This window comes from Streptomyces sp. NRRL F-5135, from assembly GCF_000719775.1.
Classification (GTDB): Bacteria; Actinomycetota; Actinomycetes; order Streptomycetales; family Streptomycetaceae; genus Streptomyces; species Streptomyces hebeiensis.
The window spans coordinates 287,813-400,264 of sequence record NZ_JOHR01000005.1 but is presented as its reverse complement, the minus strand read 5'-3'; the positions used below and the strand labels follow the sequence as shown (position 1 = coordinate 400,264).

Below are 112,452 nucleotides of genomic sequence, written 5' to 3'. Positions count from 1 at the left end.
TCTAGACGGCGCGTTCCCGAAAGGCGGCGCGTTCCAGAAGCGGCGTGCGGGGGGGGACGACGCAGCGTTCCGTGGCCCCCGTAAGGCCGCTCCCGGGCCGCCCCGGGACCGGTGCGCGTACTGGTGCGCGTACTGGTGCGCGTACTGGTGCGCGTACTGGTGCGCGTCGCTCGGACCGGTGCCCGCACCGGTCCGAGCGTCCGCGCGGGGGGGGGTGCTCCTTTCCCCGCGGGGGAGGGCCCCCCCGCCGTTTCCTGTCTCTCCCCCGGGCACCGTCTGTGCCCGCACGCACGCCAATTCGTGCCCGTTCGCACCTTGGGCGGACCTTTTCGCGACGCTCCGCCCGGGGGCTCGGCACGGGTTCGTTCCGGCCAGGCGCGCGCGGTCCGAACCGGCACTGGAGCCGGTGTCGGGACCCGTCGTTATGGTGAACCCCATGAGCACTCCCGCCCGCTTCGACCGCGGCCACACCGACGACCTCATGTCCTTCCTCGCGGCCAGCCCATCGCCGTACCACGCGGTGGCCAACGCCGCGGAGCGCCTGGAGAAGGCCGGCTTCCGGCAGGTGCGGGAGACGGATGCCTGGGACGGCTCGGCAGGCGGCCGATTCGTGCTGCGCGGCGGCGCGATCATCGCGTGGTACGTGCCGGAGGGCGCCGAGCCGCACACCCCGTTCCGGATCGTCGGCGCCCACACCGACTCCCCGAACCTGCGGGTGAAACCGCTGCCGGACACCGGCTCGTACGGCTGGCGCCAGGTCGCGGTCGAGATCTACGGCGGGACGCTGCTCAACACCTGGCTCGACCGCGACCTCGGACTCGCCGGCCGGGTCACCCTGCGGGACGGCTCCCACCGGCTGGTCAACGTGGACCGCGCGCTGCTGCGCGTGCCGCAGCTCGCCGTGCACCTCGACCGTTCGGTGAACACGGACGGGCTGAAGCTCGACAGACAGCGCCACATGCAGCCGGTCTGGGGCCTGGGCAGCCCCTCGGAGGGGGATCTGATCCGCTTCGTGGCGGAGGAGACCGGCACGGGCGCCGACGACATCATCGGCTGGGACCTGATGGTGCACGCCATCGAGCCGCCCGCCTATCTCGGCCAGAACCGGGACTTGGTGGCCGGGCCCCGGATGGACAACCTCATCTCCGTGCACGCCGGAACGGCCGCGCTGATCGCGGCGGCCACCCGGGCGGGCGGCGGCGCGCCGCTCCCGTACATCCCAGTGCTCGCCGCCTTCGACCACGAGGAGAACGGCTCGCAGTCGGACACCGGCGCCGACGGCCCGCTGCTCGGCACGGTCCTGGAGCGCTCGGTGCTCTCCCGGGGCGGTGGGTACGAGGACCGGGCGCGGTCGTTCGCCGGCACGGTCTGTCTGTCGTCCGACACCGGCCACGCCGTGCATCCGAACTACGGCGACCGCCACGACCCCACGCACCACCCGCGCCCCAACGGCGGCCCGATCCTCAAGGTGAACGTGAACATGCGGTACGCGACGGACGGCAGCGGCCGGGCCGTGTTCGCCGCGGCCTGCGAGAAGGCGGGCGTGCCCTGGCAGTCGTTCGTCTCCAACAACGCCATGCCGTGCGGGACGACGATCGGCCCGATCACCGCGGCCCGGCACGGCATCCGGACCGTCGACATCGGGGTGGCGATCCTGTCGATGCACAGCGCGCGCGAACTGTGCGGCGCGGAGGACCCGTATCTGCTGGCGAACGCGCTGGTCGCGTTCCTGGAGGGCTGACGCCCGGGCGGTGCGGCCCTGTTCGACCGCCCGAGGCGAGCAGCCGGTCCGCGCGAGGCTGAGCAGCCGCACGAGGCTGTGGCAGCCGGCCCGCAAGAGGTGAGCGGCCGGTCCGCCCGTGGCCCGCACGTCCGTCGCTCCCGCACCCGCCGCCCGTACGGCCGCCGACCAGGCCGACCGTGACTCTCACGTCCGCCGACTCGCACGTCCGCCGGCCCGACCGGGCATCGCCTCGAACGGCCGCCGCCCGCATGGCCGTTCCGGACGGGGGTACGCGAACCCATGGCCCGGAACGACCACCACTCACACAGGAGGCGGGATTCATGGGCATAGGCGGATGCATCGTTCTTGTCGCGGTGGGGGCGATCCTCACCTTCGCGACCGACTGGGAGATCGACACGGTCAATCTCGATCTGGTCGGTCTGATCATGATGGCGGTCGGCATCATCGGTATCGCCACGTTCACCAGCATCGCCCGCCGTCGGCGGGCTGTCGTCCCGCCGGTCGCCCCGACCGTCGTGGACCGGGACGACCACCACACTCGTTACTGAGCGTGTCGCCGACGACACGTGTGCCGGGCGTCGACGCGAGCCGGAAGCCCGGGCGCGCCGGACACCTGGGCGCGTCAGACACCGGTGCGCGTCAGAACACCCCTCTGCGTGTCAGGCGTCGGCCGGGGCGTCGAGCCCGGCGAGCACGAGCGCGAGGCGGGCGGCTCCCGTACCGTCGGAGCCCCCCGTGCCACTCGTGGCGTCCGTACCGCTCACGCGGACCGGCACTCCCCAGTCCTGCTGGTGCACATGGCAGGCCGGGTATTCGTTGGCGGGGTCGTCGTCACAGGACGCGGCCATCGCCGAGACGTGCAGGACGCCCTCCGGCACCCCGTCGGCCAGCACCAGGTCGCGGCTGAGGTCCGTACCGGAACCGGCGCCCTCCGCCAGCAGCTCGGGCGGGGTGGCGGAGACCAGGAGCCGGGTGGAGGGACCGTACCGCGTGTCGAGCTTCTGGCCCGTCGGGGCCGAGAAGAGCACGTCCAGCCGGAGCGGGCCCGGCGCGACCTCCGTGGCGGCCCGCCGCGTGCGATGGGCGACGGCCTCCACGCGGACCGCCTCGTCCGGCAGCCGCAGCCGGGTCAGCCGGTGGCGCGCGGACTCGACCACGACGATGTCCTCACCGACCAGCACGGCGTCGCTGGGCTCGCGCAGATCCGTGGCGAGCGTGGTCACCTCGCCGGGAGCGCCCTCGTGCGCGCCGGGCGCGTAGCGGCGCAGGGCATGGTTGTACGTGTCCGAGACGGCCACCGAGCCGTCGGGCAGCGCGGTGACGCCCAGCGGGTGCTGGAGCAGGGCCTGCCCGGCCTCGCCGTCGCGGTGGCCGAAGTCGAAGAGGCCGGTGCCCAGGGCCGTACGGACCACGAAGCCGCCGCCACCGGCGGCCGCGGACCCGGCGTCTGCTGCGGACCCGCCGTCGGCCGTGGCTGTGGCGCCCGTGGCGTCCGCGCTGCCTGCGGCATCCGCGGTTTCGCCGTCAGGAGCCCGCTCGACGTACCGCAGGGCGCTGGTCTCCGAGTCGGCGACCCACAGCCGGTCCCCGGCCGCCGCGAGCCCGGACGGCTGGGCGAACCACGCCTGGTCCGCCGGCCCGTCCACCAGCCCCTCGTTGGTGGTGCCGGCCGCGGCCTCGACGGTCCCGGTGGCCGGGTCGTACGTCCACAGCTGGTGCACCCCGGCCATCGCGATCCACACCCGGTCCTGCCACCAGGCGACGTCCCACGGCGAGGAGAGATCCACCTCCAGGGCCGGCCCGGCCGACGGCGAGCCCTGCCACCACTGCCTGCCGGTCCCGGCGACGGTCTCGATCGTGCCGTCGGCCGGGTCGTACGCGCGCAGCGCGTGGTTGACGGTGTCCGCGACGATCACCCGGCCGTCCGGGAGCAGGGCGAGCCCCTGCGGCTCGCTGAACGAACCGGGGCCGAAACCGCGCTCGCCCGAGCCGATGCGGCGCACGACCGTCTCGCTGTCCTCCGCCAGCTCCACGAGCTGGTGCCGGGTGGAGTCCGAGACCAGGAGGTGACCGTCGGGGAGGACGAGCGCCTTGCCGGGGAAGCGCAGATCGGTGGCCACCGGCTCCGGCGGCACGTACGGCCCGTCCCCGCGCCGCAGTGTCCCCTTGGCGGCGTGTTCGGCCTCCAGCTCTCCCACCAGGGTCTCGAGCGCGTGCGCGTGCCCCTCGCCCGCGTGCTGGGCGACGACATATCCCTCGGGGTCGATCACGACGAGCGTGGGCCAGGCCCGTACGGCGTACTGCTTCCAGGTGGCCAGCTCGGGATCGTCCAGGACGGGGTGGTGCACCTCGTACCGCTCGACGGCGTCGACGACGGCCTGGTGATCCGCCTCGTGCACGAACTTCGGCGAGTGCACCCCGATGATCACGACGGTGTCGCGGTGCTTCTCCTCCAGCTCGCGCAGCTCGTCCAGGACGTGCAGACAGTTGATGCAGCAGAACGTCCAAAAATCCAGGATCACTGCGCGACCTCGGAAGTCCGCGAGGGACAGTTCCTTGCCGCCGGTGTTGATCCAGGACCGTCCTCGCAGCTCAGGGGCGCGGACGCGGGCACGCTTAGTCATGCCTTCAAGAGTGCCACTACCGACTCTCTTCATGACACACGCACCATGGAGCCCGTCGTCGCTGAACGAGTCACGGCTCAGTCCGGTTCCCCGGCACCGGGCAGGAGCACAAGCCGCTCACGACGTCACCGGCCGCCCTCGCTTCCCGGCCGCAGGAAACCGACCGTTCGCTTGCGGCGATCCTCCTGGTCGTCGGGATCTCCGTGGTCGCCCTGACCGTCTCCACACGTATCAGGATCAGGCTGGAACACCTGGCCCGGCTCGGCCCCTTGGAGGGATTTGAGGCCCGATTCAGCGCCCGGGAAGACGCGGTCGATCACGTGGGTCCGTCCGTCTTCCGTTTCGATCACGACGCGCTGGTGACACCCCACCTCGCACGGCTGGTCGGGCACGACTCCCCCTCCTCCACCTGCGCGGACAGGGGAACAGCGGCATGTTCGACCGCTTCGCCGAGCACAGCGAGGAGTTGTGGGACAGGGGCGAGCCCGCGCGCGGCTGACCCGCGCCGCAGCGATGGTGACCATCCGGACTCCGGGCCCGGCCGCACCGGCTCGCGTCGGCCGTTTCCGTTGCCCGCCTCCGCCGCCCGATTGCACCGATTCACACCGTACGCCCCGGTCTCGGTGAACCGAGGCCGGGCACAGTACCACCGTCCTGGCGTTCCCGACGTCAACTCGGGCCTACGATCGTCACACGAAAGCACTGCCAGGGGGCCATCGGGCAGCGTAACTTAGCTGCCGAGCCTCCCACGCAGCCCGCAGCCCGCAAGCCGACCGCCAGCCCGCGTACCGCAGAACCGCCGAGGGGTCCCGTGACCGTCCATCCCAGCCTTCAGAACTACGCCGACGCCTGGTCCCACTCCATCGAGGCGCTGACCGAGCTGGTGCAGCCACTCGTCGAGGGCGAGTGGAACAGGCGAACGCCGTGCCCGGGCTGGTCCGTGCGGGACGTCGTCTCGCACGTCATCGGGATGGAGTGCGAGATGCTCGGGGACCCACGGCCGATCCACTCGCTCCCGCGCGACCTGTACCACGTACGGAGCGATTCCGCGCGCTACATGGAGCTCCAGGTCGACGTGCGGCGGCACCACACCGGACTGGAGATCGTCTCCGAGCTGGAGTACACCGTCATCCGGCGCAACCGTCAGCTCCGCAACGAGAACCGCGATCCCGACACCATGGTCCCGGCGCCGCTGCGCAGCCGGCAGACCCTCGAAACGGCCCTGCGGATGCGGGCGTTCGACGTGTGGGTGCACGAGCAGGACCTGCGGCACGCGCTGGACAAGCCCGGCAACCTCGACGGCCCCGGCGCGCAGGTCGCGCGCGACGTGCTGCTGGAGGCGCTGCCGAAGGTGGTCGCCAAGGACGCCGGGGTGCCGCCGCATTCGGCGGTCGTCATCGACGTGAGCGGGCCGGTGGAGTTCCTCCGTACGGTCCGGGTGAACGCGGAGGGACGCGGCTCGATCGACGGCTCGCCGTCGCTCGGCCCCGTGGTGTCCCTGGCGACGGACTGGGAGACGTACTACCGGCTGGCGTGCGGACGGGTACGGTCGGCGGCGGTGGCGGACCGGATCAAGATCGACGGCGATCAGGAGCTGGCCGAGGCGATCCTGCGCGAGTTCGCGGTGACGCCGTAGGGAGCCGCGCGCGTCGCACGGGGCCCCGGGAACTGGGGCCCCGGTCCCTCCCTTCCCCTCCTCTCCTCTCCTCTTCGGCCTCGCCCCTCACGACCCTTCACACCGGTACGTGCACGGCCTCCACCCGGCTGGCCACCAGCCGTTCCCGCTCGCGGCGCGCGGTACGCGCCCGTAGCCGCAAGATCTGTACGGCCCCCAGCGCCTGGAGGACGAAGAGGGAACTGAAGGCGATCCGGAAGTTGTCGTCTGTCGCGTCCAGCAGAACGCCGACCGCGAGCAACGTCGTCATCGAGGCCGTGAAACCACCCATATTGACGATTCCGGAGGCCGTTCCCTGACGCTCCGGCGGGTTCGCGGGCCGGGCGAAGTCGAAGCCGATCATCGAGGCGGGGCCACAGGCGCCGAGGACGACGCAGAGCGCGATCAGCAGACCCATCGGGGCCCGGTCACCGGGGTACGCGAGCGTCGCGGCCCACAGCAGGGCCGTCGCCCCGACCGTGCCGAGGGCCAGCGGCGCGCGGGCGGCGTGGTGGCGGCCGATGACCTGCCCGTACACCAGGCCGACGACCATGTTGGAGAGCACGATCAGGGTCAGCAGCTCACCGGCGACGGCCCGGGACAGCCCCTGCGCCTCGACCAGGAACGGCATGCCCCACAGGAGCAGGAAGAACATCGCGGGGAACTGAGTGGTGAAGTGCACCCACAGGCCAAGCCGCGTGCCGGGTTCGCGCCAGGCGGCGGCGATCTGCCGGCGCACGTACGTGGCGCCGGCGTGCTCGGCGGGCGGCGGCTCGTACCCCTCCGGGTGGTCCTTCAGGAAGAGCAGCACCAGTACGAGGACGAAGGCGCCGGCGAGGGCGCTGCCCGCGAAGGTCGCGGTCCAGCCGAGGCCGTGCAGGGTGCGGGAGATGACGATGGTGGAGACGAGGTTGCCCGCCATGCCGATGAGCCCGGCGAACTGCGCGATCATCGGGCCGCGACGGGCCGGGAACCAGCGGGTGCCGAGCCGCAGCACGCTGATGAACGTCATCGCGTCACCACAGCCGAGCAGGGCCCGGGAGACGAGCGCCATGCCGTACGAGGGGGAGAAGGCGAAGCCGAGCTGTCCGACGGTGAACAGCACGACGCCGATCGTCAGCACCTTCTTGGTGCCGAGCCGGTCGACCAGCAGGCCGACGGGTATCTGCATGCCCGCGTACACGAGCAACTGGATTATGGAGAACGTCGACAGGGCCGAGGCGTTCACGTCGAACCGGTCGGCGGCGTCGAGGCCGGCCACGCCCAGGCTCGTACGGAAGATCACGGCGACGAAGTAGACGGCGACGCCGATGCCCCAGATCCAGGCGGCCCGGCGGCCGCCGGGCGGATCGCCGGGCAGGGTGGCGGAGACCGCGCTGCTCACCGGCTCCCCGCCTCTCCACGGACCAGCACCTTGACGCGGCTGACGTGGCGGCGCACGCACGAGGCGGCGGCCTCGGCGTCGCCCGCTCTGATGGTCTCGAGCAGTTCGGCGTGCTCGGTGATGTTCTTGGCGATGCGGTCGGGGTGTGCCTCCATCACGGCCACGCCCATCCGCAGCTGCCGGTCCCTGAGCTGGTCGTACAGCTTGGAGAGGATCTCGTTGCCCGCGTTCCGCACGATCTCGGCGTGGAAGGACCGGTCGGTGACGGCCACGGCCGCGAGGTCCCCTTCGCCGGCCCTCCGACGCTGTTCCTCCAGGAGCTCCGCGAGCCGTTCCAGCAGCCGCGCGGGGGCGGGTACGGCCTTCCGCACGGCGAACTCCTCGACCAGCAGCCGGGTCTCCACCACGTCCGCGATCTCCTGCGCGGAGACGGCGAGGACGAGGGCGCCCTTCTTGGGATAGAGCTTGATCAGCCCTTCGACCTCGAGCTTGAGGAGCGCCTCGCGCACGGGCGTACGGGACACTCCGACGGCCTCGGCGAGCTCCCCCTCCGTGAGCAGGGTGCCGCCTTCGTAGCGGCGGTCGAGCACGGCTTTCTTGACATGGCTGTAGACACGGTCGGCGGCGGGAGGTCGTTTGGCGGGCGCGGGTGCGGGGACAGCGGCTGCTGAGGGCATGCACACAGCTTAGATACAACAGCGGGGCGGCAGCATCGGCAGTCCGGGATACGGACGGGTACGAGGGGACTACGGGGCGAGGGCGCGGCTCTGACCCGGGAGAGCCTTCACGCCCAAGGTTCCGCGAGAACGCGCGAACCTCGGCTACTTCAGCGTGCTCGCGACCACTTGTCCGTCGGCGCCGACGGACAAGTGGTCGCCGTGGAGGCCTCTCCGACGTTCCACGAGCGGCTGTCCCAGCACCTGCGGCTCAACGACTGCCGGAACGTGCGCGCCCTGAACGCCGCCCCTCTCCGACAGCCGGAAGACGCTGACGTTCGTGCTCGCCGGCTCGGCGAGCACGGGCGCGAACAGCATCGTGCCGTACGACGGGCCGGCGGAGTCGTCGTTCGGGCAGCGCCCACGTTCTCGTCGGCATGACACGAATCCCCGGTGAACCTAGCTCTAGTTGGCCCCGGCTCTGCGATGCTGGAGGCCGATGGAGAGGGGCCGCAGCGATGCAGTGGAAGATCCACGGGGAACGTCCGATCTACGAGAACAGCTGGGTGAACCTGTGGCTCACCGACGTCGAGACACCGGACGGGAACCGCTGGGAGCACCACGTCGTCAAGCTCCGGCACCTGGCGGTGGCCGCTGTCGTCAACGAGCGGCGCGAAGTGCTGATGATGTGGCGACACCGGTTCATCACGAACGCGTGGGCGTGGGAGTTGCCCATGGGGTTGGTCGAGGAGGGCGAGACCCCGGCCGAAGCGGCGGCCCGTGAGGTGTTGGAGGAGACCGGCTGGAGGCCCGGTCCGATCACGCCACTGATCTACGCCGAGCCGGCCAATGGCATCACCGACTCCCAGCACCACATCTTCCGCGCTGACACGGCGACGTACGAGGGCCCGCCGACCGAAAAGAATGAGTCGGACCGCATCGAGTGGATCCCGCTGGCCGATGTGCGGGGCATGATCGACCGCCGAGAGATCGTCAGCAGTGGCTCCCTCGTCGGACTGCTCTACGTGCTCATGGACGAGGCGATCCGCTGACCTGACGGGGCAACGCTTCCCGGAGCCTGGACTCGAACACCACCGCCGCCGGTTCCCGTCGGAAGGGGCCCAACCGCTCGTAGAACTCCCGGAGGTGGCCGGCGACTCGTTGCGAGCTGACGGCCGCTGCCGGGGCCAGGGCGTCCATGGCCGTGTGGCACGCCTCGTCGAGTTTGCCGCGTTGGAGCTGGGTGCGGGCGAGCCAGAAAGTGTGGAAGGCGCGGCCTCGGTGATTCGTCTGGTGTTCTCGGCGCAGAGCGTCCGCAATCAGGGGTTCGGCGAGGGCGGCTTCGCCCAGGCGGCCGTGCGCGATACCGGTGTCCACGATCAGCTTCGGCTCGTCGAAGTAGGCGACCCAGGCCGGGTCCGGATCACCGGTGCTGATCCGTCCGAAATGGGTGTGGGCTTCCGAGATCGCGGTGTGAGTCGCGCCGTGGTTGCCGAGGGTGGCGTGGGCGAAGGCTTCGCGCATCGCGAGCATGGCCAGCACACGCGGTGTCGTCCCCGCGGCCGTTCGGGCCTGGTCCTGCGCGGCCGTGACGAGTGCGAGGGCGTCACCGGGCTTGTCCTGGTAGGTGGCCTGGAGGCTCATGCAGGCCAGGACGTTGGCCATGAACTGGCGGTCGTCGATGGCCTTGGCCAGGCCGAGGGATTCGGTGAAGTAGGCGCGTGCCTGGTGGTACTGGCGGGCGTCGAAGTAGGTCCACCCGGTGAGCCGGGCCAGCTCGGCCGCGATGCTGTGCAGGCCGTCCCGCAGAGGAGCCGGACGCTGCTCCTTGAGGAGATCGACGACGTAGCGGAGCTGACCGACGACCGCCGGCCGTAAGGTCTCGCCGCCATGCTCGTCGTCCCGGCGCCAGTAGTCCGCGATCGACGAGTGCAGCGCGTCCAGCGTCGACGCGCTGAGATCCCGCTCGGCCGCCAGGGCGAGAATGCTGTCGACGTCCGCCCCCGGCAGTCCGGCGACAAGCGGCTCGACGGCTGAGGCCGGTACCTCGGCCGATTCGCGCGGCGTGACCGTCAGGCTGGGCGGCGTCTCCCAAGAGCGTCGGGCAAGTCCGAGCATGTGTCCGGGGATGCGCAGTCCGTCCGAGATCCGTTCGATCACGTCCATGTGCAGCAGCTGCCGCCGTCCGGCAATCACCTCGCCCACGCGGCTCGGCGTCAGGTCGCAGCGGCGCGCGATCATCGACGGATAGATGCCTGCTCGTGCCTTGACCAGCTGAAAGATGCGGCCGAAGTCTCTGGCCTGGCATGCCTCGATCATCACTGGGTCCGTGAGCAGGCTGACCGGGAGTTCCTTCGAGCGAGATGGCTCGGGCATCGGGCACGCTCCGGCATGAGGACTACGGATCGCCGCACTTGGTCAACCGAGGGTGATGTTACCCAAGTTGGGTAATCCGCTTGGCCTTTCTGGCCGGGCCCGTGAATCGCAATGCTCCTGGCCATGGCGAACGGACAGGACGACGTACGGATGACGCTGCGGGTCTCCCGCGACTCCGGCCAGACGTGGGGGCCTCTCACGGAGGTACGCGTGGGCGAGGACCCGGTGGTCCCGGAGAATCCGGGCCGCTACCCGCCCTGCGTCTGCCCCCGGTGCTCGCAGCAGGCCCGGAAGGCCAACTCGCCCTTCCGAATGGTGTCGTGATGCGTTGCGCGCACTGGCGTCGGGTGCCCCTCGACCTGGCACGGGAAGCACGGGAGAAGTCGGCCGCGAAGCACATCGACAGAGCCGTGCAGTGTCAGCTGTCCGCGCACGATGAGGGTGAGCACTTCGGTCTCCTCACCGACGCCGGCGCGTACGGGACCGCGCTGTGGCTCCGCTGGCACAGGACGGACGAGGCGGAACTCGTCGTGCTACCGGACTGCCCGGTGGCCGCCCCGGGGCCCGACGGCGAGGGCTGCTGTCTGTTCGCCGACCACGCCAAGCAGCACACCTGGGAAGACGCCCTGGAGGAGGTCTCGTGCACCAGCTGATCGCGAGTCCGCATAAGACCTGGCGCCCTCGCTCACCTCGCAACGAACAGTGCGGAGACTGCCGTGGCAGCGGCGCCAATTCGTCCGGCAGAACCTGCGGCACCTGCAACGGGCTTGGCGAGATCCACTGCCGCGTCGGCCGCCAGGAGTCCCGTGTGCTGTCCCGCTCCGTGATCCGGAAGGAGGGGCCACCGATGGCCCACGCTCTGATCGCCTCCCCGTTCCTCGACGGGCACCTTCTCCTCAAGCCGGGAGCAAGGGCCGGTGCCCGAATCTCCACCGGCCACTACGAGGGCCTGCGCCAAGCCACCACCGACGGTGAGTCGCTGCCCGACTGGGCGGTGCAGACCGCCGCCAACATGTGGGGCCTGGACCTGGGCGACCGCCCTGCGCAGGGCACCGTGCTGGTGCGCGAGCCGTCCCCGTACGGCTACTGCCGCGCCTCCTGGGAGATCAACCTCGGCTGCAACTTCGGCTGCAAGCACTGCTACCTCGGCGAGCGGCCCTTCTCCGGCCTCGGCTGGGAGAACAAGGTGCGGCTGCTGGACATCATGCGCGAGACCGGTGTCCTCTGGCTCCAGATCACCGGCGGCGAGCCCACCATGGATCCCCACTTCCAGGGTGCCTACCGGTACGCCTGGCAGGCCGGGATGATGCTCACCATCTCCACCAACGGCTCGCTGCTCTGGCGGCCGGACCTCCTCAAGCTCTTCCGGGACTGCCCGCCCTACCGGCTGGTGGTCAGCATGTACGGGGCGAGCGAGGAGTCCTTCGACACGCTCACCCAGCGCCGCGGGGCGTGGAAGGCGTTCCGGCGCGGCATCGACGCCGCACGCGAAGCGGGTCTTCCTCTGCGCATCAACGTCGTGGTGACCGAGGACAACGCCTCCGAGGCCGATGAGATGGCCGCACTCGCCGACGAGTGGAACGTCGAGAACCACGCGTACACGAACATGACGCCCACGATCTACGGCGGCGGTGAGCCGCTGCTCGCCCAGTCCGCCGCCCACCTGCGGCAGCGCAAGCCGTTCGCCGGCTGCAACGCGGGCCACACCTTCTTCCACGCCGACCCCCACGCCAAGGTCTCGATCTGCAAGGTCGGCCGGGACGACCAGATCGACCTCATGGCTGAAGGCATCGACGGCCTCACCCGGCTCGGCGCCATCGCCGACCGCCTCATGCTTCGCACCGGAGGGTGCGAGGGCTGCGCCCTGTCCGGCACCTGCCGGGTCTGCCGCCCCCTGGCCAAGCACTACCAGGAAGCGAAGGCGCCGCTGCACACCTACTGCCAGCACGGAGACAAGGAGAACGCATCATGACCCCGCCCGTATCGGTGACCATCCTGCCCGGCCCGCCGACCTCGGCCCGCCGCGCGGCACCGCCCGTCGCGACCGCGTCGATCACCGCCGTCCAGGACCTCGACGTGATCGTGGAGAGCGCGGAGTGCTCCTGCGACGCCGGCGACGACAACCCTCACTGACCGGCACGATCCGGTCAACACCGTTCAGGCCCCGGCGTACTCGCGTCGGGGCCTGAGCCCTGCCCGGCCCAGCGTTAGGGTGCCGCTCATGTTCTTCTGCTGGGACTGGCTCCGGCCCGTATTGACCGCGCCGATCGTGCCGACCCTCGGGCCCGTCCACCCCGCTGCCCTGACCGTCAGCATGTTCGAGGACATCCTGCGAGCGGCCGACACCGGGGACTTCCTGCCCTACGACAAAGACCGGCGTTGGGGCGATGAAAAGGATGAGAAAGTCCTCCGTGAGGACGTGGTTCATCAGCCCGAGCACACTCTCATTCCCACGCTGACTAGGCGCGGACGCGGCACTGTGAAGGTCTTCGCCTACGGGCTCCGCGACAGTGTCGTGGAGGAGGCCGCCGAGCTGGCCGCGAAGCTCGCCGCCACGCACGACGTGGTCAACGCCCGGGTCGTACGTCCCCTCGGTCCCGAGACCGCACACCCGCACGGCACCCGCATCCATCTGATGGACTTCACCACCGGCCCCTGCCCCGACCCCGACGGCCCGGTCCGGCCCGTCACCGACTGGCCCGCCTCCGTGCAGGAGACCTTCGCCCCCTTCGCCCAAGCCATGGTCGCCGATGGCCTGGCCTTCCTCCACGCCCGGATGCAGGCTGGCCGATGCGGCCCGGTGCTCGCCAGCGCCGTCGAGGACCGCATCGTGGGCGCGATCGGCCCCATGGAGATCCGGCCCGACGCCATCGGACGCCCCCAGCTCCTCCCCCAGTACTTCGCCGTCCTGCCCGAAACCCGGGGCCAGGGCCTCGGACGCGTCCTGTGGCGGGCCGCCATGCACTGGGGCCAGAGCCACGGCGCCGCCTACCAGCTCCTCCAGACCGAGGTCAACGGCCCCTCAGACCTGCTGTGTCAGGCCGAAGGACTCACCTTCCTCGGCTTCACGCACACCACGTCCGCATAGCTCCGGGCCGCGCCACCCTCTCTGGTCGGCGAGAAGGAGGCACTCTGATGGCGAAGCAGCGGAAGCGAGACTCGGACCGGTTCACGGTCCCAGGCTCGCTCCTTTGCTGGTGGTGAGAACACACCGTTTGTGCGCCGGGAATCTACCTCCTGGCGATGGCGAGGAAGGCAGCGATCGCACCCGCGATCGTGACGACAAGGGTCACGCCGGCGACTGCGACTGTGAGCGGGGTCGCGAGCGAGGGATGCGCGATAGTCACGTAGAGTAGGCCGGCTCCGATGATGAGGATGACGAGGACGAAGAGCAGGATCAGGAGAGAGAGCAAGGCCGCGGCAGCCGGGCCTGCGGAAGCCGGGTAGGACTGCTGAGACTGAGCGGAACGCGTCTGGGTGGAGCTGCTGTTGGTCATGGCACGAGCGTCGTCGCAATCGCCAAAAATTCCTGCCCCACAAAATCGGGGGTGTTCTCCGGACGACCCCGACGGTGCGGAACGCGGGCTTGCGAGATAGTGGCCGTATGGCATTCGGGATGCGGTTCGGTGAGATCGAGATGGACCTCACCGAGACCGGCGTCACCCTGCGGAATCTCTACGGGTGGCCGGGCTGGGTGGTAGAGGTTGACATCGACTGGTCGACCTGGAGCGCGCGCACCGTCCGGGACGTCTCGCCCCCTCGAACCCGGAGCAACGCCCGGCGACCGACCGACGACCCCGAACTGGTCCGACGCATAAGAAAGGCAGCTGAGGCAGCCAGGGAAGTCCCCCGCAGCTCGATTTGGGTGGTCTCCCTGGCTCTTCCCACGCCGCACAAGAAGAAGACGGACGGCATGCATCTGCGAGCCGCCACCATCGCCACGATGTACAACTACGCGCTCAAGCTCGGACTCTCCCCGAAGCGCGCCATCTCGGAGGTCTACGACCTCCCTCTGGTAGGAGCCGGGACTGAGCGCGCGCAGCCCTCCCGCAAATTCGAGCGCTGGATCAACCAGGCCCGTAAGACCATCAACCCAGAAACCGGCAGGCCGTACCTCCAGCCCTACATCAGCGAGCTTCACGCCCCCAGGCTGTGGCCGATCGGCCGCGGACACCCACTGGAGCCGCGCCGCGCACAGCCAGCGATTCCCGAGCCTGTCCGCGAGGGACCGTATGCCGGGCACGTCCTGACCGTGAGGGTATCGAGAACGGCGCCGCCGGACTGGGCAGCCCAAGAAGCCCGGGAACGAGGATCCCGGATGATCGGACCTGACCTGGTCATCGAGGGGTCCTGGTCCAACGGCGAGGAATCGCCGCCACTTCCCGTGCTGCGGGGCGTCAGCCCGAGAGAGACCCCCCGCCAGGTTCTGAGCCTGGTCAAGGAGCTGGAGGGGCGCTATCCCGGGGCGAAGGTCACGGCCACGGTCAGCGCCCAGGCGATGGGACAGCCCCCGGAGCGGACCGCTCGCGGCGTCGGACAGGGCCCCAGTCGTACCCCGGAAGGTTCTGCTGAAGGGCGTGCTCGACTGCGCCGGAGGACCGCTACTGCCCGGCGTGCGCCACGAAGCGCAAGCCCCTACAGCTGACCCGGGCCGTTGGCGACCTCAGCCACAGAAAATCAGCCACGACGGCTGGTGCGCCGAACAAGCACCCGCCACGTGTGTCTCCAGCAACCACCCACCGGCCCCAGCCACGCTTCCCCAATCCGTCACGGTCTCGGCCACGTTGCAGCCTGAGCGTTGCCATCAGCCCCGCCTGACGGATGGGCAGGAGGCCAACTACCGGGAACGGTTCGTTGAACGGCAATCCGCAGTGACCGATGCGAACTTGGAGAGCGCCCTGCTCCTGCCGGCCGTGCTCACCGTGGGGCAGCTGTCGGGGTTCTTCTCGGTTCCGGCTGCCCGCTTCTCGGGCTTTTGCGGCGCGAGCGGGCGGGGGCCGTCGCGGGCGGTGGCGAAGACATGGAGCCGGCGGCGGCCTGGGGCCGCCGCGCCGCGCGGCCCCCGCGAGCGGGCCGCCTTGATCCAGTAAAGAAACTTTGGACAGCTCACCCATCCGACAGCCTGTCGGGTCCCAGCTGATGCACGACGTTCTGGTCCCACCTGAGGCTTGACGGTAGGCCTAGGAAACATGGGAAGCCCCGTGGGGCTTGTTCGCTTTCACGTTACGGACCGGGACATCGGTCGTACGGCGGATCACGCGGATCTGTCCGTCCAGCTCGACAGTGATCGTCGTGTCCGACACGTGCACGGTCACGGTCTGACCTGCGTAGGGGCGGCCGAGCGGGACGGTCTGTCGGCAGACCATGATCGTGCCGACCGCGCTGATCCGCCGCTGCACGCTGACCGGCTCCACGCGGGGCCGTGGCGGCGGTCCGGCCGGACGCAGACCGCGTAGTCCGCGGACTTCCTCGCTGGTCAGCGGGTTGGGTCGCACCCTCAGCAGATCCCGCGAGGACGGCTCGAAGAACGACAGCGTCTCGTCGTCGATCCGGATGCCGACCTGGCGGCCGCCCAAGATCTCCGCCGCCAGCACCTGATGCCCGGCCAGGCCCACCAGGCCACTGTTGTTCACCACCCGGTCCACCTCGAACGCGGCCCCGTCCCCGGCAGGCAGCGGCAGCGGACCGGCCGCACGTCCACCCCGGGCGGCCAGCTGCGCGAGATCCGCCACCGACAGGTGCGACCGCACGCTCTTGATCCGCGTCCCGGCGATCAGCAGATGGATCACCGAGGTGTCGGCCCAGAACGTCACCGTCAGCCCTGACCGGGCCGGGCCGAGCCAGAACTGCTTGCCCGCGACCTGCAGATTCCCACTCGCAGGCACCACCCGCTCGAACTCCACCGGGCCGCCCTCGTCCACCTGCACCACGGCCGGGACCGGCTCAGGCGCAGGGGCAGGGGCAGGAGCAGGCACCGCCCCGACCGGATCCGCCACCGCAGCGGGAGCCGTCCGCTGCTGCGGCACCAGGGCGAGCACCCCGGGGATCTTCAGGCCCAGCACATCCCGTTCCTGCTCGGGGACCGGGGTGAACCGGTCGGCGGGAGAGTGCATGTCCAGCGCCTGATGCGGACGATCGGAGTTGTACTCCTGCACCCACTCGTCCAGCGCCGCCTGAGCCTCCCCGATGCTCTCGAACGGACCGCTGTCGTCGAGGAGTTCACGCCGCAGGGTCTGATGGAACCGCTCGACCTTGCCCGTCGTGGTCGGCGACGCGGGCTGGGTAAGCCGGTGAGCGATCCCGTTCTCCCGGCAGATCCGGTCGGACAGCACCTCACCACCACGGCCGAACCGGGCGGTGAACTGCTTGCCGTTGTCCGTGAGCACCTCTTCCGGCACCCCGAAGGCCTGCAAGGCCCGGGCGAAGGCTGCACAGACCGCCCGCCCGGTCGCCCGCTCGACCACCGACGCGATCACGCAGTACCGGGAATGGTCATCCACCCCCGTCACGATCTTCGCCTCGGTCAGCTCGCCGGTCACCGGGTCGACCAGCATCACCCCGCCGACGATGTCCATCTGCCACAGCTGCATCGGACGGTCGCGCTGCCAGCGCTTGTAGTCCGACCGTTTCCGGCGCCGGACCCCCGGCTCGACCAGCCCATGACGGACCAGGATCCGATACACGGTCATCCGCGACGGCACCGGGCTCACCGTCCCGGACCGCTCCAGCACATGAGCGATCCGCCGCGGACCCCACCGAGGATGCTTACGCCGCAGTTCACACACCGCCGCCTCCACCTCGGCGGACGCCTGATGCGGACACGACGCCGGCCTGCGCGACCGATCCGCCAGCCCGGCCAGACCCAAAGCGGCATACCTCGACTTCCACCCGCTCACCGTCTGCCGTGACACACCCAGCTGCCCTGCGACCTCGGTCACGGTCGCGCCCGCCAGCACCGCAAGGACAGCCCGGTATCTCTGCTCGACAACCGACAACTCCACCAGCGCCAATCCCGGCCTCCCGCCACACGCCGCAACGACGTGCACAGGGGAAAAGCCGATCACGGCCACTGTCAACCATCAGCTGGGACCGAAGTGTCAAGCATCTACCGGGACCGGACACACGACCAGCCCCGACGACGCGGTAGAACTTTCCCTACTTGATCAAGGCGGCTCGCTCCGCTCCCCGCGCGCGGCCCGGCCCCCGGCCGGCCCTGCGCTCCTGTCTCCGCCCCGCTCCAGCCCGGCCGACGCCCGCGCCGCGCGGCGACGTACGGATAGCACCGAAGCCGTTAGTTGATCATCGGAGACTCCAGCCACCGGTCAAAGCGGTGCCTCCGGCGGGGGCGCTCAGGCTCCGAGATGGAGGGGGCGCCGCTGCGAGTGCTGGCCGAGCGTGGCGTGCGCTGGGAGCTCCCATCCCGCCTGCCGTCGCCCCAGGCAGAGCCGAGCAGACGCGGCCCAGGGCGTCAAGGTCGTTCGTACAGTGGCGCGCTCCACCTTGACGCCCTGATCCACGCCCGCTCCACGGTGTGTGGGTCGACGGCAGACGGGATGGGAGCTGGGGTGAGTGGTGGGTGTGTGGGTGAGCCAGTGACCGATTATCTTCAGCCAACCTCTAATGCCGTTTCGCGGCTTATGTGCACCGATCTGCGTGGATCGCACGAGAGTTGCGATGAGTGCAACTCTCTGCGGCGGTCGCAACTTGGCATACATGCAGATCAGAAGCCTGTAGACGGGTCTACAGGCGGACACGGTGGACACATCTCGGGTGTGGTCAGCGCGAGGCCAGAGCGCTTCTCGAAAGGAGCGGAAGCGGGCGGGTGTCCTGCTAGTTTTCGTGGCTTGAAGGAGGCCCCATCCGGGTCTGAGGAGACGTGACGGATGGGGCCGACCAGCGCAACTCGATCGAGCTGCCCCGGAAAGGATGAGATGGATCCACTCACCCCTGTTCAGGAAGAGCCTACTCAAAGGGCCACGAGGAGAACCACGACTGCCACAGCCCTCATGGTGGGAGCTGGCTCGTTCCTCACGGGATGCGCCGCGACGATCACCGCATGGGTGGGAGTGCAGGCATACGCCCAAGGCTGTTCGGTTCCGACGCAGTACAGCAGTGAAGTACAGCAACCACAGCAGCCGACCGCGTCCATCAGCACCCCCTCAATGTCGTAACCCGACAGGTACGACCGTTACTGGCCGATCCATATAGAGCTACGGATCAGAAGGTTGCCGCAGCGGGAGACGCCCGGTTTCATACTGGCTGTCTCCCGCTGTCGGCGATTCCGCCGATTTCTACCCCCGTCCAAGGGTCCCTGTCGCACTACCCTTTTGGTTCCCCTTCAGGGGTAGTCGGGCGTCGCCAGACGGTTTCCGCGGCTGCTTGCTACACGCAGCACGTCTCGCAACGCGCCAGCCAACTGGGCCGCGAGGAGGCTCAACTCCCCTACGTCCGAGGGCTCGTCGTCGAGTGCATGAAGTGCGTGCTCCAGCAGTTCGGACGCCATCCCGAGTTGCATCGCCTCGATGTGGTCTGCCAAGCGGGACATGTAGCTGTCCTGTTCGTCGGCGCTCAGGTAGCACGGCCTGCCTTCCGGTCCCGCCCACGGGAGAAGCCTCAGTTCGTTCTGCGACGTCATGCCCGCGTGTCCCTCTCGGTGATCTCGATGCTGGATGTCGGAGCGCCGCCAGGTGCCCAGCCGCTCACGGGCCAGGGCGGGCCGGAGGCCGCGTGGCAGGGGCAGTCACAGGCCTCGTAGATCACTGGCAGGTCGATCGGTGCCGAGGCCGGAGAGGACTCCGCGCAGGCTTGGTGCGTGCCGATCCGGCAGGCGGTTGATCGGTAGGAGGCGACCGAGGCGCCCGGATTGTTGGGCTGTCGTCGAGAGGGCATCAGCGCACCCCCAGGAGAGCCGACCGGGCCTCGGCCGGCAGGTGGGGTGCGACGACGACTCTCTGCCGCTGTCGTGCGCGCCTTTCCCAAGCCAGTACGTACGGGCGGACGAGCGCAATGTCCTCACCCGAGAGTGAGTGACGGTGATACCTGTAGTCGAGAGCCCGCCTCAGGACGATTGTCGGTTCGTCAGCGGGCGGGTAGGGGGTGGCCGGCGGTCGGGAGGACTTTAAGGGACGGCGATGCCTGCCCTTGGAGGAGTACCGCCCTCTGGTGAGCGCGACGAGACGGCGGATACGGTTGAGCACGCTGAATCAGCTCCTATCGCTGATGGCTCGGTCCCCCGACATCGCCCGTCGTGGGGACCGCTTTGCGTACGACCGCCCAGAGAGTGCGGCCGTTCTGGCTGGTGGCGAGGAGCCCGAACCGATCGGCCTCGGCCACCGCCTCCAGGACCTCCGCCCATGACTCGGCGGAGAGTGATTCCGGCACCTCCGCCTCAACCGATGTGGATCGGGCGTGTTCCTCCACGCGCGTGGGAAGCCCGAGGTCGGACAGCCGGGCGGCGATGGCCGCCGCGCTAACTCCCGAAGCGGGCACAGGGCAGCCTCCGTCACCAGCGATCACTTTGAGTGAAGCTAGTTAACTAGGTTAGAGCTAGTGGACTAGATTTTCCATATGCCTGAGCAGCCGCCCTATCTCCGCGTCGCCGACGAACTGCGGCGGCGGATCGCGGAGCACGAGTGGGAGCCGGGGGACCGTCTCCCCTCACGCACCCAGATCGGCCAGGAGTTCGGGGTGGGCGAGAACGTGGTCCGCCGGGCGCAGGAGTTGTTGATCTCCCAGGGTGTGCTGGAGGGCCGTGCCGGATCGGGCACGTACGTCGCAGAGCCCCGGCAACGCGTGCGGGTCGTCCGGTCGTCGGCGCGCGAGCAGCCGGACAAGTCACCGTTCCGGGCTGACATGAGGGCCGTCGGCCGGCACGGCGACTGGGAGAGCCGGACCGATGCCAAGGTCCCCGCCCCGGCGGGCATCGCTGCGCGGCTGGGCATCACCGAGGGTGACCTGTGCGTCCGAACGTCGTACGAGTTCCTGGCAGACGGCAGGCCCGTGCAGCTGTCGACGAGTTGGGAGCCGTACGACCTCACCGCCGGCACACTCGTCGTCCTCCCCGAGGGCGGGCCGCACGCCGGGGCGGGTGTCGTGAACCGCATGGCCGCGATCGGAATCACCGTCAGCCACGCCGTCGAGCAGCCGGAGCCCCGGCAGGCGACCGCCGAGGAGGCGTCGCTCCTCGGTATCCAGAAGGCCGCGCTCGTCACGCACATCCGGCGGACGTACTACAGCGACCAGGGACAGCCCGTGGAGACGGCGGACATCGTGGTGCCAGCCGCGCACTGCGAGATCGTGTACGAGATCCCGATCAACCGGTAGCCGACAGGCCCCTCAGGCCGTGCCCCAGCCGTGCCCCTTCCGTGCCCGATCGGACGGGAAATCGCGGGGAACGACGGTGTCCGACGGACAGCCCGCAGCACGACGGCCCCCGACCGAGTTGCCTGGTCAGGGGCCGTCAACGTGGTGCGGTGGGTGTGGGATTTGAACCCACGGTGACTCGCGCCACGACGGTTTTCAAGACCGTTCCCTTAGGCCGCTCGGGCAACCCACCCATGCCCCGCCCACCAGTGGCGGAGCGCCTACAGCCTACCGGCTGGCAGATCGGGATGTGCGGCGCCGGGCAGTCTCCCGGGGTGGGGGGCCGGTCCGCTGTTCGTGGGCCTGGTCGGTGGGTCGGGGCGTGGCGGGCGCGGAAGGTCCTAGGCGACGCAGAATTCGTTGCCCTCGGGGTCCCGCAGGACGACGGCGTAGTGGTCGATGCCCGGCTCGTTCATGATCCGAAGCACCGTGGCACCGACCCGGGTCACCCGTTCCACCGTGGCCGTGACCCGCTGAGTGCGTACCGTCAGGGGGACGTCGCGTCCACCGCCCACCTTGAGGTCGAGGTGCACTCGGTTCTTGGTCGCCTTGGCTTCCGGGACCTGCTGAAACCATATGCGTGGCCCCCGCCCCGCCGGGTCGACGATCGACTCCGGCGCTTCCCCGGCGCCGGGTGGCAACTCCTCCTCCAACAGCCCCGCGGCCGCCCAGTAGTCCCGCCATGTCGCGTGCCCGCCGGGTGGGGGCTCGGGCACATAGCCGAGCGCCTCGGACCAGAAGGCCACCAGCCTCTGCGGGTCCGCGCAGTCGATCGTCAGCTGTAGCGTCGCTTCCATACCCGCAGGGTCGCAGACGGGTCGGACAATGCTCCCCTCCCGGCTCTTCGGGAGCGTCAGCCGAAAGCCTCCGCCGGGAGTTCGGGACCGTCGTTCCGGTCAGGGGCGGGCGGCGGCAGCCGGCCGGCTCGGCTTTCCGCGACGCGCAGGACGTCGGCCAGTGCCTCCGTCATCCGGACGAGCGCGAAGCGCAGTTCGCGGGAGCCCGCCGTACGGTCGGCGAGCACCGCCTTCGCGCCCGCGAGGACCTCCGTGCCCGAGGTCGTCTGCGCGGTCTCCAGGAGGTCGGCGAGGCGGGACAGCACGCTCGTGGTGTCGTCCGTCCGCAGGAAGCACGGTTTGCCGTCGGGCGTCGCCCACGGGAGCAGTCGCAGGGAGTCGGACGGAAGCGGGAGCCGGGGCATCGGGTCGTTGTCCTGGTTCATACGGCCGCCTCCCACCTCTCGGCCCCCGTATGGCACGCGCATCCGCACGTCTCGTGGACGAGGGGCGGGACGGCGGGCGGAGCCGGTGGTTCCGACTCTCCGCACGCGAGGTGGGTGCCGATGCGGCATGCGGACGAGTAGTACGGCACCGCCTCGGCGCGGACCGGCGGTTGCTGGTGACTCGTGCACATCAGTGGACCTCCGCGACGTTGGAGTACGGCCGTTCTCACCGATCAGTACGTACGGAGGGACCGCAGCGTTGTGCCGCGCGCGGACGAGCTTCCCGATCCGCACCGTCATTGGCCGAATCCGGGTCCCTCCCGTGGACGGCGAAGGGCGGGGACCGAACCGTGCCCCGGTTCGGCCCCCGCCCTCATGCTCTGTCCTCGGCCCGCGCCCGCCGCGACGGACGCGGGGGGACGTGAACTGTCAGCTCTCGCCCTTGCGTTCGCCCAGGATGACGTCGACCGTCGACTCCTTGCCGTCGCGCTTGTACGTGATCGTGACCTTGTCGCCGGGCTTGTGCGTCCAGATCTGGCCGATCAGGGTGGGCCCACTGTCGATCGGGGTGTCGTTGAACTTCGTGATGACATCGCCCGCCTTGAGGCCCGCCTTCGCCGCCGGGCCGTCCGGAGTGACCGCCGGGGGCCCGCCCTCGCTCTGCGGGGAGATCATCGCGCCGTCGCCGCCTTCCGCCACCGAGACCGTGGCCCCGATCAGCGGGTAGACCGGCTGGCCCGTCTTGATGAGTTGCTCGGCCACGTTCTTGGCCTGGTTGATCGGGATGGCGAAACCGAGGCCGATCGAGCCGGCCTGCGACTGGCCGAGACCGCCGCTGCCCGCCGACTGGATGGCCGAGTTGATCCCGATGACCGCGCCCCGGGAGTCCAGCAGCGGACCGCCCGAGTTGCCCGGGTTGATGGAGGCGTCGGTCTGGAGGGCGCTCATGTACGAGTTATTGGAACCGGAACCGTCACCCGAGGCCACCGGACGGTTCTTGGCGCTGATGATGCCCGTGGTGACCGTGTTCGACAGGCCGAACGGCGCGCCGATCGCGATCGTCGGATCCCCGACCGCGACCTGGTCCGAATTGGCGAGCGGAAGCGGAACCAGTCCGGAAGGCGCCTTCTTGAGCTTGATGACCGCCACGTCGTAGCCCTCGGCCCGGCCGACGACCTCGGCGGCGTGCTTCTTGCCGTCGGAGAACGTCGCCGTGAGGTCACCACCGTTCGCCGCCGACGCCACCACGTGGTTGTTGGTGAGGATGTGGCCTTCCTTGTCGTACACGAAGCCGGTACCCGTACCGCCCTCGCCGTTGCTCCCTTGGGCCTCGATGGTGACGACACTCGGCAGCGACTTGGCGGCCACCCCGGCGACCGTCCCGGCGTCGCGCTTGAGATCCTTCGGGGCTTCTCCCGCGGAGACGGTCGTCGAGCCGATCGACCCGCCGTTGTTCTCGGCGGCCCAGTAACCGACCCCGCCGCCCACGCCGCCCGCGACCAGCGCGGCCACCAGGACAGCTGTGATCAGCCCGGCCGAACGCCTGGGCGGCTGCTTCGGACCGTGGCCGGGCACCGGCGCGCCCCAGACGGCCGTCCCCTGACCCCCGCCCCCGTACTCCGGGGCGCCGGCACCGTACGCCTGACCGGCACCGTACCCCTGTCCACCGCCGTACGCCGCGTCTCCAGTGCCGCCGTACGCCGCGTCTCCACCGCTGCCGTACGGCGGATGTACGGGCGGGGGAGGCGGCCAGCCGGCCGCCGCGGCCTGGGACACCGTAGGAGCCTGTACGGGATCACCCGCCGGGGCGCCCAGGGGCTCACCCGCGACGGCTCCCGCCGGGGGCGCCGCGTACGGACCGCCCTCCGGAGCGCTACCCGTCCCCTGGTGACCGGTCCCCTGCGGGCGCGAAGGCCCGGAGGGAGGCGTTCCCTCGGAGGCGGGCATGCCTTCCGAAGCGGCGGCGTGGGGAGCGGTGTCGGGAGCGGTCTCCGGTACGGGAGGTGCGGACGGGACGGCGGGAGCCTTGCCCTCGTTGCCCTCGTTCTCGGTGCTCACAGCTCGTTCTCCTCGGGTCCACGTCGGTCTTCGGCACTTCGGCACTTCGGCACTTCGGCACTTCGGCGAGAGTTCCGCTGTGCGGTCGTACGATGGCGCACGTGTGCTGGGGTCAGCCTTTCCCACGTCGCGTCAGGCCACTGTAAGCAGGACCTGTGCGTCTGTCCGCCATCCTTTATTCCGGACAAAACGAACGCATCCGGAACCGACCGGCCGGGGAACACCAGCTCTTCACCCACGTACCCCGCCACGATGACACCATGACGCGGTGACTGAAGCACGAGAGCACCGCATCCAGGTGGTCGCCCATCGCGGAGCGTCGGAGGACGCCCCCGAGCACACCCTCGCCGCGTACATGAAGGCCATCGAGGACGGTGCGGACGCTCTGGAATGCGATGTACGGCTCACCGCCGACGGACACCTGGTCTGCGTCCACGACCGCCGGGTGAACCGCACCTCCAACGGGCGGGGGGCCGTCTCCGCGCTGGAGCTGTCGGATCTCGCGGCACTCGACTTCGGCTCCTGGCGGGACAGTGAGGAGAGCCCGGACTGGCGGGACCCCGGCTTCACCTCCGTTCTGACCCTGGAGCGACTGCTGGAACTGGTGGTGGACGCGGGACGGCCGGTCCAGCTCGCCATCGAGACCAAGCACCCGACTCGCTGGGCCGGTCAGGTGGAGGAACGGCTGCTCCAGTTACTGAGGCGTTTCGGCCTGGACGAACCCGGGCGGGGCACGGGCCCCGCGCCGACGCCCGCCCGCGCGACGACCCCCACTCACGGTCCGGGCACGGACGTGGGCGGGGGCCCGGACGCGGGCCCTGGGGCGGACGTGGGCCCTGGCGCGGACGTGGTCACGGGGTCGGACGAAGTCACGGGGCCGGACGGAGTCATGGAGTCGGATGAGGTCGGACAGGCCGAGTCGACCGTCCGGATCATGAGCTTCTCCGCCCGCTCGCTGCACCGCATCTCCTCGGCCGCGCCCCGGCTGCCGACCGTCTACCTGATGCAGTTCGTCTCGCCCCTGCTCCGCGACGGACGGCTGCCCGCGGGAGCCCGTATCGCCGGCCCCGGCATCCGGATCGTCCGCAACCACCCGGGGTACGTCGAACGGCTGCACCGCGCGGGACACCGCGTCCACGTCTGGACGGTGAACGAACCGGAGGACGTCGACCTCTGCGTACGACTCGGTGTCGAGGCGATCATCACCAACCGGCCCCGACAGGTACTGAGCCGGCTGGGCCGCCTCCCCTGATCACCAACAGTCACGGAATCAACGCCGTCAGAGGGCCTGCGAGCACGGACGGTCACAGGGAGTGCACCGGCGCATTCACAGAGCGCTCGATCGTCACGACTGCGCCAAAGCCCGGCACATCGCTCGGTTTCCGATTCCGGGCAATGGGGCATTCACACGGTGGCGTGGGGCGAAGGAGGTCTCGGGGGTGGCGTTTGTGGTGGCACAGGAAGTGCCCACGTCGTCGTGCATGGCCGTTCCCCATGGCCCTGCGGGCGTGGGCAAGGCGCGGCACCGTATGCGGGAGCAGTTGCGACGCAACGGGGTATCCGATTCGGTCGTGGACGACGCCGTACTGATCCTTTCCGAACTGCTCAGCAATGCTTGTCGGCACGGGCGGCCGTTGGGGCGCGCGGAAATCGGTGACGGTGACATCCGGGCGGCCTGGCATGTCGACAAGGCGGGACGGCTGACCGTAGAGGTGACCGACGGCGGCGGTCCGACGCGGCCGACACCGTCCACGCCGTCGGTGACGGCGCGCGGTGGCCGGGGGCTCAACATCATCACGGCCCTCGCCAAGGAGTGGGGCGTGCGGGACAGCGATACGGGAGAAGTCACCGTCTGGGCGCTCGTGAACGAAGGGCGTCGGCATGAGGACTTCGCTACGCGCGTCACCGGCCCCTCATTGAGCGGACTCGGCGACATTGACGGCCTGCGCGGGCTCGACGGCATCGACGGCATCGACGGCATCGACGGCGCGGAAGCGTTGGACGGCGGCGTGGGCAGCGTGAGCGGAATACGCGAGTTCGGCGGGCTGGACTCGCTGGAAGGGCTCGGCTTCAGAGACCCCTTCGACGGCAAGGGCTGAGCAAGGGCCGGCACGCACCATCGACCCGGGCAGGTCGGGCAGGTGCGCCGGGCCGGGAGGCGGCTCACGCCTCGCGGGTGACACCCGGGCAGGCGGGCCGGGCCGGACGTTTCCCTTTCGGCAGGCGGCCGTGGTGAGCCGCTAGGCTCGGCGGACACCGCACCGCCGCTCACGGGAGAAAGCCACACCATGGCGAAGAAGCGTCCCCAGACGAAGTCCGCGAAGGCTCCGAGGACCGCGAAGGCCGCCTCGAGCGCCTCAGGGGCCCAGCTCACGGACGGAGAGATTCCGGTGGTCGGGGCGCGTGAGCCCTGTCCGTGCGGCTCGGGCCGTCGTTACAAGGCGTGCCACGGCCGCGCTGCCGCGCACGCCGTGACCGAGCTGGTCCAGCGCCCGTTCGAGGGCCTGGCAGGCGAGTGCGACTGGGTCGCGCTGCGCGAGCTGGTCCCCGCCGCGACGGCCGAGCTGGCCCTCAAGGACGGCCTTCCGGAGGGCGTACCGTCCGTGACGCTCGCCACGGTTCTCCCGATGGCCTGGCCCGCGCTGCGCCGCGACGACGGCTCCGTTCTGCTCGCTCTCCAGAACGACACCTCGTCCGGTGACCTGAGCCGCGATCTCGCCGATGTCCTCCGGCGCGCGCTCGAGGCGGAGCCAGGCAATCCGGTGGCGGCACAGAGGGTGGCGGCCGACGGTCCGCGCCTTCAGGACCTGCTCGACCCCGAGGCCGCCTTCACGCCGGTCGTCCACCCGGGTTTCGAGTTCTGGGTGCCGGACGCCGAGAACGCCACGCCCGAGGTGACCGCCTCCCTGGAGCGCGCCAACGCCGCCGCGATCCCCACCGCCAAGCTCGCCGGCACGGACGCCGCCTACTGGTGCGAGACACCGGAGAAGAACCACCTGCGCTGGGTCATGCCGCACCCCGAGGAGAAGCTGCTGGACGCGCTCGCCCGGCTGCACGCCGCCGGCACGTCGAGCCTCGGTGAGGGGACCCGGCTGGTGGGCTCCTTCCGGGCACACGGGCTCACGGTCCCGGTGTGGGACCTGCCGAGCACGATGGGGGCGGAGGACTGCGAGAAGCCCGCCGCGGAGTTCGCCGAGCGTCTCGCGGCGGCCCTCGCCGTGGAGGCCCCGCTGACCGCGGAGGAACGCCGGGCCCGCGGCGGCCTGACCAACCGCCAGGTGACCCTCAGCTGACGCGGCGGGCCCCGGCCGGGGAGGCCCCGGCCGGGGCCGACAGGTGCCCAACGGATGCCGGACGGATGCCGGACGGATGCCGGACGGATGCCGGGCCGCGAAACCGTCGCGGACGGGAATGAGCTGTGAAGGGTTCCCGAAAGTCCGGAGGGATTCCGGAAAAGAAGGTGACACCTGTCACACCTGCTCTACCTGCGAGTAATTCCTTGTCCGAATTCACTGGATCGAATTTGCGAACCGCCGATCTCTTGTTACGGTTCTAAGAAGCCCGGTCGCTGGTGCATCCCCCGTCGCCAGCGACCGGGCATCCGCGTCTGCGGGGCCCGTCGCGAACGAACCCCCTGTTCCGCGCACCAACGGCCCGTGGGCCAAGCATCGTTGCCCCCCGAGCGGCGAGCGGGCACGTCACCTCGTGAAGCCCTCTCACCCCTCCAAGGGCCCGGAACTCCCGGCCCGCAGCAGCAACGGACCGGTCTCCCCATCGCCGTTCCCACTTTTCGCGGTAGCCGCGAACTCCGCCATCGCCGTGTGGCGCTCCGCCTCCCGCCCACGCCCGCGCATGCCGTCCCCGTCCCGGCCCGACGTCCCGCGCGGAGTCCCCGGCCTCTCACGCGGCGTCTCGCACACGGCGGGTTCGCCGGTCGCGTCAGCGGCGCAGGACGTCTGCACGGTCCGTCCCCGTGGGCCCATCAGGCTCAGAACGGCGCGCAGTTCACCGCCCGTGGCGTTGCGGTAGTAGACGCGCGCCCAGGTCTCGCGCCCGTCGGTCAGGACACAGGTCTGCGCCTCGATCCCGTCCGGAGAAGCGATTTCGGGCCCACAGCGCTCGGCCGTGGGCACCACGGCGTCGACGGCCTCCCGGACGGTCAGCGCGGTGTCGACGGGCTCGGCCCCCTCAATTCCGGACACTGACGAGGCGATTACGGGGTGGGAGCCGGCTCCGGGCTCGATTCCGGTTCTCGCGCCGACGCCGACGCCCGTCCCCGTAGCGGCCTCCAATCCGGCACCGCCGCCGGGGAGGGGCCCGGCAGTGGCCGCGAGCGGCAGCAGCGCGGTGCACACCACCGCGGCGACGAGCCCGGAGACGCGGAGATTCATGGTGGTCCCACCTGCCGCTGGGTACGAAGGGAACATGCGAGGGAAGAAAGCAAGGAGAAGCGGTGCAAAGCGAGACAAAGGGCGCAAGAGAAGCTGCGCGGAGTAGCGAGGAGCAGCGGGCAGCGGCACTGCCGGGGCCGACGATATCGGCACCGACGCCCCCACCGAGCCGGCGCGCGCCCGATTCCCGTACAACTCGGGCCGCCTCGTACCCGTACGAGTGACAAGGCCACGAAGGCTACGAAGCCCGCGCCGGCACGAGGTGCGCGATATGCCCTCGGGGCTGCTCCGCCCGGCCCGTACGGGCGCAGCGGAGCCCGGCCCGCGTACGGGCCGGGCGGCGCCCCCGTACGGGCCGCCAAGCGCTTCGCGCTCAGTAGGCGAGCCTGCTGCCACCGTCCGGCGCGCTGTTGCTCGCCTCCACGAGCGCGTCCACGACCGCCTCGACATCCGGCAGCCAGGGCGCCGCCGAGCCGGGCAGCGGCGCCCGCTCCCACCGGACCTGTCCGCCGGCCGCCTCGGACGGCGGCAGGACGAGATAGCCGCCCTCCCCGTGGAACCGGAGCGAACTGGGCACCCACGCCTTCGCGTAGAGCAGCTCACCGAGCCGTTCCAGCGTGTACGGGGCCACCAGTAGCGACCAACGGGTGGGGGTCGCGACGACCGGCCCCAGTCGCATGCCCATCCGGTCGAGCTCGGCCAGCGCGCGGGCGCCCGCGACGGCCGGGAGGCTCACCGCGCAGGGGGCGCTGCCGCCGGTGGCCAGGATGATCGGTGCCGTGGGGCGGTTGCCCCACCACCAGCGCAGCATGCGCTCGTCGGTGGTCGCCGCGAGCAGCCCCGGATCGAAGGGGTGCGCACCGGGAACGACGCATTCGGGGTCGGGGCAGGCACAGCCCCGACCGCGGGTCCCGCGTCCACCGGCCGATGTGAGACCGGCGCCCGGGAGAACCGGCCATCTCCACTCGGTGGCGCAGGTGAGTGCCGCGTCGAGCTGAGCGGCCCTCTCCTTGCGCCGGAGCCGGATCCTGCGTCGCCTTCCGAGGATCTCGCGCATATGCGCTCGTTCCTTTCCGTTGAACGCCGAGTCCACATGACGTTTCACTGAACACCGCACCGAACACTGACATCACGCGTGCATCGCTTCACCGTGCGTACATCACTCCGCCGTGCGCACTTCCTGTCCTGTCCGGCGCGAGGCCGGATCCGGCGTGGCACCGGGTCCGGCACGGCCGGGTCCAACTCTCGGGCACCGGCCCGACCGACTCCCGGGCTCGGGCCCGACGCCGGGAGCCGGTTCCGACACGCGGTGGTCCGGCGGACCGGCCCCGAGGGACCGGACCGTGCCGCTCCGCGCGCTGAGCGGACCTCGGCCGGTCCCGCCCCTCACGACGGTACGGACGGTCCCTTCGGCCGCGGCGCATGGAGCCTGCTCCGGGCCCGGCACGACCACCTGGCACGGCCCCGGGCCCGAAGCCCGACTGTCGAGCGCGTACCGGCGATCGCGGTCGGTCCGAACGCGATCCGTCTTCGTACTTCGTGCGAACCCGGGGCGAGGGTGGTGGTGCACGCGTGGCACTTCTGTCCCGCTGTCCCGCTGTGCTTTTCTCGCCAGTCCGGGGATGGGTGCGACCCGCGACGGCCGTGAGCTACGGCAATTAAGACGCCCGGGCCCGCCGCCAGGTTCCGGGGCGGTCCCAACTGTCCCTGTCCGTCACCGTTTACGTACCCATCATGTGCGGAATGACGCTCCGCCCGGGCTGTACTGCAAATCGGCCCCGGAGGGCCCCTGTTGAGCCACCACAGTCGACCGCAAAACCTGATCGTGGGGGTCATTTTTCAGCCAACTTCAGCGTCCCGCAGAAACCCGCCGTTCCACTAGGACAACGCTGGACATTGCCGCAGTTGTGCGTGTACATGTGGACGCATTGATAGCTGCGCAGAACGACATGGGGGTTTGCAATGCTATTGAGCGAATTGTTCCGGTCGAGAGGCCGACTGCCATGAGCGCCTCACACCTGCCGAAAGTGGCCGGAATCAATGCCTCTTCTCGCTCCCCCGCCCGAGCTGCCGCGCCCCTGGACCACCTTCCGGCCGCTCCGGGTGTCGTGATCCAGGACCGGCTCGCCGGCTGGGTCTCCGACCTGACCACGCTCCACGAGCTGACCGAGCGCCTGGCGACGACCAGTTCGCTGAACGAAGCGCTCGACGAGCTGCTGCGCGCCGGCGCCGCCCTCGCCGGGGCCCGCCGCGGCCTGGTCGTATGCGAACCGGCCGACGGGCTGGGGCCCGTGACCACCCTGGGGCTGGGGCTCGGTCCGGCGGATCTCGGCCAGCTGGAGACGGTGCCGCGCCGCGTCAGTACGTACGGCCGGCTCCTCGACGGGTCCGCGGGGACCGGCGGCGAGGCCGTCGCGGCCGCCGATCTGCTCGGGGACTCGGCACTGGACCCGCGCCAGCGAGAGGTCGCGGTACGGCTCGGATACGGCGCGAGCTATGCCGTACCGCTCGACGCGGCCGAACCGGTCAACGCGGCCGGGCCCGTCCCCGCCGACGGCAGCCCGGCGGCCGGTGGCAGCCTCACGGGCGACGGCAGCCTCACGGGCGGCACCGCCCGTTCTCCGGGCGTGGTGTCGGGGCGGCTCGGCGCGGCCGTATGGCTGTACGACGAACCGGCCGAGCCCGGCGAACGCCAGCGCCATCTGATCGGCCTCTACTCCCGGTACGCGAGCGCCCATCTGGCCCGGCTGCTGGAGCTGGAGCGCGCGCGGACCCACTCGGCCACGCTCACCGGGGAGCTGCTGCCCGGCCGGCTGCCCCGGGTGCCGGGCGTCCGGCTCGCCGCACGCCATCGGACCGGGCGCCACGGCGGCGGCGACTGGTACGACGCGCTGCCGCTGCCCGGTGCCGCGCTCGGCCTCGCTGTCGGTTCGGTCAGCGGCTCGGGCCCGGGCGCCGTGGCCGCGATGGGCCGGCTGCGCGCCTCCCTGCGGGCCTACGCCGTGATGGAGGGCGAGGACCCCGTAGCCGTACTCTCCGACCTCGAACTGCTGCTGCGGCTGACCGAGCCCGCCCGGAGCGCCACCGCCCTCTTCGCGTACGCCGAGCCCGGCCAGTCCAAGATCGTGCTGGCCGGGGCCGGGCACGCGCCGCCGCTGGTGGTCGGGGAGCGGCGTGCCGAGTTCGTCGAGACGACCCTGTCCGCGCCGCTCGGAATGCTCACCTGCTGGGAGGCGCCGAGCGTGGAACTGTGGCCCGCGGCGGGAGAAACGGTGCTGCTCTACACGGACGGGTTGCTCCGGTGCACCGGTGACTCGACGGACCGGGCGTTCGGCCGGCTGCGCGAGGCGGCGGCCCGCGTGCCGGCTTCGGCCAGGCACGACCCCGGCGAGGTCGCCGACCACGTACTGCGGTCCGTACTGCCGCGGGGGTGGGACGCCCCGGGGCAGCAGCCGGACGGCCCGGCGCACACGGACGACATCGTGCTGCTCGCGGCCCGGTTCGGCACGCCCTGACGGATTCGACACCTGCGTCCTGGGCACGCCCTTCTCGTCGCACATACGATAGAAAGACCGGCCGGCGGCCCAGCGGGCCGGTGGCCCGGAAGTCGTAGCCCACGAGGAGAAGCAGTGGCTGATGAGCTCATCCCGGAGCCCCCGGACACCCCGGCGGCCCCGGACACGGAGACTCAGGAAACAGCGGCGGAACCGATCAAGACGAGGAAAAACGGTTTGTACCCCGGAGTGTCCGACGAGCTCGCACAGAACATGAAGTCCGGCTGGGCCGACACCGAGCTGCACGGCTTGGCGCCGATCCCGCAGGCGGCCGAGACCGCCGCGCGCCGGGCCGCGCTCTCCGCGCGCTTCCCCGGTGAGCGCCTGGTGATCCCCGCGGGCAATCTGAAAACGCGCTCCAATGACACGGAGTACCCGTTCCGTGCCTCGACGGAGTACGTGTACCTCACCGGTGACCAGACCCAGGACGGCGTCCTCGTACTGGAACCGAAAACCGGGGGGCACGAGGCGACGATCCATCTGCTGCCGCGCTCCGACCGGGAGAACGGCGAGTTCTGGCTCAGCGGCCAGGGCGAGCTGTGGGTCGGGCGCCGGCACTCCCTCGCCGAGGCCGAACAGCTGCTGGGCCTGCCCGCCAAGGACGTACGGAAGCTCCCGGCCGCCCTCAAGGAGGCCACGGGCCCGGTCCGCGCCGTACGGGGGCACGACGCCGGCATCGAGGCCGCGCTGACCGACAAGGTCACCGCCGAGCGCGACGAGGAACTGCGCGTCCACCTGTCCGAGGCCCGCGCCGTGAAGGACGCCTTCGAGGTCGGGGAGCTCCAGAAGGCCGTGGACTCCACGGTGCGCGGCTTCGAGGACGTCGTGAAGGTGCTCGACAAGGCGGAGGCGACCAGCGAGCGCTACATCGAGGGAACGTTCTTCCTGCGCGCCCGCGTGGAGGGCAACGACATCGGTTACGGCTCGATCTGCGCGGCGGGGCCGCACGCCACCACCCTGCACTGGGTGCGCAACGACGGCGACGTGCGCTCCGGCGACCTGCTGCTGCTCGATGCCGGAGTGGAGACGCACACCCTCTACACCGCCGACGTCACGCGCACGCTGCCGGTCAACGGCCGCTACAGCGAGCTGCAGCGGAAGATCTACGACGCGGTGTACGAGGCGCAGGAGGCCGGTATCGCGGCGGTGAAGCCCGGCGCGAAGTACCGCGACTTCCACGACGCGGCCCAGCGGGTCCTCGCCGAGAAGCTCGTCGAGTGGGGGCTGCTGGAGGGGCCGGTCGAGAAGGTCCTGGCGCTGGGGCTCCAGCGCCGCTGGACCCTGCACGGCACGGGCCACATGCTGGGCCTGGACGTCCATGACTGCGCGGCGGCCCGCAGGGAGGCGTACGTGGACGGGACGCTGGAGCCCGGCATGTGCCTGACGGTCGAGCCGGGTCTCTACTTCCAGGCCGATGATCTGACCGTTCCGGAGGAGTACCGGGGGATCGGCGTCCGGATCGAGGACGACATCCTGGTCACGGAGGACGGGAACAGGAACCTGTCGGCGGGGCTGCCGCGCCGGTCCGACGAGGTCGAGGCGTGGATGGCCACGCTCATGCAGAGCTGAGGCAGGGTTGAGCCGAAGCTCAGGCAGGGCTGAGGCGGTAGACCGAGGAGGGCGCTCCGCTCCCGCTCACATGGCTCTGAGCAGGGCGTCCTCCCGCCACTTGAGAATCTTGTCAAAGCTGACCACCGCGCCGTGGCCCGGCCCGTTACGGAAGTGGACGTGGTCGGCGAGCTGCTCGATCAGCCGTAGTCCCCGGCCGTTCTCGGCGGTCGGGGCGGGCTCGGGAAGCGTGGGGCGGAGCACGCGCCGTGCGGGGAAGCCGGGTCCCATGTCGGCGACCTCGATACGGCATCGTTCGCCGTCCAGATAGGCGGTCACGCGGTATCCACCGGTCACTTCACCCGCCGGTCCACCGGACATCTCATCCGACGAGTCGATGGTTCCCGACGAATCGATCGTTCGCGCCGAATCGACGATCGCTGTCGTGACCGCGGGAGCGCCGTTTCCCGAACCTCCGGTGGCTCCCGCTCCCGCGGTCGCGGCGGTTGCCACCGCGCCCCCTCCGCCGTGCTCGACGGCGTTCGCACAGGCCTCGGTGAGCGCCACCGAGAGGTCGAAGGAGACGTCCGGGTCGACTCCGGCGGTGTCCATGGCGCCGAGCAGAAGGCGCCGGGCGAGCGGAACGCTCGCGGCTTCCCTCCGCAAGTGGAGTGACCACCAGATGCTCATGCTCCAGCCTCCTGGGCCCGGCTCGACATACCGATACGTATTGCCCCCCGCCCCCGGGTGTAAGCACGCGATTAACGTGACGCCCCTCATTCGGCGGACGCGTGTACGACGCGGAGCGGTGTATAGGGGCACGTCAATACGGGTGCGGTCCGAAGCGGCCCGGCCGGAGCGGACGAGCGGCCTCCGGAACGGAGCGGGGCCGGCGGGCCCCTCCGGCGCGGCCCCTCTCCTGAGAGCCCCTTCCGGAGCTGTCCCATCCGGGTCCTCGGCCGTCCCGTCCGGAACCTTCGGAAGCGATCCCGTTCCGGACAGAGCGTGACCTTCCGGACCTGCCCTACGGGGCCGTGGGCCGCAGTGCGATGATGAGCCCGCCATGTCCGAGCCTGTCGACGTACGCGCTGGAGCCGCTCCGCGGCTGCTGAGGGCCGCGGTGTTCACCGCGGTCTGTGTCGTGCTGTCGGCTCTGGGGCATGTGGTGGCGGCCTGCGCCCCCGTTTCCGGCTGGAGCCTGGTACTGGGTTTCCTCGGGACGTTCGTGCTCGTCGCTCCACTCGCCGGACGACCGCGGTCGACGGCGACGGTCGTCGCCGCGTTGACCGCCGGGCAACTGGCCCTGCATACGGTGTTCGGACTGGGCCAGCGGCACCTCACCATCCCTCGCGGCAGTGATGACGCGCTGATCAGGACGGCCGCGAAGCTGCTCTGCGGAGGCGGTTCCACCTCGCTCAGCCCCGCCGACGCGGCCCGGATCGTCGCCGACGCGGGGATCAGCCCGGCCACCGTGCGAGCGGGGGCGGCGGCGGGCGGTGGGGCCGATCAGGCCCACCAAGCGCACCAGCACCTGCTCTCCGCCTCCTCCGCCTCGGGTGCTCTCGCCCCGGACGGGCTGCTGCCCTCGCTCCCCATGGTGCTCGCGCACCTGCTGGCCGCACTGGCGACCGGCTGGCTGCTGCGCCGGGGGGACCTCGCGCTGCTGCGGCTCGCCCAGCTCTCCGTGCCCGGTATCGGTGAGGTCACCGACGGTGCGCCGCTGCGCGCCCTGCGGGCCGCCCTCTCCCTCGTACGGGCGTTGGGCGCCGGGCTGCCCGGGGTGCCCGCGCCCGGGGCCCGGGCCGCGTACACCCCGTGCACCACCCCGCCGACACCGTCCGGTGAGGCGCTCCAGCACACCGTGATCAGGCGCGGCCCCCCGGGCGCGCACACGCTGTCTCTCGCAGCCTGACGCGACCCGCCCCGCACGGACGTACGGGGACTCCATGTCGCGCTGCCGTCGCGCAACCGCGCCACGGCGGGTCTTGGGGCCCGTTCCGGCCCCTGGCCGTTCGTACTGATCACTTTTCTCCTCACACCGTGGAGTGTGCTGTGTTCCCGTCGTCGACCTCGTTTTCCGCGTCGCTCTCGTCGCGCTCGTCGCGCTCGTCGCGCTCGTCGCTCTCGTCCAGAAACGTCGTCCGTCTCTGCGTCGCCGGGGGTGGCGCCGCGACCGCCCTGCTGCTGCTGGCGGGCCCCGCTGCCGCACACGTCAGCGTGCAACCGCAGGGCGAGGCCGCCAAGGGCGGGTTCGCCACGGTCAGCTTCAAGGTCCCCAACGAGCGCGACGACGCCTCCACCACCAAGGTCGAGGTCAACTTCCCGACCGACCATCCGCTGGCGTCCGTCCTGCCGCAGCCCGTGCCCGGCTGGAAGATCGACGTCACCAAGAGCAAGCTCGCCAAGCCGCTCACGTCGCACGGCAACACCATCAAGGAAGCCGTCTCCAAGGTCACCTGGACCGCGAACGGCACAGGAGAGGACAAGGGCATCCCGTCCGGGCAGTTCCAGCAGTTCCCGCTGTCGATCGGGCAGCTCCCCGAGGACGCCGACCAACTGGTCTTCAAGGCCCTCCAGACGTACTCCGACAACGAGGTCGTCCGCTGGATCGAGGAGCCCAAGGAGGGCGCCGACGAGCCGGAGAGCCCCGCGCCCGTCCTGAAGCTCAGCGCGGCCACCGACGACGAGCACGGCGGTTCCGCCGACGGGACCGCGTCGGCCCAGGACGGCTCCGGGACGGGCGACTCCGGCAGCGCCGACACGAAGAGCGAGAACGCGTCGGGCTCCGACGGCGACACCACCGCCCGGGTGCTCGGCATCGTCGGCATCGTGGTCGGTGTCGCGGGAGTGGCCTTCGGCGTCCTGGCGGGCCGCCGCCGTACCTCCTGACGCGCCACCAGGCACCTCGCACCAGGGGCGCGCGGAGCAGTTGATCCCCGGCCCCGCGCCCCTCGTGCCCGTACTCGACACCCAGGAAATACCCCATGCACAAGAAGACCCTGATGGCCGCCGCCGCTTTCGCCGTGTCGGCCGCCCTCACCCTGACCGCTTGTGGCGGTGGCGACAGCTCCGGCTCGGCGGACAAGCCGGTGGCCGACATCGCCACCCAGGGCACGACCAAAGCGGCGACCGTGCTCGACAGGCCCTTCACGAAGCCGAACCTCGTCCTCAAGGACACCCGGGGCAGGACCTTCGACCTCCGCGAGGAGACCAAGGGCAAGCCGACCCTGATCTACTTCGGCTACACCAACTGCCCGGACGTCTGCCCGCTGACGATGAGCAATATCGCGATCGCCAGGAAGTCCCTCCCCAAGGCCGACCAGGACAAGCTCCAGGTCGTCTTCGTCACCACCGACCCTGAACGGGACACCTCCGCGGAACTCGCCAAGTGGCTGCCCAGCGCGGGCGACATGTCCTTCATCGGACTCACCGGTGACTTCCCCACCATCCAGGCGGGCGCGCGTCAGCTCGGCATCGGCATCGACCCGCCCCGGAAGGAGAAGGACGGCACCGTCGTCTCGATGCACGGCGCCCAGGTCATCGCCTTCTCGCCGAAGACCGACGACGGATACGTCCTGTACGGCGAGGACACCTCGCCCGACGACTACGCCAAGGACCTGCCCAAGCTCATCAAGGGCGAGAACCCGTGAACCGTCGCACCTCTCTCGCCCTCGCCGCGGCCGGCCTCACCGCCACGCTGACGCTGGCCGGTTGCTCCTCCGGTCCCACCCCCCGTTCATCGAGTCCGTCTCCCTCCGACGGCTCGTCCGCCTCCCCCGGCAGCGAGCCACAGCTGACGGCGGCGGACGGCTACGTGCCGAAACCGGTCGGCGACCTCGCCGCGGGCTTCATCGTCATCACCAACAGCGGTGGCACGGCCGACAAGCTCACCTCCGTCACCAGCGATCTCTCCGACGACGTCACCATCCACAAGACGGAGAACCAGAAGATGACGAAGGTGACGTCCCTCGACATCCCCGCCGGCGGCGAGCTGAACCTCGAACGCGGCGGAAACCACATCATGTTCATGAGTCTCAAACGACAGCCCGAGGAAGGACAGAAAGTCCGCGTCGAGCTCCACTTCGAGAAGACCGCCCCCATGAAGGTCGATCTCCCCGTGAAGCCGATCAACTACAACCCGGCCCGGCACTAGGGCCCTTGGTCTTTCGTCCGGCTCGGGCCGGCTCAGTGAGCGGTGCCCGCGGTGCCTGCCCGCGGGCAGAGGCAGGCGCCTCCCCCGGCCGTCGAGGCGCGGCGGCGGGACTCATGAGCCCGGCCCGATCCGGACGAGAGGCACCGGCCCGGTACCCAGGGAATCCACCGAGGGACTGACACACCATGACAGCCATCGCCCCGCGCTCGGGAACCGCGTCACTGACGCGGCTGCTGCTCGTCGCCACGGTGCTGTTCGGCACCGTCTTCACCGCACTCTCCGGCACGGCGTCCGCACATGCCGCGCTGACCGGGAGCACTCCCGCCGACGGGGCGGTGGTGGCCACCGCGCCCAAGGACATCACCCTCACCTTCTCCGAACAGGTCGCCATGGGCGACGACTCGATCCGGGTCCTCGATCCGGACAGCAAGCGGGTCGACGCCGCGAAGATCCGTGACCTGAGCGACGGTGCGACCGTCCGGTACGCCGTCGACCTGCGCTCCGGGCTGTCCGACGGCACCTACACCGTCGCCTGGCGCGCCGTCTCGGCCGACAGCCATCCCGTCTCCGGCGCCTTCACCTTCTCCATCGGCGCTCCGTCGAAGACAGCCGCGCCCGTGCCCACCGAGCAGGCGGGCGGTGGTCTCGTCGGCGCTCTCTACGACATCGCGCGCTACGTCTCGTACGCGGGCTTCGTCCTCCTTGTCGGCGGTGCCGCCTTCGTCCTCGGCTGCTGGCGGCGCGGCGCGTCCGTACGACCCCTGCAACGGCTGGTCGTCCAGGGCTGGCTGGCTCTCACCGGTGGCACGCTCGTCCTGCTCCTGCTGCGCAACCCCTACACCAACTCGGGCAAGCTGGGCGACGCCTTCGACCTCGCGGGCCTCCAGGACGTCCTGACCACCAAGACGGGTGCGGCGCTCGTCTCGCGGCTGCTGCTCCTCGGCGCCGCCGCGCTGTTCGTCGCCGTCCTGTTCGGCGCGTACGCCAAGCGAGGCGAATCCCAGGACGAGTCGGAACGCAAGGAGGCGGGCGACCTCACCCTCGGGCTGGCCCTGGGCGGCACGGTCGTCGCGGCCGGTATAGCGGGCACCTGGGCGCTCGCCGAGCACGCTTCGACCGGCCTCCAGCCCGCTCTCGCCATGCCGGTGGACGTCCTGCACCTGCTGGCGGTGGCGGCCTGGCTGGGCGGGCTGACCGCACTGCTCGTCTCGCTCTACCGGGCGCCCTTCATCGAGGGCGCGGCGGTGCGGCGTTTCTCCCGCGTCGCCTTCATCAGCGTGGTCGTGCTCGCTGTGACCGGGCTCTACCAGTCCTGGCGTCAGGTCGGGTCCTGGTCGGCGCTCTGGAATACGTCATACGGACAGCTCCTGTTGGTCAAGGTCGTACTCGTGGCTCTCCTGGTCGGGATCGCCTGGTTCTCACGGCGCTGGACGGGGCGGCTCGGGGAGCCGTCGGCGAAGGCGGAGGACGGGGCCGCGGAGGACGGCGGGCGGGAAGCCGGAGCCGGGAAGGAGACCGGCCCCGAGACCACCACCACCGCCACCACGACCGTCGTCACTGACAGTGATAGAGCTACCCAGCTCGCCCGCCAGGAAGCCGCGTTGGCGTCCGCACGCCAGAAGCGGATGCGTGATGCCGACCCCGGCCGTACCGGACTGCGTCGTTCCGTACTGGCCGAAGCCGGCGTCGCGGTCGTGCTTCTCGCCGTCACGACCGGTCTGACCGGCACCGAGCCGGGTCGTACCGCCGAGCGCGAGGCGGCCGGCGCGGCAGACGGTGGCACGGCCGCCGTGGCGAACCAGGGTCCCCTCGACGTACGCCTCCCCTTCGACACCGGCGGGCCGAACGGCAAGGGCACCATCCGGCTCACTCTCGACCCGGCCACCTCCGGCCCCAACGTGATGAAGGTGCTCACCGACGGCCCCGACGGGAAGCCGCTGGACACCCCCGAGGTCAGGGTCGCCTTCACCCTCACCGCCAAGAAGATCGGTCCGCTGCCGATCGTTCCGGAACGGGCCGCCCCGGGGCGCTGGACCGCGGACCCCGTTCTGCTCCCGATGCCCGGTGACTGGCGGCTCCAGGTGACCGTACGGACCTCCGACATCGACCAGACCACCGTCGAGAAGAACGTGAAGATCGGCTGATCCCGTGAGCAAGACCAGACAGGAACACGACGACCGACCCGGCGTCCGCACCACTCGTCCGGCCGAGGAGGGGACGGACTCCGCGCGCGCACCCTCCACCGGCATCTCGCGGCGGCGGCTGCTCGGCACCGCGGGTGTCGCGGGCGCCACCGGCCTGGCGCTCGGCACGGCGGGCGGGGCGGCGGGGTACGCGTCGGCACGGCCGGAGGAAGCGACCGCGCTGACCACCGTCGGCACGAACGCGGTCCCCTTCCACGGCACGCACCAGCCCGGCATCACCACCCCGGCCCACGCCCGGGGTCACCTGATCGCCTTCGACCTGGCCCCGGGCGCGCGGCGCAAGGAAGCCGCGGCGCTGCTGCGCCGCTGGTCGGCGACCGCACGGGCCTTGATGGCCGGCGAACCGGCCACGGGCGGCGGCCACGACACCGGCGTCGCGCTGGACGCCGGCCCCTCCTCCCTGACGGTGACCTTCGGCTTCGGCCGCACCTTCTTCGACCGGACCGGGCTGGGCGAGCAGCGCCCCGCGGCACTGGACCCGCTTCCCCCTTTCTCCTCCGACCACCTCGACCCCGGCCGCAGCGACGGCGACCTCTGGGTCCAGATCGGCTCCGACGACGCGCTCGTCGCCTTCCACGCCCTGCGCGCCCTCCAGAAGGAGGCGGGCACGACCGCGCGGGTGCGCTGGCAGATGAACGGCTTCAACCGTTCTCCCGGCGCGGCCGCCCATCCCATCACCAGCCGCAACCTCATGGGGCAGATCGACGGCACCAAGAACCCCAAACCGTCGGAGCCGGACTTCGCCCGGAAGATCTTCGTCCCCACTCCGCCGGCGGCCGGCACTCCCGCCTGGATGGCGGGTGGCTCCTATGCCGTCGTACGGCGGATCCGCATGCTGCTGGACGACTGGGAGAAGCTCTCGCTCCACAAGCAGGAGCTGGTCATCGGGCGGCGCAAGTCGGACGGCGCCCCCCTCACGGGCGGTACGGAGACCACGGAACCGGACCTGGACAAGCGGGGGCCCGACGGCAACCTCGTCATCCCCTCCAACGCGCACGCGAGGATCTCGGCTCCCGAGGCGAACGCCGGGGCCGCCATGCTGCGCCGCCCCTTCTCCTTCCATGACGGCATCGGCGCGGACGGGACGCCGGACGCCGGGCTGCTCTTCATCTGCTGGCAGGCCGACCCGCTCAGGGGATTCGTACCCGTACAGCGCAAGCTCGACCGCGGCGACGCGCTTTCGGCGTTCATACGCCACGAGGCGAGCGGGCTGTTCGCGGTGCCCGGCGGTGCGGCGGAAGGGGAGTACGTGGGCCAGCGGCTGCTGGAGTCGTGACGCGGGCGGCCCGGGTCCCGGGCCGCCGCCCGAGTGCCCGAGTCGGGGTCCAACAGGGTGCCCGGGCCGCCGCCCGACTGTCCTGACCTGCGGGTTCGCGAGGGCCGCGCGAGGGGCGGCTCAGCCCATTAGGGTGACCGTATGTCGGCCACGCGCTACACCTACCTCGGCCCCGAGGGCACCTTCACGGAAGCCGCCCTCCGTTCGCTCCCCGAAGCCGCCACGCGGGAACTCGTCCCGATGGTCTCCGTGCCGGCGGCGCTCGACGCCGTACGGAACGGGGAGGCGGCGGCCGCCCTCGTACCGATCGAGAACTCGGTGGAAGGCGGAGTCACCGCGACGCTCGACGAACTGGCCTCCGGCGAACCGCTGACGATCTACCGCGAGGTGCTGCTGCCGATCGCGTTCGCCCTGCTCGTGCGGCCGGGCACGCGGCTGACCGACGTGAAGACGGTGACCGGTCACCCCGTCGCCCAGCCGCAGGTGCGCAACTGGCTGCGCACCCATCTGCCGCACGCCCTGTGGGAGTCCGCCGCGTCGAACGCGGACGGGGCGCGGCTGGTGCAGGAGGGCCGGTTCGACGCGGCGTTCGCGGGCGAGTTCGCGGCGGCGACGTACGGTCTCGAACCCCTGGTCACGGAGATCCACGACGCCGAGAACGCGGAGACGCGCTTCGTCCTGGTGGGCCGGCCGGCCCGCCCCGCGGCCCCGACGGGCGCGGACAAGACGTCCGTGGTCATCTGGCTGGGCGAGGACCAACCGGGCGCGCTGCTCGAACTGCTCCAGGAGTTCGCCGTGCGCGGCGTCAACCTGATGCTGATCCAGTCGCGGCCGACCGGCGCCGGCATCGGCAACTACTGCTTCGCCGTGGACGCCGAGGGCCACATCTCGGACCGGCGGGTGGGCGAGGCCCTGATGGGCCTGAAGCGGATCTGTCCCAAGGTGCGGTTCCTCGGTTCGTACCCGCGCGCGGGGATGTCGGCGGCGGATGTACCGGCGCTGCGCGCGGGTACGTCGGACGCGGACTTCATCGAGGCTGCCGACTGGCTGTCGCGCAGCCAGGACGGACGCGTCTGAGCGAACCGATCGGCGGCGGGCAGGCCGGCGGCAGGCGGCCGACGGGGCGGCGGCCTGCCGGAGCCGAGGGCGGGGCCCGCCCCTGTGGATGTACCGCAAAGTTATCCACAGGAGGGCCCTGGAAGCTGGGGACAAGTCGATAACAGGGGACGGCAAAATCGACAAATCCCCTCGCTCGCCTCACCTCCTCCCCTGCGAGAGCTCCCGCCTCACGTCAGACGAAGATGCTCGGCCAACTCGTCAGAGCGAGTAATTCCCACCCGAATGAGTGCGCATTGACGGCTTGAGAGAAGAATCATCCGATTCGCGCGCGCCGTGAAAACGATCAATTCAGTGATCCACAGATATCCCACACAGCCTGTGGATAACTTCGCCTCCCCTGTGCATTTCTGTGGACAAGACACGGGACCCTGGTCCCCCAAGTCCCCTTGTCCGCAGGGGCGGTGAGTCAACGACCAAGCATGGAAATGCCTCGTTACGGGGAATGGAGGCTATTTTGTTGACGAACGGCGGACGACGAGCACGAAACTTCCCGACGAGTTTCTCAATTGCGGCATTTCGGGCAACAGGGCGCGCCCGTAGATATCGAGTGGGGGCCTGTCGGATCGCACCGGTAGCCTGGTGGGGTGATTGACCTTCGCCTGCTCCGTGAGGACCCCGACCGTGTCCGCGCCTCCCAGCGTGCCCGTGGAGAGGACGTCGGGCTCGTCGACGCCCTGCTCTCCGCCGACGAGCGGCGCAGGTCGTCCGGCGTCCGGTTCGACGAACTGCGTTCCGAGCAGAAGTCGCTCGGCAAGCTGATCCCCAAGGCCTCCCCGGAGGAGAAGGCGGAACTGCTCAGCAAGGCGGAGCAGCTGAAGGCCGACGTCAGGGCCGCCGACGCCGAGCAGCACGAGGCCGACGAGGAGACCAGGCGACTGCTCCTCCAGCTCGGCAACCTCGTGCACGGCGACGTACCGGTGGGCGGCGAGGAGGACTTCGCCGTCCTGGAGACGCACGGCGTCATCCGCGACTTCGCGGCCGAGGGCTTCGAGCCCAAGGACCATCTGGAGCTGGGCGAGGCCCTGCGCGCCATCGACGTGGAGCGCGGCGCGAAGGTGTCCGGTTCGCGCTTCTACTACCTGACGGGGATCGGCGCACTGCTGGAGCTCGCCCTCGTCAACGCGGCGATCGCGCAGGCCACCGAGGCCGGCTTCATCCCCATGCTCACGCCGGCTCTGGTGCGCCCGCAGGCCATGGAGGGCACCGGGTTCCTCGGCCAGGCCGCGGAGAACGTGTACCACCTGGAGAAGGACGGCTACTACCTCGTCGGCACCTCGGAGGTACCGCTCGCCGCGTACCACATGGACGAGATCATCGAGGCCGACAAGCTGCCCCTGCGGTACGCGGGCTTCTCGCCCTGCTTCCGCCGCGAGGCCGGTACGTACGGCAAGGACACTCGGGGCATCTTCCGGGTCCACCAGTTCGACAAGGTCGAGATGTTCTCGTACGTCGACCCGGCGGACGCGGAGGCCGAGCACCGGCGGCTGCTGGAGTGGGAGAAGCAGTGGCTGACCAGCCTGGGGCTGCCTTTCCGGGTGATCGACGTGGCAACCGGCGACCTGGGGGCGTCGGCCTCGCGGAAGTTCGACTGCGAGGCGTGGATCCCGACCCAGGGCAAGTACCGCGAGCTGACGTCCGCGTCCAACTGTGACGGCTTCCAGGCCCGCCGGCTCTCCATCCGGATGCGGGACGGCAAGCAGGTCAGGCCGCTGGCGACGCTGAACGGCACGCTGTGCGCCGTACCGCGCACGATCGTGGCCCTCCTGGAGAACCACCAGCGGGCCGACGGCTCGGTGGTGGTCCCCGAGGCGCTCCGCCCGTACCTGGGCGGCCGTGAGGTGCTGGAGCCGGGCGCCGCGTGAACACGGACCCCGCCGCCGCGCCGCCGGCGCCCTCGTTTCCGTACCGGCTCGTCGCGACCGACCTCGACGGCACGCTGCTGCGTGACGACCACACGGTCTCCGCGCGCACCCGCGACGCCCTCGCCGCCGCCACCGCGGCGGGCGCGGTCCATATCGTCGTCACCGGCCGGGGCGTGCTCTGGACCCGGCACATCCTGGACGATCTGGGCTACGACGGCATCGCGGTGTGCGGGCAGGGCGCGCAGGTGTACCACGCCGGCGAGCGGCGGCTGCTGACGTCGGTGACGCTGGACCGGCAGCTGGCGGCGCTGGCGGTCGCCAAGATCGAGGCCGAGGTCGGCCCGCTGGCACTCGCCGTCAGCCGGGACGGACTGGATGGCGAGGTGCTGGTCACCTCCGACTACCGGCTGCTGGAGAAGCAGCTGCCGACGGTGGCCGTCCGCGAGCCGGCGGAACTGTGGTCGGCGCCGCTGAACAAGGTCTACATCCAGCATCCCGAACTGGGCGACGACGAACTGGCGGAAGCGGCCCGGGCGACGGTCGGCTCCCTGGTGAACGTGGTGATGGCCGGGGCCGGGGTGGTGGAGATCCTGCCGCTCGGACTGAGCAAGGCCACGGGGCTCTCGCTGGCCGCTCGGCGGCTGGGGGTGAAGGCGGCGGACACGATCGCCTTCGGCGACATGCCGAACGACATACCGATGTTCGGCTGGGCGCGGCACGGCGTGGCGATGGCGAACGCTCACGAGGAGCTGAGGGCCGTGGCTGACGAGGTCACGGCCTCGAACGAGGACGACGGCATCGCGGTGGTGCTGGAGAAGCTGCTGGCCCGCTGAAAGCTCGGGGAGGGGCGGCCCGCGCTGACGCGCGCTCGAAGCGGCCGCCCCTGGACGGTGCGCCGGCGGCTGCGCGGAGTGGTTGACGGCCACTCCGGTGCCTGCGGCGACGCTGTCCTGCTGGGAGCCCGTAGGCGCGGCCGTACCGGTCGCCGCCGAAGCTCCACCCCCGGTCCGTGGTGTTCCGTGACACCACCACTGTGCCGGGAGCGCGGGTGCCGCGCCACCGAATATCGGTACCTGAATCCGGCGGGCCCACGCCGGCCCGGCCACGCGCCGCACGCGCCGCACGCGCCGCGAGGAGGGCACGGGACTGCCACGGGCCCGCCGGAACGGATCAGCGGCGCTTGCGGTTCCGGCGCAAGTCCCTCAGCTGGTGGGCGACGTCATCCACCCTGGCGTCCACCCGCTTGATGTCGTCGGACATCTCGCACAGCCGGTTGCCGATGGCCGCGACCACCCGGTTGGTGGCATCGAGCCGCCGGTCCAAGGTGTCGAGCCGACAGGACATCCGGTGCAGCGTGAGCTGCGTGGCGGCCTGTGGATAACTGTCCTGCTTGCCGTCGGCCCATAGTGACACCATGTCACTATGAAAACGCCGCAGGTCAGAGCCTCGCAGCACGCGCATCCCGTTGGCAGTGAGCTCGGCACGATGCCTGGCTGTCAACTGCCTGATGACGCCTGTGGATACTTCGAAGTAGCGGGCCACGTCCTCTGAACGGACGTGGATGCCGTCGGGGAGCATGACGAGCGCCTTGACCTTGTCGAGGGCGTCGACCCGCCCCATGACACTGTCCCGCATCGAGCGCGATTCGAGCAGAGCACCTTCCGGTGGCATGAATCCGCCTTTCCTGTGTGAAGCCGACGATGAACGGCCCTCTCCCCGGGCTTCAGGGGCGGAGGTCGGCTCACGGTGTCTGCTCACTCCATGACCGGTGGTGCGGCACCGGCAATCCTCAGCTTCACGAACGCTCGACGTAACGAAATCCAGTTGCCTCCACGCGACAGGAACAACGAGCCGATAAACGTACAGTTACGCGGCATTCCGGCGGCAACCCCCGCCCGATGGGCAGGGGTTGCCGTACAGCGGACTCCAGGAGAGCGCGAGCACGCGCCCGTTACGTCCCGCCCTCACTCCTCGCCGGCGAGCGTCAGCGTCCTGAGCTTCTGTCCCGCGTACCAGGTCGCGACCACCGTGACACCCACCAGCAGGCTGATGGCCAGGGTCAGTCCGACGTCCGACGTGACCATGGATCCGTCACCGACCTTCTGGGCGACCGCCAGCGCCCACTGCTGAACGCTGAGCGTCCGCGCCCCCGCCACCAGGCTGCCGAAGAGGGTTTCCCAGACCAGCGCGTAGACCAGGCCTATGACCACCGCGTGCCGGCTGACCGTACCGAACAGCAGGAACAGCGCGCTGTACGCGATGGACGCGACCAGCGCGGCAACGGTGTAGGAGATCGCGAGCTGCTGGCCGTTTCCGTTCAGAATGAACCCGGCGACGAAGGTGGGGAGCGCCGAGAACATCATGGTCACGGAGATCGCCACGATCAGCTTCGTCATGATGATGGTCGGCCGTTTCACCGGCTTCGACAGCAGATAGACGATCGAACCGTCGTCGATCTCGGGGCCGATGGCTCCGGTCCCCGCGATCACTCCGATCAGCGGCACCATCGTCGCGAGCGCGAAACCGCCCAGCACGTCCGCGGCGATCTGGTCGTCCGCGCCGTTCAGGACCCGGACGGCCGTCGCGAGGAGGATCAGCAGTCCGGGCAGGACGAAGAGCAGCGCGGCCCGGCGCCTGCCGAGCAGGGCCCGGTAGGTGAGCCGGGCGACTGTGGGGTTGTACATGACGGCACAGCTCCTTTCAGGCCGCTCAGGCCGCTACGAGGTACGAGAAGACCGATTCGAGGGACTCGTCCGAGGGAGAGACCGTGAACAGCCGGATGGAGTGCTCACGCGCGACGCGCGGCAGCAGCTCGGTGAACCGGCCGAAGTCCACCGCCTGGACGCGCAGGGCCCCCTCCGCCACATCGACCTCGATACCGGCCGTCGACGGGTCGGCGATCAGCGCGGCGGCGAGGGCGCGATCGTCGCTGGAGCGTACGAGGTAGCGGTGCGGCCGGTCGGTCATCAGGCGGCGGATCTTGCGGAAGTCACCGGACGCGGCGTGGCGGCCGGCGACGATCACCTCGATGTGCGAGGCCAGTTGCTCGACCTCCTCCAGGATGTGCGAGGAGAACAGGACCGTGCGGCCCGTGGCGCCCATACGCCGCAGCAGATCCATCAACTGCATGCGCTGGCGCGGGTCCATGCCGTTGAACGGCTCGTCCAGCAGCAGCACGGACGGGTCGTGGACCAGCGCGGACGCCATCTTGACGCGCTGGCGCATGCCCTTGCTGTACGTACCGATCTTGCGGTCCTGCGCGTACTCCATCTCGACCGTGGCGAGCGCCGTGCGGGCCGCCTTCGCGCCGAGGCCGTGGAGTTCGGCGTTGGCGACGACGAACTCGAGCCCGGTGAGGAAGTCGTACATCGCCTCCCGCTCCGGCACGATGCCGATCTGGCGGTAGACGGACTCGTTGCGCCAGATCCGCTGCCCGTCGAGGGTGACGGAGCCGGTGGAGGGGGCGAGGAAGCCGCCCATCATGTTGATGAGGGTCGACTTGCCGGCACCGTTGGGGCCCAGCAGGCCGGTGACTCCGGGGCCGATCGACATGGTGACGTCGTTGACCGCCACCACGTTGCCGAACCAGCGCGACGTGTGCTCGATGTTGAGGGTGGTCACAGCCCGACCTTCCGGTAACGGCGCATGAGGACGGCGTACGAGCCGAGGACCAGCGCGAGGACGACCAGCAGATAGACGACGCCCGCACCGGCCGAGGGGCCCAGTTCGCCCGGGAAGGACGAGGACGCCCCCAGGAAGGCGGTCTGTACGCCGTCGATGAGCGTGATCGGCGAGAAGAGGCCGATCCACTTGACGGCCGCGGGAGAGCCGGATCCCCAGGCGATGGCCTGGAGGGTGGAGACGGCCCCGTACGAGATGGTCAGCGTGGCGATGACGCCGGCGACGCCGAACCCACGGCGCGGGGTGAGGGCGGCCAGGACGAGGCCGATCCCGCCGAAGAGGACGGAGAGGAGCGCCACGGAGACCAGCCCCTGCCCGAAGCCCTTGGTCTGCTCGGCGAAGTCCATCTCGGCCAGCAGAGAGCCGACGTAGAGGATCACGAGCGGTACCCCGGTCAGCAGGAAGAGGGCCGAGGCCATCGCGCCGTACTTCGCGAGGACGTAGTCGACGCGCTCGATCGGGCGGGAGAAATACAGCGGTACGGTCTTGAAGCGCAGGTCGCGGGAGACGGACTGCGGCGCCTGCGCGGCCAGGTAGAGACCGATGACGGCCTGGGTGAAGATCGCGTAGCGTGTGTAGTCGAGGGGCAGGTCCTTCAGGTCGGTCGCGACCGCGACGGCGACGATGATCGCCGCGGGCAGGCACATCACCGCGAAGAGGATCATCGGCAGGACCTTGGACTTGCCCGAGCGGCCGAGACCGTAGGAGCCGCGCAGGGACTGCGTGTAGAGGGAGCGGCGGGCGTAGGCGCGGCCGAGGCGCGCACCGTCGTAACCGCGGTATCCGATGTTGTGGATCCGGGTGTCACCGCGCGGCCCGGCGCCCGTGGCCGGTCCGGAAGCGCCCGCGGGCGTGTCAGTGCCGATGGCGGCGGGGCCGGCGGGCCCACCGTGTCCGGGGCTCGTCCTGTCAGTGCTCATTCCGGGCGCCTCCCTTCCGAGGTGCGTGCTGCGCCTGCGCGGTGGTTCCAGCCCCCACGGCTCCAGGTGCCGCGGATCCCGAGGGTCCTGTGGCCCCCGTTGTCCCCGCGGCTGTCGTGGGACCCACGCCCCCCGCTGGCCCCTTGGCCCCCGCGGCCTCCTGCGGGCGGAAGACCTCCGCGATGTGGTGGCGGCGCTGTTCCATCCGTACGAGACCGAGGCCCAGGCCCGCGACGGTGTCGCGGACGACGTCGTACGTCTCGTCCCCCGTCGCCTCGATCAGCAGGATGTGGCCCGCGCCCGGCAGCCCCTCCTCCGTACCCGCGTGCGGGGTGATTCCCGCCGCGGTGAGGGCGTCGACCAGGGCGCGCGTGCCGTCGGGCGTCGCGTCCGTGTCGGTGACCTCGACCGCGAGGGTCGTGGTGGTCTGCGTGAAATCACTGGTGGAACTGGAGCGCAGAAGCGTTCCGCCGTCGATGACGACGACGTGGTCACAGGTGCGTTCCAACTCGCCCAGCAGGTGCGAGGTGACCAGGACGGAGATACCGAAGTCCGTGTAGACCCGGCGGATCAGGCCCAGCATCTCGTCGCGGCCGACGGGGTCGAGGCCGTTGGTCGGTTCGTCGAGGAACACCAGTTGGGGATCGTGGACCAGCGCCTGGGCCAGCTTGACGCGCTGCTTCATGCCGGTCGAGTAGCCCCCGATGGGGCGGTAACGCTCCTCGTAGAGACCGACGTGCCGCAGCGTGTCGGCGGTCCGCTCGCGGGCCGCGGTCGGCGGGAGTCCGGACATGCGCGCCATGTGGACGACCAGTTCGGTGGCCGACACGTCCGGCGGCAGACAGTCATGCTCGGGCATGTACCCAACCCGCTCACGGATGGCACCACCGCTGGTGGCGACATCGAGCCCGAGCACCGAAGCCCGGCCTTCCGTGGCGGGGGACAGACCCAGCAGGATCTTGATCATGGTGGACTTGCCGGCTCCGTTGGCACCCACCAGACCGGTCACTCCCGGTCCGATGTCGAGGGAGAGCCGGTCAAGCGCGGTCACCCGGGGGAACCTCTTGCTCAGGCCTTCTGTCGCGATCACAGTCACGGTTCGACGGTAGTGGTGCGGGACACAACGAGCGTCAGACCAGGCGGCTGGATCCGTGTCAGACTCCAGGCGTACGGACCCGTAGGGGCGTCCGCCCGACCGCCGACCGCCCGACCCGCCGCATCCCCTCGCGCTGGCTGAAAATCGTTGGCGCGAGGGGCATGACGTGCGAAGAGATGCGCAAGAGGGTGTTGAAAAAGGCCATCCCACCCCACAGACAAAAAGGACTCAAGCCCCAGACTTCACCAAAGAGGACGGCCGCTGTCCACAGAATCGCCAAATAGTCTGTGGATAAACAGCTTTGACTGTGGACTAAACCCGTGGGCACACGTTGCTGACCAATTGGCCGATGACAGCCCGGCCGGACCCGCCCACACGCTCGCCACGACCGAGGTGGGAAGCCTCCTCCACGGAGCCCTCGCCCACGGAGCCCTCGTGAGGAGGTGGACGTGTCCGCGGACGTAGGCTCGGCACCATGAGTCCGCGCCTGAGCACCGTGATCCTCCCCGCCGACCGCTGGCACGAGGGGGGTCGCGCGAAGTGGCGGCGAGCCGAGGAACTCGGCTTCCACACCGCGTACACCTACGACCACCTGACCTGGCGGTCCTTCCGCGAGGGCCCCTGGTTCGGCGCCCTGCCCACCCTCACCGCCGCCGCCACGGCGACCGACCGGCTCCGCTTGGGCACCCTCGTCACGTCGCCGAATTTCAGGCACCCCGTGACACTGGCCAAAGAGCTGATCTCGCTCGACGACATCTCGGGCGGCCGGATCACCCTCGGCGTCGGAGCGGGCGGCAACGGCTTCGACGCCACCGCGCTCGGCCAGGAGGCGTGGACGCCGCGGGAGCGCGCCGACCGGTTCGCCGAGTTCGTGCCCCTGCTGGACCAGCTGCTCACCGAGGACGCGGTCACTCACCGGGGCACCCATTACTCCGCTGACGAGGCCAGGAACATCCCCGGCTGCGTGCAGCGCCCCCGGCTGCCCTTCGCCGTCGCCGCGACCGGACCGCGCGGTCTGCGGCTGGCGGCGCGGCACGGGCAGGCCTGGGTGACGACGGGTGACCCGAAACTGTACGAGGAGGGCACTCCGGAGCAGTCGATCGAGGCGCTGCGCGGCCAGATCGGGAAGCTCGACAAGGCCTGCACGGAAATCGGCCGGGACGTCGCGGAGATGGACAAGATCCTGCTGACCGGCTTCACCCCTGAGCGGAGCGGCCTGCTGGAGTCGGTGGACGCGTTCGTCGACTTCGCCGGCCGCCATCAGGAGATCGGCTTCACCGAGATCGTGCTCCACTGGCCGATCCCGGATTCCGACTTCGCCGCCGACCAGTCCGTCTTCGAGTCGATCGCCGCCGAGGCCGCCGCCCAACTCGGCTGAACGGCGAATATCGCGCTCAGCGTCTCGGACGGTACCGAGGCAACGGGTCGTGCCCCGGCTCGATCATGATCCGGCGGCCTGCCCGGAGACCCGGGGGAGGCACCTGTGTCCGGCCCGTACGCACTGCTCACACCTGCTCGGGCCGCCCTCCGGACGCTCCCCCTCCGCCTCCCCTCCGTACAACCGTGCGTATTCATACGCGAGAATGACGAGGTGACCTCCGACTCCTCCGGCTCTCCTGGCTCCCCCGGCCCCCCCAGCTCTTCCGACTCCTCTGGTTCTCCCGGCTCTCCCGCGCCTCTCGCCGCCTCCGGGGCCGGTGCCACTTCCGGTGCCGGTGCCACTTCCGGTCCCGCCGGTTCGTCCGGATCCTCCGGCTCACCGCTTCCCGCCCGGCCCCGGCTGATCGCCACCGATCTGGACGGCACCCTGCTGCGGGACGACAAGTCCGTATCCGACCGTACGATCGCCGCGCTCGCCGCCGCCGAGGACGCGGGCATCGAGGTCTTCTTCGTCACCGGCCGCCCGGCCCGCTGGATGGACGTCGTCAGCGACCATGTGCACGGTCATGGCCTGGCCATCTGCGCGAACGGCGCGGCCGTCGTCGATCTGCACGCCGGCGGCGAGCTGGTACGGGTCCGCCCGCTGCCCCGCCCGACGGCCCTGGACGCCGTGACGACACTACGCGAGGCCGCTCCGGGGACGGCCTTCGCCGTGGAGCTGACCACCGGAATCCACTACGAGCCCGGGTACCCGCCGTTCCACAAGGATCCGGGTGCCACCGTCGCCGCCGCGGAGAAGCTCCTGGGCGGGACGGACGAGGACGCCGCCGCCCCGCTGGTCAAGCTGCTCGCCCACCACTCGACGCTGACCCCGGACGGTTTTCTCGCGCTGGCCAGAGCGGCGATGGGGGACCGGGTCTCCATCACCCGTTCCAGCCCCACGGCCCTGCTGGAGGTCAGCGGCCCCGGGGTCAGCAAGGCGAGCACGCTCGCGCTCTGCTGTGCCGAGCGCGGCATCTCCGCCGACGAGGTCGTGGCCTTCGGGGACATGCCGAACGATCTGGAGATGCTGACCTGGGCGGGCACGTCGTACGCGATGGGAAACGCCCATCCGGACGTCCTGGCCGCCGCCTCCGGCCGGACGGCCGAAAACAACGAGGACGGTGTGGCGATGGTCATCGAGAAGATCCTCGCCCGGCTGTAAGCGCTGGCGAACCCCGACCGGAGGAAGCCGCGGGCACGAACCCTCGGACGCGGCCGGAGGTCAGTCCGGACGCGCCGCCCGGGGACCGAGGGGGAGGGCCGGGGGGACCGCCGGGGGAACGGCCGGGGCCACGGCATACGGGTCAGTGCCCCAGCCGCGGGTCATGCGCTACGGCGCGGCGCCCGTGACCCTGCCGCGGCGGATCGCGTCACAGCGGTGCTTCCCACACCACCGTCGTCCCGCCGTCCCCCAGCCCCTCCTCGTACGTGCTCGATCCGCCCAGCGACTCGGCCCTGCGACGCAGATTGCGCAGCCCGCTGCGCCGCCCGCCGGGCGCCATGCCCACCCCGTCGTCCGCGACGGTCAGCCGGACCGCGCGACGGCCGTCCGCGAGCCGGGCGGTCGCGTCGACGACGACCTCGACACGAGTGGCCCGCGCGTGCCGGAAGGCGTTGGAGAGCGCCTCGCGCAGGGCGGCGACCAGATTCCTCCCGGCGGCTTCGCCGATCGAGTCGACCGGGCCCACGAACCGGTGGACGGGCCGGAAGCCCAGGGGCTCCGCCGCCATCGAGATCTCCCGCAATACCCGGGCCCGCACCCCTGACGGGGTCTCGGCCGGTGCCCGCTGCAACGCGAAGATCGCCGTACGGATCTCCTGGATGGTCACGTCCAGATCGTCCACCGCCTTGTCGATGCCTTGGTACACCTCAGCCCCGACCGGGCCGCGCTGGGCGCCCGCCAGCATCAGGCCGGTCGCGAACAACCGCTGGATGACGAGGTCGTGGAGGTCACGGGCGATCCGGTCGCGGTCCTCCAGAACGGCCAGCCGCTCCCGGTCGCGCTGTGCCTCGGCCATCCGCAGCGCCAGCGCAGCCTGTGCGGCGAACCGGTCGGCCAGACCGCGTTCCGTCTCGCCGAACCGGCGCGCGCCCCGCTCACGGGGCATGGCCAAGGCGCCGAGCACCCGTCCGTCGGTACGCAGCGGCAGCAGCATGATCGGTCCGAGCCCGTCGGCCGGCCCGGCCTTCATGCGCGGATCGGTGGCGATGTCGTCCACGAACACGGACTCTCCGGAGAGCAGCGTCGCCGTGACCGGGCCCTGTGCCGGGAAGCGACGACCGACCCTGACGGTCGGGTGGTCGGGAGAGGCGGCCACCACCTCCAGACCGCCGTCCGGGGTCCGCAGCATCACCACGCCCAAGGCAGAATCCGACAGCCGGCGGGCCTGCTCCGCGACCACCAGGAGCGCGTCATCGGCAGCACCGCCGGACAGCAGCGCGGTGGTGACCGCCACCGATCCGTCGATCCACCGTTCCCGCTGGCGGACGGCCTCGTACAGCCGGGCGTTGCCGATGGCGATCCCGGCCTCGGACGCCAGGACGCGCAGCAGGCGCAGATCATGGGTACTGAACGCGGGCCCGGCCGGGACGCCCGTCGGTTCCGTCGGCGCCTCGGGCGACTCCGGGCTCCGGGTCCGAGGCGAGTCCGGACTCGCGGGTGCCCCCGGGCCCTCGGGCGACCCCGGGCCCTCGGGCGACCCCGGGCCCTCGGGTGACTCCGGGCTCTTGGGTGTCACCGCCGGCTCCGACCGCTCGGGGCTCCCGGGCTTCCCCGGCCGCCCCGACTTCTCCGTCACGTACAGGTTGCCGAACACCTTGTCCCGGCCCCGGATCGGAACCCCCAGGAACGCCCTCATCGGCGGATGTCCCGGCGGAAACCCCACCGCGCGCGTATCGGTCGTCAGATCGGCCAGCCGGATCGGCTCGGCGTCCCTGATCAGCGCGCCGAGGAGGCCGCCGCGTCCGTCCGGCCACCGTCCGATGCGCCGGGCGACGTCCTCGCCGATTCCGTACGTGACGAAGTCGGACAGGCCCTCGCCGTCCTCGTCGACGATGCCGATCGCCGCGTACCCGGCACCGGTCAGCTCGGCCGCGCTCTCACAGATCCGGCCCAGGACGGAGCGCAGCCCGCGGCCGGCGCCCACCGCGTACATCGCCTCCAGCACCTGAGGCACCCGCGCGGTGGTCCCGGCGGACAGATCATCCAGGGCGCCGGTCGCGCGTGCGGCCGCGTCGCACGGGTCCTCGGATTCGGACGCGTCCATACCCAGAGGGTAGTAAGTCCCCTTTGGCAGGGAAAGTCGACCTCGGGTGCGGTGGGCCCCGGCACATGCGCGCCCCTGGGCTCCCACGCGCCCAGCCGCTGCTCCTGCCGATGCTCCTGTCCCAGCCGCTGCTGCTGCCCGTTCTACGCGTCGATCGCGACGGCGTCCGCGACCCGCCGCGCGCCGAGCAGGTCACCCGCGCGCTCCCGCTCCAGCATGCGTCGCAGCGGCCCGTCCACGGCGGCCAATTGACCGTACGGACCGCGCTGTACGGTCCGCCCCTCGTCGAGCACGATCACCTCGTCCACCGAGTCGAGCCCTTGCAGCCGGTGCGTGATGAGCAGCGTCGTCCGGCCCTCGGTCGCCGCCAGCAGATCGGCCGTCAGCGCGTCCGCCGTGGCCAGGTCCAGATGTTCCGCGGGCTCGTCCAGGATCAGCACGGGGAAGTCGGCGAGCAGCGCGCGGGCCAGTGCCAACCGCTGCCGCTGGCCCCCGGAGAGCCGGGCGCCGTGCTCACCGACCAGCGTGTCCAGCCCGGCGGGCAGGCTGTCGGCCCAGTCGAGCAGCCGGGCGCGGCGCAGCGCGTCACGCAGTTCCGCATCGGTCGCGTCCGTGCGGGCGAGCCTCAGGTTCTCCCGTACGGAACTGTCGAAGAGGTGCGCGTCCTGGGCGCACAGCCCGACGAAGCGCCGCACGGTGTCGCCGTCCAGCCTGGTCGTGTCCGTCCCTCCGAGACGGCAACCGCCCTCACGTGCGTCCAGGAAGCGCAGCAGCACCTGGGCGAGGGTGGTCTTGCCGGAGCCGGACGGACCGACGACCGCCACCCTCTTGCCCGCCGTCAGGGTCAGGTCGAAACCGCTGAGCGCGTCCCGCGTCTGTCCCGCGTGCCGGGCAGCCAGGTTCCGCACCTCCAGCGGGAACGGCGACACGGGAGTCCCGGCCGCCCGTCGCGCCCCTTCCGGCTGTCCCGGACCGCCGTCCGGACCCTCCGGCCGCGCCGGTTCCCGTACGGGTACGGGAGCGTCCAGCACCTCGCACAGCCGCTCGGCACCGCGCCGGGAGCGCTGCCGGTACCGCACCGCCAGGGGGAGGCCGCTGACCGCCTCGAAGGCAGCGAGCGGGGTCAGGACGATCACGGCCAGTCCGACGCCCGCGAGCCGCCCGTCGTGCACGGCCTGGACGCCGACGACCGCCGACGCGGCCACGGTCACCCCGGCGACCAGGGCGGAGAGTCCGCCGCCGAGCGCCAGCGCGGTCGCGCCGCGCGAGGCGATGGCCGTCAGCGTCCCGTCGGCCGCGCGCACCTCGCGCATCCGGCGTCCGAGCGCGCCCGTGACGGTCAGCTCGGCGGTGCCCCGCAACAGATCGACGATCCGGGTGGCGAGCATGCCGCGCGCCGGAGCCAGTTGGCGCTCGGTCCGGCGGGCGCAGGCGCCGCTCAGGAGCGGCACGCCCAGCCCCGCGAGGAGCAGGCCCACGGCCAGTACGGCGCCCGCTTCCGGCAGCAGCCACGCGGTGAATCCGACGGTGCCCACGCCGACGAGCAGCGCGGTGCCGACCGGGAGCAGCCATCGCAGCCAGTAGTCCTGAAGTTCGTCCACGTCGGCGACCAGCCGGGAAAGCAGGTCACCGCGCCTGGTCACACGCAGTCCGGCCGGCGCGATCCGCTCCAGCCGCCGGTACACGGAGACTCGCAGATCGGCGAGCATCCTGAGCACCGCGTCATGGGACACGAGCCGCTCGGCGTACCGGAAGACCGCCCGGCCGATACCGAAGGCGCGGGTCGCGGTGACCGCGATCATCAAGTAGAGAACGGGGGGTTCCTGGGAGGCCCGGGAGATCAGCCAGCCGGAGACCGCCATGAGTCCGACGGCGGAGGCGAGTGCGCAGCTCCCGAGGAGCAGCGCGAGCAGGAAGCGCCCGCGCAGTGGCCCGGCGGCGGCCCGCATCCGGGCCAGCGGGTCCCGGGCTGGGCCGGCCTCTCCGCGCCGGAACTCCTCGTACGAGGAGTCCGGGGACTCCTCGTACTGGGACTTCGCGCGCCGGGACTCCTCGTGCTCGGACTCCTCGTACGGGAAGTCCTCGCGCGGGAACTCCTCGTACGGGGCTCCGCGCCACGCCTCGTCCGCGCCGTCGTCGCGCGGGCCCCGTTCCGGGTCCACCGGCGTCGCCGCCGCCCGTACCGCCCCCACGGCCGTCCCGTCCGGCGCCGTACGCTCCGGCAGGGCGACCACCCGGTCCGCCACCGCGAGCAGCGCCGGCCGGTGGACGACCAGCAGGACCGTACGGCCCCTCGCGAGCCGCCGTACGGCCTCGACGATCCCCGCCTCGGTCTCTCCGTCGAGCGCCGCCGTCGGCTCGTCCAGCAGCAGCAGCGGCCGGTCGGCGAGAAAGGCGCGGGCCAGCGCCAGCCGTTGCCGCTGCCCGGCGGAGAGCCCCGCACCGTCCTCGCCGAGGACCGTGTCCACCCCGTCGGGCAGCCCGGCCACGAACACGTCGGCACCCGCGTCGCGCAGCGCCGTCCGTACCGCGTCCGCGTCCGCGTCCGGCCGGGCGAGGCGCACGTTCTCGGCGATCGTCCCAGCGAAGAGGTACGGCTGCTGAGGGACCCAGGCGATCCGCTCCCGCCAGCGCTCCGGGTCCAGGGACGCCAGATCCCGGCCGTCCACCCGTACCCGGCCCTTCTCCGGTACGGCGAACCCGAGCACCACATCGAGCAGGGTGGTCTTTCCGATACCGCTCGGTCCGACGAGTGCGACCGTCTCCCCCGGCTCGACCGTCAGGGAGGCGGAATCCAGTGACGGCTCCGACCGTCCTCGGTGGCGGACCGTCACCCCGTCCAGCTCCAGGCGCGGCGTCGCGGGCACCTCAGCCGTTCCGCCCGCCGCCACGGGCTCGGTCTCCAGGACCGTGAAGATCTCCTCGGCGGCCGAGAGGCCCTCGGCCGCCGCGTGGTACTGCGCTCCGACCTGCCGGATCGGCAGGTACGCCTCGGGTGCGAGGACCAGGACCACCAGACCGGTGTACAGATCGAGGTCGCCGTGCACGAGCCGCATCCCGATCCCGACGGCGACCAGCGCCACGGACAGCGTCGAGAGCAGTTCCAGCGCGAAGGAGGAGAGGAAGGCGATCCGCAGCGTGCGCAGGGTGGCCCGGCGGTACTCCGAAGTGATCGAACGGATCGACTCGGCCTGTGCCTTGGCCCGGCCGAAGACCTTGAGGGTCGGCAGGCCGGCGACCACATCCAGGAAGTGACCGGACAGCCGGGACAGCAGCCGCCACTGCCGGTCCATCCGGGATTGAGTGGCCCAGCCGATGAGCACCATGAACATCGGGATCAGTGGCAGGGTCACCACGATGACGGCCGCCGAAACCCAGTCCTCGGTGACGATGCGCGCCAGGACCGCGACCGGCACCACCACTGCGAGCCCCAGCTGAGGAAGATAGCGCGCGAAGTAGTCGTCCAGGGCGTCGACGCCGCGTGTGGCGAGCGCCACCAGCGAGCCGGTGCGCATGCCGCTGAGCCAGCCGGGTCCCAGCTCAGCCGCCCGGTCCAGCAGCCGTCCGCGCAGTTCGGACTTGACCGAGGCGCTGGCCCGGTGGGCGGCCAGTTCCGTCAGCCAGGAGACCACGCCCCGCCCCACGGCGACCCCTGCCAACAGAAGCAGGGGAGTGCTCAGGTCGGAGACGCCGGAACCACGCTGGAACGCGCCCACCACCACCTCGGCGATCAGCATCGCCTGGGCGACGACCAGCCCCGCTCCGGCCAGTCCGAGGGCCACGGATGCCGCCAGGAAGAAGCGGGTGGCCCGGGCGTACCGGAGCAGGCGCGGGTCGATTGGTTTCACGTGAAACACCTACTCCTACGCGTCGGCTATGTGCTGCGTACCGATCCGCTTCCGGAACACCCAGTACGTCCAGCCCTGGTAGAGCATCACGAGCGGCGTCGCGATCGCCGCGCACCATGTCATGATCTTGAGCGTGTACGGGGTCGAGGAGGCGTTCGTCACCGTCAGGTTCCATGCCTCGTTGAGCGAGGACGGCATGACGTTCGGGAAGAGCGTGAGGAAGAGCATCGCGACGGCCGCCACGATCGTCACCCCGGAGAGCATGAACGACCAGCCCTCGCGTCCGGCACCGATGGCTCCGATCGCACCCACCAGTGCCACCACGGCGACGATCAAGGCCACCAGGCTCGCGCCGTCACCGTGACCGTACTGGGTCCAGAGCAGGAACCCCAGCGCCAGTACGGCGGTGACCGGTCCCAGCACCAGTGCCAGCTTCCTGGCCCGCGCCCGTATCTCGCCGACCGTCTTCAGCCCGGCGAAGACCGTGCCGTGGAAGGTGAAGAGGGCCAGAGTCACCAGCCCGCCCAGGAGCGCGTACGGGTTGAGCAGGTCCGCGACACTGCCGACGTATTCCATCTGCGCGTCGATCTTCACGCCCCGCACGATGTTGCCGAAGGCGACACCCCACAGCACGGCGGGGATCAGCGAGGTCCAGAAGATCGCGTTCTCCCAGTTGCGCTGCCAGTTCTCCTCGGGCCGCTTGGCCCGGTACTCGAAGGCCACGCCCCGCACGATCAGGCAGACGAGGATCAGCAACAGCGGCAGGTAGAAGCCCGAGAAGAGCGTCGCGTACCACTCGGGGAACGCGGCGAAGGTCGCGCCGCCCGCGCTGAGCAGCCAGACCTCATTGCCGTCCCAGACGGGCCCGATGGTGTTGATCAGCACGCGCCGCTCCTTGCGGTCGCGGGCGAGCAGCTTGGTCAGGACGCCGATCCCGAAATCGAACCCTTCGAGGAAGAAGTAGCCGATCCACAGGACGGCGATCAGGACGAACCAGACGTCGTGGAGTTCCATTGCTCCTCAGCTCCTCAGTACGAGAAGGCCATCGGACGGTCGGCGTCCGCGGGATCGCCGCCGATCCGGGTGGGCGGGTTGAGATCGGCTTCCGTGAGCTCCGGCGGCCCGGCCTTGATGTACTTGACCATCAGCCTGACCTCGACGACGGCGAGGATGGCGTACAGCAGCGTGAAGACGGTCATCGAAATCAGCACTTCGGCCTGGGAGACGCCGGGGGAAACCGCGTCGGCGGTGCGCAGCACTCCGTACACGACCCACGGCTGGCGTCCGGTCTCGGTGAAGATCCAGCCCCAGGAGTTGGCGATCAGCGGGAAGAGCAGCGTCCAGAGGGCGACGATCCAGTAGAGCCGCGCGAACTTGGGGCTGAGTGCCGTGTTCCGGAAGAGCACCAGATTCGGCACCTCGTCCTCGCCCGTCCGCAGGGCCGGTGGCAGCAGGAACTTCCTGCGGGTCAGCCAGAGGCCGAGCAGCCCTATGCCGAAGGACGCCATGCCGAAGCCGATCATCCAGCGGAAGCCCCAGTAGGCGACGGGGATGTTGGGCCGGTAGTCGCCGGGACCGTACTTCTCCTGCTCGGCCTTGTTGATGTCGTTGATGCCGGGCACGTGCGAGGTGAAGTCGTCGTTGGCGAGGAAGGAGAGCAGTCCGGGGATCTCGATGGCGACCTTGTTGTGGCCCTCGTCGACGTCCCCGTACGCGAAGACGGAGAACGGCGCGGGGGCCTGGCCGTCCCACAGCGCCTCCGCCGCGGCCATCTTCATCGGCTGCTGCTGGTACATGATCTTGCCGAGCCTGTCACCGCTGATGGCGGTGAGCATGCCCGCGATGACGACGGTCACCAGACCGAGGCGCAGCGAGGTCCTCATCACCGGTATGTGCTTCTTGCGGGCCAGGTGGAAGGCCGCGATGCCGACCATGAAGGCACCACCGACGAGGAAGGCGGCGGTGATCGTGTGGAAGAACTGGGCGAGCGCCGTGTTCTGGGTGAGCACCGCCCAGAAGTCCGTGAGCTCGGCCCGGCCGGCTTCCTTGTTGATGCGGTACCCGACCGGGTGCTGCATCCAGGAGTTCGCGGCCAGGATGAAGTACGCCGAGAGGATCGTTCCGATCGAGACCATCCATATGCAGGCCAGGTGGATCTTCTTGGGCAGCTTGTCCCAGCCGAAGATCCACAGACCGATGAAGGTGGACTCGAAGAAGAACGCGATCAGCGCCTCGAAGGCGAGCGGGGCTCCGAAGATGTCACCCACGAAGCGCGAGTAGTCGGACCAGTTCATCCCGAACTGGAACTCCTGCACGATGCCCGTCACGACACCCATCGCGATGTTGATCAGGAACAGCTTGCCCCAGAACTTGGTGGCCCTGAGGTACTTCGGATTCCCCGTGCGGACCCAGGCGGTCTCCAGTCCCGCCGTCAGGGCCGCGAGCGAGATCGTCAAGGGGACGAAGAGGAAGTGGTAGACGGTCGTGATGCCGAACTGCCATCGCGCCAGGGTCTCCGGCGCCAGAGCGAGGTCCACGTCGTTTCTCCTTACTTCGCCGTGGTGCTGCGGCAGCTCGCCCCTTTCGTCCTGGACGTAGCGACAGAAATCGGGCCAGCTTGTGAACGCGTTCACATTCACAAGCATTATGGCGCACCCATTCGGCCGATCTTCACGGGGGGTGCCTATAAGCATCCCGGCCGTGAGACGTCAAGAGGGCGGCCCGAAAACGAGCCGCCCTCAGTGACCGGTCACAGCGCTCCGGCCGACTCACCGCACCCCGGCCGGCCGGTCAGGCCTCCTTGCGGAACGCACCCGCCACCTGGAGGAAGATGTCGTTTGCCTCCATCTCACCGATCGTGACCCGGACCCCCTCACCCGCGAACGGCCGTACGACCACGCCCGCCGCCTCGCAGGCCGCCGCGAAGTCGAGGGTGCGCTCACCGAGCCGCAGCCATACGAAATTCGCCTGCGTCTCGGCCACGGTCCAGCCCTGTCCGATCAGACTCCGACGCACCCGGTCGCGCTCCGTCACCAGGGTGCCGACGCGTCCGAGCAGTTCGTCCTCGGCCCGCAGCGAGGCGATCGCGGCCTCCTGGGCGATCTGGCTCACACCGAAGGGCACCGCGGTCTTCCGCAGCGCGGTGGCCACCGGCTCATGGGCGACGGCGAAGCCGACCCGCAGCCCGGCCAGTCCGTACGCCTTGGAGAAGGTGCGCAGCACGGCGACGTTCGGGCGGTCGCGGTAGAGGTCGATCCCGTCCGGCACCTCGGAGTCCCGGATGAACTCGCGGTAGGCCTCGTCCAGGACCACCAGCACGTCGCCCGGCACCCGGTCGAGGAACCGTTCCAGCTCGGCCCTGCGCACCACCGTGCCGGTCGGATTGTTGGGGTTGCAGACGAAGATCAGCCGGGTCCGCTCCGTGATCGCGTCGGCCATCGCGTCCAGATCGTGTTCCTCCCCGGCGGTCAGCGGCACCTGTATGGAGGCCGCTCCGGAGATCTGCGTGATGATCGGGTACGCCTCGAAGGAGCGCCAGGCATACATGACCTCGTCACCGGGGCCCGCCGTGGCCTGGATCAGCTGCTGGGCGACCCCCACCGATCCGGTGCCGGTCGCCAGATGGGCGTGCGGCACCCCGAAGCGGTCGGCGAGCTCGTTCATCAGACCGGTGCAGGCCATGTCCGGGTAGCGGTTGAACACCCCGGCGGCCGACACCGCCTGCTCCATCACCCCGGGGAGCGGCGGGTAGGGGTTCTCGTTGGAGGACAGCTTGTACGCGACGGGCCCGCCGGACGCGGCCGGTTTCCCCGGCTTGTACGTGGGGATGCCGTCCAGCTCGCCGCGCAGTCTGGGGCTCGTCTCGCTCACCGCAGGTCCTCCTCCTCGGGTGTTCACCGGGTCGTACCACTTCCCGCTTCAATACTGCTCACCTTATGAGGATTCGTTCCCCCCGAGAACGCCGGGCACGAACGTACCCGGCGGGCCCGGAAGGACGGGAAGCGCGGGAGCGAGCGGCCCGTCCGGCGGCAGGTCCTCGGCGAGAACCCCGCGATCTCGGCTCCGGGCCACCGCGCCGGGCCACCGCTCCAAGCCGCCGCTCCAAGCCGCCGCTCCGGGCCTCCGCGCCAGGGGGAGCACTGCTCCTCGTCACGTGCGCCGGTGCCTCACGCCCTGGTGCGCGTCGCCCGTAGAGGTGAGTTGAGACCTCTTCGAAACATGGGGCATGCAACAGGTCCATCCAGCCAGTGGCATGGCAGACCACAGCCACTCACCCTAACGCCCGTTCCTTCCAAGGCGGTTGACCGTTTTCGATCATGCAGAAACGTGCCTGCGCGAGGGTGCATATGCGACCATCCTTACCACCCGCCCGAGCCCTACTATCGGCTCGCCATGACAGCAGCAGGGAAGCACCAGGTGAGCCGGACGGACACATCCCGCCGGGGAAACCGGCAAGGTCGGGCGGGCATCCGTGACGTGGCCGCCGCCGCCGGTGTCTCCATCACGACTGTCTCCGACGCGCTCAACGGCAAGGGGCGGTTACCCGACGCCACGCGGCGCCACGTCCGGGAGGTGGCCGAGCGCCTCGGCTACCGGCCGTCCGCCGCGGCGCGCACCCTCCGTACCGGCAAGTCGGGCCTGATCGGTCTGACCGTGACGACGTACGGGGATGAACCTTTCACCTTCACCGAGTTCGCCTACTTCGCGGAGATGGCCAGGGCCGCGACCTCCGCCGCGCTCGCCCGCGGCTACGCCCTCGTCATCCTCCCCGCCACCTCCCGCCACGACGTGTGGTCGAACGTCGCCCTCGACGGCACCGTCGTCATCGACCCCTCGGATCACGACCCGGTCGTCACCGAACTCGTCCGCCAGGGCCTGCCCGTCGTCTCGGACGGCCGGCCCGCGGGCTCCCTCCCCGTCACCGCCTGGGTGGACAACGACCACGAGAAGGCCGTCCTCGATCTGCTCGACCACCTGGCCGCGGCCGGGGCCCGCCGTATCGGACTGCTCACCGGCACCACCACGGACACCTACACCCGGCTTTCCACCAGTGCGTACCTGCACTGGTGCGAGCGTGTCGGGCAGGACCCGGTCTACGAGTCCTACCCCGCCCACGACCCGTGCGCCGGCGCTGTCGCCGCGGACCGGCTGCTGGCCCGCCCCGACCGTCCCGACGCCGTCTACGGGCTCTTCGATCCCAACGGGACCGACCTGCTGGCCGCGGCCAGGCGCTACGGACTGCGCGTACCGGAAGACCTGCTGCTCGTCTGTTGCAGCGAGTCGACCGTGTACGCCTCCACCGAGCCGCCGATCACAACGCTCTCGCTCAAGCCCCGCCGTATCGGAACCGCCGTCGTCCAACTGCTCATCGACGCGATCGAGGGGCTGGAGACCGACCGGCCGGTGGAACAGGTCATACCGACCGAACTGATCGTCCGTACCTCGTCGCAACGGCGCCCGCCGCGCACCACGGTGAGCGCTCCCCGGACCCCGACCAGCGACTGAGGCGAACGGTCCGGTACCGGTCGTCCGGCGATCGTCCGGCACGCCCCGGCACGCCCGTACGAGCCCGGCCGTACGAGCCCGCACGAGCACTTTCCGGAACCAGGCCTCTCGCATTTCGGGCGATAGGCGAGAAAAACAGCCGCTGATCCGGAGGTGCGATCGGATTCACCACCCCTGGTGCGTCACACAGGACGAGCGGCATTCCTATGATGGGCGCACGACACCACAGACCTTGCCTTATCGCCGGTGGGCTCACCTCCGACCGGCCGGGCGGGACCGAGCGGTGTACGGCGGTGCGACGGTGGTGGAGGGGTCGATGACACAGGGGGCCGGTCAGGGACCCGTGGTGCGAACGGCGACGTTGCGCGATTTCCGCGTACCGCCGTACGCCCAGGTTCCCGTGGGGTCCGGACAGCCCGGGCAACTCGGCCCCACGGCCGGTGGCCCGGCCGTGCACCCGGGCAACGCCATCCCGCACGACGAACCGCCGGAGGGCTACACGCCCACCGAGCGCGACCTCCCGGTGATCAACCGCGGGGACACCGTCAAGCTGCCGACGGCTCCGATTCCGGCGCCCGCCGAGTCGCCCGAGACCGACGGCCAGGGGCCGCTCTATGTCGTCGGTGACGTCCACGGCTATCTCGACGAACTCGTCGCCGCCCTGGCCGCGCAGAGGCTCATCGACGCCGAAGGGCACTGGGCGGCGGGCAACGCGCGGCTGTGGTTCCTCGGCGACTTCACCGACCGCGGCCCCGACGGCATCGGCGTCATCGACCTCGTGATGCGGCTCTCCGCCGAGGCGGCGGCGGCCGGCGGCTACTGCAAGGCGCTGATGGGCAATCACGAGCTGCTGCTGATCGGTGCCAAGCGATTCGGCAACACCGAAGTCAACTCCCACGCCGGGACGGCGACTTTCCAGGCCGCCTGGCTCCTCAACGGCGGCCAGCGGACCGACATGGAGCGCCTCCAGGACGTCCATCTCCAGTGGATGTCCCGGCTGGACGCGGTCGTCGAGGAGGACGGGCATCTGCTGATGCACTCCGACACGACCGCCTACCTGGACTACGGGTCCAGCATCGACGACGTCAATGACACCGTCCATCAGATCCTGACGCGCAATGACATCGACGAATGCTGGGATTTGTTCCGCAAACTCACCAAACGCTTCGCGTTTCGCGACGAAGGCGGCCCGGAGGCCGTTCAACGGCTGCTCTCGCAGTACGGCGGACGGCGGGTCGTCCACGGGCACAGCCCGATTCCCTATCTGCTCGGCGAAGTCGGCACAGAAGACGCTTCGGATGACGAAGACGACACCGGGCCGGTGGTGGAAGGGCCGCACGTATATGCCGACGGACTTGCCATCGCGATGGACGGTGGTGTGACGATGGCCGGGAAACTGCTGGTCGTACGGCTTCCGTTGGGCAACTGAATCGGCGTGCGACAGGTGAATTCAGCAAACCCCCTGTCACCGCATGCCAAACCCGCTCTACCATCGGCCTATCCGTAGCAGGCTCTCCTCCGTTTCCGCCAACTGCCCGGTCCTCACCGGCGGTCCGGCCCTACGGAGTACCGGGGGATGCACATGAATAGCGCTCCGCACCTGCAGAGCGAGGATCGGGCGGATTTCGAGCGGATCCTTGACGACGTGCTGCGCAATGCGCACGAACGGCCGGACCTCGCGGACATCGGCCGGCGGCTCACTGCCGAGCAGTTGCGCACGATGGCACTGAACGCCACGGATCTGATCGCCACCGCGGCCGCCGCCGAGTACGAGCACTACACGGCGATCCGCGAGGAGGCCCGCTCACCGGCCGCCTCCGGCTCGGTCCGCGCGGACCGCGAGAGGTCGCCGGAGCCGGCCGGCACCGTCGCCGAGGCCGAGGGCCCCGGCGCGGGACTCGCGGCCGTCATCACGGTGCTGGTGCCCGTCCTCGGCGGCATCGCGGCAGTGATCTTCCTGCTGGTCGGCTACCTCCTCAAGGCGCTCAGACCGGCTCCCGCCTTCGCCGGCAGCCTGCTCTCCGTCGGTTGGTTCTTCGCGGCCGTCACCGCCCTGGGCATCCTGGCCGCCGCGACAGGTCTGCTGATCACGGCGCTGCGCAACGGCCCGACCCATGTCCCGGCCGAAGGCACCGGCAACGGCGAACTCCCGGAGGAGGTGGGCCGCGCGCGCGAGGCATGGCGCCATGCCGTGCTCGAACGCGGCATTCTGCCCTTCCTGCGCACCTCTCTGGCCGACCCGGGGCCGGGCCCGGCCGCCCCCAGGCCACCCCGGTCGGTGAAGAACCTGCCGACGATCGGCTACAGCCGTCCGGACTTCTCCAGCCCGGGCGAGAGCTCCACCGCCGGCCGGCGCCCGACGTTCAGCAGCCCGGACTTCACCAGCCCCGACTTCGGCGGCCCGGAGAAACAGCCGGACTGAGCCGGCTCGGTCCCGTTCGAGCCGGCTCGGTACGGCGGCCGGTGAACCCGGTCCGTCAGGCGCCCGGCTCAGTCCGCGAGTGGCAGATACACCCGGTGGCCCGCCGCCGCGAACTCCCTGGCCTTCTCCGCCATGCCCGCCTCGATCTCGGCCTCCTCGGTCTCCGTACCGCCGCTCTCGGCCCCGGCGCTCGTGCCCAGGGCGTCGCCGTGCCTGCGCCTGATGTCCTGCGAGATTTTCATCGAGCAGAATTTCGGCCCGCACATGGAGCAGAAGTGCGCCGTCTTGGCCGGTTCCGCCGGGAGGGTCTCGTCGTGGAACTCCCTGGCGGTGTCGGGGTCGAGGGCCAGATTGAACTGGTCCTCCCAGCGGAACTCGAACCGCGCGTCCGAGAGCGCGTCGTCCCACTCCTGTGCCCCCGGGTGGCCCTTGGCCAGGTCCGCCGCATGCGCCGCGATCTTGTACGTGATGACGCCCGTCTTGACGTCGTCGCGGTCCGGCAGCCCCAGGTGTTCCTTCGGCGTCACGTAGCAGAGCATCGCCGTGCCCCACCACGCGATCATCGCCGCGCCGATACCGGAGGTGATGTGGTCGTACGCGGGCGCCACATCGGTCGTCAGGGGCCCGAGGGTGTAGAAGGGCGCTTCCTCGCAGATCTCCTGCTGGAGGTCGACGTTCTCCTTGATCTTGTGCATCGGGACATGACCCGGACCCTCGATCATCGTCTGGACGCCCATGCGCTTGGCCGTCGAGTTCAGCTCCCCCAGCGTCCGCAACTCGGCGAACTGCGCCTCGTCATTGGCGTCCGCGATCGAACCGGGCCGCAGACCGTCACCCAGGGAGTAGGTCACGTCGTACGCGGCGAGGATCTCGCACAACTCCTCGAAGTGCTCGTACAGGAACGACTCCTTGTGGTGGGCAAGGCACCACGCGGCCATGATCGAGCCGCCGCGCGAGACGATGCCCGTCTTGCGGCGCGCCGTGAGCGGCACGTATCGCAGCAGGACCCCGGCGTGGACCGTCATGTAGTCGACGCCCTGTTCGGCCTGCTCGATGACCGTGTCCTTGTAGACGTCCCAGGTCAGCTCCTCGGCCTTGCCGTCGACCTTTTCGAGCGCCTGGTAGAGCGGAACGGTCCCGATGGGCACGGGAGAGTTGCGCAGCACCCATTCCCGCGTGGTGTGGATGTTGCGTCCGGTGGAAAGGTCCATGACCGTGTCCGCGCCCCAGCGGGTCGCCCAGGTCATCTTCTCCACCTCCTCCTCGATGGAGGAGGTCACCGCCGAGTTGCCGATGTTGGCGTTGACCTTCACCAGGAACCTCTTGCCGATGACCATCGGCTCGATTTCCGGGTGGTTGACGTTGGCCGGCAGCACGGCACGGCCCGCTGCGATCTCCTCGCGTACCGTCTCGGGGGAGACGTTCTCGCGGATCGCGGCGTACTCCATCTCCGGAGTGATCTCTCCGCGCCGGGCATAGGCCAGCTGTGTCACCGCCCGCCCACTCCTGCCCCGGCGTGGCTGACGCGGCCTGCCGGGGAAGACGGCGTCCAGTCCGCGCAGATCGGTCGCCCCGCCCCGGAGGGTCCCCCCGCGCGGCGCGGTGTGCTTGAGACCGTCGTCCTCGGGACGGGCCGGGCGTCCCGCGTACTCCTCGGTGTCCCCCCGTCCGGTGATCCAGTTCTCCCTCAGGGGAGCGAGGCCGCGGCGTACGTCCGTTTCGACGGCGGGGTCGGTGTACGGACCCGACGTGTCGTAGAGCGTCACGTCCTTGCCGTTGGTGAGGTGCACCCTACGGACCGGCACGCGGAGGTCCGGGCGTGAGCCCTGGACGTATCCCTTGTGCCAGCCGATGGACCTCTGGGCCCCGCCCGTGCTCTGCTCCGTGCTCTCCGTCGTGCTCTCCGCAACGGAGGCAGGCGTGTGTGCGTTGTGCGTGGTCATGAGACCTACTCCCTACGCCGGCATTACCCGGTAACAGGTTCAGCGGTCGGCGCAGCGATAGGCCCCGGGGATACCCCGGCCCGCACTGTCAGCGCCCTCTCAGCCCGGTGCTCCGAGCTCCCGCGTGTGCAAAGTGTCTCCACGCTAACGTCATCTTGGGCGAGCTGAACAGAGGGCCCCGGCTTTCTTGCGATGATCGGTCGGTGACCCCATCCGAGCAGCCCCACGAAACACACGGCCACCCGCACGCCCACTCGCACAACCATGGGCCGGCCGCCCCGGTCTCCCAGCACCTGCGCAAGGTGATCGCGGCGGTCCTGATTCCCTTTGCCGCGGCGGTACTCGCGGGTCTTGTCGTGCTCTGGCCCGGTGGTGCGCCGTCCCATGAGCGCACCGGTGTCGGTTTCGACCGGGAGACGGAGCAGGGGCGGGTGGTGCAGCTGGAGTCGGTCAGCTGCAAGGACGTGAACGCTTCGCAGATTCCCTCGACCGGTGACACATCGACGCCGCAGGGGCGCGAGGCCGTGCAAGCGGAGAAGGGGACCTGCAAGAAGGCGACGATCGAGCTCACGAGCGGCAAGGAAAAGGGACATACCTTTGTCGAGATCGTCCAGCCGGACGCCCCCCGACAGTTTCACGTGAAACAGGGCGTTGTGGTGGCCTATGCGCCCGATGCTCCCCGTGATCTCCAGTACTCCGTCACCGATGTGAACCGCAAGGTGCCACTGACGCTGCTGGCGGGTCTCTTCGCGCTCGCCGTGGTCGTGGTGGGGCGGCTGCGGGGAGTCATGGCGCTGGTCGCTCTCGCGATCTCCTTCGCCGTGTTGACGCTGTTCATCCTGCCGGCCATTCTCCAGGGCTCGAATCCGCTGGTCGTCGCCGTGGTCGGCGCCAGTGCGATCATGCTGATCGCGCTGTACATGTGTCATGGTGTGACAGCCCGGACCTCGGTCGCCGTCCTCGGCACCCTGATCTCGCTCCTGTTGATCGGGCTGCTGGGCTCGCTGTTCATAGGCTGGTCGAACCTGACCGGGAACACCGACGACAACACCGGTCTCATCCACGGTCTCTACCCGGAGATCGATATGAGCGGTCTGCTGCTGGCGGGTGTCATCATCGGTTCGCTCGGGGTCCTGGACGATGTGACGGTGACCCAGACCTCGGCGGTCTGGGAGCTGCGGCAGGCGGATCCGTCGATGGGCCCACGCGCCCTCTACAAGGCGGCGATTCGCATCGGCCGGGACCATATCGCCTCGGTGGTCAATACGCTGGTCCTCGCCTACGCGGGCGCCGCCCTGCCGTTGCTCTTGCTCTTCTCGATCGCGCAGTCGAGCGTCGGTACGGTCGCCAACAGCGAGCTGGTGGCGGAGGAGATCGTACGGACGCTGGTGGGCTCGATCGGTCTGGTCGCGTCGGTGCCGGTGACCACGGCGCTCGCGGCACTGGTCGTCTCGGCCGACCGGAAGGCACCGGACGCACGGCAGGACGGGGCTCGGCCCGCGGGCGACGCCGTCGGCCCGGAGGGCGCACCGGCGATGTCCGTACCGAGCCCGTCGGCGCGGGTGACGACCGGCGGTCGTGGCCGACGCCGTAAGAGGTAGCCGTACGCCCCCGCCCTGAAGCACCGGACCACATCGTCGGAATCCGAACGCCGGACCATGTCATCGGCGCCTGACACACCGGGCCACGTCACCGGCGTCCCGACGGATCGGGCATGCCATCGGCGCTTCAGCCGGCGTTCTCCTCGGCCAGGATGCGACCGAGCTCCGCCTCCAGGCTGCCCTCGAAGTCCCCGAGCGTGCGCTCCTGGCCGAGGGGCACCAGCCTGTCGGTGCGGTCCAGGAAGGCCACCAGCGGGGCGGCACTCACCCGGAAGAGCGCGTGGTCCTCGCCGACCTGGAGACGGATATGGACATCGGAAAGATCCTCAGGGACGGTCGGCGCGATGTGCACATCTCCGTCCCCGCTGGGCGTATTGATGCCGTCGAGCAGCAGCTCGCGGCCGAAGGTCCAGGTGACGGGGGCGTCTCCGGGCAGATGGAAGGTCATCCGCACGGCGTAGGGATCGCCCACCTCGTAGTGGAGTTCCACCGGGATCCGGAACGAGAGCTCCTCGGAGACGAGAAAGCTCATCAGGACCTCGGCCTGGACCGACTCGCGCATCGTGCACTCCGGAGTAGATGAAGCAATTGGCTGGGAATAAACCCCGTTGACCCTCTTGACGCAATCGTGGTGCACGCGCTAGCAGATCACAAGGAGTAATTTTTCAGATACTGATAGAGAAGGTTAGTGAGTTCAGTAGCGATCCGATCTCTCTACGTAATCGTTCGATCGCCGGCTGAAGCCGCTCTTGCTGTTGAAATGGTACAGAAATGGCCATCGCGGCAGCTGTGGCGCCTACGGTGATGGGGACGGCCGCGCACACGGTGCCCAGCGCGTACTCCTGCCGCTCGACGACCGGTTCCATACGGTCCAGGGAACCGAGGCGTTCGAGCAGCGCACGGCGCCCCGGCACGGAGTGCGGGGTGAGCGGGCGCACCGGATGACGGTCCAGGTGATCACGGCGGGTGGCGTCGTCGAGCTGGCTCAGCAGGCACTGCCCCAGGGCGTGCGCGTGAGCGGTCTGCCGGAAGTCGGCCCAGGGAGCGACCGCGGGGGCCGCCGGGCTCTCGGCGACGGAGACGAGCGCGATCTCACCCTCGCGGTAGACCCCGAAGTAGACGGGCGTACCGAGCAGGTCCCGCCAGCGGTTCATGGCCTCGGTGAGCCGGTGCCTGCGGGCCCGGGCGAGGTCGGCACGCTCCAGCCGTCGCACCGCGTCGCCCAGGACGTAGACGCCCCTCTCGCGGTGGAGGTAGCCCTCGTGCACCAGTGTGCGCAGCAGGTGGTAGGCGGTGGGAAGCGGCAGCCCGGCTTCGCGGGCGAGCTGTTTCGCGGGCGCCCCGTCCGGATGGGAGCCCACCGACTCCAGCAGACGCAGCGCCCGCTGCACCGAACCGATCAGGGTTGGAGCCACGGTTGGCGTAGCAGTGGCCAATGGTCACCCCCAGGCATCGCTGACGGGCGTGGACCCGCCCGCGGGGGCCGCCCCCGCGCGCCCGCCGCGCCCTGGGCCGGGAGCCCGAGCGGCCGGCGGAACCGTGGAACGGACCTGTGACCCCTCAGAGACCCTGGACCTGCCTGAAACGATCGCATGAACAGGCACAACGGGCGCACGACGGCCACGGCGATCGCCTGTGGTCTTTCCCAGGAAGCGGCGGGGGTTTGCCACTCTAGAGGCAGGCCGCTGCCGAGGATGGTTTCCCGTTCACCTTTCCCCCGCGCGGGCTAATAGGCGTACGGGCAGTCAGACCTACCAGTCACCACGCGAGGACGACGAGGACATGAACTTCCGTACGACATAGATGAGTCCGCCGACCAGAGCCACGAAGATCAGCACCTTGAAGAGCAGCCCGACCAGGAAGGTCAGGACACTCATGATCAGCCCGCCGAACACGACGACGGCGATCACGGGGATCGCGATCCACTTCACCCACCAGGGCAGCCCCGTGACCATCTCCCGAACCGCCATTGCCCCTACCTCGCTTCGCCGATTGCCTCACACAGCCGTGGTACCCGTTCGATGCTAGAGGCGCGAAGGCACGTACGGGGCACTCGCGCCCCCGGATCTCTCCCTGATCCCACCCTGATACCGCTCTGGGGGCAGCGCCGCTACGACTCAGCTCTCCGGCGGTGAGAAGACGACCAGGACGCGCAGGTCCTCCGAGATGTGATGGAACTTGTGCGGCACTCCGGCCGGTACGTAGACGACGCTGCCCCGGCTGACCGGGGTGGTCTCCTGTCCCACGGTGATCGAGGCCCGGCCGCTGACGACGAAGTACACCTCGTCCTGCCGGTGCGGCTGCTGCGGATCGGTCGCACCCGAGTCCAGGGCGTACAGCCCCACGGACATGTTGCGTTCCCGTATGAATTGCAGGTACGCGCCGTCATTGGCGGCACGCTCCGCTTCCAGCTCGTCCAGTCGGAATGCCTTCATGCCACGATCAGACACATGATGCCCCACTCCCAGAGTTTCAGACAGCAAGATCAATTACAGCAAAGTACCTAGTCAGGGCCCTGTTTCCGCTACTGCGGAGCGAGCGTGAGAGGTGCCCCAGAAGGGCGCCGTCTCACAACATCTCACAAAAGATGTTGATCATGATCCTCAGCCGAGGAACGTGGCGAGCTTCTCGGACCCCGCTTTCAGACTGTCGGGATCACGGTGAACATACCTGCGCTTCGTGAACGACAGATCGGAATGGCCAGCCCACGCCGACACCACCGTGTCGGGCACACCGCCGCTGTTCGCCATCCAGGTCAACGTCGTATGTCTCGCCCAGTACAGCTTGATCCGACGAACGCCCGCAGCGTCCATGAGCGCGTACGCCTCACGCCGCAACTTGTCCGTCTGCAACGGGCGGCCGAGTTTATCCACGGCCACGTAGCCGCTGTCCTCGTACGCATCCCCGGCTGCCAGCTTCTCTCGCAGCTGGAGCGTGCGAAACGACTTGAGCGCCTTGTACAGCGGCGCGGGCAGCGGGAGAGTCCGAGTGCCGGCCGCCGTCTTCGTCTCCTTCTCCTCCACCGCGGTCCGCTGCCCCTTCTCCCGTGTGTCGTCGTAGACCAGGGTCCGGGTGTTGCCGATGGCGATCGTGCCCTCACCGGAGAAGCTGACGTCCTCTTTCCAGCGAGCTCCGCAGACTTCCGCCGGCCGCTCCGCGATCAGCGACAGCATCATGACCGCGTACAGCCGGTGGGTGGAGGCATGCGCGAGGAACTGGCGCACCTCGGCCTGCGTCCACGGCTCGATCTGCTGTGCGGCTCGGGCCGCGTTCCGCGCCTCGCGCGGGATGGTGGTGTGCTCAGCAACGTTTCGCACGACGAGGCCACGCCGAACCCCCAGGGTGAGCACGGACCGCAATCGACCGAGCGTGTGTCCGACTGTCGTGACGCTGACTCCGGTGCCGGCCGCGCCGCCGCGGCGGCGCGCACTCTTGAGCATCCACGCCACCAGTTCATCCACGTGGTCTTCCGTGAGCTGCTGCACCCGCACGTCGCCGAGGCGGGTCTTCACGTACGCCACTGCGTTGATGTACGACCGCTGCGTGGCCAGCTCAACCCCCGGGAGCGTCGCCTTCAGCCAGAGGTCCACCAGTTCGCCGACTGTCATTCCCGACGGCGCGATGTACGTACCGGTCGACTTCTGGTGCTGGATGCGCCCGTACTCGGCGACCGCTTCCTTCTTGGTGTCCTTCGTGACGGTGAGCTGTCTCCGCTTCCCACCACTGCCGATGTCTACAACGAACCGGTACCGGACCTTCCCACTCTTCAAGGTGATCTTCTTGATGGGATCGGCCATACCTTCCCTCCCCTAGGTCTCCTTCTCGATCTGCCGCTTCGGTTCTTCGCCGAGCCGACGGAGCACCTCTTTCCGCAACCTCGGTGGCAGGTCACCGAGGACCTCCAGCGCTATGCGAACGCGCGGATCGGTTACTACCTGGTCCGCCTGGGTGGCAGCTTCCTGGCGCTCAATCTCGCGGAGGATCTCGGCTGCGTCTTCGCGGCCGGCCGCAGCTAGCTGATCAGAGGTCACGTGCACCACGTGCGCCATGTGCGCCAGCGTCTGAGCTGGTGCCACAGTCGGCGTGTACGGGGTCTTGCGCGTGTAGCCCTGCTCAATGTGCCGCCACCGACCACCCCCCAATCGCACAGACGTGCGATCGGCAGCTCTCTCAGGACTGAGCCCCCGCGCGAGTCGAGCCACGCGGATCAGCTCAGCCTCGGGCGGTGGTGCGGGCGGCGACTCGCTCACCACAGAGTCCTCTCACGACGGCGACAGTGAACTTCCGCGAACTTTAGGACATCACCTCCCCCCACCTTCATCAAGAAGGATTCAGGGCAACTCCCGACTCATTCTTTCTTGTACTTTCTTGAACTTCTACATACTGTGTCACCCATGAGAGCCCACTACCAAGACCCGGGCGCCGTGCGGCGACGCCGCATCGCGGCGGGGCTGACCCAACAGGCGCTGGCCGACCGGGCCGGACTGTCCAAGGGACACGTCAGCGGAATCGAGCGCGGGCTGGCCGGTGCGTCTGCTCCAGCGCTGGGCCGCCTCGCTACCGCGCTCGCGTGCGAGGTGGAGGACCTGATGGCTCCCGTACCTGCGGCGGCGACGCGATGACTGGCCAGGACGTGCCGACGCTGGCAGAGGTGCGGCAGTGGCCGGCCACCGTCGGTGTACCTCGGGCCGCTGCTGCGCTCGGCGTCAGCAAGAGCCACCTCTACGACCTGGTGCGGCGTGGCGAAGCACCTATACGGACTTTGTCCTTCGGCACCAGCCACCGCGTGGTCACCGCATCGCTGGTCCACCTGCTCGAAGCCGTCTAACCCCCGCGCGGGGCTGCTCCGACTTGCCGGTCCCGAGCAGCCCCGCCGGGCCCCTCATCCACCAGAGAGACGAGGAACCCGTGAACCACGACCTTACCCATCCGGCGCCGCCGCGCCCGTTCTCCGCGTTGCGTGACGCGCTGATGCACGCGCTGGCGGTCGCCGAGGAGGCGGTGAGCCACCTCCAGGTCGCCATGCCGGACACCGTCACCCTCACCGAGCACGCCGGCACCTACAGCGTCAGCCTGTGCTTCCACCCGATGCCTGAGCGTGTCGCGGAGTTCGCCGCGGCGTACGACGGCGTGCCGGTGGTGCGCGTGCCCAACCAGCGCCGGGACGGCTGGTCGTTCACCGAGGCGACCGCTGTCGTCCGCGGTGTGCAGGTCCGTGCCTGGGCCCTGACCGAGGACGAGGCCAAGGGGCCGGCCGACGGCGAGACGGCGGTGGCCCGATGAGCGATCACCTGACTGCCGTTATGGCCATGGAGGCCGCCGCACAGCGGGTTGCTGCGGTGACCCGACGGCTGCTCGCTGCCACCGGTGACCTGCCTGGGCTGCTGGCGGTGCGCCCCCGCGCTACGCACGCCGAGTGCCGGGTCGAGCTCCAGCCGGACGGCCCCGCGTCCGCCCGCCTGTGGGCGCGGCGCCTGGGCGTGACGCTCACCCGTGAGATCGGACCCGACCCCTACGCCGCGGGCTGCGGGAAGGAGCGGGTGTACGGGGAGACCGTGCTCGACGGCGTCACCGTGTACGTCGGGGCGCTGCGGATCATCGAGCGTACGGAGTGGGCTGCGCTCCAGCGCGACGACGAGGCCAAGGAGAAGGACACCCCCGCTGCGGGGGCGGCGTTCACTCCCTTGTCTCCGGCCGTCACCGACGCGGAGGCGGACGCCTGATGACCGCTGTGCAGATGCTGATCGTGGCCGGGCTCGTAATCGGGCTGGGCTGGGTGGTGGCCGCTGTCGCTGAGGATGCGCCGTGGTCCCGTCGGCGGGGGCGCGGCGCGCGCTCCCCGTGGCGGTGGCCGCGGTGACCACCACGATGCTGGTGGCCGCGCCGTCGGAGTCCTGGCAGGCGGGCGCCGCCTGCCAGGGCCGGGGGCGGCTGTTCGACCGGGAGGACGCCGCGGGCATGGCCGCCGCGCAGGCCGTGTGTGGCTGGTGCCCCGTCCGTACGGAGTGCCTGGCCTCGGCGTTGACCGAAGAAGGGGATGCGGCCGAGGCCGAGCGGGCCGGCGTTCGTGGTGGGCTGACGCCCGCCGAGCGCGCCGCGCCCGCGCGGGTCGCGGCGGCGGGCCGGGGCCTGGACCCGGCCGTCGTCACCCGGGCCGAGCAGCTGCTGCGCGAGGGCGCCTCCGTGCGTGCGGTCGCCGCCGCGTGCCAGGTGACGCTGGAACGGGCGCGGGAGCTACGCGGCGCGTTCGGGGTGCCGCCGCTCGCCCCGGTCTACCCGCCGGGGCCCGTCTACCCGACGGTCGCGGCCGCGTTCACGGCGAACGTCCGCGCGGTCGGCGGCGGGCACGTCGTGTGGACCGGCGGCGGGCACGTCCGCGTCGCCGGGGCCCGCTACCGCCGGAACCGCGCGGCGTTCGAGGCGCAGCACGGGCGCCCGGCCGACGGCCGTGTGCTCACGACGTGCGCCTACCCCGGGTGCGTCGCCCACCTCAGTGACAACCAGACCCGTGGAGCACGCCGTGCCTGACTTCTCCCTCGCTGACTGGGTGTTGCTCCTGGTCGTTGGCGTCGCCGTCTCGCTCCTGCTGCTCCTGGCCGTCGCGGTCGCCGTGCTCCTGGTCGTCGCCGCGGCGTTCGTGGTCGCCGTCGCGTTCCAGGGGGTGTGGTGGCTGGCCGCACGGGCCGCCGATGGCGTCCGGCAGCTCGCCGGACGCCGCCCCGGAGCGACGGCCGCCACGGCGGATGCCCGGCCCGGGGTGTGGCTGGCATGCCACACCCCTGTCTGCGGCCACATGGAGACGCTCCACGAGCGGACCGCCACCGGCGCGCTGGCCTGCCGGCAGTGCGGCCAGACCGTGACCCCGCTGTGAGCGGATCGCCCGGCCCGTGTTCCGACTTGGGCCTGCCTCACGCGCCCACGTACGCGCGCCTCTACCCGCGCGGCCTGTGCTGCGCCCGGCACACCCCGGCCGCGCTGGCGGGCCGCCCGGAACCCGCCCCGGGCCCGGGCTGGCCCGCCGGCTCCTACCTCAACCAGCCCGACAACACCGAACCCGAAGGAGAAGCGCAGCGATGACGACTGCTCCACCCCGCCGCCCGTCCCCGGCGGACATGCCCCGCACCGCCACGGCCGCGGCCTCGACATCGAGGGCCGACCGGCGTCTGATCGCGCCCGCGGTCCTCGGCCCCGACGACCCGCCGCTGCGCGGGATCTGGGAGATCGGCATCCGCACGTCCCGGAGCATCCCGCGTACGCACCGCCTGGTCGCGCTCACGCTCGCGACGCACGCCGACTACACCACCGGCCTCATAGCCGACCAGGACCAGCCGTGCCTGGACGGCCTGGTCACCGAGTGCCGGCTGCATGCCGCACAGATCGTGGTCGCCCTGAACTCCCTGGCGACCAGGGGCTGGATCCAGCGCACCACGCCCGGCCGGTACGAGACGGCCCACCTTGTGCTCACCATCCCCAACGCGCTGCTGACGCGCCTGCGCAAGGAGCGCGTCTCCCTGTGACACGCCGTCTGCTCGCTGACGCCGAGCCCCGCCGCACCCGCGGCGGGGCCGGAGGCGTGCGCCCGAACCGGCCGCGCCGCCGCAGCGAGCAGACCGTATGGGTGCCGGAGTCCCTCTACCGCGGGGACTTCTGCGACGAGGCCGTGGTGATGTACGTCAAGATCGCCGCGTTGGATGCGCGGCGGACGTGGCCGGGCGCCCGGGCCGAGGACGACGGATGCACCGCGGCCGTCTCCGAACTGGCCGCCATGTGCGGCATCTCGAAGTCGGCGGCCGAGCGCGGTCTGGGCCAGCTCAACGCCGACGGCCCCGACGGAGCCGAGCCGTGGGTCCGTACCCGGCGCCGCACCCACCGGGGCGGCACCGGCCGCACCGCCGAGCGCTACGCCCGCCTGGTCCCCGCGGACGCTCCCGCCCTCGAGGTCCCCGTCCGCGCGGCCGAGACGCTCAGCCCGCGCCGGTTCCGTGCCTACCTGCTGCTCCAGCACGCCGAGCAGCGGCGTCTGCCCGTCACCGGCGCCGAGCTCGCCGGCGAACTCCGGCACCACACCGGCCAGAACGCGGGCCAGCCGCTCAGCGAGAAGACCGGGTACCGCATCCTGCTTGAGCTGGACACGTCCGGCTGGGTCACGCTCGGCCACCGCGCCGGGCACCAGGGCCGCCACGCCGTCACCGTGCACGCGTCCCCGCTCCACCCGGTCCCCGACGTGCCGTGCCCCGCCGGCGAACAGCTCACCCTGCCGGGCGTGCCGGGCGACGCGGGTGCGGACATTGATGACGGATCGGGTCCGGACGATCATGGCGGATCCCTCGCGTCTAAGGAAGACAGCAACCTCTCTCCTGACGGGTCTTCGCAGGTGGGTGGTGGTATCCGCCGTAGGCGAGGTAAGCCTGTGGACAACCCCGGCGGTCAGCTTCCGGCCGCATTCGGTGGCCGTGATCGCGGGCTACGCCCGGAGCGCGCACCTCACCCGAACTCGACCACCACACGCCCCCCGGTGCGCCCCGCCTACACCGGCCCCGGCCTCCAGCTCTCCCCCCGAATATGGGCCGTGCTGGAGCCCGTACGGCACCTGCTGCCCGGCATCCGCCCGTACGTGCTGCGCCGCATCGCCCACGCCATCGGCCGACAGCTCGACAGCGGCACGACCGCCCAACGGCTCACCGCCCGGCTCACCCACCGCTACGCCTGCACCGAGCCCGTCACCGACCCGGGCCGCTGGATCCTCGGCGCCGGCCTCCCGCGCCACGGCTGCGGCCTGCCCGACTGCGAGTCCGGCACGCTCTGGCACTCCGGCGACCGCTGCCAGGTCTGCCTCGACAACGCCCTCCACCGGGCGCAGCAGCGGGACACGCCTCGGTCGCAGCACCCGGCCCCGGCCGACCTCCGAGACGTCGACCCGCCGGGCCCCGACGGGGTAGTCCGGCCCGACGGGCAGCGTCCGCTGCTGACAGCCCGTATCCGTACGGCCGACGCCATCACCGACGAGGAGCGCGCCCACCTACGCGGAGTCGCGACGCCGGACGCGATCCGCGCCGCCCTCCATACCCACGGCCAGGCCGGCGCCGTAGCGATCTACGGCCGAGCCCTGGTCTGGCCCTACCTGACCACCGACCACGGCCCCGAAGGAGAAGCCCGTGCTCAGTAACCACGACGTCGTGTTGTGCAGCACCTGCCGCGCCCGGATCCGCTGGGCCCTCACCACGGCCAACGGCCGGCGCCAGCCCGTGAACGCCGAACCGGACGCCCTGGGGAACCTGGCCGTCTCGCGTGGGCCCGACGGTCGGCTGTACGTCCGGAGCCTGACCCGGGCTCACCCGGAACCGCGCGCTGGCGAGTACCGGATGATGCCGCACCACGCCACGTGCGCGGCCCGGCCGTCCTGGCGGCGAACGTGACCGCGCCGGGGCTGGTGACGGTCCGCCCGTGCCGCACCCCGGGCTGCGGTCGCTCGTCGGTCAAGTGGCGGACTGTCTGCTGGACCTGCAAGTCCCGCGCCTACCGCCGCGCCCGGGCCACGCCCGATCCGGTCGCCGTCGACCGCGCCGTCCACGACCGGTACGCCCCCGCCGGCATGACCCGCCCCGAGCGCCGCGCCGCCGCACTCCAGCTCACCGACCTCGGTCTGTCGGCCGCCGAGATCGGCCGCATCGTCCACGTCACCCCTCGCACTGTCAGCCGCTGGCGGACCGCCGCCAAGACCAGGAGCAGCACCTGATGACCAACACCCCTGTCGAGTACGCCTCGTGGGCGGACGTGCCGCACGGCTACATGACCAAGACCTCGCTCGGCCAGCTCGATCTGCCCCGGCGCCCCGGCGGGCCCGTCCGCGCCACCGTCAGCGGCCGCGACTTCCGCGGCCGCGTGACCGACCTGGACCTGTACGCCGTCGCCGAATCGACCCCGAGCCCGGCCAGCGTGGCGCAGCTGGCCGCCGCCCGGGCCCGCGGCGGCACGGACACCCGCCGGTGCACAGACTGCGGTGCACGCCCCGACCGGCCGTGCACCGTCTACGACAACGGCCAGGTCCTGTGCGGCTGCTGCGGACACATCCGCCACCTGCGTACCGTTCAGCGCCAGGCCGCCGAGCAGCGCGCGCACGCCGCCGAGCGGGCCGCCCAGCTCCTCGCCGACGAGCGCCTGGCCGTTGTCGACGTGACGCTGACCGAGCGTGGGGTGACGCCGGGCGGTACACGGCGGCCGCCGTCCGCCGCCCGCGTCGTCGCGCTCGGCCCGGACGGCCAGCCCCTGTGCGACGTCACCATGCGACTGGTCGGCCCCCGCGCCAGCGGCATCCCCGACGGCGCTCTCTCGCCCGCCGACGCGGCCCCGCACCTGGCCGCCCTCGCCGGCCGGGTGCTGCTGGAGTGGGAGGGAGGGACGCTCGCCACGGTCGCGGGCGCCCTGCACGCCGCCGGTCTGGACATTCCGTTTATGACCGGGCACGGGGCCCGGCACGCCCTGTGGGCGCTGGTGCTGTGGTGGCGAGCGGATGTCGACCCCCGTACGCGGGAAGTGCGCACGGCTGTGGCGCCGGGCCGGGCCGACCGGATGCTGTGGCTGCTCCAGCAGATCGCCGGCGCCGAGGCCGACGGATGACCGCCCCGCGGTGCGAGGTCTGCGGCCGCGGTCTGCGCACCACCGCGTCCGCCGCCCGCCGGATCGGCCCCGTCTGTCTCCGCAGGACCCGCCCGGCCGCCACGCCGGGCGGGCTCCCCGCCGAGCCCCGCGACGACCAGCTCGACCACGCCGCGCTCACCGCCGCCGGCCAACTCACCCTCGAGGAAGACACGTGATCCACCTGATCGACACGATCGCGTACATGAGCACCGTGGTCAGCACGGCGGGCCTCATGCTGTGCCACGCCGCCTGGCACTCCTGGCGGCGCTGATGCTCACCGCCCATATCCGCGCCACCGCCCTCGCTGCCACCGGCCTGTCCTGCCTGACCATGGCCATCCTCTACGGCCAGGCCCGGCTCTGGCCCGTCGCACTCGTGCTCGCGACCGGCGCCGTCGTCTGCGCGGATACCGCCCGCCACGTCATCCAGGCCGCCGCCGAACGGCACGCCCCTGCGGCCGCCGTCGAGCGCCCGGCCCCAGCACTGGACGACGTCGTGGCCGCCGAGCTCAACGGAGCCTGCTGCGAGCTGTGGTGGACCTCCGCCGGCACCCAGCACTCTCACGATCCCAAGGAACCGCCGCGATGAGCTGTACCATCTGCCCCCGCCCGGCCACCGACGGCACCTACGCCTGCCCTGCCTGTACGCGGGAGCTGCGCGCCTGGCTCGCTGAACTTCCGGCTCAGGTCCCGCTCCTGCGTAACGCGCTTCTGCCCGAGGGCCGACCGGCCCAAGGGCGCATCAGTGCCCGGGCGAGCGCGCCCGTGCCGGTGAACCTTGACGCCCTGAACCTGCTGGGGCCCGGCCAGCCAGACCCGCCCGAGGACCCCTACGGCGACACCACCGGCCCCATACCGGTCCGCGCCCTCGTCTCAGGCTGGGCGGGATACATCGCCTACGAACATCAGGCGGTGTCGCGCGACAGCCACGGCACGGTCCAGGTCCGCCCGTGCGACGGCGCGCACGCGTCGCACGGCGCGACCATCGACGGCTGGTGCCGCTGGCTCACCGCCTACCTCCCGTACGCCGTCACCCGCCCCTGGATCCGCGGCCTCCACACCCAGATCGGCGACCTCATCCACCGGATCCGAACGCTCACCCACGCCACCCCGTACCGGCGTCGAATGGCCCTGCCCTGCCCCGAATGCTCGGCGTTCGCCCTCACCGAGACCAGCGGCCAGTGGGGTGTGACCTGCGAGGTATGTGGCAACCACCTCGACCCCGAGCAGTACGACGCCCATGTCCTGAGCACTCTCGCCACCTACACCGCCCAGGCCCAGCCCGCCCCGGAGAGCACCGCCCCATGACCACCCACGCGACACCCGCGACACCGGAAATGAAGCTCGCTGACCGCCGCGCCACCGTCGCCACTCTGGCGCGCGACGGCGCCTCGCTGCGCACCATCGCCGCCCAGCTCGGCGTCAGCAAAGACACAGTGAGGCGCGACCTGGCCGCCGTCGAACGCGACACCGCGCGACAGAACGACACCGCTGGCGAGACAGCCTCGCGCGACGATGCGACACCCGCGACATCCGACGCGACAGACCATGCGACCCCCGCAACGTCGGCGTTACCGGCCTCCGGCGAGCCCCTGACCATCCCCACCGACGCCGAGTTCCTGGCCGACCTGGCGGTGATGGAGCTCGCAGGCCGTACGACCGCCTCCGCCATCGGCCACGCCGTCCACCTCGTCGCCGAGCTGTACCGCCGCGCCTGGGCCTCCGGCGCCTACCCGCACGGCACCGAGCCGCAGTTCATCGCTCACCAGCTGCGCCCCTACACCCCGACAGCGAACGACATCGCGATGGACTCGAACGCACGTTCCATCGCATGATCATCGCGACCGGCACCGACTCGCCCGCCGCCACCAGCGGCGCCTCCAGCAGCGCCTACCACCGCAGCGCCCGCCGCCGGCGATGACCACCCGCCGCACATGCCGCTGGACAAACGATCAACGTAGCGTCACACTGATGCAGCGCCACACGTGTGCCCAGACCTCCTCAGCCCCCGCCCCGCCGGGGGCTGACGCGTAGGAGGTGAGCCGCGTGGACGAGCACTACACCACCGCCGAGGCCGCCGCCCAGGCCACCCAGTGGCGCAGACTCGTGTCCGCCGGCGCCGCCGCCGTCACCCCCGCCACCGTCCGCCAGTGGGCACGCCGCGGCCACCTCGCGCCCGCCGGCCTTACTCCCGGCGGCCACCCGCTGTACGCGCACGCCGACCTGGCCCGCGCCGAACGCGCCACCCGCGGCCGCGCGCTGCGCCTCGTAGGCATCCCCGAACCCCCAAGACAGTGATGGTCACAACTCTGTCACCGGCTGGTCACGCCAAGTCCACACCAGGCAGGATGGCTCCCTCATCTACAGTCCAGGGGGGACCATGCGTAACCGCGTAACCGCGGCCGCCGTCACATCTGCCGCGCTGTTCATCACGCTCACGGGATGCGGCGGCGATGACGAGGCGTCATCCGCGCCGAAAGTCGCACCGCCGCCGTACACCGTGATCACGGAGAAGAAGAGCAGCGCCGAGCTGCTTGTAGAGGACGCCACGACGGAGAGCGCAACTGCCGCGATCCACGACTGGATCGGCAAGAACTCCGCAGACCGGAAGTCGTTGGGAGTTCAGGTGGTCCGGACGAAGGATGCCGGCACCGTCGTCTGCCGGGCCGAGTGGTACGCGGACGAAGCAACCGCCAAGGTACAGACGGGCGGCCGTGTGACTGCTGACGAATGGCCGCACACCGAGGTCGCGTGTCCTGACCCTGGCGGCTCCTGACCGTTTGTGAAAGGCCCTGCGGTGCGCGCGTACGGCCGGGCCTTCCGCCGTCAGAGAAGGAGACGATCGTGCCGCGCCGTCCAGCTGGCCGTTGTTCGGGGTGCGGCCGACGTCAAGACAGCAGTGGCCGCTGCTCCACGTGCCGCAGGCCGCAAACCGGCCGCGCCCGGGATGCCTGGCGCTGGGTGTACAACGACCCTCGTTGGGCTCCGCTCCGGGACCAGGTGCTGTCCGAGGAACCGTTGTGCCGTGCGGGGTGCGGTTCTCCGGCTGCGGTGGTCGACCACGTCCGCCCGCACCGTGGCGACGAGGCGCTGGCATTCGACCGGGCCAACTGCCAGGCGATGTGCAAGGCGTGCCACGACAGCAAGACCGCGCACGAGACCGGATTCGCCGGCGGAGGGAATCGGCGCCCGACCACCGCCACGGTGGTGACGTTGGTGTGCGGGCCGCCGTGCTCGGGGAAGTCGACGTACGTACGGGAGCGCGCCGAGCCCGGGGACCTGGTGATCGACTGGGACCAGCTGGCTCAGGCGCTGGGGTCCCCCCACCCGCACGACCACCCCCCGGCCCTCACCCCCTTCATCGCTGAGGCCCGGGACGCGGCCACCGCCCGCCTCGGGCGGAGTCACGGTGTCGAGCGTGCGTGGATCATCGCGACCGCTCCGCGCGATACGGACCGTCGGCGCCTGGCCCCGGCCGGTGCGCGCGTCGTGGTCCTGGCGACGGCTGAGGAAGAATGCGTGCGCCGTGCGAGACGGGACCGTAGGCCCGCCGGTACGATCGATGCCATCGAGTCCTGGTGGCGCATCCATCGCGCCGATCAGATCCTCGGCTGACGTGATCCATCCGCGTACCGCGTGAACGATGGCGGGGTAGGGCGGGTGTGGATCTTCCGGCCGGGGAGGACCCAGAGCGCAGGCGGGGGTGCCGCGCGCACGACCGCAAGTTTCAGGCGGTTTTATCACCAGGACCTGGCTCTGGAGGTGTCGATCATGGGCGCCCGTGGGCCCGTTCCTCAGCCCGACAACGTGCGTGCGTTGCGCGGTAACCCTGGCGGCCGGACGGCTCCTGACCGGGTGAAGGCTCCGCCGAAAGCGCCGGCCGCGCCGACGTGGCTCGACACCGAGGCCAAGGCCGAATGGCGGCGGATCGTTCCTGAACTGAACCGGCTCGGGGTGCTGTCACGGATCGACCGGGCTGTCCTGTCGACCTACTGCTCGGCCTGGTCGAAGTTCGTCCAGGCCGAGCGCGCGATCCAGGCCGACGGACTGACCGTCATCGGTCACCGTGGCGCCGAGCGCAAGCATCCGGCGTGGCAGCAGTGGAGGGAGGCATCCGGCGTGGTTGCCCAGCTCTCTCATGCGCTGTTCACCTCGCCGAACGCCCGCCTGCGCTCCATCAAGCCGGAGGGTGATGGCGTAGATGAGGGGGACGGCATCCTCGACTGACCGGCTACGAGTCCAGCTGACCGCCGAGATAGACCAAGCGATCGCAAGCTGGGTGGACGAGGGCCTGGTCGACGCCACGGAGTGGCTGACCGAGGGCCGCCGGCCGCTGCTGGTGACCCCGCTTCCGGCCGCGCCCGGCACCTGGTTCGACCGGATCGCGGTGGAGCGGGTACTGCGGTTCTTCCTGCTGTTGAAACAGCTGATCGGCCGGCACGCAGGGCACGAGTTCCGGCTGATGGACTGGCAGGTTCGCTACCTGATCGCCCCGGTGTTCGGCCTGAAACGGCCGGACGGGTGGCGGGTGATCCGCACCGTGTGGTTCGAGATCCCCCGCAAGAACGGCAAGTCGACGATTTGCTCCGGGCTGGGCCTGTATCTGTTCGCTGCGGACCGTGAGCCCGGCGCAGAGGTCTATGCGGCGGCCGGCGACCGGGACCAGGCGAACATCGTCTTCCGTGCGGCCGCGAACATGGCCGCCGGCTCCCCGAAGCTGAAACGCAAGCTCGGCCGGCGCGGGATCCAGCGCAAGCTGCTGGAACACCCCGTCACGCACAGCATTTTCCGGGCCCTGTCGTCCGAGGGCCTGCGCGCGCACGGCCTGAACGTGCACGGTGGCGTCATCGATGAGGTGCACGTCCACCGCAACCCAGACGTCGTGGACGCGCTGGAGACTGGCACCGGCTCCCGCGCACAGCCATTGATCATCTTCATCACTACGGCAGACGACGGGGCCGAGACCGGCTCCATCTACGCCACGAAGCGCGAGGAGATAGAGGCCCTCGCCGGTGGCCACGCCGAGGATCCCACGGTGTGGGGTGTGGTGTTCGGCGCCGATCACGAAGCCGAGGACTTCGACGCGTTCGCGACGGAGACGCTGAAGACGGCGAACCCCGGCTACGGCGTCACCGTGCTCGCCGACTACCTGGCGGGCAAGGCGGCACAGGCTGCGCGGTCCCCGCAGCAGCTCAACCGGTACCTGCGGCTGCACCTGAACGTGCGCACGAAGCAGACCACGCGGTGGCTGTCCATGGACGACTGGAACGCGTGCGCGCGCCGCCCCGGGAGCGGGGTACCGGTGCCGGTGGAGCTGGACGACCTCGAGGGCCGCGACTGCTACGGCGGCCTGGACCTCTCGAGCACCACGGACATGACGGCGTTCTCGCTGTGGTTCCCACCGCAGACGGACGACCCGGCCGAGCCGCACATCTGGGTGCCGTTCTTCTGGCTGCCGGAGGACAACCTGAAGGAACTGGAGCGGCGGACGAAGGTGCCGCTGCTGCGATGGTCGAAGACAGCCGCGCACGCGGGGCCGGCGCTGAGGCTGACCGAGGGCAACGTCGTGGACTACCGGGCAGTGCGGGAACTGGTCACTGACAGGCTGGCGCCCCGATTCAACCTCCTTTCCGTCGGTTACGACCGGTGGAACGCGACCGAGACCGTGTCCGAGCTGATAGACGCCGGCATCGACATGGAGCAGGTCCCACAGGGATACGCGGGCCTGAACCAGCCCTGCCAGCAGCTGGAGCGGCTGGTGCTCTCCCGCCGTCTCTCACACGGCGGACACCCGATCCTGCGCTGGCACGTGGACTGTGTCGGCATCAAGACCAACTCCGACGGCTACGTGAAGCCGGTCAAGCCGGACCGCAAGCTGTCCAGCAAGCGCATTGACGGCGTCGCGTCCGGGCTGAACGCCCTGGCCATGCACCTGCTGCGGGCCGAGCCGGACGAGGAGCCCGAGCCGGACATCCGGATCATCGGCTGACCGATCGAAGACCAAGGAGGCCGGTGTGGGCGAGCGTGCCCAGTGGTGGTGCGAGATGGCCGGCCTGGCCACGGGAGCGGCCGGGGTGGTGACCGTGGCTGCCGCACTCGGCGGGACGCTGGCCGCGGGCATCGCCCTGATGGTGCTGGCCGTGCCGCTGCTCATCCTCGGCAACAGGAGGGAGGACTGAGATGCCGCTGATGCGGAAGCTGTTCCAGCGCCGGAGCCTGACCAGCAAGAGCCTGCCGCCGCTGACCGGCCGCACCACGGCGGCCGCCGTCACTGTCACTCCCGAGCGCGCGTTGCAGGTCGCCGCGGTGTTCTCTGCGGTGCGGCTGCTGGCCGAGACCGGCAGCATGCTGCCGGTCGGGATCTACCAGCGCTCCGGATCGTCCCGGATCCCGATGGAGGACCACCCGGCCGCGCTGCTCCTCACTCACAAGGCCAATCCGCAGCTGCCCGCCGGCGAGTTCTGGGCGCAGATGCTCGGCTGGATGCTGATGCGCGGCAACGCCGCGGCGTACGTGGAGCGCGGTGGGGGCGGCCAGCCGGTCGGACTGTGGCCGATCGCCTGGACCAACGTTGAACCGCGGCGGGTGCCGGAGACCGGGGAGCTGGTCTACAAGGTGACGCCGGATGAGGAGCAGTGGGCGCCGATCCGGGAGGACGGCGGCCTGGTCCGCGCCGAGAACCTGCTGCACTTCCGGGCATTCGGCATCGGAGGCATCGAGGGCCTGTCACCCATCGGCATGGCCCGCCAGGCCGTCGGCACGGGCTGGGCAGCCACCTCCTACATCGGTTCGTTCTTCGCCCGGGACGCCTCCCCCGGCGGCATCGTGTCCGTGCCGGGGAAGCTGACGGACGGCCAGTACGAGCGGCTCACTCGCCAGTGGAACGACCTGCACGAAGGGTTCGACAAGTCCCACCGCCTGGCGGTGATGGAGGGCGGCGCCCGCTGGGAGAAGACCACCCTCAGCCCTGCGGACGCCTCGTTCCTCGAGGTCTACAAGCTCACCCGCTCCGAGATCGCCGGCATCTTCGGCGTGCCGCCGCACATGATCGGCGACGTCGACCGGTCCACCAGCTGGGGGTCGGGGATCGAGCAGCAGTCACTCGGCTACGTCATCTACTCACTGATGCCCTGGCTGACCCGCCTCGAGCGCACCGCGCACCAGCTGCTCGCCGACCCGTCGCTGTACCTGAAATTCAACTCATCCGGGCTCCTGCGCGGGGACACCGCGCAGCGCTACGGTGCTTACGCGCAGGCCCGGCAGTGGGGATGGATGTCCGTCAACGACATCCGCGCCAAGGAGGACGAGCCGCCGATCGAGGGCGGGGACGAGTATGTCGTCCCGCTGAACATGACCCCGGCCGGGCAGGCCGCGCCGCCCGAGCAGCGCACCCGCCCGGCGCTGCGCGCGGCCGCTCCCGAACCGCTGGCGCCAGTCGATGTGGGGTTCACCGAGCTGGCTCTGGCCGTCGGCGGGGACCGCACCGCGTTCGCGCTGTCCGGGATCCGTTCGCGGCCGCACGCTCCGCTCCGGCGTGCCGAGGAGACGGTGGAGGCGCCGGCTGCCGAGGACCTGCCCGCGTGGATCACCCGTCACTACGAGGTCATCGCCGAGTTCTTCGCCGCCCAGGGGGACCGCGTCCTCGAGGCACTGAACCTCCGCCCGGACACTCCGTCCTCGGACCTGATCGACCGGGTCGCGGATGACGAGGTGCTGACCGAGCTGCTGCTGAGATTGGCCCAGGGCCTGGTCGCGCAGGTAGGCGGCGCGACGGCGGCCGCGCTCGGCGGATCGTTCGCGGTCCAGGAGACCACCGCCGTGCTGGCGTCCGGCGCGGCCGCCACCGCCGCGAACATCAACAGCACGACGGTCGACAAGCTGGTTCACCAGTTCACCGTCAGCAACGCACCGAAGGATGTCCTCGCGATGTTCGACCGGATGACGCAGGCCCGAGCGGAGCAGCTGGCAAAGGCACGCGTGAACTACCTGGCCAACTTCGGCAGCCACGAGGGCGCGAAACAGGCCGGGGCCGCATCGAAGACGTGGCGGGTGTGGGACGCCAACCCCCGGCCCACGCACGCGCGGGCGGATGGCCAGACCGTCGGTATGCGCGAGGCGTTCACCATCGGGTCCCGCCGGGGCCGGTGGCCGCACGATCACCGGCTCGGCGTGGACGAGATCGCCGGGTGCACCTGCCGACTCCAGTTCAACCGGAGGGATCCCCGAGATGAGAACGCGTGAGGTGCGGGCCTTCCCGCTGACCGATCTGACGATCCGGGCCGCCGATGACACGGCGGCCCGGCTGCATTTCACCGGCCGCGCGATCGTCTACGACTCCTTGAGTGAGGACATGGGCGGCTGGCGCGAGCGCATCGTCCCGGGCGCCGCTACACGCACCCTCGCCCAGGGGCCCGACGTGCGGTTCCTGATCAACCACGATCCGAACCTGCTGCTGGCCCGTACGGCGGCCGGCACCGCGACGCTGACCGAGGACGACGCCGGCGTGCTGGTCGACGCGGAGATGGCCGACGTCTCCTACGCCCGGGACCTGGCCGTCTCGCTGGAGCGCGGCGACATCACGCAAATGTCGTTCGGGTTCTGGGTGACAGCCGATGGATGGCAGGGCAACACGCACGAGGTGTTCGGCGTCGACCTCGACGGCGGCGACGTCTCCGTGGTGACGTACCCAGCGTTCGCGGCAACGTCGGCCGAGCTGCGGTCGGCGGCCGCCCGCCGCACGGGACAGCAGCCGGCCCCTGAGCCGGAGGCCGTCACCCGCGCGCTCGCCGAGGTCCGCGCCGGCCGTGTCCTGTCCGCCGCCAACCGGCAGCTGGTTGCCGATGCGCACGAGGCGCTCGGCGCTCTCCTCGAGGCCGCCGACCGGACCGCCCCGGGTCCGCAGGCGTACCCGCACGAGCGGGCCCGGCACCGGCTGCGCGAGCTGGAACTGCTCGCCCAGCTCTGAGTTCTTCCCGGCCGACCGGCCCGGGACCACCCTTGATCCATTCGTGAGGAGATACCCCTATGCCCACCAGTGTGGAGCTGCGGCAGCAGCGGGCCGGCGTCGTGGAATCGATGCGGGCCATCACCGAGGCCGCCGAGGCGGCCGACCGCGGTCTGACCGCCGAGGAGCGCCAGTCCTACGACCGGCACGAGGCCGACTTCACCGGCCTGACTGAGCGCATCAACCGGCAGGAGGCCGAGGAGGCACGGGCCGCGCAGATGGCCGAGCCGATCCGCCGCAGCCAGAACCGCCCCGACGACGGGCACCGCGGGGGCCAGCCCGACGAGCGGCGGGCGGCGTTCTTCCAGGCCCTGCGCCGGGGCCTGCCCCGCCTGGCACCCGAGCAGCGTGCCCTGGTCGAGAACACGGCCGGGGAGATCCTGGTGCCGGAAGACCTCGAGACCGAGATCTACCAGAGCCTGCCCGAGCTCACCGTGGTTCGGGGGATGGTCTCGCAGCGGACCATCACCTCCAACCGCGTCCGCCGGCGGAGCCTGGACGAGGTGTCGGTCGGCTGGGGCAAGCTCGAGACGAACGAGCAGACCCTGACCGACTCCATGCCGGACGAGCCGACCGAGGAATACACCTACGTCGAAGACCTCTACGGCCTGGCCAAGGTCGGTGAGGACGAGCTGGACGACGCGGACGTGAACCTCGACCGGTTCATCCGCGACTCCTTCACCCGCGCCGTCGGAGAGGCCGAGGACACAGCGTTCACCATCGGCACCGGCCACACGACGGGGAAGATGCCGGTCGGGTTCATGACCGCCGGCGGCGGCGTGCCGACCGTGACCGGATCGGACACCGACTACTCCGGCGCGAACGAGGGTGTGAAGCTGCTGGACGACCTCAAGAAGCTTATCTACGCGGTCCCCGCTCAGTACCGGCGCAACGGCCGCTTCGCGCTCGCCTCCGGAACCGAGCTGTTCATCTCCACGATCAAGGACGCCAACGGCCAGTACTACTGGCAGCCGAGCACCCAGGCCGGCCGTCCGAACACCTTCCTCGGGTACGCGATCGAGAACCAGGAGGACATTGCGGCCCTGGCCGCGGGCGCCCGCGTGGCCGCGTTCGGTGACTTCAACTCGGCATACCGGATCTACGACCGGCAGGGCATGACCGTGAAGGTCCTCGACCAGCTCTACGCCGAGGACGGCATGATCGGCTGGAAGATCCGAGCCAGGGTCGGCGGCGACGTCGTGCGGCCGCAGGCCCTGCGCCTCCTGATCACGGCCGCTTCGTGATGCGGATCCGGATCACCGCCGTCACGTCCGTCTCGGACGGGGCAGGACGCCGCTACTGGTCCGGGCAGGTCACCACCGTGGACGACGACCTGGCCCGCGCCTGGATCCAGGCCGGGCACGCCGTCCCCGCCGACCGCGCCACGAAGACCGAGGATCGGACGAAACCGTCCGGCAGGAAGCGGACCGCGACCCGCCAGGCACCGAACAAGGCCGCCCCGCCCGCCACACCACCGGCCGCTCCGAGCACGCCCGACAGCTGACGAAGGGGGTGGCTGTGGCTGACGCGTGGGCCACACCGGAAGACCTGCGGGTGCATCTGAGGCTGGCCGCCATCGATGAGGACCAGGCCGCCGCCGTCATCGCCGCAGCCGAGCAGACCGTACGCGACGGCCTGGAACAGCAGATCGACCCGGTGGCCGGTGACATCGTGCACTTGGTCGGCAACGGCCGCACCCTCCTGCACCTGCCCGAACGGCCCGTCACCGCGGTCACCTCGGTCACCTCGAACGGTGACGTCCTCGAGCCCGGCGCCTGGCGGCACAACCGATACGGACAACTCACCCGGCTCGATGGCTGCTGGCCGCTGGACGCCGAGGTCACGGTCGTCTACGACCACGGGTACGTGCCGATCCCCGCCACCCTGCGGCAGACCTGCATCCAGGTCGCCAGCCGCGCCTGGGTCAACCCGTCTGAGGGCATCGCCGCCGAGTCCCTCGGCGACCGCAGCGTGACCTACGACAAGGCGCGCACCGGGCAGGCCCTGACCGAATGGGAACAGCGGACCACCGCCCGGTACGCGCGCGGCAACGAAAGCCGGTGACCGCGTGGACATCACCCACCTGCTGAACCGGCAGCTGACGGTGTGGCGGACGGTCACCGTCCCGGACGGTGCCGGCGGGCAAGAGACCAGCCTCCGGCCCGTCGGTGACGTCGCGGGGAAGGTCGACCAGCCCAGCGCGGCCGACCGGATGCTGGCCGCACAGGCGGGATCCCGCCATACCCACACCGTCTACCTCCAGCCCGACGCGGACGTCCGCCGCGGCGATCAGCTGCACGGCGACGGCCAGGTGCTCACCGTGCACTCGGTCGTCCAGCCCTCCGCACCGGTCTACCGCAAGGCGGAGTGCGAACTGACACAGACCGAAGGGACCTGATGAACCAGACACCCGCGCCGCTGCCGCGCGAAGCGAACGAGTGCAAGCAGCTCGCCGAGGACACCAGCCGGCCGGCCGACGAACGGCTGGTGTGGGCGCTGCTCGCCGTCGCCGGCGAACTCGGCGCTGTCCGGCGGGACCTGCACCGCATGAGCCGGAAAGCCTGAGAAGGGAGGCGTGATGGCACGGCAGAACAGCCGGGTGACGATCGAGGGCATCGACCGTCTCCGGGACCGTCTGGCCGAGCTGGAGCCCACCATCCTCGCTGCCGCGAAGCGTGCCGTGCGGGACTCGGCGACGGCCGTACGGGAGGACACACGCCGCGGCGTGCGCGTCGACACCGGCAACCTCCGCGACAAGGTCGCCGTCCACATCGAGGACGATGGCTTGCGCGCCGAGGTCGGGTGGCGGGACCGGCACGACTGGTACGCCGCGCTGCACGAGCACGGCACCCGCCGCATCCCCGCCCAGCCCGCGCTCGGCCCCGCTATCGAGGCCGAGCGGACCAAGCTGGCGGACCGGATCCGTACCGAGATCCGCCGGGACCTACCGTGACCGAACCGGCGCCATCACCGATGCTTCCCGTGCAGCGCGCGGTGTACGGGAAGCTGACCGGCGACGCGCCGCTGATGGCCGCGATCAGCGGTGTGTACGACTACACGCCCGAGGACATCCCGTATCCGTTCGTGGTGATCGGTGAGGCGATCGAGACGCCCGACAACCGGCACGGCGGGTTCGGCCGGCAGACCGTCATCACCCTGCACGTGTGGTCGCGCTACCGCGGCTACGCCCAGGCCCTGGCGATCGGCGCCCGGATCACCGCGCTGCTGGACCACCAGCCCCTCACCATCGCGGGGCAGGCGCACATCGTGACGCGGTTCGAGTTCTCCCAGACGCTGACCGATCCGGAGCCGCCCGGCGACATCCGGCACCTGGTGCTGCGCTACCGCGTCCTCACCGAGCAGCACCCCTGACCCGATCCGCTCGACCACCGCCCCGCGCCGCCCGGCCCGGGGCTTTCCGCATTGGAGGTTGCCCATGGCCGGCATCAGCGGCTTCGGCGTGAAGCTCAAAAGAGGTGACGGCGCCGCCCCGGAGGTCTTCACCGAGATCGCCGACATCACCAACCTCGGCGGCCCGGGCCTGTCCCGGGAGACCGTCGACGTCACCTCGCACGGCTCGCCCGACGCCTGGATGGAGTTCGTCGGCGGCCTGAAGGACCCTGGCGAGGTAACCGCCGACATCAACTACCAGCCGACCAAGCACGACTTGCTGGTGGACGACTTCGACGACGAGGAACCACGGTCGTACCAGATCCAGTTCCCGGATGAGGCCGCGACGACCTGGACCATCAAGGCGCTGCTGACCGGGTTCGAGCCGGAGGCGCCGTACGACGACAAGCTGTCCGCGTCCCTGACCCTCAAGGTCTCAGGCAAGCCGACCATTACCCCGGCACCGGCCCCGTGATGGCCGCCGACCGTATCCAGGTCACCCGGCAGGGCACCCATGCCAGCGTCGTGGTCGACGGCACCGAGATACCCGCACAGGCGATCCTGGCGAACTCCGTGACGGTCGACGTCGACCCCGGGGACATCCCCTCCGTCCGCCTCACGCTGATCGGCGCCCAGGTGGACGTCCTGAACACGATCCACACACAGGAACAGGAGAGCAAGACCCCATGACGCTGCTGACGAGAGAACAGATCACGGCGGCTGATGACCGCGCGTGGGAGGACGTGCCCGTGCCGGAGTGGGGCGGCACCGTGAGGATCCTCGGCCTGTCCGGAACCGACCGCAACGCCTACCAGTCCAGCCTCGTGGTGCTCGGCCCGAACGGGTCGGTCCAGCGGATGAACCTGAGCGACCAGCTGGCCAAGCTCCTCGCGAAGAGCATCGTCGGGCCCGACTTCGAGCGGCTGTTCACCGACAAGGACGTCAAGGCACTCGGCGGGAAGAACGGCGCCGTCCTCGAGCGCCTGGCCCAAGTCGCCCAGCGGCTGTCCGGCCTGCGTAAGGAGGACGTGGAGGACGCGGCGGGAAAATCCGAGCCAGCCCCGAGCGTCGGTTCTACCACCGGCTAGCCCTCGAACTCGGCTGCACCGTCCCCGAACTCCTCGCGCGCTGCTCCTCGGCCGAGCTCACCGAGTGGATGGCGTACGAGCGGGTGACCGGGCCCATCGGCCCGGAGCGGCTGGACGCGCTGGTCGCGCTGCTGGCCGCGACCGTCTCCAACACCGCCCGCGCCAAGGGCCGCAAAGCCGGGATCCGGGACTTCATGCCCACGTGGGACCAGGGCCGTCAGCAGTCCTGGCAGGAGATGCTGGCCGCCGTCCGCACCATGAACCGCCGCCTCGGCGGCACAGAAGGGGGCGGGCATGTCGCTGCTTGAGGAACTCCTGGTCGGGATCGGCCTGGACACCGCCGAGCTGACAGGCGGTGCCCAGGGCGCGGCGGACGAGGTCGAGCGGAGCCTGGGCGGGATCCAGGCCGCGGCCGCCGGCGCGGCGATCGGCGGCCTGTTCATCATGGGCCTGGACAACGCCATGGACGCCACGGCCGCCAACACCAAGCTGACCAACCAGCTTGGTCTGACGGAGAGTGAGGCAGCGCGCGCCGGCGACGTCGCCGGCACCGTGTTTTCCCAGGGTTTCGGGGACTCGATCGACGGAGTGAACGAGTCCCTGGGCGCTGTCGCCTCGTCCATGGGCGGTATGGCGAACATCGCCGATGACGAGCTCCAGTCCATGTCCACCAGCGCGATCATGCTTGCCGACACGATGGGCCTGGACGTCGCCGAGTCCGCGAAGGCCGCAGGGCTGGCCGTGCAACAAGGCTTGGTGAAGGACGGCACCGAAGCGTTCGACGTGCTCACGGCCGCCGCGCAGAACCTTCCGGCGGCGATGCGGGAGGACATCCCCAACGTCATCAGCGAGTACGGCGTGCAGTTCTCCCGGCTCGGCCTGGACGCCAAGACCGCGTTCGGGATGATGAGCCAGTACGTACAGGCTGGCGGGCGGGACATCGATCAGGCCGGCGATGTCATCCACGAGTTCGCCCGGATCACCAGCGAGGAGACTGACCGTGCCGCCGAAGCGTTCCAGTCGCTCGGCCTGGACTCCACCCAGATGCTGGCCGACATCCACAAGGGCGGGCCCGCAGCAGAGCAAGCGTTGACCGACACCCTGGCTGCTCTGCGCGGCATGAAGGATCCCGCGAAGCAGAGTGCGCTGGCTGTGGAACTGTTCGGCGACATGGCCGGTGAGGGTGCCTCGGCGCTCTGGGCGATGGACCCGGCGACGGCCGCCGCCTCGAGCGGCATGGACAACGCGGCCGGAGCCGCGCAGCGGGCCAAGGACGCCATGGCCAACAGCCCTGCGCAGCAGTTCGACAGCATCATGCGGACCCTGGCCAACACCCTTGGCACCGCACTCGCGCCCGCGCTGAAGATCGTCTCTGAGTTCATGGCGAACAACCCGGGCCTGATCCAGGTGCTGATTCCCGTGCTGCTGGCTCTGGCCCTGGCGATCGGGGTGGCGTCGATCGCTCAGTGGGCCTGGAACACAGCCTTGTGGGCTTTCCCGGGGACGTGGATCATCGCGGGGATCATCGCCCTGATCGCGGTGATCGTGCTGATCGTTGTTTACTGGGACGAGATCAAGGCCGCCACCGGCCGCGCCTGGGACTGGATCGTCTCGAAGCTGAGCGGCGCCTGGTCGTGGATCAGCGGGAAAGTCGGCTCGGTGTGGGACTGGATCGTGTCGAAGATCTCTTCCGCCTGGTCGTGGATCACCAGCAAGGTGAACACCGGCGTCGGCATGGTCATGGGCTACATCCAGCAGCTGGCCGCGATCCCGGGCAAGGTCAGCAACTGGTTCGGTCAGGTCATCACCTGGATCAGCCGGCTTCCCGGGCGGATCGCCGCCGTCGCTTCCGGGATGTGGGACGCGATCCCCCGCGAGTTCCGTTCCGCCATCAACCAGGTCATCGGCGCCTGGAATGGTTTGTCGTTCACGATCGGGGGCGGGTCGATCCTCGGCAAGTCGATTCCGTCGCTCACGCTGTCCACGCCGAACATCCCCTACCTCGCCGAGGGCGGCCTGACCACCGGCCCGACGCTCGCCATGATCGGTGAGGGAACCGAGCAGGAGGCCGTCCTGCCCCTGTCCAAGCTCGACTCCATGCTGCGCGGGGTGGCCGGCGCCGTACGCGGCACCGGCGACGGCGGGCAGCAGCGCCTGGTCCTCGACGTGACCGGCGCGGACGAGGACTGGAAAAGAATGTTCCGCCGCATGGTCCAGGAAGACGCCGGCGGCGACGTCGTCCGATTCGCTGGAGCTGCCGCATGATCGATGTCCGTACCGAACTCCAGATCAGGGGAACCTGGATCGACGTCACCAGCGACGTGCGCACCTCCAGCGATCTGACGATCACGCACGGCCGCTCCGACTACGCCAGCCAGCCCGACCCGTGCAAGCTCCAGTTCGTGCTGAACAACCGGCACGGCGCCTACTCCCGCGACAACCCGCTCTCCCCGTATTACGGGATCATCGGCCGCAACACGCCGGTCCGGATCTCGGTGCCGGGGGACGAGTCGTACCTGGCGCTGGACGGCACCGCCGGCACTCTGTCCACCCCGCACGTGCCCGCACTCGCGATCACCGGGGACCTGGACGTACGCGTGGAAGCGACCGCCGACTGGTATGCCGCCGGCGCACAGACCCTGATGGGAAAGTGGGATGCCGCATCCGATCAGCGGTCCTGGCTGCTCATGGTCCAGGACGGCTCAATATATCTGCGGGGCACCACGTCAGGCGGCGGCACCTCCGGCGTGTTCTTCTTCACCCGTACCCTTCCCGCGCTCCCGCCCCGCGCCGCCCTGCGCGCCACGCTGCGCGTCGACGCGGTAGGCGGCACCTGGACCGTCACGTTCTACTGGGCCCGCACCCTGGACGGCCCCTGGACGCAGATCGCCGCTCCCGCCTTCTTCCCGGTTGCGACCAGCCTCTACACCGGAACAGCGCCGGTCACGATCGCGCCGACCGACCTGACTCAGACGGTGGCGCGCTATCCCATCACCGGCCGCGTGCACCGGGCCGAGGTCCGGGCCGGCATCGGCGGCACGGTCGTGGCCGCGCCGGACCTGCGCACCCAGACGCCCGCCGCCCCGACGTTCACGGACGGTTCGGGCCGCGTCTGGACCGTGACCGCCCCGGCCGCCATCAGCGATCGCGCGTACCGGTTCACGGGCGAGATCGCCGCCCTGCCGACCGAGTGGGACCCGTCCGGCGCCGATCACTGGGCGAGCGTCACCGCGGCCGGCATCAAGCGCCGCTACCAGCAAGGCAAAGCCCCGCTCGAGTCCGCGCTGCGCCGCTCCATCGTCCGCGAATCCCACATGATGGCGTACTGGCCCATGGAGGAAGGCGCGGCCGCGACACAGGCGTACAGCCCGGTGCCCGGCGTCGCGCCGATGGCCGTCTCCGCCCTGCGGTTCGCGGCGAACAGCACCCTGCCCGCCTCCAACCCGCTGCCGCAGCTCGCCTCCGGGAACCAGGGCGCGGACCTGCCCACCCTCAAGGGCCGGATCCCCGCCCCGCGTACACCGGTGACGGCGTGGCAGGCCCGGATGCTGTACCGGATGGACACCGAGAACACCACCCTCTACAGCTTGTTCAACCTGCTGTCGACGGGGACGGCCGCGCGGTGGATCGTGCAGATGCGCTCCACCCAGTCCCGCGTCCTGGTCCAGGACGTCGACGGCGCCACCATCCAGGACATCTCTATCGCGACCGACACCGAGCTCTACCACCAGTGGGTCTCGATCGTGCTCGGCGTGTGGCAGAACGGATCCAACGTCAACTGGCAGGCCGTGTGGGAGGTTGTCGGTGGCGACGTCCAGCGGTCCAACATCTACGCCTACCCCGGCACGGTCGGGCGGCCCACGCTGTGGACGTCGCCGCCGGCCGGGTACTCCCCGGGCATGGACGGCCTGGCGTTCGGCCATATCGGCGTGTTCGGCGCCCAGTTCATCGATCCCGTCTACGCCTCGGCCGAACTCGCGTACACCGGTGAGAGCGCCGGCACCCGCATGCGGCGCCTGGCCACCGAAGAGGGCCGGCCGCTCATCCTGGACGCACCTCTGGCCCGCAGTGAGCGGGTCGGGCCGCAGACCCCGGACACCTGGCTCGCCCTGATCGAGGAAGCGGCGGCCGCCGACGGCGGACTCCTCTACGAGGACCTGGCCGCGCCCCTCATCCGCTACCGCGACCGCCAGACCATGTACGGGCAGGCCCCCACCCTGACCCTCAACTACACCGCTCCCGGGCACGTGATGCCCGGCATCCGGCCCGTCCGCGATGACCAGGCCACCCGCAACGCGATCACCATCACCCGCCGCGGCGGTTCCTCCACCCTGTCCGTGCAGGAGACCGGGCCGCTCAACATCCAGGACCCGGGCACCGACCCGGACGCGGTCGGCCAGTACGACCAGGCCGTCACCCTCTCCCTCCACACCGACGCGCAGACCCAGCCCATCGCCGACTGGACGCGCGCCCACGGCACCTACGACGGGCCGCGCTTCCCCACCGTCACGGTCAACCTCCGCCGCGCCCCCGAACTCGTGCCGGCGTTCCTGCGCCTGCGGCCGGGGGACCGGGCCGACATCCTGAACATGCCCACCGGCCGGGGTGGCCCGGAGCCCGTACGGCAGATCGTGCAGGGCTGGACCGAAACCCTCAGCCCGACCCGCTGGGAGGCCACGCTGAACTGCACGCCGGCCGCCCCCTGGGCGGTCGCCGAGTGGGCAGACGACACCAGCACCACCGGCGCGGACCGGTGGGATACCGACGGCTCCGACCTCGGCGGGCCGCTGTCCGCGACCGCGACGACGGCCATGGTCCGCACCAGCCAGGGCACCCCCTGGACCACCAGCCCCACCGACCTGCCCCTGGACGTCACCGTCGGCGGGGAACGCATGACCGCCACCGCCATCACCGCGGTGTCCGACGCGTTCACCCGTACGGTCAGCGACAGCTGGGGAACCGCCACCACGGGGCAGACGTGGGTGCAGGCCGGCGGCGCCGACTCCGACCGCAGCGTCACCGACGGCCGCGGCATCATCACCCTCACCGGGAACGTCTCCGTGATCCGGTTCCAACAGCTCGTGCACCAGTCCGTCACCGACGCCGAGGTCCGCGTACGGCTGTCCGCCTCCGCGGTCGCAACCGGCGCCGCCATGATCCCCGGCGTGCTGCTCCGCTGCCGCAACACCAGCGACTTCTACCGGGCACGCCTGCACTTCGGACTCTCGGGCGCCATGGCCGTGTCCGTCACCCGCGGCACAACCCAGATCGGCACCAGCCCCGCCCTGCCCTACACCTACACCCCCGGCACGGAGTACGAGCTGCGCGTCCGGCTGATCGGCCACACAGTGCAGATGCGGGTCTGGCCGACCGGCACCGACGAACCCCTCACCTGGCACCACACAGCCACCATCGCCGCCGACACGATCGACACGGGCACCATCGGCCTGGTCGGCGGCGCGTTCGCAGGGCTGACCAACACGAACGCACAGCTGCGATACGACAACTTCGAGATCGTCTCGCCGCAACGGCAGTTCGCCCTGACCCGCGCCGTCAACGGCATCACCAAAGCCCATCCCGCCGGCACCCTGGTCACGCTCGCCGACCCCACCGTCTGGGGCCTGTAAGACAAGAAGGGGGCCCCGTGCCCGATCTCGTTCCGGCCGGCGCACGCGTCCGCGTCGGAGACATCAACAACCGCGCACCCGTCCTGGTCGTCTACGAGGCGATCACCTCGTCCACCGCCGGCACCACCTCCACCGGCGCGCAGCCCGCCATCACCACCGACCCCGTCACCCTGCGCACCGGCCGCGCCTTCCGCATCTGCTACCGCGGCGGCATGACCAGCACCACCTCCGGCCAGCAAGGCACCGTCTTGGTCGCCCGTGGGAGCGCCGGCGGATCCACGCTCCTCAACTCGCAGAGAATCCCCGGCCCGACAGGGCAAGCCGGAACCGTCGGCTTCTACTTCGAGAACATCGTGGTCAACCAGACCGGCGTCGACATCACCACCGTGCTCGTCGGCACCTACCAGATGGTCTATCCCCAGGGCTCGGGCACTATCGGCATCTTCGCCTCTTCGACCACACCGGCCTACGTAGAGGTAGTCGACATCGGACCCGCCGGCGACTACCCCAGCGCCACCCCGCTGTAGACCCCTTCCCCTGGCCACCCCCAGCATCCGGAGGTACATGTGATCAGCCGTCCCGAATACACCGACCCGATAGTCGAGTCCGTCACGCTGAAGGTCGTGGCTGGCCCCGATCTTCAGGGCATCGACGGACCTCAGATCCACATCGCCTTGGGCGACGAGATGTCCCGCGTACTCACAGACGACGACGTGAACGACATCGCCGGCGTCATCGCCAACCGGCTCGCCACGACGTACCCGGCCTACTACGTGGCCGTCGAGCAGCTCTGGCAGACCTACCGGCGAGCGACCGTCCAGGACGTAGCGCACCGCCCCTGAACCACCCGACCACCCTAGCCCCGCGCCGCCCCAGGCCGGGGCTCTCGTCATGCCCAGGGAGGGCACATGGCCATACCGATGACGGCCGAGCAGCTGCTCGCCGCACTGCGTGCTGAGGGCGTCCGCGTCCAGGAGCACAGCGGCTGGCGCACCCACAACCGGAACCACGTGGGCGCCTGGGGCCCCGTGCACGGGGTGATGATCCACCACACCGTCACGTCCGGTACGGACGCGTCCGTACGGATCTGCCGCGACGGGTACTCGACCCTGCCCGGGCCGCTGTGCCACGGCGTGATCGCCAAGGACGGCGTGGTCCATCTGATCGGCTACGGGCGGACGAACCACGCCGGGGCCGGTGACGGCGATGTACTCCGGGCCGTCATCCGAGAGACGTCGCTCCCGTCGCCGAACGAGGCCGACACCGACGGCAACGCCCGCTATTACGGCTGGGAGTGCGTCAATCTGGGCGACGGCAAGGACCCGTGGCCGGCCGCGCAGCTCGGCGCGATCGAGCGGGTGAGCGCGGCGATCTGCCGGGCGCACGGCTGGAACCAGCGCTCGGTGATCGGCCACAAAGAGTGGCAGCCCGGAAAGATCGACCCGCGCGGCTTCACCATGGCCGCGATGCGGGCCCGGATCGCGGAGCGGCTCGCCCTGGCCGCCACGTACACCGTCGGCCGCGGAGACACCTTGTGGTCCATCGCCGCCTCGAAGCTCGGTGACGGCAACCGCTGGCAGGAGATCTCCCGGCTCAACGGCATGAAGGGCACGGCGATCACGCCGGGCCAGACCCTCAAGATCCCCAAGAAGTGAGGACACCTATGTTCACCAAGCGATTCTGGACAGCGACCGGAGAGCGAGCCGTGCGAACGGCTGCCCAGACCCTGGTTGCCACGCTCGGGCTCGACGCCGTGGGCGGCCCGGGCATCACCGAGACCGTCGCCACCACGGACACCCCGCGCGGCCCGACCAGCATCTGATGACCGGCCCGGCGCGGTGTCCGCACCGGGCCGGGCCGGGCGTCTGACCTGTTCCTTGACCGGAGGTATCGCGCGTGGACGCTGTGACGCTCGGCGCCGTGGGCACGATCATCGTCGGGCTCGCAGCAGCGGCCGCAGCCGTGTACGGGCACCGCGGCCAACAGCGCGTCAACCACAGCGGTGCGGTCATGACCGGGTACGGCGGCCTTGTTGACCAGCTCCAGGAGGAGCGCGCCGAACTGCGCGCGCGGATCGCCGAGAAGGACCGCGACCTGGCCGCCGCCTACGCCGAACTGGCCGCCGAACGCGCCGAGAAGACCGCCCTACAAGGCCAGATCAACGACCTGAACGCAGAGATCCGTGAGCTGCGAGCCCGCCTGACGGCCCTGGGAGGGGACCCCCAGTGACGCATCGCCGAGCCGACATCTTCGCCCGCCGCTGGCGCCCGCTCGCGCTGACGGCCGTGCTGCTCGTGCTGTCCGGGGCGGTGGTGCTGGTGTGGCTACGGATCGACCAGGCCGACCGGCGCGCGGCCGAACTCGCCGACGAGGCCAACCGGCGTGGAACAGCTGTCTCGACCTTGGCCGGGGATGTGCGGGTCCTGCGCGCGCAGATCACCGCGCGGGGCGGAACGCCGGCGGCACCGGATCCGACCCACGCGGTAGAGGACCTGCCGGACCGATCCCTGATCCCGGTCCCCGTCCCCGGCCCGCCTGGCCCGCCCGGCCCTCCGGGCAAGCGGGGGGCTACGGGGCGGGATGGCCGGACACCGGACGCGGTTCCTGGGCCGACCGGGCCGCCGGGGGCCGCGGTGACCGGACCGCCCGGGGCGACGGTCACCGGACCGCCGGGCCCGGCAGGACCCGCGGGCCCGGTCGGTCCAGCGGGGCCGGTCGGTCCAGCGGGGCCCGCAGGCGCCGACGGCAAGGCGGGACCGGCCGGTCCAGCAGGACCGGCCGGGCGGGACGGGCAGACGTGCCCCGCCGGGTACACCCTGCGCCCGCCAGCATCCGATCCCGACGCGCTGGTCTGCCGCCGCGACACCGCCCCGGCCCCCGATCCCCAGCCCTCCGGGCCAGCGCCCAGCCCGGCTGTACCCGGCCTCCCAGAACGACGCCGCCCCTGACAGCAGCGCCCCCTTCACCGGCCTACGGGCCGGTGAAGGGGGCTTTCGTGCGTTACCCGGAGCCGACCGGGCGTACCGTTCTGGTTGTCACGCGCAGAACGGAGCCAATTATGCCCGAGCCCAACGACGTTCACATCGGTGCGCGCATGGCGGCACGCCGAAAACTGGCCGGATACACCCAACAGCAACTTGCAGATCACGCCCACCTTTCGTTGGGCACGATCCGCAAGGTCGAACGCGGAGAACGACAGCCCACCCCCAGCGTCCTCACAGGCGTTGCCCGCGTCTTGCACGTCACCGTAGAGGACCTCACCGGTCAGCCGTACCGGGAGCTGCCGCAGGACGAGCAGGTGCACGCGCCTATCACTGAGGTGCGGGCCGCACTGCGGCACTGGGATTTGCCCGGCGACTGGTTCACCAAGCCCCGGTCACTGGCCGCTCTGCGCGCCGATCTTGATGCGGCGACGGAGCACCGAGTCCACGGACGACTCACCAGGCTCGGCGCGGCGTTGCCCGCGCTGCTGGAAGAACTGACCGCATCCGTGCACCTGCGCACGGGCAAGGAACAAAGGCAGGCGGCCCGACTGCTGACGCTCGCCTACGACCTGGCGCATACGCTCACCTACCGGCTTGGCTATCCGGATCTGCGCGGGCAGGTGGAGGACCGCCTACGGTGGTCTGCTGGCCTCTCCGGCGATCCTCTGCTGGTCGCGTTGGCCGAGTACAAGCGCGTCGAGACGTTCAAGTCCGCGCATGAGTACAGCGCCGGGCTGCGCGTCCTGCAAGCTGCTCGGGAGCGGGTGGCCGATGAGGGTCGCGGCCGGGGGGCAGAGTGGGTGACGGTTCTCGGCGGTATGCGCCTGCGGGAGGTAACCCTCGCATCGCGTTGCCGCGATGAGGCAGCGACCGACCACCACCTGGAACAGGCGCGCGCGCTCCTTGACCATCTGCCAGCGGCCGCGGACCAGCGGCACCACAGTGTGGTGTTCGGTCAGGGGAACTTGGCCATCCACGAGATCCAGGCGCGTCTCGAACTTCAGCAGACGGCGGAGGCTGACGAGGTGATCGGCCGGACCAAGACGCTGCCGAAGTCGGTACCACCGACTCGAGTGAGCGCGTTCCACATCAACGTGGCTCGCGTGCACATTGCCGCCGACCGGCGTGAGGATGCGCTGGATCATCTCCAGAAGGCCCGCAAGGCTGCGCCACAGGTGACCAGGTACAAGCCGATGGCCCGGGATGCAGCCTTGTTGCTCACGATGAAGTACCGGCGGACGACTGAAGAGCTCCGGTCGCTCAGTAGCTGGTTCGGGTTGGAGTAAGCAACCCTGACGCACCGACAGAACTACCCCAGCTTGGGGTACTTCCGGTCTTGCCTGGCCTGTTGCATGTGACGTGAGACATAGCCGTCACATGGAGCCGACCATGAAGCAACAGCACCCCCTGGCGCTCACCCCCGTGGAGGAATGGCTGGCGGCCGCGAACGCCAACCCGTCGTCCGCGTATCAAGAGTGGAGCACCGGCCGCCCCGCCGTTCTTGCTGTTGGCGGCACGTTCGACGTGCTGAAGATCCCCGACCGCATCGTCTGCGCGGCGGCTGGCGCCACCGACCCGTCCTCCGTGGGCGCCGTCCTGCGTGCGCTGAGCGGCCCCGTCATCTGGGCACCCGCCTGCTGGTATTACATGCTCGTTCCTGTCGGGCTCGCCGCGTCCTGGCGCTCGTCGGATGCGGTCGCGCTCGGCCGCGGTTCGTACGTTCCTGTGCCCCGTATCGACTTCACTGACCCCCGGGGCACGCACTGGGCCGTCCCGCCCACGCTGCCCGGCCGACTGTGCACGCTCGACTCGGTGACCGCGCTTCTGGCCACCGCCACGCGCCGAGGGAGCGCTTGGTGACCGATATCCTCCAGAGCCAAAAACACCGGGATGCGTACGGCACCCTGCTGGACCACCTCGATGTCTGTCCACCCTGCGCAACCGGCGGAAGCTGCGCATACGGCGCCGCCTTACGGCAGGCAGAACGGCAGGCTCGCACAGCGGTGCCGCACTACCTGCCCGTCAGCGCCCCGCTGGAGCTGATGACCGTGGACGACACCTGGAGCGCGGTCGCAGTGCCGTCCGTATGGGGACACCACGTTCTGGGCGTGCTCGGTGACCGCCTGGTCCCCGTATTCGAGGACCCTGGCCTGCGCCACCTGGTGTGGCCCGTTCCTCCGTCGGGCGCCGAGGACTGGCCCGATGCCAGCGCCGCCGACGTGGTCCACTACGACAGCGGAGACTGCCTCCTCGTCCCCTGCGCCGCCGGATACCACGACGGCACGCGCTGGCTCCGCTCGCCTCTCGTCGCACCGCCGTTCGCTGACCCGGATGTGCTGCGTGCCGCGATCGAGGCCGTCATCGGCCCCCTCGCCGACATCCCCGCACTTGGTCCGGTCGACGTCTGCCGCCACTGCCACACGCCGACCCGTGACGTCCGCCCCGTCGACTACAGCCCCTCGATGAGCGGCCCCGGGATCGTCTCGTACACGTGCCGCCAGTGCTCCGACCGCCACGATGACGGCCGCCACCTCTACGTCGTACCGGAGAAGCCGTGAGCCTCCGTCTCCAGCTCGCACTCCCGAGCGGCGTCGCTCCGGCCCTCGGGCCGTGCTTCATCTGCCGCCGCTCCGCGCTCACCACGATTCGGATCGGGACCATGTCCAGCCCCGGCGGCCCCGGGCACCGCGCGTACGAGACGCCGCTGTTCGCCTGCCGAAGCTGCCTCGGGCACCTCACGCTCATACACCACACCGCGCACGCCGACCCGGCCCGGCCGTACGTGGCCGCCGGCCACCCCAGCTGACTGGAGGATCTGATGCTCTGCGCCCGCTGCGATCAGCCGATTGCACCCCAGGATGTCGACCGCCGCACCGTGGAGACCGGATCGGCCGCTGCACCCGACGTGGTCCTCCACCGAAGCGTGTGCCCGCGGCCCGACTGGGAGCCGCGCCGGTCGCCGGTGCCGCGCCCCTGGTGATCTCCCGTCCGCTGCACCCGGCGGCGCAGCGGGCGGGCTACAGCCCCGGCCGGTCGCTCTCCCCCGTGGGCACCGGCCGGGGCGCCCGCTCCGTAAGGAGGCGAGATCCACCCACCCGAGTGAAAGGAGGGCGGAACAGAGCACATGCCGCACATCGGGGCGTAACACTCGGCGGTCAACCGAGACGAGATGAGAGGACGACATGGCACTCATCTGCCCTCACTGCAAGGTCGCCGAGGCCATCGCCTACGTGGAAAACGAGGACGGAAAGACTCTCTTCCCGTGCCTCTTCTGTGACCAATCACCCAGCGGCGACGCGTTCTCCAGAACGCGGGTGACCGCCCGCTGCTCCACCGCTGCCTGTGCCGGAATGGTCGAAGACCGCTACGAGTTCGGGGCCCGCGGCCGCGTGACCACCGTCAATCGCAAGGCGTGCAGGAGCTGCGGATCATCCAGAACAGGAGACAGCAGGAATGGCTCAAGTGTCGGAGGTCGTACCGTGCCCTACCCCTGGCTGTGACGGATCCCGGTCCGACATCTGGGAGACCGACGAGAAGGGCAGGAAGATCGCCCGGGTAGGGAGTACCCCCTGCCACAAGTGCGGCAGCTGACGTCTGCCCACGTTCACCGCCCTGGCCGCCGTCATCTCTCGTGGACGCCGGCCGGGGCCCGTGCGCAGTATCGACCGGACGTTCCTGGCCATGTTAGGAATCACCCATGCGATACGAATTCGACTTAGTCTCCGACGAGGTCTGACAGCGGCCGACCAACGGCACGCGCGATCCGGATCAGCATCCCCAGATTCGGATTGGTAGTCGCGTACTCGATTCCGTGGATCGTCTTGTGGCTGAGCCCGACGATCTCGCCGAGCCGTATCTGCGTCAGGCCGGCGTCCAACCGGGCCTCACGCAGTCGAACACCGATCTCCTGACGGCGGGAAAGCTCCCAAGCGGGCGGGGGATCGGACACCCAGCCACATTCTGACGATCATGACGCCTTGTCTTTCCCTGGTCAGGGAAATTTTGTGATCAAGATGGTGAGCCGTCCGCGGCCGCCGCACACCACAGGAGGAGTTCGTGCCCGAGCCGTGGCGCAGCCAGACCAGCCACCGCATGGCCGTGGACACCCGCACGGGCGCTATCGGTTATCTCCTTTCCCGGCGCACTAACGCGTGCTGCCTGGAGCCGCTGGAGGGTGGCGCTGCATGGAGCGCGCCCCTGGAATGCGTCCGGGCGGCAACGCCGGCAGAGGTCGCGGCGGTCTTCAGTGGTGGGATCGGTCGACCCGACCCCACCACGCCATGACCTGGTAGATCGTGGTCGCTCCGAGTTGCTCTTTCAGCGCTGCCAGATCAGCGGCGACGGTCCGCGGCGCGAGGCCGAGGCGCGGTGCGATCCGGGACTGTGTCAGACCGGAGGCGAGTTCACTCAGGATCGCGGCCTGGCGGTCGGTGACGATGCTGTCCTCCGGCTCGCCGAGCTCGGACCAGCGGACGGCTCGTCCCCACATCAGCATGAAAATGGACTGTGCCCAGGCGACTACGGCGCGGTCGAAGATGTGCCATCCGGCGTTCCGGTCGGTCTCGTCGTCGCGCGCGAGGTGATCGTCAATGAAGAGGTGCACGCCGTCGATGATCATCATCCGGGGGAAGCTGAGGCGATACGCCCGGACGTCAGCGCCGGCGTCCGCGATCTCCTGTACGTAGGCCCTGGTCTGTGCGTGGGAGTACGCGAGGGTCGTGTAGAGACTTTTGACCCGCACGCCGTTGCCGAGGGCTCGCCAGACGCGCCCTACGCCCTGGCGCAGTATCTCCGGGTCACGGTCGGCCGGCTCGCCGGGCTGCGCGGTCAGGATTTCACGATCGGCCCGTCGGCTCACTTCCTCGATCCGCGCGTTCATCTGCTGCCGGGTCGGCAGGTACTCGCCGCCGGGCCCGCTGTAGAGACGGTCGGAGTCGTAGGCGGCCGTCAGTGTGGCCTCAAGAGTCGGTAGCAGCGCCATGTCCTCGAGCAGCGATGCCATCTCGGTGCGGGCGGCCGTCATCAGCGTCTGCGTGACACCGCGGGGGTCGGCGGCGATGGCCCGCTCAGGATTGGCGGGGTCGGCGGTGACCAGCCCGAGGTCGATGAGCGGCTGAAGGTCGCTGCCTTCCGGTGGCGGCTCGTCTTGCGTGAGCGCCCGGTACGCCGCGATGGCCTCCCGCGACAGGGCTACTCCAGACATTCATCCCCCTATTTCCGTTTTGACGGAATGCAAGAACTTGCAATTGCAAAAACTCGCAGCACCTAACCCCTGGTGCACACTCGTCACTCGTGTAACCGTAAGGCACATGGCCATCACGCAATGGACACAGAGGGGACACCCATGCGTACAACATGCCTGGCGGTCGCATCCGCAGCGCTGGCACTCTTCGCCGCTCTCGTCACCACGCCGGCCGCAGCCGCTCAGCAACTGCACCAAACGCCCCCGCCGGTGACCGCCGACCTTGGATGGGGCACCGCTTCCCCCTCACAGTACGCCGACACGGACGACCTCGGCTGGGGCTGAGCCACCGCACGACATAGGGCCCGGCTCCCGTGATCCGGCGAGTCGGGCCCCGCTATCACCATGTAATGGGGGGACGAAAGGATGTTCAGAACAGCCGTAGCCGCGGTGGTGGGAGCCGTTACGGCCGCCGTGCTGCATCGGTCGCTGAGACGCCAGCTCGATGATCTCCGGGCCGAGGTTGCGGCCGCACGGATCGCAGGGGTTTTCCCGCCCGGTCCTCGAGAGCAGTGATTCTGCGCCCGGTCGGGGCGCCGGACCGTCTCACAACATCTCACAATCTGTGTGGAGAGCTGTGGACCCGGTGGCCCCGACCAGGGACTTTAGCTGTGCTCATGGACTGTCCGGACTCCCTGGACGGCCGCCGTGTCACGATCAGACACATGAAGAATTTCGTAGTCAAGACGATAGCCAACGCGGGCGCCCTCGCGGTCGCGATCTGGCTGATCCAGGACATCACCCTGACCGGCGGAAACGTCGGCAGGAAGGCACTGACGCTGGTACTCGTCGCCCTTCTCTTCGGCCTGGTGAACTTCCTCGTCAAGCCGGTGGTCAAGCTGCTGACGCTGCCGCTGTTCATCCTCACGCTGGGACTGATCACCCTGGTGGTCAACGCCCTGATGCTGCTGTTGACGTCCTGGCTCGCGGGCGTGCTGAACCTGAGCTTCCACGTCAACGGCTTCTGGACGGCCGTACTCGGTGGCCTGATCATCTCGATCGTGTCCTGGGCGCTGCACATCGTTCTCCCCGACAACGAGGACTGACCTCCCCATGAGAGACGAGACCAGCGGAACAGGAGCAAGCGCCGACGACATGGGCGACATGGGTGGTCAGAGGGACCTGAGAGACCTGGGGGACGGAACGCGGGCGGTACGAGCGGGGCTCCCCGACCCGGTTCCGTATGAACCGGCCCTGCCCGGGCCGGTGTTCGCCGCCCACTACCACCTGCCGGGCGAGCCGGCCGGGCCGTACACCTACGGCCGGGACGAGAACCCGACCTGGACCCTGCTGGAGCGGGCCATCGGTGAGCTGGAGGCACCGGGGGAACCCGTCGAGACCGTGGTCTTCGCCTCCGGGATGGCCGCGATCTCGTCGGTCGTCTTCTCCCAACTGGGTGCCGGCGACGCGGTCGTGCTTCCGGACGACGGCTATCAGGCGCTGCCGCTGCTACGAGAACGCCTCGAGGCCTACGGGGTGGAGGTGCGTACCGCGCCGACGGGCGGCGACGCGCAGCTGAGCGTCCTGGACGGGGCCCGCCTCCTGTGGCTCGAGACGCCCTGCAACCCGGGGCTCGATGTGTGCGACGTCCGACGGCTGGTGCGTGAGGCGCACGCCGCCGGCGCCCTCGTCGCCGTCGACAACACCCTGGCCACCCCCCTCGGCCAGCGGCCGCTGGAACTGGGCGCCGACTTCTCGGTGGCCAGTGACACCAAGGGCATGACGGGCCACGGCGATCTTCTGCTCGGCCATGTGACCAGCCGCGACCCGGATCTCGCCGCGGGTGTGCGGCGCTGGCGCAAGATCGCCGGGGCGATCCCGGGGCCGATGGAGGCATGGCTCGCGCACCGCTCGCTGGCCACGCTCCCGCTGCGCCTCGACCGGGCCTGCGCGAACGCGCTGGCACTGGCGCAGGCGCTGCTGACGCGCGACGAGGTGACCGGGCTGCGCTACCCGGGGCTGCCGGGCGATCCCTCGTACGCCGTCGCCTCCGGGCAGATGCGGCGCTTCGGCGCCGTGGTGTCCTTCGTGCTCCCCGACCGGGACCGTGCCGAGCGCTTCCTGGCCGGGCTGCGGCTGGTGGACGACGCGACGAGCTTCGGCGGCGTACGGTCCACCGCGGAACGTCGAGGACGGTGGGGTGGCGACGCCGTACCGGAGGGCTTCATCCGGTTCTCCGTCGGGGCGGAAGACCCCGAGGATCTCATCGCGGACGTCCTGCGCGCCCTGTCGGCGGCGGCCCGCTGAACGGCGTCCCTCCCCTGCTCACCCCACCGTCGGGTTCGTCCGTCGACTGTGGACCGGTCGGTCCGAGCCTCCCCCCTCGTGGCTCGGACCGGCCAGGTTCCACGCGCGGAGAACCATTTGCCCAAGGCTAGTTGACTCTGCGTCAGTGTCCAATCACAGTAGCGACAGACACCTATCGACTTATTTATAGTTAACGGTCCGTAGTCGCCAGGGACGCACGGTTTGAGACGGGAGTGCGCGAGATGGACCTGACTCTGCTGCGCACCTTCGTCACCGTGCACCGCGCCGGATCCTTCACCCGTGCCGCGGCGCTGCTGGGCCTCTCCCAGCCCGCCGTGACCGGTCAGATAAGAACCCTGGAACGGCAACTGGGCCGGCCGCTCTTCCTCCGCCAGGCGCGCGGCGTGACGCCCACGACGATCGGCGACGAGCTGGCGCACCGGGCGGCGCCGCACCTCGACGCCCTGGTCGAGATCACCGAGACCGGGCTCGACGAACACTCCGGTGTACGGACGCTCCACCTCGCGGGCCCCCCGGAGTTCACGGCCCTGCGCGCCCTGCCCGCGCTCGCCCCGCTCACGGCCCAGGGTCTCGCGCTGCGCACCTCCTTCTTCGGCAACGCCGAGGACACGCTGGAGGGGCTGGCCGCCGGGCACCATGATCTGGCCATCGCCGCCGCCCGTCCGCGCGGCGGGCTGTTCACCGCGACTCCGCTCTGCGACGAGGAACACGTCCTGGTCGCGGCGCCCCGCTGGGCGGCCCGGCTGGGCCACACCGTACTGCGCGAGGGACACGTGGTGCTGGAGCAGTTACCGGTGGTGGAGGTGCACGAATCCCTGCCGCTCGTCTCCCGCTACTGGGCGACCGTCTTCGAATCGCGGCCCGCCGCCGCGGGCACCGTGATCGCCCCCGATCTGCGCGCCGTCCTGGAATGCGCCAGAGCGGGCGCCGGACTGGCCGTCCTGCCCCGCTACCTGTGCGAGGGCGCGCTGGAACGCGGCGAGGTGGTGGCCCTGCTCGATCCCCCGGTACCGCCGCTGCGCACGTACTTCCTCGTCGTACGCACCGGCACCCTGCGCCTTCCTCCCGTCGCGAAGGCGCACGAGTGGCTGCTGCGTGCTGCGGTGGACTGGTGACCGGGCACCCGGTGGGCGTTTCAGAACCATTCACACGGGCGAACCTCTTCCCATGACCGAACGGCCCGTGGTCAAACGCACCGCACGCGCCATCCTGCTCGACGGCGACGAACTGATCCTCATCAAGCGCACGAAACCCGGAGTGGATCCGTACTGGCTCACGCCCGGCGGCGGGGTCGAGGGCGGGGACGCCACGGTCGTGGACGCGCTCCACCGCGAGGTCGACGAGGAGCTCGGCGCCAAGATCACCGATGTGGTCCCCTGCTTCGTCGACACCGTCGAGCACATCGCCGACGGCGGGGTGACCGGCGTGAAGGTACAGCACTTCTTCGTGTGCCGGCTGGCGTCCATGGACCCCGCGCTCCGGCACGGCCCCGAGGTCGAGGAGCCCTGCGGACAGTACGAGATCGTCCGGGTGCCGTTCAGCCGCGTCGGAATCGCGGCGGTCCACCTCGTACCGCTGTCGCTTCGGCACTACCTGGACGGCAACATCGAGGGCGTTCGGGCACTGCACGCTCCCGACCTGGGCTGATCTTGGCTGCGCGGGCCAGGTATGGGGCCGACGGCCCGGACCGTCCCGGCCCGGCACGGGCTGACGGCCCGGCCCGGGGCCGACAACCGTGGGCTGCCCGGGCGGACGGTCCGGTCCCTATGTCGCCACGAGGGCGTCCAGGGAGTCGTGCCGGATCCGCTCCGAGGGGATCCCGATGCCGGTGAGCACGTCGAGACCGCTGCGGATCATCCCGGGCGGCCCGGAGAGGTAGGCGTCGTACTCCTCCCAGGGCCCGTAGTCGCGGACGACGTCCGGAAGCCTCTCCGTCAGCCCCTGGCCCGGCCGGCCGTCCCCGACCACGGGACGCACGGACAGCCAGGCGTGCTCGCTCTGGAGGCGCAGCATCGTCTCCATGTCGTACAGGTCCTGGTCGCTGCGCGCGCCGTAGAAGACCTCGACGCGGCGCCGGTGACCGTGCTCGGCGACGTCCTCGACCAGCGCCTTGATCGGTGCGATCCCGGTGCCGCCGCCCAGACAGAGCAGGCCGTTGTCGGTGCTGTGGTCGACGACCATCGAGCCGGCCGGGGGGCCGAGGCGGAGTATGTCGCCCGGACTCGCGTGGTGCACCAGGGAGTTGGAGACCCAGCCGGCCGGGACGGCCTTCACGTGGAAGGTGAGCAGACCGTCCGGGCGGGGGGCCGAGGCGAAGGAGT

116 protein-coding genes, 1 tRNA gene, 2 pseudogenes and 1 riboswitch (2 of these 120 only partly in view) are annotated in these 112,452 nt (G+C 70.4%); of the genes and pseudogenes, 84 read left to right on the top strand and 35 right to left on the bottom strand.

Annotated elements, in window-relative coordinates:
* The 3 genes from IG02_RS0110620 to IG02_RS0110610 form a co-directional block, all read left to right on the top strand.
* Window positions 1–5, top strand: the 3' portion of a protein-coding gene (locus IG02_RS0110620; RefSeq protein WP_030744656.1) for an acyl-CoA dehydrogenase. Its footprint begins 1,822 nt before the window's first position; the window shows 5 of its 1,827 coding nt (coding positions 1,823–1,827); its start codon lies off the left edge, out of view; the stop codon is at window positions 3–5.
* A gap of 431 nt (window positions 6–436) precedes the next feature.
* A complete protein-coding gene (locus IG02_RS0110615; protein WP_030744653.1) occupies window positions 437–1,741 on the top strand; it encodes a M18 family aminopeptidase in 1,305 nt (434 codons plus the stop codon).
* A 323-nt stretch (window positions 1,742–2,064) separates the two neighbouring features.
* Entirely contained in the window at window positions 2,065–2,292 is a 228-nt protein-coding gene (locus IG02_RS0110610; protein WP_030744652.1) for a DUF6458 family protein, read from the top strand.
* Between the two features lie 111 nt (window positions 2,293–2,403).
* On the opposite strand, the gene IG02_RS0110605 is transcribed toward IG02_RS0110610, so the two are convergent.
* Window positions 2,404–4,368 carry an NHL domain-containing thioredoxin family protein gene (locus IG02_RS0110605; RefSeq protein WP_030744650.1) on the bottom strand — a complete coding sequence of 655 codons (1,965 nt, stop codon included), beginning with the start codon at window positions 4,366–4,368 and terminating at the stop codon, window positions 2,404–2,406.
* Window positions 4,369–4,565: 197 nt separating this feature from the next.
* On the opposite strand from IG02_RS0110605, the pseudogene IG02_RS42705 reads away from it, so the two are divergent.
* Together IG02_RS42705 and IG02_RS0110595 are read left to right on the top strand one after the other, a co-directional pair.
* Window positions 4,566–4,867: pseudogene (locus IG02_RS42705) on the top strand (XRE family transcriptional regulator); the annotation flags it as partial.
* A gap of 312 nt (window positions 4,868–5,179) precedes the next feature.
* On the top strand, window positions 5,180–6,004 hold the full coding sequence (locus IG02_RS0110595) for a maleylpyruvate isomerase family mycothiol-dependent enzyme (protein ID WP_030744646.1): 825 nt from the start codon (window positions 5,180–5,182) through the stop codon (window positions 6,002–6,004).
* 97 nt (window positions 6,005–6,101) lie between these two features.
* On the opposite strand, the gene IG02_RS0110590 is transcribed toward IG02_RS0110595, so the two are convergent.
* Together IG02_RS0110590 and IG02_RS0110585 are read right to left on the bottom strand one after the other, a co-directional pair.
* The gene (locus IG02_RS0110590) at window positions 6,102–7,406 is read right to left on the bottom strand and encodes an MFS transporter (protein ID WP_030744643.1); all 1,305 of its coding nucleotides are present in this window, start codon (window positions 7,404–7,406) and stop codon (window positions 6,102–6,104) included.
* Window positions 7,403–8,083: a GntR family transcriptional regulator gene (locus IG02_RS0110585; protein WP_030744641.1), complete on the bottom strand. Its 681-nt coding sequence runs from the start codon at window positions 8,081–8,083 to the stop codon at window positions 7,403–7,405. Before IG02_RS0110585 ends, IG02_RS0110590 begins: the two co-directional genes overlap by 4 nt.
* Before the next feature lie 497 nt (window positions 8,084–8,580).
* Between IG02_RS0110585 and IG02_RS0110575 the strand changes: the two genes are divergently transcribed.
* A complete protein-coding gene (locus tag IG02_RS0110575; RefSeq protein ID WP_030744637.1) occupies window positions 8,581–9,114 on the top strand; it encodes an NUDIX hydrolase in 534 nt (177 codons plus the stop codon).
* Here IG02_RS0110575 and IG02_RS0110570 read toward each other — a convergent pair.
* Window positions 9,092–10,438, bottom strand: coding sequence for a hypothetical protein (locus IG02_RS0110570; RefSeq protein ID WP_030744634.1), 1,347 nt, complete (start codon window positions 10,436–10,438; stop codon window positions 9,092–9,094). The two genes, IG02_RS0110575 and IG02_RS0110570, sit on opposite strands and share 23 nt — an antisense overlap.
* Window positions 10,439–10,561: 123 nt before the next feature.
* Here IG02_RS0110570 and IG02_RS0110565 point away from each other — a divergent pair, with 123 nt between their 5' ends.
* The 5 genes from IG02_RS0110565 to IG02_RS0110545 all read left to right on the top strand — a co-directional run bounded on the left by IG02_RS0110565 (window position 10,562) and on the right by IG02_RS0110545 (window position 13,526).
* Window positions 10,562–10,762, top strand: a complete 201-nt coding sequence (locus tag IG02_RS0110565; RefSeq protein WP_234314687.1) for a hypothetical protein — start codon at window positions 10,562–10,564, stop codon at window positions 10,760–10,762.
* Window positions 10,762–11,091, top strand: coding sequence for a hypothetical protein (locus IG02_RS0110560; protein ID WP_030744630.1), 330 nt, complete (start codon window positions 10,762–10,764; stop codon window positions 11,089–11,091). Before IG02_RS0110565 ends, IG02_RS0110560 begins: the two co-directional genes overlap by 1 nt.
* 194 nt (window positions 11,092–11,285) lie before the next feature.
* Window positions 11,286–12,410 (top strand): radical SAM protein, encoded by a 1,125-nt coding sequence (locus IG02_RS0110555; RefSeq protein ID WP_030744626.1) that lies wholly within the window; start codon window positions 11,286–11,288, stop codon window positions 12,408–12,410.
* Entirely contained in the window at window positions 12,407–12,571 is a 165-nt protein-coding gene (locus tag IG02_RS42095) for a hypothetical protein (RefSeq protein ID WP_199813990.1), read from the top strand. Before IG02_RS0110555 ends, IG02_RS42095 begins: the two co-directional genes overlap by 4 nt.
* 88 nt (window positions 12,572–12,659) lie before the next feature.
* Window positions 12,660–13,526 (top strand): GNAT family N-acetyltransferase, encoded by an 867-nt coding sequence (locus IG02_RS0110545; RefSeq protein ID WP_030744623.1) that lies wholly within the window; start codon window positions 12,660–12,662, stop codon window positions 13,524–13,526.
* A 142-nt stretch (window positions 13,527–13,668) separates the two neighbouring features.
* Here IG02_RS0110545 and IG02_RS0110540 read toward each other — a convergent pair whose 3' ends face one another.
* Complete coding sequence (locus IG02_RS0110540; protein WP_030744621.1) at window positions 13,669–13,935, bottom strand: hypothetical protein; 267 nt, start codon at window positions 13,933–13,935, stop codon at window positions 13,669–13,671.
* Window positions 13,936–14,042: 107 nt separating this feature from the next.
* Between IG02_RS0110540 and IG02_RS0110535 the strand changes: the two genes are divergently transcribed.
* The gene (locus IG02_RS0110535) at window positions 14,043–15,083 is read left to right on the top strand and encodes a hypothetical protein (protein ID WP_030744619.1); all 1,041 of its coding nucleotides are present in this window, start codon (window positions 14,043–14,045) and stop codon (window positions 15,081–15,083) included.
* Between the two features lie 535 nt (window positions 15,084–15,618).
* On the opposite strand, the gene IG02_RS0110525 is transcribed toward IG02_RS0110535, so the two are convergent.
* The 3 genes from IG02_RS0110525 to IG02_RS0110515 form a co-directional block, all read right to left on the bottom strand.
* Window positions 15,619–17,433: an IS481 family transposase gene (locus IG02_RS0110525; RefSeq protein ID WP_420707735.1), complete on the bottom strand. Its 1,815-nt coding sequence runs from the start codon at window positions 17,431–17,433 to the stop codon at window positions 15,619–15,621.
* 1,343 nt (window positions 17,434–18,776) lie between these two features.
* A complete protein-coding gene (locus tag IG02_RS0110520; protein WP_030744613.1) occupies window positions 18,777–19,073 on the bottom strand; it encodes a hypothetical protein in 297 nt (98 codons plus the stop codon).
* A gap of 575 nt (window positions 19,074–19,648) precedes the next feature.
* On the bottom strand, window positions 19,649–19,927 hold the full coding sequence (locus tag IG02_RS0110515) for a hypothetical protein (RefSeq protein WP_030744610.1): 279 nt from the start codon (window positions 19,925–19,927) through the stop codon (window positions 19,649–19,651).
* 78 nt (window positions 19,928–20,005) lie between these two features.
* On the opposite strand from IG02_RS0110515, the gene IG02_RS0110510 reads away from it, so the two are divergent.
* Window positions 20,006–20,761 carry a GntR family transcriptional regulator gene (locus IG02_RS0110510; RefSeq protein ID WP_030744608.1) on the top strand — a complete coding sequence of 252 codons (756 nt, stop codon included), beginning with the start codon at window positions 20,006–20,008 and terminating at the stop codon, window positions 20,759–20,761.
* Window positions 20,762–20,908: 147 nt separating this feature from the next.
* Here IG02_RS0110510 and IG02_RS0110505 read toward each other — a convergent pair.
* From IG02_RS0110505 to IG02_RS0110490, 4 genes are all read right to left on the bottom strand, one after another.
* A tRNA-Ser gene (locus IG02_RS0110505) sits at window positions 20,909–20,993 on the bottom strand.
* Window positions 20,994–21,141: 148 nt separating this feature from the next.
* Window positions 21,142–21,597, bottom strand: a complete 456-nt coding sequence (locus IG02_RS0110500) for a VOC family protein (protein WP_030744605.1) — start codon at window positions 21,595–21,597, stop codon at window positions 21,142–21,144.
* Window positions 21,598–21,653: 56 nt separating this feature from the next.
* Complete coding sequence (locus IG02_RS0110495) at window positions 21,654–22,022, bottom strand: hypothetical protein (protein ID WP_234314686.1); 369 nt, start codon at window positions 22,020–22,022, stop codon at window positions 21,654–21,656.
* A gap of 429 nt (window positions 22,023–22,451) precedes the next feature.
* On the bottom strand, window positions 22,452–24,080 hold the full coding sequence (locus IG02_RS0110490; RefSeq protein WP_030744601.1) for a S1C family serine protease: 1,629 nt from the start codon (window positions 24,078–24,080) through the stop codon (window positions 22,452–22,454).
* Window positions 24,081–24,348: 268 nt separating this feature from the next.
* Between IG02_RS0110490 and IG02_RS42695 the strand changes: the two genes are divergently transcribed.
* The 3 genes and pseudogenes from IG02_RS42695 to IG02_RS0110475 all read left to right on the top strand — a co-directional run bounded on the left by IG02_RS42695 (window position 24,349) and on the right by IG02_RS0110475 (window position 27,373).
* The gene (locus IG02_RS42695; protein ID WP_030744599.1) at window positions 24,349–25,332 is read left to right on the top strand and encodes a glycerophosphodiester phosphodiesterase; all 984 of its coding nucleotides are present in this window, start codon (window positions 24,349–24,351) and stop codon (window positions 25,330–25,332) included.
* 211 nt (window positions 25,333–25,543) lie between these two features.
* Window positions 25,544–26,047 (top strand): annotated as a pseudogene (locus tag IG02_RS39090) (ATP-binding protein); the annotation flags it as partial.
* A 321-nt stretch (window positions 26,048–26,368) separates the two neighbouring features.
* Entirely contained in the window at window positions 26,369–27,373 is a 1,005-nt protein-coding gene (locus IG02_RS0110475; RefSeq protein ID WP_030744597.1) for a DUF5926 family protein, read from the top strand.
* A gap of 423 nt (window positions 27,374–27,796) precedes the next feature.
* Here IG02_RS0110475 and IG02_RS0110470 read toward each other — a convergent pair whose 3' ends face one another.
* Entirely contained in the window at window positions 27,797–28,471 is a 675-nt protein-coding gene (locus tag IG02_RS0110470; protein WP_030744594.1) for a hypothetical protein, read from the bottom strand.
* Window positions 28,472–28,844: 373 nt separating this feature from the next.
* On the bottom strand, window positions 28,845–29,528 hold the full coding sequence (locus IG02_RS0110465) for a bifunctional DNA primase/polymerase (RefSeq protein ID WP_030744592.1): 684 nt from the start codon (window positions 29,526–29,528) through the stop codon (window positions 28,845–28,847).
* An 892-nt stretch (window positions 29,529–30,420) separates the two neighbouring features.
* Here IG02_RS0110465 and IG02_RS0110460 point away from each other — a divergent pair.
* Both IG02_RS0110460 and IG02_RS0110455 read left to right on the top strand, forming a co-directional pair.
* The gene (locus tag IG02_RS0110460; RefSeq protein WP_078854356.1) at window positions 30,421–31,986 is read left to right on the top strand and encodes a PP2C family protein-serine/threonine phosphatase; all 1,566 of its coding nucleotides are present in this window, start codon (window positions 30,421–30,423) and stop codon (window positions 31,984–31,986) included.
* 114 nt (window positions 31,987–32,100) lie between these two features.
* A complete protein-coding gene (locus IG02_RS0110455; RefSeq protein WP_030744587.1) occupies window positions 32,101–33,594 on the top strand; it encodes an aminopeptidase P family protein in 1,494 nt (497 codons plus the stop codon).
* Between the two features lie 66 nt (window positions 33,595–33,660).
* Here IG02_RS0110455 and IG02_RS0110450 read toward each other — a convergent pair whose 3' ends face one another.
* Window positions 33,661–34,263: an ATP-binding protein gene (locus tag IG02_RS0110450; protein WP_030744585.1), complete on the bottom strand. Its 603-nt coding sequence runs from the start codon at window positions 34,261–34,263 to the stop codon at window positions 33,661–33,663.
* Window positions 34,264–34,636: 373 nt separating this feature from the next.
* On the opposite strand from IG02_RS0110450, the gene IG02_RS0110445 reads away from it, so the two are divergent.
* The 9 genes from IG02_RS0110445 (at window position 34,637) to IG02_RS0110405 (ending at window position 45,020) form a co-directional block, all read left to right on the top strand.
* Window positions 34,637–35,485, top strand: a complete 849-nt coding sequence (locus IG02_RS0110445) for a hypothetical protein (RefSeq protein WP_030744583.1) — start codon at window positions 34,637–34,639, stop codon at window positions 35,483–35,485.
* A 266-nt stretch (window positions 35,486–35,751) separates the two neighbouring features.
* Complete coding sequence (locus tag IG02_RS0110440) at window positions 35,752–36,462, top strand: YcnI family protein (protein ID WP_051764807.1); 711 nt, start codon at window positions 35,752–35,754, stop codon at window positions 36,460–36,462.
* Between the two features lie 95 nt (window positions 36,463–36,557).
* Complete coding sequence (locus IG02_RS0110435) at window positions 36,558–37,223, top strand: SCO family protein (protein ID WP_030744579.1); 666 nt, start codon at window positions 36,558–36,560, stop codon at window positions 37,221–37,223.
* On the top strand, window positions 37,220–37,726 hold the full coding sequence (locus tag IG02_RS0110430) for a copper chaperone PCu(A)C (RefSeq protein ID WP_030744577.1): 507 nt from the start codon (window positions 37,220–37,222) through the stop codon (window positions 37,724–37,726). Before IG02_RS0110435 ends, IG02_RS0110430 begins: the two co-directional genes overlap by 4 nt.
* 185 nt (window positions 37,727–37,911) lie before the next feature.
* Window positions 37,912–39,870 carry a copper resistance protein CopC gene (locus IG02_RS0110425; RefSeq protein ID WP_030744575.1) on the top strand — a complete coding sequence of 653 codons (1,959 nt, stop codon included), beginning with the start codon at window positions 37,912–37,914 and terminating at the stop codon, window positions 39,868–39,870.
* A gap of 4 nt (window positions 39,871–39,874) precedes the next feature.
* Window positions 39,875–41,206, top strand: a complete 1,332-nt coding sequence (gene efeB / locus IG02_RS0110420) for an iron uptake transporter deferrochelatase/peroxidase subunit (RefSeq protein ID WP_030744573.1) — start codon at window positions 39,875–39,877, stop codon at window positions 41,204–41,206.
* A 141-nt stretch (window positions 41,207–41,347) separates the two neighbouring features.
* On the top strand, window positions 41,348–42,283 hold the full coding sequence (gene pheA, locus IG02_RS0110415) for a prephenate dehydratase (protein WP_030744570.1): 936 nt from the start codon (window positions 41,348–41,350) through the stop codon (window positions 42,281–42,283).
* A 626-nt stretch (window positions 42,284–42,909) separates the two neighbouring features.
* On the top strand, window positions 42,910–44,187 hold the full coding sequence (gene serS, locus IG02_RS0110410) for a serine--tRNA ligase (protein ID WP_030744568.1): 1,278 nt from the start codon (window positions 42,910–42,912) through the stop codon (window positions 44,185–44,187).
* Window positions 44,184–45,020: an HAD family hydrolase gene (locus IG02_RS0110405; RefSeq protein ID WP_037802659.1), complete on the top strand. Its 837-nt coding sequence runs from the start codon at window positions 44,184–44,186 to the stop codon at window positions 45,018–45,020. Before serS ends, IG02_RS0110405 begins: the two co-directional genes overlap by 4 nt.
* A 337-nt stretch (window positions 45,021–45,357) precedes the next feature.
* Here the strand turns inward: IG02_RS0110405 and IG02_RS0110400 are convergent, their stop codons facing one another.
* The 5 genes from IG02_RS0110400 to IG02_RS0110380 all read right to left on the bottom strand — a co-directional run bounded on the left by IG02_RS0110400 (window position 45,358) and on the right by IG02_RS0110380 (window position 49,878).
* Window positions 45,358–45,858, bottom strand: a complete 501-nt coding sequence (locus tag IG02_RS0110400) for a hypothetical protein (RefSeq protein WP_030744565.1) — start codon at window positions 45,856–45,858, stop codon at window positions 45,358–45,360.
* Window positions 45,859–46,151: 293 nt separating this feature from the next.
* The gene (locus IG02_RS0110395) at window positions 46,152–46,871 is read right to left on the bottom strand and encodes an ABC transporter permease (RefSeq protein ID WP_030744563.1); all 720 of its coding nucleotides are present in this window, start codon (window positions 46,869–46,871) and stop codon (window positions 46,152–46,154) included.
* A 25-nt stretch (window positions 46,872–46,896) separates the two neighbouring features.
* Window positions 46,897–47,808 (bottom strand): ABC transporter ATP-binding protein, encoded by a 912-nt coding sequence (locus IG02_RS0110390; protein ID WP_030744561.1) that lies wholly within the window; start codon window positions 47,806–47,808, stop codon window positions 46,897–46,899.
* A complete protein-coding gene (locus tag IG02_RS0110385) occupies window positions 47,805–48,788 on the bottom strand; it encodes an ABC transporter permease (RefSeq protein ID WP_234314685.1) in 984 nt (327 codons plus the stop codon). Before IG02_RS0110385 ends, IG02_RS0110390 begins: the two co-directional genes overlap by 4 nt.
* Entirely contained in the window at window positions 48,778–49,878 is a 1,101-nt protein-coding gene (locus IG02_RS0110380; protein WP_078854354.1) for an ABC transporter ATP-binding protein, read from the bottom strand. The genes IG02_RS0110385 and IG02_RS0110380 overlap by 11 nt, the downstream gene beginning before the upstream one ends.
* 481 nt (window positions 49,879–50,359) lie before the next feature.
* Here IG02_RS0110380 and IG02_RS0110375 point away from each other — a divergent pair, with 481 nt between their 5' ends.
* The gene (locus IG02_RS0110375) at window positions 50,360–51,262 is read left to right on the top strand and encodes an LLM class flavin-dependent oxidoreductase (protein WP_030744555.1); all 903 of its coding nucleotides are present in this window, start codon (window positions 50,360–50,362) and stop codon (window positions 51,260–51,262) included.
* A 402-nt stretch (window positions 51,263–51,664) separates the two neighbouring features.
* A complete protein-coding gene (locus IG02_RS0110370; RefSeq protein ID WP_051764798.1) occupies window positions 51,665–52,468 on the top strand; it encodes a Cof-type HAD-IIB family hydrolase in 804 nt (267 codons plus the stop codon).
* A gap of 208 nt (window positions 52,469–52,676) precedes the next feature.
* Here IG02_RS0110370 and IG02_RS39085 read toward each other — a convergent pair whose 3' ends face one another.
* From IG02_RS39085 to hisC, 5 genes are all read right to left on the bottom strand, one after another.
* Window positions 52,677–54,572: a GAF domain-containing protein gene (locus tag IG02_RS39085; protein ID WP_030744551.1), complete on the bottom strand. Its 1,896-nt coding sequence runs from the start codon at window positions 54,570–54,572 to the stop codon at window positions 52,677–52,679.
* Window positions 54,573–54,715: 143 nt separating this feature from the next.
* Window positions 54,716–58,420, bottom strand: coding sequence for a thiol reductant ABC exporter subunit CydD (cydD, locus tag IG02_RS0110360; RefSeq protein ID WP_037802658.1), 3,705 nt, complete (start codon window positions 58,418–58,420; stop codon window positions 54,716–54,718).
* Between the two features lie 15 nt (window positions 58,421–58,435).
* Window positions 58,436–59,434 carry a cytochrome d ubiquinol oxidase subunit II gene (gene cydB / locus IG02_RS0110355; protein WP_030744547.1) on the bottom strand — a complete coding sequence of 333 codons (999 nt, stop codon included), beginning with the start codon at window positions 59,432–59,434 and terminating at the stop codon, window positions 58,436–58,438.
* Window positions 59,435–59,448: 14 nt separating this feature from the next.
* Window positions 59,449–60,957, bottom strand: a complete 1,509-nt coding sequence (locus IG02_RS0110350) for a cytochrome ubiquinol oxidase subunit I (protein WP_030744546.1) — start codon at window positions 60,955–60,957, stop codon at window positions 59,449–59,451.
* A 253-nt stretch (window positions 60,958–61,210) separates the two neighbouring features.
* A complete protein-coding gene (hisC, locus tag IG02_RS0110345; RefSeq protein WP_030744544.1) occupies window positions 61,211–62,290 on the bottom strand; it encodes a histidinol-phosphate transaminase in 1,080 nt (359 codons plus the stop codon).
* Between the two features lie 522 nt (window positions 62,291–62,812).
* On the opposite strand from hisC, the gene IG02_RS0110340 reads away from it, so the two are divergent.
* The 3 genes from IG02_RS0110340 (at window position 62,813) to IG02_RS0110330 (ending at window position 66,347) form a co-directional block, all read left to right on the top strand.
* The gene (locus IG02_RS0110340; protein ID WP_078854353.1) at window positions 62,813–63,925 is read left to right on the top strand and encodes a LacI family DNA-binding transcriptional regulator; all 1,113 of its coding nucleotides are present in this window, start codon (window positions 62,813–62,815) and stop codon (window positions 63,923–63,925) included.
* 301 nt (window positions 63,926–64,226) lie between these two features.
* Window positions 64,227–65,354, top strand: coding sequence for a metallophosphoesterase (locus IG02_RS0110335; protein ID WP_267958498.1), 1,128 nt, complete (start codon window positions 64,227–64,229; stop codon window positions 65,352–65,354).
* Window positions 65,355–65,501: 147 nt separating this feature from the next.
* A complete protein-coding gene (locus IG02_RS0110330) occupies window positions 65,502–66,347 on the top strand; it encodes a membrane protein (RefSeq protein ID WP_030744537.1) in 846 nt (281 codons plus the stop codon).
* Window positions 66,348–66,415: 68 nt separating this feature from the next.
* Here IG02_RS0110330 and thiC read toward each other — a convergent pair whose 3' ends face one another.
* Window positions 66,416–68,290 carry a phosphomethylpyrimidine synthase ThiC gene (gene thiC, locus IG02_RS0110325; protein ID WP_030744535.1) on the bottom strand — a complete coding sequence of 625 codons (1,875 nt, stop codon included), beginning with the start codon at window positions 68,288–68,290 and terminating at the stop codon, window positions 66,416–66,418.
* Window positions 68,283–68,424: riboswitch (TPP riboswitch) on the bottom strand. (Overlaps the previous gene by 8 nt.)
* Window positions 68,425–68,493: 69 nt before the next feature.
* On the opposite strand from thiC, the gene IG02_RS0110320 reads away from it, so the two are divergent.
* On the top strand, window positions 68,494–69,891 hold the full coding sequence (locus tag IG02_RS0110320) for a YibE/F family protein (RefSeq protein ID WP_030744532.1): 1,398 nt from the start codon (window positions 68,494–68,496) through the stop codon (window positions 69,889–69,891).
* Between the two features lie 127 nt (window positions 69,892–70,018).
* On the opposite strand, the gene IG02_RS0110315 is transcribed toward IG02_RS0110320, so the two are convergent.
* From IG02_RS0110315 to IG02_RS42690, 6 genes are all read right to left on the bottom strand, one after another.
* Window positions 70,019–70,453 (bottom strand): SsgA family sporulation/cell division regulator, encoded by a 435-nt coding sequence (locus tag IG02_RS0110315; RefSeq protein WP_030744530.1) that lies wholly within the window; start codon window positions 70,451–70,453, stop codon window positions 70,019–70,021.
* Window positions 70,454–70,556: 103 nt separating this feature from the next.
* Complete coding sequence (locus tag IG02_RS0110310) at window positions 70,557–71,327, bottom strand: IclR family transcriptional regulator (RefSeq protein ID WP_199813989.1); 771 nt, start codon at window positions 71,325–71,327, stop codon at window positions 70,557–70,559.
* A 315-nt stretch (window positions 71,328–71,642) separates the two neighbouring features.
* Window positions 71,643–71,861: a DUF5326 family protein gene (locus IG02_RS0110305; RefSeq protein WP_030744526.1), complete on the bottom strand. Its 219-nt coding sequence runs from the start codon at window positions 71,859–71,861 to the stop codon at window positions 71,643–71,645.
* A 147-nt stretch (window positions 71,862–72,008) separates the two neighbouring features.
* Window positions 72,009–72,326, bottom strand: a complete 318-nt coding sequence (locus tag IG02_RS0110300; RefSeq protein WP_030744523.1) for a cupin domain-containing protein — start codon at window positions 72,324–72,326, stop codon at window positions 72,009–72,011.
* Between the two features lie 168 nt (window positions 72,327–72,494).
* Complete coding sequence (locus IG02_RS0110295; RefSeq protein WP_030744518.1) at window positions 72,495–73,688, bottom strand: tyrosine-type recombinase/integrase; 1,194 nt, start codon at window positions 73,686–73,688, stop codon at window positions 72,495–72,497.
* Window positions 73,689–73,700: 12 nt separating this feature from the next.
* On the bottom strand, window positions 73,701–73,940 hold the full coding sequence (locus IG02_RS42690; RefSeq protein WP_234314684.1) for a hypothetical protein: 240 nt from the start codon (window positions 73,938–73,940) through the stop codon (window positions 73,701–73,703).
* A 345-nt stretch (window positions 73,941–74,285) separates the two neighbouring features.
* On the opposite strand from IG02_RS42690, the gene IG02_RS39080 reads away from it, so the two are divergent.
* The 46 genes from IG02_RS39080 to IG02_RS37705 all read left to right on the top strand — a co-directional run bounded on the left by IG02_RS39080 (window position 74,286) and on the right by IG02_RS37705 (window position 105,427).
* Window positions 74,286–74,513, top strand: coding sequence for a helix-turn-helix domain-containing protein (locus tag IG02_RS39080; protein ID WP_078854352.1), 228 nt, complete (start codon window positions 74,286–74,288; stop codon window positions 74,511–74,513).
* Entirely contained in the window at window positions 74,510–74,719 is a 210-nt protein-coding gene (locus IG02_RS0110285; protein ID WP_030744514.1) for a DNA-binding protein, read from the top strand. Before IG02_RS39080 ends, IG02_RS0110285 begins: the two co-directional genes overlap by 4 nt.
* A gap of 80 nt (window positions 74,720–74,799) precedes the next feature.
* Window positions 74,800–75,174 carry a hypothetical protein gene (locus tag IG02_RS0110280; RefSeq protein WP_030744513.1) on the top strand — a complete coding sequence of 125 codons (375 nt, stop codon included), beginning with the start codon at window positions 74,800–74,802 and terminating at the stop codon, window positions 75,172–75,174.
* The gene (locus IG02_RS0110275) at window positions 75,171–75,614 is read left to right on the top strand and encodes a hypothetical protein (RefSeq protein WP_030744511.1); all 444 of its coding nucleotides are present in this window, start codon (window positions 75,171–75,173) and stop codon (window positions 75,612–75,614) included. The genes IG02_RS0110280 and IG02_RS0110275 overlap by 4 nt, the downstream gene beginning before the upstream one ends.
* 82 nt (window positions 75,615–75,696) lie before the next feature.
* Window positions 75,697–76,419 carry a WhiB family transcriptional regulator gene (locus IG02_RS36185; protein WP_037802657.1) on the top strand — a complete coding sequence of 241 codons (723 nt, stop codon included), beginning with the start codon at window positions 75,697–75,699 and terminating at the stop codon, window positions 76,417–76,419.
* Entirely contained in the window at window positions 76,412–76,762 is a 351-nt protein-coding gene (locus IG02_RS0110265) for a hypothetical protein (RefSeq protein WP_158712272.1), read from the top strand. The genes IG02_RS36185 and IG02_RS0110265 overlap by 8 nt, the downstream gene beginning before the upstream one ends.
* Before the next feature lie 26 nt (window positions 76,763–76,788).
* A complete protein-coding gene (locus tag IG02_RS39075; protein ID WP_234314683.1) occupies window positions 76,789–76,968 on the top strand; it encodes a hypothetical protein in 180 nt (59 codons plus the stop codon).
* Window positions 76,965–77,408, top strand: coding sequence for a hypothetical protein (locus IG02_RS0110260; protein ID WP_158712271.1), 444 nt, complete (start codon window positions 76,965–76,967; stop codon window positions 77,406–77,408). The genes IG02_RS39075 and IG02_RS0110260 overlap by 4 nt, the downstream gene beginning before the upstream one ends.
* The gene (locus IG02_RS36180; RefSeq protein WP_037802656.1) at window positions 77,405–79,057 is read left to right on the top strand and encodes a hypothetical protein; all 1,653 of its coding nucleotides are present in this window, start codon (window positions 77,405–77,407) and stop codon (window positions 79,055–79,057) included. Before IG02_RS0110260 ends, IG02_RS36180 begins: the two co-directional genes overlap by 4 nt.
* Window positions 79,047–79,307, top strand: coding sequence for a hypothetical protein (locus IG02_RS0110250; RefSeq protein ID WP_030744504.1), 261 nt, complete (start codon window positions 79,047–79,049; stop codon window positions 79,305–79,307). The genes IG02_RS36180 and IG02_RS0110250 overlap by 11 nt, the downstream gene beginning before the upstream one ends.
* Window positions 79,274–79,627, top strand: a complete 354-nt coding sequence (locus tag IG02_RS0110245; protein ID WP_030744503.1) for a helix-turn-helix domain-containing protein — start codon at window positions 79,274–79,276, stop codon at window positions 79,625–79,627. Before IG02_RS0110250 ends, IG02_RS0110245 begins: the two co-directional genes overlap by 34 nt.
* Window positions 79,627–80,508 carry a hypothetical protein gene (locus tag IG02_RS0110240; RefSeq protein WP_030744502.1) on the top strand — a complete coding sequence of 294 codons (882 nt, stop codon included), beginning with the start codon at window positions 79,627–79,629 and terminating at the stop codon, window positions 80,506–80,508. The genes IG02_RS0110245 and IG02_RS0110240 overlap by 1 nt, the downstream gene beginning before the upstream one ends.
* Window positions 80,505–80,705 (top strand): DUF6011 domain-containing protein, encoded by a 201-nt coding sequence (locus IG02_RS40495; protein WP_030744496.1) that lies wholly within the window; start codon window positions 80,505–80,507, stop codon window positions 80,703–80,705. Before IG02_RS0110240 ends, IG02_RS40495 begins: the two co-directional genes overlap by 4 nt.
* 61 nt (window positions 80,706–80,766) lie before the next feature.
* Window positions 80,767–81,117, top strand: coding sequence for a hypothetical protein (locus tag IG02_RS0110225; protein ID WP_037802655.1), 351 nt, complete (start codon window positions 80,767–80,769; stop codon window positions 81,115–81,117).
* The gene (locus tag IG02_RS41480) at window positions 81,114–81,836 is read left to right on the top strand and encodes a hypothetical protein (protein ID WP_051764769.1); all 723 of its coding nucleotides are present in this window, start codon (window positions 81,114–81,116) and stop codon (window positions 81,834–81,836) included. Before IG02_RS0110225 ends, IG02_RS41480 begins: the two co-directional genes overlap by 4 nt.
* Complete coding sequence (locus IG02_RS0110215) at window positions 81,833–82,363, top strand: helix-turn-helix domain-containing protein (protein ID WP_030744484.1); 531 nt, start codon at window positions 81,833–81,835, stop codon at window positions 82,361–82,363. Before IG02_RS41480 ends, IG02_RS0110215 begins: the two co-directional genes overlap by 4 nt.
* A gap of 211 nt (window positions 82,364–82,574) precedes the next feature.
* The gene (locus IG02_RS0110205; protein ID WP_030744481.1) at window positions 82,575–82,826 is read left to right on the top strand and encodes a MerR family transcriptional regulator; all 252 of its coding nucleotides are present in this window, start codon (window positions 82,575–82,577) and stop codon (window positions 82,824–82,826) included.
* An 82-nt stretch (window positions 82,827–82,908) separates the two neighbouring features.
* Window positions 82,909–83,304: a hypothetical protein gene (locus IG02_RS36175; protein ID WP_037802654.1), complete on the top strand. Its 396-nt coding sequence runs from the start codon at window positions 82,909–82,911 to the stop codon at window positions 83,302–83,304.
* Between the two features lie 68 nt (window positions 83,305–83,372).
* The gene (locus IG02_RS37725) at window positions 83,373–84,143 is read left to right on the top strand and encodes an AAA family ATPase (protein WP_078854350.1); all 771 of its coding nucleotides are present in this window, start codon (window positions 83,373–83,375) and stop codon (window positions 84,141–84,143) included.
* Between the two features lie 156 nt (window positions 84,144–84,299).
* A complete protein-coding gene (locus tag IG02_RS37720) occupies window positions 84,300–84,755 on the top strand; it encodes a phage terminase small subunit P27 family (RefSeq protein WP_078854369.1) in 456 nt (151 codons plus the stop codon).
* Window positions 84,730–86,517: a terminase large subunit gene (locus IG02_RS0110185; protein WP_107055568.1), complete on the top strand. Its 1,788-nt coding sequence runs from the start codon at window positions 84,730–84,732 to the stop codon at window positions 86,515–86,517. The genes IG02_RS37720 and IG02_RS0110185 overlap by 26 nt, the downstream gene beginning before the upstream one ends.
* Window positions 86,518–86,542: 25 nt before the next feature.
* A complete protein-coding gene (locus IG02_RS41475; protein ID WP_158712270.1) occupies window positions 86,543–86,707 on the top strand; it encodes a hypothetical protein in 165 nt (54 codons plus the stop codon).
* A gap of 1 nt (window position 86,708) precedes the next feature.
* Window positions 86,709–88,769, top strand: a complete 2,061-nt coding sequence (locus IG02_RS37715; protein ID WP_051764762.1) for a phage portal protein — start codon at window positions 86,709–86,711, stop codon at window positions 88,767–88,769.
* Window positions 88,756–89,493 (top strand): HK97 family phage prohead protease, encoded by a 738-nt coding sequence (locus tag IG02_RS36170; RefSeq protein WP_078854349.1) that lies wholly within the window; start codon window positions 88,756–88,758, stop codon window positions 89,491–89,493. Before IG02_RS37715 ends, IG02_RS36170 begins: the two co-directional genes overlap by 14 nt.
* Before the next feature lie 59 nt (window positions 89,494–89,552).
* A complete protein-coding gene (locus IG02_RS0110160) occupies window positions 89,553–90,776 on the top strand; it encodes a phage major capsid protein (protein WP_030744460.1) in 1,224 nt (407 codons plus the stop codon).
* Window positions 90,776–91,036: a hypothetical protein gene (locus IG02_RS0110155; protein ID WP_030744458.1), complete on the top strand. Its 261-nt coding sequence runs from the start codon at window positions 90,776–90,778 to the stop codon at window positions 91,034–91,036. The genes IG02_RS0110160 and IG02_RS0110155 overlap by 1 nt, the downstream gene beginning before the upstream one ends.
* Before the next feature lie 14 nt (window positions 91,037–91,050).
* On the top strand, window positions 91,051–91,596 hold the full coding sequence (locus IG02_RS0110150) for a hypothetical protein (RefSeq protein WP_030744456.1): 546 nt from the start codon (window positions 91,051–91,053) through the stop codon (window positions 91,594–91,596).
* A 4-nt stretch (window positions 91,597–91,600) separates the two neighbouring features.
* On the top strand, window positions 91,601–91,930 hold the full coding sequence (locus tag IG02_RS0110145; RefSeq protein ID WP_030744454.1) for a phage head closure protein: 330 nt from the start codon (window positions 91,601–91,603) through the stop codon (window positions 91,928–91,930).
* Window positions 91,930–92,097, top strand: coding sequence for a hypothetical protein (locus IG02_RS41470; protein ID WP_158712269.1), 168 nt, complete (start codon window positions 91,930–91,932; stop codon window positions 92,095–92,097). The genes IG02_RS0110145 and IG02_RS41470 overlap by 1 nt, the downstream gene beginning before the upstream one ends.
* Window positions 92,098–92,110: 13 nt before the next feature.
* Window positions 92,111–92,485: an HK97-gp10 family putative phage morphogenesis protein gene (locus IG02_RS0110135; RefSeq protein ID WP_030744452.1), complete on the top strand. Its 375-nt coding sequence runs from the start codon at window positions 92,111–92,113 to the stop codon at window positions 92,483–92,485.
* Between the two features lie 20 nt (window positions 92,486–92,505).
* A complete protein-coding gene (locus IG02_RS0110130; protein WP_030744450.1) occupies window positions 92,506–92,904 on the top strand; it encodes a DUF3168 domain-containing protein in 399 nt (132 codons plus the stop codon).
* A gap of 64 nt (window positions 92,905–92,968) precedes the next feature.
* Window positions 92,969–93,397, top strand: coding sequence for a phage tail tube protein (locus tag IG02_RS0110125; protein WP_030744447.1), 429 nt, complete (start codon window positions 92,969–92,971; stop codon window positions 93,395–93,397).
* Window positions 93,397–93,612: a hypothetical protein gene (locus tag IG02_RS0110120; RefSeq protein WP_030744445.1), complete on the top strand. Its 216-nt coding sequence runs from the start codon at window positions 93,397–93,399 to the stop codon at window positions 93,610–93,612. The genes IG02_RS0110125 and IG02_RS0110120 overlap by 1 nt, the downstream gene beginning before the upstream one ends.
* Window positions 93,609–94,010, top strand: a complete 402-nt coding sequence (locus tag IG02_RS0110115; RefSeq protein ID WP_030744444.1) for a hypothetical protein — start codon at window positions 93,609–93,611, stop codon at window positions 94,008–94,010. Before IG02_RS0110120 ends, IG02_RS0110115 begins: the two co-directional genes overlap by 4 nt.
* Window positions 93,971–94,318: a phage tail assembly protein T gene (locus IG02_RS43855; RefSeq protein WP_420707734.1), complete on the top strand. Its 348-nt coding sequence runs from the start codon at window positions 93,971–93,973 to the stop codon at window positions 94,316–94,318. The genes IG02_RS0110115 and IG02_RS43855 overlap by 40 nt, the downstream gene beginning before the upstream one ends.
* Window positions 94,305–96,275, top strand: coding sequence for a phage tail tape measure protein (locus tag IG02_RS0110105; protein WP_030744437.1), 1,971 nt, complete (start codon window positions 94,305–94,307; stop codon window positions 96,273–96,275). The genes IG02_RS43855 and IG02_RS0110105 overlap by 14 nt, the downstream gene beginning before the upstream one ends.
* Window positions 96,272–99,637, top strand: a complete 3,366-nt coding sequence (locus IG02_RS0110100) for a hypothetical protein (RefSeq protein WP_051764756.1) — start codon at window positions 96,272–96,274, stop codon at window positions 99,635–99,637. The genes IG02_RS0110105 and IG02_RS0110100 overlap by 4 nt, the downstream gene beginning before the upstream one ends.
* Before the next feature lie 17 nt (window positions 99,638–99,654).
* Entirely contained in the window at window positions 99,655–100,164 is a 510-nt protein-coding gene (locus IG02_RS0110095) for a hypothetical protein (RefSeq protein WP_030744431.1), read from the top strand.
* Window positions 100,165–100,203: 39 nt separating this feature from the next.
* The gene (locus tag IG02_RS0110090) at window positions 100,204–100,479 is read left to right on the top strand and encodes a hypothetical protein (RefSeq protein ID WP_030744430.1); all 276 of its coding nucleotides are present in this window, start codon (window positions 100,204–100,206) and stop codon (window positions 100,477–100,479) included.
* A gap of 66 nt (window positions 100,480–100,545) precedes the next feature.
* The gene (locus IG02_RS0110085) at window positions 100,546–101,292 is read left to right on the top strand and encodes an N-acetylmuramoyl-L-alanine amidase (RefSeq protein WP_030744428.1); all 747 of its coding nucleotides are present in this window, start codon (window positions 100,546–100,548) and stop codon (window positions 101,290–101,292) included.
* An 8-nt stretch (window positions 101,293–101,300) separates the two neighbouring features.
* Complete coding sequence (locus IG02_RS39065) at window positions 101,301–101,459, top strand: holin (protein ID WP_078854347.1); 159 nt, start codon at window positions 101,301–101,303, stop codon at window positions 101,457–101,459.
* Window positions 101,460–101,533: 74 nt separating this feature from the next.
* On the top strand, window positions 101,534–101,866 hold the full coding sequence (locus IG02_RS0110075; protein WP_030744426.1) for a hypothetical protein: 333 nt from the start codon (window positions 101,534–101,536) through the stop codon (window positions 101,864–101,866).
* An 829-nt stretch (window positions 101,867–102,695) separates the two neighbouring features.
* Window positions 102,696–103,907, top strand: a complete 1,212-nt coding sequence (locus tag IG02_RS0110070) for a helix-turn-helix domain-containing protein (RefSeq protein WP_030744424.1) — start codon at window positions 102,696–102,698, stop codon at window positions 103,905–103,907.
* Between the two features lie 103 nt (window positions 103,908–104,010).
* A complete protein-coding gene (locus IG02_RS36160) occupies window positions 104,011–104,481 on the top strand; it encodes a hypothetical protein (RefSeq protein WP_051764755.1) in 471 nt (156 codons plus the stop codon).
* A complete protein-coding gene (locus IG02_RS37710) occupies window positions 104,478–105,179 on the top strand; it encodes a hypothetical protein (RefSeq protein WP_158712268.1) in 702 nt (233 codons plus the stop codon). The genes IG02_RS36160 and IG02_RS37710 overlap by 4 nt, the downstream gene beginning before the upstream one ends.
* Window positions 105,176–105,427 carry a hypothetical protein gene (locus IG02_RS37705; RefSeq protein ID WP_051764753.1) on the top strand — a complete coding sequence of 84 codons (252 nt, stop codon included), beginning with the start codon at window positions 105,176–105,178 and terminating at the stop codon, window positions 105,425–105,427. The genes IG02_RS37710 and IG02_RS37705 overlap by 4 nt, the downstream gene beginning before the upstream one ends.
* A gap of 909 nt (window positions 105,428–106,336) precedes the next feature.
* Here IG02_RS37705 and IG02_RS0110045 read toward each other — a convergent pair.
* Both IG02_RS0110045 and IG02_RS0110040 read right to left on the bottom strand, forming a co-directional pair.
* Window positions 106,337–106,570: a helix-turn-helix transcriptional regulator gene (locus IG02_RS0110045; protein WP_030744418.1), complete on the bottom strand. Its 234-nt coding sequence runs from the start codon at window positions 106,568–106,570 to the stop codon at window positions 106,337–106,339.
* A 294-nt stretch (window positions 106,571–106,864) separates the two neighbouring features.
* Complete coding sequence (locus IG02_RS0110040; protein ID WP_051764751.1) at window positions 106,865–107,824, bottom strand: LuxR C-terminal-related transcriptional regulator; 960 nt, start codon at window positions 107,822–107,824, stop codon at window positions 106,865–106,867.
* 141 nt (window positions 107,825–107,965) lie between these two features.
* Here IG02_RS0110040 and IG02_RS41465 point away from each other — a divergent pair, with 141 nt between their 5' ends.
* The 5 genes from IG02_RS41465 (at window position 107,966) to IG02_RS0110020 (ending at window position 111,778) form a co-directional block, all read left to right on the top strand.
* On the top strand, window positions 107,966–108,148 hold the full coding sequence (locus IG02_RS41465; RefSeq protein WP_158712267.1) for a hypothetical protein: 183 nt from the start codon (window positions 107,966–107,968) through the stop codon (window positions 108,146–108,148).
* Window positions 108,149–108,528: 380 nt separating this feature from the next.
* The gene (locus tag IG02_RS0110035) at window positions 108,529–108,909 is read left to right on the top strand and encodes a phage holin family protein (protein WP_030744414.1); all 381 of its coding nucleotides are present in this window, start codon (window positions 108,529–108,531) and stop codon (window positions 108,907–108,909) included.
* 58 nt (window positions 108,910–108,967) lie between these two features.
* Window positions 108,968–110,110 (top strand): cystathionine gamma-lyase, encoded by a 1,143-nt coding sequence (locus IG02_RS0110030; protein ID WP_030744413.1) that lies wholly within the window; start codon window positions 108,968–108,970, stop codon window positions 110,108–110,110.
* A 242-nt stretch (window positions 110,111–110,352) separates the two neighbouring features.
* The gene (locus tag IG02_RS0110025) at window positions 110,353–111,246 is read left to right on the top strand and encodes a LysR family transcriptional regulator (protein WP_030744411.1); all 894 of its coding nucleotides are present in this window, start codon (window positions 110,353–110,355) and stop codon (window positions 111,244–111,246) included.
* A 52-nt stretch (window positions 111,247–111,298) separates the two neighbouring features.
* A complete protein-coding gene (locus tag IG02_RS0110020) occupies window positions 111,299–111,778 on the top strand; it encodes an NUDIX domain-containing protein (protein ID WP_030744409.1) in 480 nt (159 codons plus the stop codon).
* A gap of 117 nt (window positions 111,779–111,895) precedes the next feature.
* Here the strand turns inward: IG02_RS0110020 and IG02_RS39055 are convergent, their stop codons facing one another.
* A protein-coding gene (locus tag IG02_RS39055; protein WP_234314695.1) for a globin domain-containing protein crosses the window boundary here: on the bottom strand, window positions 111,896–112,452 show its 3' end. Its footprint extends 832 nt past the window's final position; 557 of the gene's 1,389 nt are visible here — the last part of the coding sequence; its start codon lies beyond the right edge, outside the window; its stop codon occupies window positions 111,896–111,898.

What these genes read in the sequence shown, in the direction of transcription:
- IG02_RS0110615 (WP_030744653.1), top strand. Translation starts at nt 437, where the DNA reads ATGAGCACTCCCGCCCGCTTCGACCGCGGCCACACCGACGACCTCATG.
- IG02_RS0110610 (WP_030744652.1), top strand. Translation starts at nt 2,065, where the DNA reads ATGGGCATAGGCGGATGCATCGTTCTTGTCGCGGTGGGGGCGATCCTC.
- IG02_RS0110605 (WP_030744650.1), bottom strand. Translation starts at nt 4,368, where the DNA reads ATGACTAAGCGTGCCCGCGTCCGCGCCCCTGAGCTGCGAGGACGGTCC.
- IG02_RS0110585 (WP_030744641.1), bottom strand. Translation starts at nt 8,083, where the DNA reads ATGCCCTCAGCAGCCGCTGTCCCCGCACCCGCGCCCGCCAAACGACCT.
- IG02_RS0110575 (WP_030744637.1), top strand. Translation starts at nt 8,581, where the DNA reads ATGCAGTGGAAGATCCACGGGGAACGTCCGATCTACGAGAACAGCTGG.
- IG02_RS0110570 (WP_030744634.1), bottom strand. Translation starts at nt 10,438, where the DNA reads ATGCCCGAGCCATCTCGCTCGAAGGAACTCCCGGTCAGCCTGCTCACG.
- IG02_RS0110565 (WP_234314687.1), top strand. Translation starts at nt 10,562, where the DNA reads ATGGCGAACGGACAGGACGACGTACGGATGACGCTGCGGGTCTCCCGC.
- IG02_RS0110560 (WP_030744630.1), top strand. Translation starts at nt 10,762, where the DNA reads ATGCGTTGCGCGCACTGGCGTCGGGTGCCCCTCGACCTGGCACGGGAA.
- IG02_RS0110555 (WP_030744626.1), top strand. Translation starts at nt 11,286, where the DNA reads ATGGCCCACGCTCTGATCGCCTCCCCGTTCCTCGACGGGCACCTTCTC.
- IG02_RS42095 (WP_199813990.1), top strand. Translation starts at nt 12,407, where the DNA reads ATGACCCCGCCCGTATCGGTGACCATCCTGCCCGGCCCGCCGACCTCG.
- IG02_RS0110545 (WP_030744623.1), top strand. Translation starts at nt 12,660, where the DNA reads ATGTTCTTCTGCTGGGACTGGCTCCGGCCCGTATTGACCGCGCCGATC.
- IG02_RS0110540 (WP_030744621.1), bottom strand. Translation starts at nt 13,935, where the DNA reads ATGACCAACAGCAGCTCCACCCAGACGCGTTCCGCTCAGTCTCAGCAG.
- IG02_RS0110535 (WP_030744619.1), top strand. Translation starts at nt 14,043, where the DNA reads ATGGCATTCGGGATGCGGTTCGGTGAGATCGAGATGGACCTCACCGAG.
- IG02_RS0110520 (WP_030744613.1), bottom strand. Translation starts at nt 19,073, where the DNA reads ATGACGTCGCAGAACGAACTGAGGCTTCTCCCGTGGGCGGGACCGGAA.
- IG02_RS0110510 (WP_030744608.1), top strand. Translation starts at nt 20,006, where the DNA reads ATGCCTGAGCAGCCGCCCTATCTCCGCGTCGCCGACGAACTGCGGCGG.
- IG02_RS0110500 (WP_030744605.1), bottom strand. Translation starts at nt 21,597, where the DNA reads ATGGAAGCGACGCTACAGCTGACGATCGACTGCGCGGACCCGCAGAGG.
- IG02_RS0110495 (WP_234314686.1), bottom strand. Translation starts at nt 22,022, where the DNA reads ATGAACCAGGACAACGACCCGATGCCCCGGCTCCCGCTTCCGTCCGAC.
- IG02_RS0110475 (WP_030744597.1), top strand. Translation starts at nt 26,369, where the DNA reads ATGGCGAAGAAGCGTCCCCAGACGAAGTCCGCGAAGGCTCCGAGGACC.
- IG02_RS0110470 (WP_030744594.1), bottom strand. Translation starts at nt 28,471, where the DNA reads ATGAATCTCCGCGTCTCCGGGCTCGTCGCCGCGGTGGTGTGCACCGCG.
- IG02_RS0110465 (WP_030744592.1), bottom strand. Translation starts at nt 29,528, where the DNA reads ATGCGCGAGATCCTCGGAAGGCGACGCAGGATCCGGCTCCGGCGCAAG.
- IG02_RS0110460 (WP_078854356.1), top strand. Translation starts at nt 30,421, where the DNA reads ATGGGGGTTTGCAATGCTATTGAGCGAATTGTTCCGGTCGAGAGGCCG.
- IG02_RS0110450 (WP_030744585.1), bottom strand. Translation starts at nt 34,263, where the DNA reads ATGAGCATCTGGTGGTCACTCCACTTGCGGAGGGAAGCCGCGAGCGTT.
- IG02_RS0110445 (WP_030744583.1), top strand. Translation starts at nt 34,637, where the DNA reads ATGTCCGAGCCTGTCGACGTACGCGCTGGAGCCGCTCCGCGGCTGCTG.
- IG02_RS0110435 (WP_030744579.1), top strand. Translation starts at nt 36,558, where the DNA reads ATGCACAAGAAGACCCTGATGGCCGCCGCCGCTTTCGCCGTGTCGGCC.
- IG02_RS0110425 (WP_030744575.1), top strand. Translation starts at nt 37,912, where the DNA reads ATGACAGCCATCGCCCCGCGCTCGGGAACCGCGTCACTGACGCGGCTG.
- pheA (WP_030744570.1), top strand. Translation starts at nt 41,348, where the DNA reads ATGTCGGCCACGCGCTACACCTACCTCGGCCCCGAGGGCACCTTCACG.
- IG02_RS0110400 (WP_030744565.1), bottom strand. Translation starts at nt 45,858, where the DNA reads ATGCCACCGGAAGGTGCTCTGCTCGAATCGCGCTCGATGCGGGACAGT.
- IG02_RS0110395 (WP_030744563.1), bottom strand. Translation starts at nt 46,871, where the DNA reads ATGTACAACCCCACAGTCGCCCGGCTCACCTACCGGGCCCTGCTCGGC.
- IG02_RS0110385 (WP_234314685.1), bottom strand. Translation starts at nt 48,788, where the DNA reads ATGAGCACTGACAGGACGAGCCCCGGACACGGTGGGCCCGCCGGCCCC.
- IG02_RS0110375 (WP_030744555.1), top strand. Translation starts at nt 50,360, where the DNA reads ATGAGTCCGCGCCTGAGCACCGTGATCCTCCCCGCCGACCGCTGGCAC.
- IG02_RS39085 (WP_030744551.1), bottom strand. Translation starts at nt 54,572, where the DNA reads ATGGACGCGTCCGAATCCGAGGACCCGTGCGACGCGGCCGCACGCGCG.
- cydB (WP_030744547.1), bottom strand. Translation starts at nt 59,434, where the DNA reads ATGGAACTCCACGACGTCTGGTTCGTCCTGATCGCCGTCCTGTGGATC.
- IG02_RS0110340 (WP_078854353.1), top strand. Translation starts at nt 62,813, where the DNA reads ATGACAGCAGCAGGGAAGCACCAGGTGAGCCGGACGGACACATCCCGC.
- IG02_RS0110330 (WP_030744537.1), top strand. Translation starts at nt 65,502, where the DNA reads ATGCACATGAATAGCGCTCCGCACCTGCAGAGCGAGGATCGGGCGGAT.
- thiC (WP_030744535.1), bottom strand. Translation starts at nt 68,290, where the DNA reads ATGACCACGCACAACGCACACACGCCTGCCTCCGTTGCGGAGAGCACG.
- IG02_RS0110315 (WP_030744530.1), bottom strand. Translation starts at nt 70,453, where the DNA reads ATGCGCGAGTCGGTCCAGGCCGAGGTCCTGATGAGCTTTCTCGTCTCC.
- IG02_RS0110305 (WP_030744526.1), bottom strand. Translation starts at nt 71,861, where the DNA reads ATGGCGGTTCGGGAGATGGTCACGGGGCTGCCCTGGTGGGTGAAGTGG.
- IG02_RS0110300 (WP_030744523.1), bottom strand. Translation starts at nt 72,326, where the DNA reads ATGAAGGCATTCCGACTGGACGAGCTGGAAGCGGAGCGTGCCGCCAAT.
- IG02_RS0110295 (WP_030744518.1), bottom strand. Translation starts at nt 73,688, where the DNA reads ATGGCCGATCCCATCAAGAAGATCACCTTGAAGAGTGGGAAGGTCCGG.
- IG02_RS42690 (WP_234314684.1), bottom strand. Translation starts at nt 73,940, where the DNA reads ATGGCGCACGTGGTGCACGTGACCTCTGATCAGCTAGCTGCGGCCGGC.
- IG02_RS39080 (WP_078854352.1), top strand. Translation starts at nt 74,286, where the DNA reads ATGAGAGCCCACTACCAAGACCCGGGCGCCGTGCGGCGACGCCGCATC.
- IG02_RS0110285 (WP_030744514.1), top strand. Translation starts at nt 74,510, where the DNA reads ATGACTGGCCAGGACGTGCCGACGCTGGCAGAGGTGCGGCAGTGGCCG.
- IG02_RS0110275 (WP_030744511.1), top strand. Translation starts at nt 75,171, where the DNA reads ATGAGCGATCACCTGACTGCCGTTATGGCCATGGAGGCCGCCGCACAG.
- IG02_RS0110260 (WP_158712271.1), top strand. Translation starts at nt 76,965, where the DNA reads ATGACGACTGCTCCACCCCGCCGCCCGTCCCCGGCGGACATGCCCCGC.
- IG02_RS0110240 (WP_030744502.1), top strand. Translation starts at nt 79,627, where the DNA reads ATGACCAACACCCCTGTCGAGTACGCCTCGTGGGCGGACGTGCCGCAC.
- IG02_RS40495 (WP_030744496.1), top strand. Translation starts at nt 80,505, where the DNA reads ATGACCGCCCCGCGGTGCGAGGTCTGCGGCCGCGGTCTGCGCACCACC.
- IG02_RS41480 (WP_051764769.1), top strand. Translation starts at nt 81,114, where the DNA reads ATGAGCTGTACCATCTGCCCCCGCCCGGCCACCGACGGCACCTACGCC.
- IG02_RS0110215 (WP_030744484.1), top strand. Translation starts at nt 81,833, where the DNA reads ATGACCACCCACGCGACACCCGCGACACCGGAAATGAAGCTCGCTGAC.
- IG02_RS36175 (WP_037802654.1), top strand. Translation starts at nt 82,909, where the DNA reads ATGCGTAACCGCGTAACCGCGGCCGCCGTCACATCTGCCGCGCTGTTC.
- IG02_RS37720 (WP_078854369.1), top strand. Translation starts at nt 84,300, where the DNA reads ATGGGCGCCCGTGGGCCCGTTCCTCAGCCCGACAACGTGCGTGCGTTG.
- IG02_RS0110185 (WP_107055568.1), top strand. Translation starts at nt 84,730, where the DNA reads ATGAGGGGGACGGCATCCTCGACTGACCGGCTACGAGTCCAGCTGACC.
- IG02_RS37715 (WP_051764762.1), top strand. Translation starts at nt 86,709, where the DNA reads ATGCCGCTGATGCGGAAGCTGTTCCAGCGCCGGAGCCTGACCAGCAAG.
- IG02_RS36170 (WP_078854349.1), top strand. Translation starts at nt 88,756, where the DNA reads ATGAGAACGCGTGAGGTGCGGGCCTTCCCGCTGACCGATCTGACGATC.
- IG02_RS0110160 (WP_030744460.1), top strand. Translation starts at nt 89,553, where the DNA reads ATGCCCACCAGTGTGGAGCTGCGGCAGCAGCGGGCCGGCGTCGTGGAA.
- IG02_RS0110155 (WP_030744458.1), top strand. Translation starts at nt 90,776, where the DNA reads ATGCGGATCCGGATCACCGCCGTCACGTCCGTCTCGGACGGGGCAGGA.
- IG02_RS41470 (WP_158712269.1), top strand. Translation starts at nt 91,930, where the DNA reads ATGAACCAGACACCCGCGCCGCTGCCGCGCGAAGCGAACGAGTGCAAG.
- IG02_RS0110135 (WP_030744452.1), top strand. Translation starts at nt 92,111, where the DNA reads ATGGCACGGCAGAACAGCCGGGTGACGATCGAGGGCATCGACCGTCTC.
- IG02_RS0110130 (WP_030744450.1), top strand. Translation starts at nt 92,506, where the DNA reads ATGCTTCCCGTGCAGCGCGCGGTGTACGGGAAGCTGACCGGCGACGCG.
- IG02_RS0110125 (WP_030744447.1), top strand. Translation starts at nt 92,969, where the DNA reads ATGGCCGGCATCAGCGGCTTCGGCGTGAAGCTCAAAAGAGGTGACGGC.
- IG02_RS0110120 (WP_030744445.1), top strand. Translation starts at nt 93,397, where the DNA reads ATGGCCGCCGACCGTATCCAGGTCACCCGGCAGGGCACCCATGCCAGC.
- IG02_RS0110115 (WP_030744444.1), top strand. Translation starts at nt 93,609, where the DNA reads ATGACGCTGCTGACGAGAGAACAGATCACGGCGGCTGATGACCGCGCG.
- IG02_RS0110105 (WP_030744437.1), top strand. Translation starts at nt 94,305, where the DNA reads ATGTCGCTGCTTGAGGAACTCCTGGTCGGGATCGGCCTGGACACCGCC.
- IG02_RS0110100 (WP_051764756.1), top strand. Translation starts at nt 96,272, where the DNA reads ATGATCGATGTCCGTACCGAACTCCAGATCAGGGGAACCTGGATCGAC.
- IG02_RS0110085 (WP_030744428.1), top strand. Translation starts at nt 100,546, where the DNA reads ATGGCCATACCGATGACGGCCGAGCAGCTGCTCGCCGCACTGCGTGCT.
- IG02_RS39065 (WP_078854347.1), top strand. Translation starts at nt 101,301, where the DNA reads ATGTTCACCAAGCGATTCTGGACAGCGACCGGAGAGCGAGCCGTGCGA.
- IG02_RS0110070 (WP_030744424.1), top strand. Translation starts at nt 102,696, where the DNA reads ATGCCCGAGCCCAACGACGTTCACATCGGTGCGCGCATGGCGGCACGC.
- IG02_RS36160 (WP_051764755.1), top strand. Translation starts at nt 104,011, where the DNA reads ATGAAGCAACAGCACCCCCTGGCGCTCACCCCCGTGGAGGAATGGCTG.
- IG02_RS0110040 (WP_051764751.1), bottom strand. Translation starts at nt 107,824, where the DNA reads ATGTCTGGAGTAGCCCTGTCGCGGGAGGCCATCGCGGCGTACCGGGCG.
- IG02_RS41465 (WP_158712267.1), top strand. Translation starts at nt 107,966, where the DNA reads ATGCGTACAACATGCCTGGCGGTCGCATCCGCAGCGCTGGCACTCTTC.
- IG02_RS0110035 (WP_030744414.1), top strand. Translation starts at nt 108,529, where the DNA reads ATGAAGAATTTCGTAGTCAAGACGATAGCCAACGCGGGCGCCCTCGCG.
- IG02_RS0110030 (WP_030744413.1), top strand. Translation starts at nt 108,968, where the DNA reads ATGGGTGGTCAGAGGGACCTGAGAGACCTGGGGGACGGAACGCGGGCG.
- IG02_RS0110025 (WP_030744411.1), top strand. Translation starts at nt 110,353, where the DNA reads ATGGACCTGACTCTGCTGCGCACCTTCGTCACCGTGCACCGCGCCGGA.
- IG02_RS0110020 (WP_030744409.1), top strand. Translation starts at nt 111,299, where the DNA reads ATGACCGAACGGCCCGTGGTCAAACGCACCGCACGCGCCATCCTGCTC.